115 protein-coding genes and 1 pseudogene (1 of these 116 only partly in view) are annotated in these 112092 nt (G+C 58.7%); 55 read left to right on the top strand and 61 right to left on the bottom strand.

The features are described 5' to 3' along the window. The 3 genes from BW974_RS18575 to BW974_RS18565 form a co-directional block, all read right to left on the bottom strand. A protein-coding gene (locus BW974_RS18575; RefSeq protein ID WP_084186383.1) for a CPBP family intramembrane glutamic endopeptidase crosses the window boundary here: on the bottom strand, nt 1-236 show its start. It extends 505 nt beyond the left edge of the window; the window shows 236 of its 741 coding nt (coding positions 1-236); its start codon is at nt 234-236; its stop codon lies off the left edge, out of view. Next, entirely contained in the window at nt 236-1204 is a 969-nt protein-coding gene (locus BW974_RS18570; protein WP_076431765.1) for an NAD-dependent epimerase/dehydratase family protein, read from the bottom strand. Before BW974_RS18570 ends, BW974_RS18575 begins: the two co-directional genes overlap by 1 nt. 96 nt (nt 1205-1300) lie before the next feature. After that, nucleotides 1301-1981 (bottom strand): MBL fold metallo-hydrolase, encoded by a 681-nt coding sequence (locus tag BW974_RS18565; RefSeq protein ID WP_076431763.1) that lies wholly within the window; start codon nt 1979-1981, stop codon nt 1301-1303. A gap of 102 nt (nt 1982-2083) precedes the next feature. On the opposite strand from BW974_RS18565, the gene BW974_RS18560 reads away from it, so the two are divergent. After that, nucleotides 2084-2527: a hypothetical protein gene (locus tag BW974_RS18560; protein WP_076431761.1), complete on the top strand. Its 444-nt coding sequence runs from the start codon at nt 2084-2086 to the stop codon at nt 2525-2527. Here the strand turns inward: BW974_RS18560 and BW974_RS18555 are convergent. Continuing rightward, entirely contained in the window at nt 2524-3624 is a 1101-nt protein-coding gene (locus BW974_RS18555) for a PQQ-dependent sugar dehydrogenase (RefSeq protein WP_175609742.1), read from the bottom strand. The genes BW974_RS18560 and BW974_RS18555 overlap by 4 nt on opposite strands. Nucleotides 3625-3749: 125 nt before the next feature. Between BW974_RS18555 and BW974_RS18550 the strand changes: the two genes are divergently transcribed. Together BW974_RS18550 and BW974_RS18545 are read left to right on the top strand one after the other, a co-directional pair. Next, nucleotides 3750-4226, top strand: a complete 477-nt coding sequence (locus BW974_RS18550) for an Lrp/AsnC family transcriptional regulator (protein WP_076431757.1) — start codon at nt 3750-3752, stop codon at nt 4224-4226. Between the two features lie 191 nt (nt 4227-4417). Continuing rightward, nucleotides 4418-4807 carry a DUF7344 domain-containing protein gene (locus BW974_RS18545; protein WP_217694363.1) on the top strand — a complete coding sequence of 130 codons (390 nt, stop codon included), beginning with the start codon at nt 4418-4420 and terminating at the stop codon, nt 4805-4807. Between the two features lie 157 nt (nt 4808-4964). Here the strand turns inward: BW974_RS18545 and BW974_RS18540 are convergent, their stop codons facing one another. After that, complete coding sequence (locus tag BW974_RS18540) at nt 4965-5426, bottom strand: DUF7988 family protein (RefSeq protein WP_076431755.1); 462 nt, start codon at nt 5424-5426, stop codon at nt 4965-4967. Nucleotides 5427-5523: 97 nt separating this feature from the next. Here BW974_RS18540 and BW974_RS18535 point away from each other — a divergent pair, with 97 nt between their 5' ends. The 4 genes from BW974_RS18535 (at nt 5524) to BW974_RS25840 (ending at nt 7602) form a co-directional block, all read left to right on the top strand. Then, the gene (locus BW974_RS18535; RefSeq protein ID WP_076432232.1) at nt 5524-6255 is read left to right on the top strand and encodes a sporulation protein; all 732 of its coding nucleotides are present in this window, start codon (nt 5524-5526) and stop codon (nt 6253-6255) included. Nucleotides 6256-6367: 112 nt separating this feature from the next. Next, complete coding sequence (locus BW974_RS18530; protein WP_076431753.1) at nt 6368-6703, top strand: thioredoxin family protein; 336 nt, start codon at nt 6368-6370, stop codon at nt 6701-6703. Between the two features lie 98 nt (nt 6704-6801). After that, nucleotides 6802-7053: a Sec-independent protein translocase subunit TatA/TatB gene (locus BW974_RS18525; RefSeq protein WP_049972167.1), complete on the top strand. Its 252-nt coding sequence runs from the start codon at nt 6802-6804 to the stop codon at nt 7051-7053. Between the two features lie 138 nt (nt 7054-7191). Beyond that, nucleotides 7192-7602: a hypothetical protein gene (locus BW974_RS25840; RefSeq protein WP_076431751.1), complete on the top strand. Its 411-nt coding sequence runs from the start codon at nt 7192-7194 to the stop codon at nt 7600-7602. 1 nt (nt 7603) lies between these two features. Here the strand turns inward: BW974_RS25840 and BW974_RS18515 are convergent, their stop codons facing one another. Further along, nucleotides 7604-9274: a gamma-glutamyltransferase family protein gene (locus BW974_RS18515; protein ID WP_076431749.1), complete on the bottom strand. Its 1671-nt coding sequence runs from the start codon at nt 9272-9274 to the stop codon at nt 7604-7606. Nucleotides 9275-9361: 87 nt separating this feature from the next. On the opposite strand from BW974_RS18515, the gene BW974_RS18510 reads away from it, so the two are divergent. The 3 genes from BW974_RS18510 to BW974_RS18500 all read left to right on the top strand — a co-directional run bounded on the left by BW974_RS18510 (nt 9362) and on the right by BW974_RS18500 (nt 10631). Beyond that, the gene (locus tag BW974_RS18510; RefSeq protein ID WP_076431747.1) at nt 9362-10012 is read left to right on the top strand and encodes a DUF1028 domain-containing protein; all 651 of its coding nucleotides are present in this window, start codon (nt 9362-9364) and stop codon (nt 10010-10012) included. Nucleotides 10013-10114: 102 nt separating this feature from the next. Further along, on the top strand, nt 10115-10297 hold the full coding sequence (locus tag BW974_RS27475; RefSeq protein ID WP_076431745.1) for a hypothetical protein: 183 nt from the start codon (nt 10115-10117) through the stop codon (nt 10295-10297). Between the two features lie 112 nt (nt 10298-10409). Beyond that, entirely contained in the window at nt 10410-10631 is a 222-nt protein-coding gene (locus BW974_RS18500; protein WP_076431743.1) for a hypothetical protein, read from the top strand. On the opposite strand, the gene BW974_RS18495 is transcribed toward BW974_RS18500, so the two are convergent. The 5 genes from BW974_RS18495 to BW974_RS18475 are packed head-to-tail and all read right to left on the bottom strand — an operon-like array spanning nt 10628 to nt 16624. Continuing rightward, a complete protein-coding gene (locus BW974_RS18495; RefSeq protein WP_076431741.1) occupies nt 10628-11947 on the bottom strand; it encodes an ABC transporter ATP-binding protein in 1320 nt (439 codons plus the stop codon). The two genes, BW974_RS18500 and BW974_RS18495, sit on opposite strands and share 4 nt — an antisense overlap. Next, nucleotides 11944-12999 carry an ABC transporter ATP-binding protein gene (locus BW974_RS18490; RefSeq protein ID WP_076431739.1) on the bottom strand — a complete coding sequence of 352 codons (1056 nt, stop codon included), beginning with the start codon at nt 12997-12999 and terminating at the stop codon, nt 11944-11946. Before BW974_RS18490 ends, BW974_RS18495 begins: the two co-directional genes overlap by 4 nt. Then, nucleotides 12996-13994: an ABC transporter permease gene (locus BW974_RS18485; protein WP_076431738.1), complete on the bottom strand. Its 999-nt coding sequence runs from the start codon at nt 13992-13994 to the stop codon at nt 12996-12998. Before BW974_RS18485 ends, BW974_RS18490 begins: the two co-directional genes overlap by 4 nt. Next, the gene (locus tag BW974_RS18480; RefSeq protein ID WP_076431736.1) at nt 13991-14944 is read right to left on the bottom strand and encodes an ABC transporter permease; all 954 of its coding nucleotides are present in this window, start codon (nt 14942-14944) and stop codon (nt 13991-13993) included. Before BW974_RS18480 ends, BW974_RS18485 begins: the two co-directional genes overlap by 4 nt. Continuing rightward, nucleotides 14945-16624: an ABC transporter substrate-binding protein gene (locus BW974_RS18475; RefSeq protein ID WP_076431734.1), complete on the bottom strand. Its 1680-nt coding sequence runs from the start codon at nt 16622-16624 to the stop codon at nt 14945-14947. A gap of 162 nt (nt 16625-16786) precedes the next feature. Here BW974_RS18475 and BW974_RS18470 point away from each other — a divergent pair, with 162 nt between their 5' ends. Then, on the top strand, nt 16787-17512 hold the full coding sequence (locus tag BW974_RS18470; protein WP_076431732.1) for a helix-turn-helix domain-containing protein: 726 nt from the start codon (nt 16787-16789) through the stop codon (nt 17510-17512). Here BW974_RS18470 and BW974_RS18465 read toward each other — a convergent pair. Then, nucleotides 17468-18655, bottom strand: coding sequence for an MFS transporter (locus BW974_RS18465; protein WP_084186397.1), 1188 nt, complete (start codon nt 18653-18655; stop codon nt 17468-17470). The two genes, BW974_RS18470 and BW974_RS18465, sit on opposite strands and share 45 nt — an antisense overlap. A 109-nt stretch (nt 18656-18764) precedes the next feature. Beyond that, nucleotides 18765-19163 (bottom strand): DUF7344 domain-containing protein, encoded by a 399-nt coding sequence (locus BW974_RS18460; RefSeq protein WP_449267259.1) that lies wholly within the window; start codon nt 19161-19163, stop codon nt 18765-18767. A gap of 89 nt (nt 19164-19252) precedes the next feature. Between BW974_RS18460 and BW974_RS18455 the strand changes: the two genes are divergently transcribed. From BW974_RS18455 to BW974_RS18445, 3 genes are all read left to right on the top strand, one after another. After that, on the top strand, nt 19253-19909 hold the full coding sequence (locus BW974_RS18455) for a helix-turn-helix domain-containing protein (protein WP_076431726.1): 657 nt from the start codon (nt 19253-19255) through the stop codon (nt 19907-19909). 119 nt (nt 19910-20028) lie between these two features. Next, a complete protein-coding gene (locus BW974_RS18450; protein ID WP_076431724.1) occupies nt 20029-21750 on the top strand; it encodes a thiamine pyrophosphate-binding protein in 1722 nt (573 codons plus the stop codon). Between the two features lie 95 nt (nt 21751-21845). Next, nucleotides 21846-22811, top strand: coding sequence for an NAD-dependent epimerase/dehydratase family protein (locus tag BW974_RS18445; RefSeq protein ID WP_076431722.1), 966 nt, complete (start codon nt 21846-21848; stop codon nt 22809-22811). A gap of 275 nt (nt 22812-23086) precedes the next feature. Here BW974_RS18445 and BW974_RS18440 read toward each other — a convergent pair whose 3' ends face one another. Next, the gene (locus BW974_RS18440; RefSeq protein ID WP_076431720.1) at nt 23087-23593 is read right to left on the bottom strand and encodes a YciE/YciF ferroxidase family protein; all 507 of its coding nucleotides are present in this window, start codon (nt 23591-23593) and stop codon (nt 23087-23089) included. A 90-nt stretch (nt 23594-23683) separates the two neighbouring features. After that, on the bottom strand, nt 23684-24283 hold the full coding sequence (locus BW974_RS18435; RefSeq protein WP_076431718.1) for an HD domain-containing protein: 600 nt from the start codon (nt 24281-24283) through the stop codon (nt 23684-23686). Between the two features lie 332 nt (nt 24284-24615). Between BW974_RS18435 and BW974_RS25835 the strand changes: the two genes are divergently transcribed. Next, nucleotides 24616-24780, top strand: coding sequence for a hypothetical protein (locus BW974_RS25835; protein WP_175609741.1), 165 nt, complete (start codon nt 24616-24618; stop codon nt 24778-24780). A gap of 98 nt (nt 24781-24878) precedes the next feature. Here the strand turns inward: BW974_RS25835 and BW974_RS18430 are convergent, their stop codons facing one another. Further along, the gene (locus BW974_RS18430; protein WP_076431716.1) at nt 24879-25589 is read right to left on the bottom strand and encodes an EthD domain-containing protein; all 711 of its coding nucleotides are present in this window, start codon (nt 25587-25589) and stop codon (nt 24879-24881) included. 285 nt (nt 25590-25874) lie between these two features. Between BW974_RS18430 and BW974_RS18425 the strand changes: the two genes are divergently transcribed. Genes BW974_RS18425 through BW974_RS18410 form a run of 4 tightly spaced genes read left to right on the top strand, consistent with a single transcriptional unit; the run spans nt 25875 to nt 30566 of the window. After that, entirely contained in the window at nt 25875-27125 is a 1251-nt protein-coding gene (locus BW974_RS18425) for an ABC transporter substrate-binding protein (RefSeq protein ID WP_084186380.1), read from the top strand. A gap of 1 nt (nt 27126) precedes the next feature. Then, nucleotides 27127-29097, top strand: a complete 1971-nt coding sequence (locus BW974_RS18420; RefSeq protein ID WP_076431714.1) for an ABC transporter permease — start codon at nt 27127-27129, stop codon at nt 29095-29097. Then, a complete protein-coding gene (locus BW974_RS18415) occupies nt 29097-29849 on the top strand; it encodes an ABC transporter ATP-binding protein (protein WP_076431712.1) in 753 nt (250 codons plus the stop codon). The genes BW974_RS18420 and BW974_RS18415 overlap by 1 nt, the downstream gene beginning before the upstream one ends. A gap of 3 nt (nt 29850-29852) precedes the next feature. Beyond that, nucleotides 29853-30566, top strand: coding sequence for an ABC transporter ATP-binding protein (locus tag BW974_RS18410; protein WP_076431711.1), 714 nt, complete (start codon nt 29853-29855; stop codon nt 30564-30566). Between the two features lie 24 nt (nt 30567-30590). Here BW974_RS18410 and BW974_RS18405 read toward each other — a convergent pair whose 3' ends face one another. Beyond that, a complete protein-coding gene (locus BW974_RS18405; RefSeq protein ID WP_076431709.1) occupies nt 30591-31091 on the bottom strand; it encodes a VOC family protein in 501 nt (166 codons plus the stop codon). A gap of 118 nt (nt 31092-31209) precedes the next feature. Here BW974_RS18405 and BW974_RS18400 point away from each other — a divergent pair, with 118 nt between their 5' ends. Next, nucleotides 31210-32484, top strand: a complete 1275-nt coding sequence (locus BW974_RS18400; protein ID WP_076431707.1) for a M24 family metallopeptidase — start codon at nt 31210-31212, stop codon at nt 32482-32484. A 251-nt stretch (nt 32485-32735) separates the two neighbouring features. On the opposite strand, the gene BW974_RS27045 is transcribed toward BW974_RS18400, so the two are convergent. Then, nucleotides 32736-32864 (bottom strand): hypothetical protein, encoded by a 129-nt coding sequence (locus BW974_RS27045; protein WP_281247716.1) that lies wholly within the window; start codon nt 32862-32864, stop codon nt 32736-32738. 123 nt (nt 32865-32987) lie between these two features. Here BW974_RS27045 and BW974_RS18395 point away from each other — a divergent pair, with 123 nt between their 5' ends. Together BW974_RS18395 and BW974_RS18390 are read left to right on the top strand one after the other, a co-directional pair. Further along, the gene (locus BW974_RS18395; protein WP_076431705.1) at nt 32988-33992 is read left to right on the top strand and encodes an LLM class flavin-dependent oxidoreductase; all 1005 of its coding nucleotides are present in this window, start codon (nt 32988-32990) and stop codon (nt 33990-33992) included. Between the two features lie 86 nt (nt 33993-34078). Further along, nucleotides 34079-36610, top strand: a complete 2532-nt coding sequence (locus BW974_RS18390; RefSeq protein WP_076431703.1) for a penicillin acylase family protein — start codon at nt 34079-34081, stop codon at nt 36608-36610. A 33-nt stretch (nt 36611-36643) separates the two neighbouring features. Here the strand turns inward: BW974_RS18390 and BW974_RS18385 are convergent, their stop codons facing one another. From BW974_RS18385 to BW974_RS18375, 4 genes are all read right to left on the bottom strand, one after another. Further along, entirely contained in the window at nt 36644-36985 is a 342-nt protein-coding gene (locus BW974_RS18385) for a DUF6176 family protein (RefSeq protein ID WP_076431701.1), read from the bottom strand. 80 nt (nt 36986-37065) lie between these two features. Beyond that, a complete protein-coding gene (gdhB, locus tag BW974_RS18380) occupies nt 37066-38364 on the bottom strand; it encodes a glutamate dehydrogenase GdhB (RefSeq protein ID WP_076432228.1) in 1299 nt (432 codons plus the stop codon). A gap of 5 nt (nt 38365-38369) precedes the next feature. Beyond that, a complete protein-coding gene (locus tag BW974_RS24915) occupies nt 38370-38513 on the bottom strand; it encodes a rubrerythrin-like domain-containing protein (protein WP_139328935.1) in 144 nt (47 codons plus the stop codon). 135 nt (nt 38514-38648) lie between these two features. Further along, nucleotides 38649-41519, bottom strand: a complete 2871-nt coding sequence (locus BW974_RS18375) for a bacterio-opsin activator domain-containing protein (RefSeq protein ID WP_076431700.1) — start codon at nt 41517-41519, stop codon at nt 38649-38651. A gap of 111 nt (nt 41520-41630) precedes the next feature. Here BW974_RS18375 and BW974_RS18370 point away from each other — a divergent pair, with 111 nt between their 5' ends. Then, complete coding sequence (locus tag BW974_RS18370) at nt 41631-41825, top strand: DUF5786 family protein (RefSeq protein WP_076431699.1); 195 nt, start codon at nt 41631-41633, stop codon at nt 41823-41825. Between the two features lie 45 nt (nt 41826-41870). Here BW974_RS18370 and BW974_RS18365 read toward each other — a convergent pair whose 3' ends face one another. Continuing rightward, a complete protein-coding gene (locus tag BW974_RS18365; RefSeq protein WP_076431698.1) occupies nt 41871-43148 on the bottom strand; it encodes an MFS transporter in 1278 nt (425 codons plus the stop codon). A gap of 265 nt (nt 43149-43413) precedes the next feature. Here BW974_RS18365 and dpsA point away from each other — a divergent pair, with 265 nt between their 5' ends. Then, a complete protein-coding gene (gene dpsA, locus BW974_RS18360) occupies nt 43414-43959 on the top strand; it encodes a DNA starvation/stationary phase protection protein DpsA (RefSeq protein ID WP_076431697.1) in 546 nt (181 codons plus the stop codon). Nucleotides 43960-43962: 3 nt separating this feature from the next. Here dpsA and BW974_RS18355 read toward each other — a convergent pair whose 3' ends face one another. The 4 genes from BW974_RS18355 to BW974_RS18345 all read right to left on the bottom strand — a co-directional run bounded on the left by BW974_RS18355 (nt 43963) and on the right by BW974_RS18345 (nt 46145). After that, nucleotides 43963-44256 (bottom strand): amphi-Trp domain-containing protein, encoded by a 294-nt coding sequence (locus BW974_RS18355; protein ID WP_076431696.1) that lies wholly within the window; start codon nt 44254-44256, stop codon nt 43963-43965. Between the two features lie 83 nt (nt 44257-44339). Beyond that, a complete protein-coding gene (locus BW974_RS25830; protein ID WP_175609740.1) occupies nt 44340-44507 on the bottom strand; it encodes a hypothetical protein in 168 nt (55 codons plus the stop codon). A gap of 90 nt (nt 44508-44597) precedes the next feature. Beyond that, nucleotides 44598-45476, bottom strand: a complete 879-nt coding sequence (locus BW974_RS18350) for a DUF7551 domain-containing protein (RefSeq protein WP_076431695.1) — start codon at nt 45474-45476, stop codon at nt 44598-44600. A gap of 255 nt (nt 45477-45731) precedes the next feature. After that, nucleotides 45732-46145: an EamA family transporter gene (locus tag BW974_RS18345; protein WP_076431694.1), complete on the bottom strand. Its 414-nt coding sequence runs from the start codon at nt 46143-46145 to the stop codon at nt 45732-45734. Nucleotides 46146-46343: 198 nt separating this feature from the next. On the opposite strand from BW974_RS18345, the gene BW974_RS18340 reads away from it, so the two are divergent. The 3 genes from BW974_RS18340 to BW974_RS18330 all read left to right on the top strand — a co-directional run bounded on the left by BW974_RS18340 (nt 46344) and on the right by BW974_RS18330 (nt 48456). Next, on the top strand, nt 46344-47693 hold the full coding sequence (locus tag BW974_RS18340) for a PGF-CTERM sorting domain-containing protein (RefSeq protein WP_076431693.1): 1350 nt from the start codon (nt 46344-46346) through the stop codon (nt 47691-47693). Nucleotides 47694-47833: 140 nt separating this feature from the next. Then, on the top strand, nt 47834-48160 hold the full coding sequence (locus BW974_RS18335) for a HalOD1 output domain-containing protein (RefSeq protein ID WP_076431692.1): 327 nt from the start codon (nt 47834-47836) through the stop codon (nt 48158-48160). Nucleotides 48161-48219: 59 nt separating this feature from the next. Next, a complete protein-coding gene (locus BW974_RS18330; protein WP_245800187.1) occupies nt 48220-48456 on the top strand; it encodes a hypothetical protein in 237 nt (78 codons plus the stop codon). A 10-nt stretch (nt 48457-48466) separates the two neighbouring features. Here the strand turns inward: BW974_RS18330 and BW974_RS18325 are convergent, their stop codons facing one another. Together BW974_RS18325 and BW974_RS18320 are read right to left on the bottom strand one after the other, a co-directional pair. Further along, on the bottom strand, nt 48467-48883 hold the full coding sequence (locus BW974_RS18325; protein ID WP_049972132.1) for an SPW repeat domain-containing protein: 417 nt from the start codon (nt 48881-48883) through the stop codon (nt 48467-48469). Between the two features lie 124 nt (nt 48884-49007). Beyond that, entirely contained in the window at nt 49008-51068 is a 2061-nt protein-coding gene (locus tag BW974_RS18320; RefSeq protein ID WP_076431691.1) for an alpha/beta hydrolase family protein, read from the bottom strand. 188 nt (nt 51069-51256) lie between these two features. Here BW974_RS18320 and BW974_RS18315 point away from each other — a divergent pair, with 188 nt between their 5' ends. From BW974_RS18315 to BW974_RS18280, 8 genes are all read left to right on the top strand, one after another. Next, a complete protein-coding gene (locus BW974_RS18315; RefSeq protein WP_076431690.1) occupies nt 51257-52225 on the top strand; it encodes an ornithine cyclodeaminase family protein in 969 nt (322 codons plus the stop codon). Between the two features lie 334 nt (nt 52226-52559). Beyond that, nucleotides 52560-53393, top strand: a complete 834-nt coding sequence (locus tag BW974_RS18310; protein WP_076431689.1) for a ParA family protein — start codon at nt 52560-52562, stop codon at nt 53391-53393. Beyond that, nucleotides 53390-53797 carry a DUF7970 domain-containing protein gene (locus BW974_RS18305; protein WP_076431688.1) on the top strand — a complete coding sequence of 136 codons (408 nt, stop codon included), beginning with the start codon at nt 53390-53392 and terminating at the stop codon, nt 53795-53797. The genes BW974_RS18310 and BW974_RS18305 overlap by 4 nt, the downstream gene beginning before the upstream one ends. Before the next feature lie 324 nt (nt 53798-54121). Beyond that, nucleotides 54122-54676: a class I SAM-dependent methyltransferase gene (locus BW974_RS18300; protein ID WP_076431687.1), complete on the top strand. Its 555-nt coding sequence runs from the start codon at nt 54122-54124 to the stop codon at nt 54674-54676. A gap of 384 nt (nt 54677-55060) precedes the next feature. Next, complete coding sequence (locus BW974_RS18295; RefSeq protein WP_245800186.1) at nt 55061-55666, top strand: nucleoside phosphorylase; 606 nt, start codon at nt 55061-55063, stop codon at nt 55664-55666. A gap of 24 nt (nt 55667-55690) precedes the next feature. Beyond that, nucleotides 55691-57760 carry a molybdopterin oxidoreductase family protein gene (locus BW974_RS18290; RefSeq protein ID WP_076431686.1) on the top strand — a complete coding sequence of 690 codons (2070 nt, stop codon included), beginning with the start codon at nt 55691-55693 and terminating at the stop codon, nt 57758-57760. Between the two features lie 58 nt (nt 57761-57818). Beyond that, nucleotides 57819-58181 (top strand): DUF6176 family protein, encoded by a 363-nt coding sequence (locus BW974_RS18285; RefSeq protein WP_076431685.1) that lies wholly within the window; start codon nt 57819-57821, stop codon nt 58179-58181. Between the two features lie 154 nt (nt 58182-58335). Beyond that, nucleotides 58336-59328 carry a S1C family serine protease gene (locus BW974_RS18280; RefSeq protein ID WP_084186379.1) on the top strand — a complete coding sequence of 331 codons (993 nt, stop codon included), beginning with the start codon at nt 58336-58338 and terminating at the stop codon, nt 59326-59328. 262 nt (nt 59329-59590) lie between these two features. Here BW974_RS18280 and BW974_RS18275 read toward each other — a convergent pair whose 3' ends face one another. From BW974_RS18275 to BW974_RS18260, 4 genes are all read right to left on the bottom strand, one after another. After that, nucleotides 59591-60832 (bottom strand): orc1/cdc6 family replication initiation protein, encoded by a 1242-nt coding sequence (locus BW974_RS18275; RefSeq protein WP_076431683.1) that lies wholly within the window; start codon nt 60830-60832, stop codon nt 59591-59593. 1813 nt (nt 60833-62645) lie between these two features. After that, nucleotides 62646-63455 carry a DUF8054 domain-containing protein gene (locus tag BW974_RS18270; protein WP_139328934.1) on the bottom strand — a complete coding sequence of 270 codons (810 nt, stop codon included), beginning with the start codon at nt 63453-63455 and terminating at the stop codon, nt 62646-62648. A 146-nt stretch (nt 63456-63601) separates the two neighbouring features. Further along, nucleotides 63602-65323: a hybrid sensor histidine kinase/response regulator gene (locus BW974_RS18265; RefSeq protein ID WP_076431681.1), complete on the bottom strand. Its 1722-nt coding sequence runs from the start codon at nt 65321-65323 to the stop codon at nt 63602-63604. Nucleotides 65324-65535: 212 nt separating this feature from the next. After that, nucleotides 65536-66261 (bottom strand): ThuA domain-containing protein, encoded by a 726-nt coding sequence (locus tag BW974_RS18260; RefSeq protein WP_076432223.1) that lies wholly within the window; start codon nt 66259-66261, stop codon nt 65536-65538. A gap of 115 nt (nt 66262-66376) precedes the next feature. Here BW974_RS18260 and BW974_RS18255 point away from each other — a divergent pair, with 115 nt between their 5' ends. Next, complete coding sequence (locus tag BW974_RS18255) at nt 66377-66778, top strand: VOC family protein (RefSeq protein WP_076431680.1); 402 nt, start codon at nt 66377-66379, stop codon at nt 66776-66778. A 21-nt stretch (nt 66779-66799) separates the two neighbouring features. Here BW974_RS18255 and BW974_RS18250 read toward each other — a convergent pair whose 3' ends face one another. Further along, on the bottom strand, nt 66800-67498 hold the full coding sequence (locus BW974_RS18250; RefSeq protein ID WP_076431679.1) for a ferredoxin--NADP reductase: 699 nt from the start codon (nt 67496-67498) through the stop codon (nt 66800-66802). 138 nt (nt 67499-67636) lie between these two features. Here BW974_RS18250 and BW974_RS18245 point away from each other — a divergent pair, with 138 nt between their 5' ends. Continuing rightward, complete coding sequence (locus BW974_RS18245; RefSeq protein ID WP_076431678.1) at nt 67637-68008, top strand: DUF4112 domain-containing protein; 372 nt, start codon at nt 67637-67639, stop codon at nt 68006-68008. 28 nt (nt 68009-68036) lie between these two features. On the opposite strand, the gene BW974_RS18240 is transcribed toward BW974_RS18245, so the two are convergent. Both BW974_RS18240 and BW974_RS18235 read right to left on the bottom strand, forming a co-directional pair. Beyond that, on the bottom strand, nt 68037-69095 hold the full coding sequence (locus tag BW974_RS18240) for a TrmB family transcriptional regulator (RefSeq protein ID WP_076431677.1): 1059 nt from the start codon (nt 69093-69095) through the stop codon (nt 68037-68039). Between the two features lie 34 nt (nt 69096-69129). Beyond that, nucleotides 69130-71217 carry an alpha-amylase family glycosyl hydrolase gene (locus BW974_RS18235; RefSeq protein ID WP_076431676.1) on the bottom strand — a complete coding sequence of 696 codons (2088 nt, stop codon included), beginning with the start codon at nt 71215-71217 and terminating at the stop codon, nt 69130-69132. A 103-nt stretch (nt 71218-71320) separates the two neighbouring features. Between BW974_RS18235 and BW974_RS18230 the strand changes: the two genes are divergently transcribed. After that, nucleotides 71321-73378 carry a DUF7997 domain-containing protein gene (locus tag BW974_RS18230; RefSeq protein ID WP_076431675.1) on the top strand — a complete coding sequence of 686 codons (2058 nt, stop codon included), beginning with the start codon at nt 71321-71323 and terminating at the stop codon, nt 73376-73378. A 31-nt stretch (nt 73379-73409) separates the two neighbouring features. Here the strand turns inward: BW974_RS18230 and BW974_RS18225 are convergent, their stop codons facing one another. After that, nucleotides 73410-74537, bottom strand: coding sequence for an ABC transporter ATP-binding protein (locus BW974_RS18225; protein ID WP_076431674.1), 1128 nt, complete (start codon nt 74535-74537; stop codon nt 73410-73412). A 192-nt stretch (nt 74538-74729) separates the two neighbouring features. Between BW974_RS18225 and BW974_RS18220 the strand changes: the two genes are divergently transcribed. The 3 genes from BW974_RS18220 to BW974_RS18210 are packed head-to-tail and all read left to right on the top strand — an operon-like array spanning nt 74730 to nt 78064. Then, a complete protein-coding gene (locus tag BW974_RS18220; RefSeq protein WP_076431673.1) occupies nt 74730-75983 on the top strand; it encodes an extracellular solute-binding protein in 1254 nt (417 codons plus the stop codon). A gap of 21 nt (nt 75984-76004) precedes the next feature. Then, nucleotides 76005-76997 carry a carbohydrate ABC transporter permease gene (locus BW974_RS18215; RefSeq protein WP_076431672.1) on the top strand — a complete coding sequence of 331 codons (993 nt, stop codon included), beginning with the start codon at nt 76005-76007 and terminating at the stop codon, nt 76995-76997. Beyond that, the gene (locus BW974_RS18210; RefSeq protein WP_076431671.1) at nt 76994-78064 is read left to right on the top strand and encodes a sugar ABC transporter permease; all 1071 of its coding nucleotides are present in this window, start codon (nt 76994-76996) and stop codon (nt 78062-78064) included. The genes BW974_RS18215 and BW974_RS18210 overlap by 4 nt, the downstream gene beginning before the upstream one ends. Nucleotides 78065-78077: 13 nt before the next feature. Here BW974_RS18210 and BW974_RS18205 read toward each other — a convergent pair whose 3' ends face one another. The 4 genes from BW974_RS18205 to BW974_RS27040 form a co-directional block, all read right to left on the bottom strand. Then, nucleotides 78078-78299: a hypothetical protein gene (locus BW974_RS18205; RefSeq protein WP_076431670.1), complete on the bottom strand. Its 222-nt coding sequence runs from the start codon at nt 78297-78299 to the stop codon at nt 78078-78080. Nucleotides 78300-78383: 84 nt separating this feature from the next. Then, a complete protein-coding gene (locus BW974_RS18200; RefSeq protein WP_076432221.1) occupies nt 78384-79376 on the bottom strand; it encodes an MBL fold metallo-hydrolase in 993 nt (330 codons plus the stop codon). 100 nt (nt 79377-79476) lie between these two features. Further along, nucleotides 79477-80085, bottom strand: a complete 609-nt coding sequence (locus BW974_RS18195) for a DUF7344 domain-containing protein (protein WP_076431669.1) — start codon at nt 80083-80085, stop codon at nt 79477-79479. Continuing rightward, a complete protein-coding gene (locus tag BW974_RS27040; RefSeq protein WP_281247715.1) occupies nt 80082-80210 on the bottom strand; it encodes a hypothetical protein in 129 nt (42 codons plus the stop codon). Before BW974_RS27040 ends, BW974_RS18195 begins: the two co-directional genes overlap by 4 nt. A 154-nt stretch (nt 80211-80364) precedes the next feature. On the opposite strand from BW974_RS27040, the gene BW974_RS18190 reads away from it, so the two are divergent. The 3 genes from BW974_RS18190 to BW974_RS18180 all read left to right on the top strand — a co-directional run bounded on the left by BW974_RS18190 (nt 80365) and on the right by BW974_RS18180 (nt 81283). Next, on the top strand, nt 80365-80754 hold the full coding sequence (locus tag BW974_RS18190; RefSeq protein WP_245800185.1) for a hypothetical protein: 390 nt from the start codon (nt 80365-80367) through the stop codon (nt 80752-80754). 72 nt (nt 80755-80826) lie between these two features. After that, on the top strand, nt 80827-81012 hold the full coding sequence (locus BW974_RS18185; RefSeq protein ID WP_076431668.1) for a DUF7576 family protein: 186 nt from the start codon (nt 80827-80829) through the stop codon (nt 81010-81012). 82 nt (nt 81013-81094) lie between these two features. Continuing rightward, nucleotides 81095-81283: a hypothetical protein gene (locus BW974_RS18180; RefSeq protein WP_076431667.1), complete on the top strand. Its 189-nt coding sequence runs from the start codon at nt 81095-81097 to the stop codon at nt 81281-81283. Here BW974_RS18180 and BW974_RS18175 read toward each other — a convergent pair. After that, nucleotides 81249-81926 carry a uracil-DNA glycosylase family protein gene (locus tag BW974_RS18175; protein ID WP_076431666.1) on the bottom strand — a complete coding sequence of 226 codons (678 nt, stop codon included), beginning with the start codon at nt 81924-81926 and terminating at the stop codon, nt 81249-81251. The genes BW974_RS18180 and BW974_RS18175 overlap by 35 nt on opposite strands. Before the next feature lie 91 nt (nt 81927-82017). Between BW974_RS18175 and BW974_RS18170 the strand changes: the two genes are divergently transcribed. Next, a complete protein-coding gene (locus tag BW974_RS18170) occupies nt 82018-82389 on the top strand; it encodes a hypothetical protein (RefSeq protein ID WP_076431665.1) in 372 nt (123 codons plus the stop codon). Between the two features lie 19 nt (nt 82390-82408). Here the strand turns inward: BW974_RS18170 and tuf are convergent, their stop codons facing one another. Then, entirely contained in the window at nt 82409-83674 is a 1266-nt protein-coding gene (gene tuf, locus BW974_RS18165; protein WP_076431664.1) for a translation elongation factor EF-1 subunit alpha, read from the bottom strand. Nucleotides 83675-83838: 164 nt separating this feature from the next. Between tuf and BW974_RS18160 the strand changes: the two genes are divergently transcribed. Both BW974_RS18160 and BW974_RS18155 read left to right on the top strand, forming a co-directional pair. Next, the gene (locus BW974_RS18160; protein ID WP_139328933.1) at nt 83839-84288 is read left to right on the top strand and encodes a hypothetical protein; all 450 of its coding nucleotides are present in this window, start codon (nt 83839-83841) and stop codon (nt 84286-84288) included. Between the two features lie 65 nt (nt 84289-84353). Next, nucleotides 84354-85433 (top strand): zinc-dependent alcohol dehydrogenase family protein, encoded by a 1080-nt coding sequence (locus BW974_RS18155; RefSeq protein ID WP_076431662.1) that lies wholly within the window; start codon nt 84354-84356, stop codon nt 85431-85433. Here the strand turns inward: BW974_RS18155 and BW974_RS18150 are convergent. Next, nucleotides 85430-85633: a hypothetical protein gene (locus BW974_RS18150; RefSeq protein ID WP_076431661.1), complete on the bottom strand. Its 204-nt coding sequence runs from the start codon at nt 85631-85633 to the stop codon at nt 85430-85432. The genes BW974_RS18155 and BW974_RS18150 overlap by 4 nt on opposite strands. Before the next feature lie 106 nt (nt 85634-85739). Between BW974_RS18150 and BW974_RS18145 the strand changes: the two genes are divergently transcribed. Continuing rightward, nucleotides 85740-85970: a hypothetical protein gene (locus BW974_RS18145; protein ID WP_076431660.1), complete on the top strand. Its 231-nt coding sequence runs from the start codon at nt 85740-85742 to the stop codon at nt 85968-85970. 25 nt (nt 85971-85995) lie between these two features. Here the strand turns inward: BW974_RS18145 and BW974_RS18140 are convergent, their stop codons facing one another. Then, a complete protein-coding gene (locus BW974_RS18140; protein ID WP_049972099.1) occupies nt 85996-86271 on the bottom strand; it encodes a helix-turn-helix domain-containing protein in 276 nt (91 codons plus the stop codon). A gap of 119 nt (nt 86272-86390) precedes the next feature. Here BW974_RS18140 and BW974_RS18135 point away from each other — a divergent pair, with 119 nt between their 5' ends. Next, nucleotides 86391-86588, top strand: coding sequence for an HVO_2901 family zinc finger protein (locus tag BW974_RS18135; protein WP_076431659.1), 198 nt, complete (start codon nt 86391-86393; stop codon nt 86586-86588). Between the two features lie 148 nt (nt 86589-86736). Beyond that, nucleotides 86737-87177 carry a DUF7979 domain-containing protein gene (locus tag BW974_RS18130; protein ID WP_076431658.1) on the top strand — a complete coding sequence of 147 codons (441 nt, stop codon included), beginning with the start codon at nt 86737-86739 and terminating at the stop codon, nt 87175-87177. Between the two features lie 57 nt (nt 87178-87234). On the opposite strand, the gene BW974_RS18125 is transcribed toward BW974_RS18130, so the two are convergent. The 6 genes from BW974_RS18125 to BW974_RS18095 form a co-directional block, all read right to left on the bottom strand. Next, nucleotides 87235-88317: a glutamate-cysteine ligase family protein gene (locus BW974_RS18125; protein ID WP_076431657.1), complete on the bottom strand. Its 1083-nt coding sequence runs from the start codon at nt 88315-88317 to the stop codon at nt 87235-87237. A 171-nt stretch (nt 88318-88488) separates the two neighbouring features. Next, nucleotides 88489-90321, bottom strand: coding sequence for an SLC13 family permease (locus BW974_RS18120; RefSeq protein ID WP_076431656.1), 1833 nt, complete (start codon nt 90319-90321; stop codon nt 88489-88491). 335 nt (nt 90322-90656) lie between these two features. After that, the gene (locus BW974_RS18110) at nt 90657-93083 is read right to left on the bottom strand and encodes an Eco57I restriction-modification methylase domain-containing protein (protein ID WP_076431654.1); all 2427 of its coding nucleotides are present in this window, start codon (nt 93081-93083) and stop codon (nt 90657-90659) included. A 118-nt stretch (nt 93084-93201) separates the two neighbouring features. After that, nucleotides 93202-93474, bottom strand: coding sequence for a DUF7521 family protein (locus tag BW974_RS18105; RefSeq protein ID WP_049972094.1), 273 nt, complete (start codon nt 93472-93474; stop codon nt 93202-93204). After that, entirely contained in the window at nt 93471-93842 is a 372-nt protein-coding gene (locus BW974_RS18100; protein ID WP_076431653.1) for a winged helix-turn-helix domain-containing protein, read from the bottom strand. The genes BW974_RS18105 and BW974_RS18100 overlap by 4 nt, the downstream gene beginning before the upstream one ends. A 120-nt stretch (nt 93843-93962) precedes the next feature. Then, nucleotides 93963-96650 (bottom strand): heavy metal translocating P-type ATPase, encoded by a 2688-nt coding sequence (locus BW974_RS18095; RefSeq protein WP_076431652.1) that lies wholly within the window; start codon nt 96648-96650, stop codon nt 93963-93965. 209 nt (nt 96651-96859) lie between these two features. Here BW974_RS18095 and BW974_RS18090 point away from each other — a divergent pair, with 209 nt between their 5' ends. After that, the gene (locus BW974_RS18090) at nt 96860-97711 is read left to right on the top strand and encodes a DUF7537 family lipoprotein (protein WP_076431651.1); all 852 of its coding nucleotides are present in this window, start codon (nt 96860-96862) and stop codon (nt 97709-97711) included. A 2-nt stretch (nt 97712-97713) separates the two neighbouring features. Here the strand turns inward: BW974_RS18090 and BW974_RS18085 are convergent, their stop codons facing one another. Next, entirely contained in the window at nt 97714-98106 is a 393-nt protein-coding gene (locus tag BW974_RS18085) for an SPW repeat domain-containing protein (RefSeq protein ID WP_076431650.1), read from the bottom strand. A 126-nt stretch (nt 98107-98232) separates the two neighbouring features. Here BW974_RS18085 and BW974_RS18080 point away from each other — a divergent pair. Then, nucleotides 98233-98717: pseudogene (locus BW974_RS18080) on the top strand (acyl-CoA thioesterase). Between the two features lie 15 nt (nt 98718-98732). Here the strand turns inward: BW974_RS18080 and BW974_RS18075 are convergent. The 6 genes from BW974_RS18075 to BW974_RS18050 form a co-directional block, all read right to left on the bottom strand. Beyond that, nucleotides 98733-99728 carry a ribonucleotide-diphosphate reductase subunit beta gene (locus BW974_RS18075; RefSeq protein WP_076431649.1) on the bottom strand — a complete coding sequence of 332 codons (996 nt, stop codon included), beginning with the start codon at nt 99726-99728 and terminating at the stop codon, nt 98733-98735. Between the two features lie 27 nt (nt 99729-99755). After that, nucleotides 99756-102263 carry a ribonucleoside-diphosphate reductase subunit alpha gene (locus BW974_RS18070; RefSeq protein ID WP_076431648.1) on the bottom strand — a complete coding sequence of 836 codons (2508 nt, stop codon included), beginning with the start codon at nt 102261-102263 and terminating at the stop codon, nt 99756-99758. After that, entirely contained in the window at nt 102260-102763 is a 504-nt protein-coding gene (nrdR, locus tag BW974_RS18065; protein ID WP_076431647.1) for a transcriptional regulator NrdR, read from the bottom strand. The genes BW974_RS18070 and nrdR overlap by 4 nt, the downstream gene beginning before the upstream one ends. A 329-nt stretch (nt 102764-103092) precedes the next feature. Next, entirely contained in the window at nt 103093-103707 is a 615-nt protein-coding gene (locus tag BW974_RS18060; protein ID WP_076431646.1) for a class I SAM-dependent methyltransferase, read from the bottom strand. 165 nt (nt 103708-103872) lie between these two features. After that, entirely contained in the window at nt 103873-105645 is a 1773-nt protein-coding gene (locus BW974_RS18055) for a Rieske (2Fe-2S) protein (RefSeq protein ID WP_076431645.1), read from the bottom strand. A 63-nt stretch (nt 105646-105708) separates the two neighbouring features. After that, a complete protein-coding gene (locus BW974_RS18050) occupies nt 105709-106305 on the bottom strand; it encodes an AsnC family transcriptional regulator (RefSeq protein WP_076431644.1) in 597 nt (198 codons plus the stop codon). A 202-nt stretch (nt 106306-106507) separates the two neighbouring features. Between BW974_RS18050 and BW974_RS18045 the strand changes: the two genes are divergently transcribed. After that, entirely contained in the window at nt 106508-106711 is a 204-nt protein-coding gene (locus BW974_RS18045) for a heavy-metal-associated domain-containing protein (RefSeq protein ID WP_076431643.1), read from the top strand. Between the two features lie 91 nt (nt 106712-106802). Beyond that, nucleotides 106803-107807, top strand: a complete 1005-nt coding sequence (hemE, locus tag BW974_RS18040) for a uroporphyrinogen decarboxylase (RefSeq protein WP_076431642.1) — start codon at nt 106803-106805, stop codon at nt 107805-107807. 99 nt (nt 107808-107906) lie between these two features. Here the strand turns inward: hemE and hemG are convergent, their stop codons facing one another. Further along, nucleotides 107907-109202 carry a protoporphyrinogen oxidase gene (gene hemG, locus BW974_RS18035; protein WP_076431641.1) on the bottom strand — a complete coding sequence of 432 codons (1296 nt, stop codon included), beginning with the start codon at nt 109200-109202 and terminating at the stop codon, nt 107907-107909. Continuing rightward, entirely contained in the window at nt 109199-110248 is a 1050-nt protein-coding gene (hemH, locus tag BW974_RS18030) for a ferrochelatase (RefSeq protein WP_076431640.1), read from the bottom strand. The genes hemG and hemH overlap by 4 nt, the downstream gene beginning before the upstream one ends. Nucleotides 110249-110379: 131 nt before the next feature. On the opposite strand from hemH, the gene BW974_RS18025 reads away from it, so the two are divergent. Continuing rightward, a complete protein-coding gene (locus tag BW974_RS18025; protein ID WP_076431639.1) occupies nt 110380-111129 on the top strand; it encodes a DICT sensory domain-containing protein in 750 nt (249 codons plus the stop codon). A gap of 51 nt (nt 111130-111180) precedes the next feature. Here the strand turns inward: BW974_RS18025 and BW974_RS18020 are convergent, their stop codons facing one another. Continuing rightward, nucleotides 111181-111501 (bottom strand): winged helix-turn-helix transcriptional regulator, encoded by a 321-nt coding sequence (locus BW974_RS18020; RefSeq protein ID WP_076431638.1) that lies wholly within the window; start codon nt 111499-111501, stop codon nt 111181-111183. Between the last annotated feature and the right edge of the window lie 591 nt (nt 111502-112092).

The following is a 112092-nucleotide window of genomic DNA, read 5'->3' as shown; positions in this document are numbered from 1 at the left end:
TTGAATCCTCTGCCGGTGTATCGCAGATACGCCAGCGCGAACAGGCCGAAGGCGACACCTTGCCCCATGACGATTGAGACGGCCACTGTGAGAGACGGCCGGTCGAGAACCGGAACGCCGACTGCGAGAAGCACGCCTGCGGCGAGCAGGACGAGGACGACAGCGAACGCATAGCCACCGAATCCGAGGCCGATGGCGGCGAACAGCGCCCGCGAACGCCGATTCCACAGTTCCATTATCCTGCCCCCTCGAACCATGCGATAGTTCGGTCGATGCCCGTTTCGTAGTCGATTTGTGGCTCGAATCCGACCCGTTCTCGAATCGCAGTCCCGTTCATCGTCGTATCATGTGTGAAGGCGTGAAGAATTTCGCTCAGTACCTCGATTCGCTCGCTGAACAGGGCACCACCTCGAAGCATCCACGTCGGGAGTCCCCTGACTCGTCCGTTCGTTCCGACCATATCGTAGACCTTTTGCGTGAAGGAGTTAACCGTCGTCGGTTCAGTTCCGACGGTGAATCGGCGGTCATTCTCGACCCGCTGCGTCGATTCCTCATCGAACGAAGCAGCCACGGAAATCAGCGCACGGGCCGCGTCCTCGATGAAGACGAACTCGTGTGGAACGTCCACAGGAGCGGGAAACAGCACGTTTTTGTCGGCGATGGGACGTTCGAACAACGGGCGCACGAGGTCGTTGGTCACGCCCGGGCCGTAGAAATCCGGCAGGTTGACCACCGTCGCCGGAAACGGCGCGCGAAACAGCGTCTCTTCGGCCTCCGCTTTGATTCTCGCCACGCGGGACGGCGGGTCGATTGGTGTGTCGGGCGAAATCGGTGGTTCGTCCGTCTGGGATTCGCGAACCGCAAACACCCACGTGTTTCCGGGATAGACGACGTGCGTGTCGGCATCACCGATGGCGGCGACCAGCAGGCGCGCCGATTCGAGCGTGTGATAGTAGTTCGTGAGCGGGAAGTTGATGCAGTGAAACACCACGTCTACGTTCCGAACCGCCCGACGCACGTTCAGCGGGATGAGAACGTTTCCGCGAACGATTTCGACGCGAGGCGTCGGAAATCGCTCGCGGAAGCGTCGTTTGCTCCGGACGAACACCCGTATTTGGTCGTCCGGGTCCGATTCGAGCAGTCGTTCGACGACGGCACTCCCCAGTGCGCCAGTCGCCCCTGTGACAAGATAGCGTACCCCCATTCGACTCTCCGAGGTACGATTCGGCTTCGAGGATACTGACCTTTGTGTAAGAAGAATGTTATTTTCGGCGAGAGGAATTCGATTTCGTGACGGTCGTCACAGCCGACGGACGAGGTTCGAAAGCGCGTCCGACCCGCCGCGCGGAATCGGCGTTCCGTGGCCCATACAGAGCACGTCGATGGTCGGGACCAACCCGGCGAATCGGCGGATACTCCGCCGGATTTCGTGAGTGTCGTAGGAGTCCCACCATTCCGGCGGCGTCAGCGCGCCGTCGCGTTCCCAGACGAGGTCGCCGACCAATCCGACTCCCAAATCGTCGTGGACGTAGACGGTATGACCCGGATTGTGGCCCGGCGTGTGATACGCCGTGAATCCGCCGATTTCTGCGCCGTCTTCCAACGGCAGGATTTCGAATCGTTCCGGAATCGGAACCAACACGCGAGCGAGGCGATGGAACGCGCCCTTATGGTGGAACAACGGCGGGTCGTAGGTTCCGGAAAGCAGGTCGGCATCGCGCTGGCCGACGAACACCGGCGCGTCGAGGTTGGACAGGTTTCGAAGGCCACCGACGTGGTCGATGTCGTAGTGCGTAACCAGCACGCGGTCGATGTCCGCGACTTCGTAGCCCGCGTCGCGGAGTTCGCGGCGCACGCCGAACCACGGCAGACCCGCATCGACGAGCGTCACTTCGCCGTCGTCCACGAGAAAGGCGTTCGCGCCGAAGACGGGAAAACCGAGTTCGAGCAGCCAGACACCTCTCGTGAGTTCCTGCGCCATACATCCGCTACGGCGGACGGGGACTTAACACCCGGAGGCGAAATTGGTAGGGAAATCAACCGCGTCGAAACGCCTTCCCGCGTCGAAGGCAAACGGTACGCCATGCACGTCAAAGCGGTCGGTGCGGGCGTGCTGGTCGAACTGTTCGCGGTTGCGGTCGGTGCGACCCTCCCGCTCCCACCGGACGTCCGAATAACCGCCGCGCTCGCGCTTCTTACCGTCGGACTCGTCGGCGGGTACGTCGCCGGACGAGTCGCCGATGGGAACTGGCGCGATGGTATTCGCCACGGCCTGTTCGCCGGAATCGTCGGCGGTTTCGCACTCGCGCTCGTTCTCGGCTACACCATGGCGACGCCGGGGAGTGAGGTTGGCGCGCTCTGGGGACTGAACTATCTCATAGCAACGAGCGGAATCCCGACCGATTTGGCCGCGGTGTACGACCAGCAACTGGGAATCCTATTTCCCGCGATAGCAGGGTTGCTGGTCGCAATCGAAGGCGCGGTCGCAGGTGGTGCGGCCGGAAGCGTCAGTGTGGAACCGCCCTAAGGCGTCCATCGGAGGATTCGGTCGTCTGCGTTTCCGGGTGACCCGCGGCCGTCTCGGTTGCTCGTGGCGAAGTAAAGACCGTCGGAACCGGCGATGACGCTTCGGATGCGACCGAACTCCCCTTCGAACAGTCGGTCGTCCGATTCGACCGTTCGACCGTCGGAACCGAACGTGACTCGGTGGAGGTGTTCGCCCGCCAGTGCGCCGAAGTAAAATGCCCCGTCGTAGAAAGCCGCGCTCGCGGGTGCGATGGCCGGGGTGTACGAGGCGAGCGGGTCGGTGAACGCCGGGTCGTCGCTTTCGCCAGTCACGGTCGGCCAGCCGTAGTTGTTCCCTTCTTCGATGCGATTGATTTCGTCGTCCGTGTCCGGGCCGTGTTCCGTGCTGTACAGAACTCCGGTTTCCGGGTGGAACGCGAGTCCTTCCGGATTGCGGTGGCCGTAGCTAAACACCGCTCGTTCGCAGTCGGGCACCGACCCGTCCGGTTCGAGTCGCAGAATCGACCCGTGGAGGGTTTCGAGGTTCTGAGCCATCTCAGGGTCGTCCGTATCACCGACCGTCGCGTAGAGGTAGCCGTCAGGCCCGAAGGTGAGACGCCCACCCGTGTGTCGCTGTGCGCCGGGAATGCCGTCGAAAATCACGGCTTCGCGTTCGAGTTCGCCGTCTACGAGACGGTAGCGGAGGATGCGCTGTGAAATGCCATCGTCTTCGTACGTTTGGAAGAGAAATACGGTCTGCGTGGTCGGGAACTCCGGATGGAGCGCGAGACCGAGCAGGCCACCTTCGCCGACGACATTCGTGTCGTCGATTTCGGCGAGCAGTTCGACGCCGTCGGAGCCGAGTCGGTTGACGCGACCGGTTCGCTCCGTGAAATAAAGCGTTCCGTCGGGAGCGAAGTCGGTTCCCCACGGAACTTCGAGGTCGGTAGCGACCGCCTCGACCGCGGAATTTTGCTGTGCGACTCGACCGTCGAGTTCACGGATTGGTGAGGAAGTCGTTTCGGGGTCTGCCCCGGAGGTCGTGTCGCCGGTTACGACGCCGACCGAGAGGAGGACACCTGTGCTGGCGAGAACCTTACGTCTGGTACTGTGTGGCACGAGGGGAACGATACGGTAAATTCATTTTAATTTTTTGGCTTTTTATTTTTATTTATTTGTAGAGAGTTCGAGACGACAATCAACCTGCGCAATCCTCTTCTGTGAAACCAGTCTACGCTGTGCCCATGGAACCGATTCAACTCGACGACGTTGATAGGGGGATACTCCACGTGCTTCAAAACGACGCGCGAAACAGCACTGCCGCAGGGATGGGTGAGCAGGTTGGTGTATCGGCGAGCACCGTCCGAAATCGTATCGAACGGTTGGAGAAGGCCGGAGTCATTCGAGGATACAATCCGGACATCGACTACGAACGAGCGAACTACCAGTTGCACGTTCTCATCGTCTGTCGTGCCCCGCCCGACGAGCGTTCGACGCTCGCGGATGAGGTGATGGAAATCACGGGCGTCGTCACCATTCGGGAACTGCTGACCGGAACCGAGAATATACACATCGAGGCGATTGCCGTCGATTCCGACACGGTGGATTCAATCACCGAGCAGATACACGAACTGGGGTTGGACATAGTGAGTACTAACATCATAAAAATCGAACGTGTTCAGCCGTTCGACCACTTCGGCAAGGAAGTTACCGAGAGGTGAATTTGTTGACACTAGTCACAGTATGAAAGTCTGACGTGGTACGGGTCGAACAGTCCGCGAAAACGGAACCGAGTCGGCGACGATGAATTGTGAAAAATTGGTACAGAACCGTCCAACAGCTGTTGTATGCACAGAACCTGTGGTGGGGATTCCGCAATCAGCTTTTGCCGACAGGGCACGTTAGTACACCTATGTCTGCGGATTCCGAAGACAGCGGAAAAACGAACGAACCACCTGACGAGCTTTCGATTACCACCACGCTAAACCTCCTCACTGAGCAACGCCGCCGTCTGATCATCGACACCTTGCAGCAAAACGAACCGCCGCTCGCAGTGGCGGATTTAGCCAAAGAGGTGACGATACGCGAAAACGACACTTCGATGCCGGAAGTCGATGACGACGAAGTGCTGCGAACCTACATGAGTCTCTATCACAACCACATTCCGCGGTTGGTAGACGCCGAGGTTGTAGAGTACGAGCAAGAGCGGGATGTGGTGGGGCTGTCGAAACATTCCGAGCAGGTGGCGGACGTTCTGTCCGCGATTTCGGACAGCGAACTGAGAAATGAAGAGTCGGCGTAACGGCAGTTCGAACTCGAAGTAACTCCTGCCGAAAGTCGTTGTTTCGAGAGCGAGAGCTGTCACGAGCAATACCCATAGATGTCACTCTCCCTTCCGTACTCTTGTCAATCCCATACCCACGAATCCCGTAGCCGCCAATCCTGCACACGCGACCCACCTATTTGAGTTCGACCGAAACCGCGGTTTCCGGGTCGTCCGCTCCGCGAACATACCGAACTTTATCATCGCGAACCACATCGAAAACCCGGAACGAAATCACTAATCGACCCGCCGAAACTGTTGCCCGGAGAACCGGCCCGCGGGTGGTTATGGCAACGTATGGCGGGGCGGGAACCGGTGTGGCCTGCATCGAAAATCCGCCAGCTGACACCGCTCCGGAGAGGATCGTTGGGAACTCCGCCAGCAGGCCGGATTCGCGGAGTTCGTGTGAGAACGGTTCGACAACCGCCTCTCGGTCGGTCGTCGAACGTTCTCCATCGGTTGTCGCGTTCGTTCCGTCAGCCGTCGCCTCGTTGTTCCACGATTCGGCGACGGAATCCGCACAGCGAAGGAGAGACGTGACAGTTTCCATGTGCTCCGAGAGGACGTATCTTCGGACGGCTAGTTCCGGGTCGGTCATCGCTCGAAAGCGCGTCACGGGAGTACAAAGCCGTGTCGGACGATAGCTATCCACATCGAGAAAGCTTATATCCGAAATGGACAGAACTACCGATGGAATGAAACGAATTCTCTCCCGCGTTGGAGTTGGCTCCGCTCGCGTCGATACCGTCCTCCCCAAAACGACGCTCACCGCCGGTGAGTCGGTCGAAGCCGAGGTTCACGTCGAAGGTGGTTCGACAGAACAGGAAGTCGATGCAATCTACTTCGCCCTGCTGACGCGGTACAAAACCGACGACAGCACCCGAACCGGCGTCATCGACAAGTTCCAAGTCGCCGACCCGTTCACCATCGGCCCGGACGAGGAGAAGACCTTCCCGATTACCATCGACGTTCCAGTCGATACGCCCGTCACGGTCGGTCGAACGAACGTCTGGCTCGAAACCGGACTGGACATCGACTGGGCGGTTGACCCTGACGACAAAGACCCGGTACAAATCGACCCCGGCCCACAGCTTTCGACGTTCCTCGATGCACTCGATTCCCTCGGCTTCACGCTTCGAACCGCCAAATGCGAGAAAGCGCCGGGAAGCATCTTCCCGGGCAAGTTCGTACAGGAATTGGAGTTCGTTCCCCACTCCGGCCCGTTCTCGGGCAAACTGGACGAACTCGAAGTCGTTCCGACTGAAACCCAAAACGGATTGGAAGTCAGGCTGGAAATCGACCGACGAGGCGGTCTGCTCGCCGAAATGGCGGACATAGACGAGCGATGGACACAGCTTTCGTTTACGAACGAGAGCGTGAGCCAAATCGAGTCGAAACTCCACACCGAAATCGAGCGACACGCCTGATTGACGCGGTCAGGTACGCTTCGTAAACATCCTCTACCCGGAGAGAGCGACTGTCAGTCGCTCTCTCCGGAAAAGCGAACGCGACAAATGCGGTCGCTTCGTACTTGCGAACGTGAGCGACAGCCCCGAAAAGCCGCTTCGAGTGGAAGACGGCGATGAACTCCACGAGGTTATCGACGACCACGACCTCGTGTTGGTCGATTGCTACACGAAAGGATGCACGCTCTGTCAAGCCATCGAACCGGTGGTCGGCAACGTGGCTCGCGCAACCGACGCGACAGTGGTGATGGTCAACCCCGGAAACGACCTTTCACTGGTGGAAACGTACGATATTCGGAGCGTTCCGACACTCCTTCTGTTCGAAGACGGCGACCTCGTCGGGAGAATGGCGGACGGCTTTCAGGGAACCGATGCGGTAGTGGGGTTCGTGGAAGAAGCTGCGAATTGACTGCTCGATTTCGTGCGTTACTTTCACACGATATGTATGTTATCATCTATCGTAGGGCAAAAAGCCTATAAATACCCACGTGTGATTGTTTATCACAGATGGTAGTTGAAACGATTCCGCTGTTCGGGCCAATTCCCGGTGGGATGGAACTCGCGGTGATTCTCCTCATCGCAGTCCTCCTCTTCGGTGCAAACAAGATTCCAAAACTCGCACGCTCGACGGGCGAAGCGATGGGCGAGTTCAAGAAAGGGCGTCAGGAAGTCGAAACCGAACTCCGCGAGATGCAGGAGTCCGACTCGACGACCGAGACGAGAAACGATTCGGCCGTCGAAGCGGACGCGGAAGTTTAAACGGATTCGGGGGGACCGGGAACACCCGGCCCGACGGTGTTTTTCGAGGAAGTTCGACGATGAGTGGCAACTACACGAAGACGGCAACCTCGCCGCCCGACCACAACGGAAAAGTCACTCACCCGCCAACGGAAGGGTATGGCCGACGACACGACAGAGGCAGACGGCGAGGAATCGAGCGAGAGTTCAACAGGGTCGGGGTCGGGACTCAAAACGCTCTTGCTCCTCGGATTTTCGTTCATCGCGGGCTACCTTTTCGCGAAGAAGGGAAGCAAGCCGAATCTACGCGAAGAACTCGGCGATCTCGGGCGGAGTGGCGGGCCGATGGAAATCGAAATCGAGGATACGGACAGCAGTGCCGAGGCCGAAGAAGACGAATGGGAAGTGGAAGAGGAAACGGAAGACAGTGAAGAAGTCGAAAGCGAGGAAGAAGGAGTAGACGAAAGCGAAGACGAGGACGAAGCAGAAACCGAGGAAGAAGAGACAGAAGACGAAACGGAAGAAGCGGAAGACGAAGAAACCGACGACAACGAAGACGACGAAGAGTAGCTCAGTAACCGGTTGCAGTCCCGTCTTTTCGCGGTTCAGTCGCCCCGGAAAGCACACCGTTTTCGTTTCGCACGATTTGCGCACCGCCGAAGAGCGACGGCGGAAGCACTCGCACGTCGTGTCCTTTTCGGACGAGTTTTGACGAGAGATTGCCGTCGGTTCGTCCCTCGACTGCGAGCGTTCCTTCTTCTCGGTAGCGCCAGCGCGGGTAATCCAGCGCCGCCTGTAGCGGCATGTCGTAATCCACGATGTTCGAAATGACCTGCGCGTGACCCTGCGGTTGCATGTAGCCACCCATGACACCGAAGGCGGCCCAATCGTCCTCGCCGAATTTGGCGAGCGCGGGAACGAGCGTGTGGAACGGACGCTTTCCGGGTTCGAGGCTGTTCGGATGGTCGGGGTCGAGTGAGAACGACGCCCCGCGATTTTGGAGGGCAATTCCGGTGTCGCCAGCGACGAGTCCCGAGCCAAACCCGGCAAATCGGGAGTTGATGTAGGAAACGACGTTGCCCTCGTCGTCCGCGACACAGAGTAGGACGGTGTCGGCGTCTTCTGCGTGAGCATCTGGAACCCCGAAGGAAACGTCGTGGTTCGCCGTTTTGCCGATGTGTTCTGCTCGCGTTTTCGCCCACGAATCGGAGGCGAGCGGTGGGATTTCCTCGTATTCCGGGTCGGTGATGTAGCGGTGACCGTCGTGGAAGGCGAGTTTCATCGCCTCTGCGAAGTAGTGAATGCGCTCCGGGGAGTCGAGTGGGTGTTCGCCTGCACCGATTTCCTCCGCGATGTTGAGGGCTTCGAGGGCGATGAGACCCTGATTGTTCGGCGGGAGTTCGAAAATTTCTGCCCCTCGGTACGTGGTCGAAACCGGGTCGATGAACTCGGGTTCGAACTCGGCGAGGTCGTCCACCGTCAGGAAACCGCCCTGCGATTGGACTTCTTCGGCGATTTTCTCGGCGATGTCGCCTTCGTACAGCACGTCAGCACCCTCTTCCGCGATTCGGCGAAGACTTTCACCGAGTCGCGGTAGTGTCATCGTTTCGCCGACTTCAGGCGCGTTGCCGTCCTTCAAAAATGCTTCCCGAGCGTGGTCGGAGGTAAAGAGACTCTCCGCACCAGTCCAGTGGGAGGCGATGACTTCCGAGACGGGGTAGCCGCCGATTGCGTAGTCGATAGCCGGTTGGAGTGCATCGTCGAGCGAGAGATTTCCGAGTTGCTCAACGGTCGCCTCCCACCCGCGCGCAGTTCCGGGAACGGTTACTGCGTGCGGGCCGAGGAAGGGCATTCCGAGGTCGTCGGTGTCGTCGGTTTCATCGACCGCATAACCACGATTTTCGGGATACCACGCAGACGGGTCGTCGTGGGTTTCGATGGACGAACGAACGTTTTCGATGGTTGCGGCGGTGGGCGCACCGCCGCAACTTCGCATCGCGCCGACTTCGCCGTCCGCGGTTCGGTACAGCGCGAACACGTCCCCGCCGAGTCCGGTACTCGTCGGTTCGACGACGTTGAGCGCCGCGGCGGTGGCGACTGCGGCGTCGAACGCGTTGCCTCCATCTTGAAGAATCGAAACGCCTGCCTGCGCCGCGAGCGGTTGGCTCGTGGCTACGATTCCGTTCGGCGCGTAGGCGGTAGAACGTCGGGATGAGAATCTGTCCAAATCTGGATTCGTCATACCATGCCATACTCGGAAGGAGGCCTAAAGTACCCACCAAATAGTTTCGGGGGCGGGCTTAGGAGAGGGTGGTGCGTCCGAAATCGTATGACGTTCTCGATTTGTGTCCGGGAAAAAGGAGATGAAGAAACCAGTTTCGGCGTCGCCGTTTCGACCGACGCACCCGCTGTCGGGGCGCTCGCGCCCTGCATCAGCCACGACGGAGTTATCAGCACGCAGAGTTTCGTCAACGTCCGACTCGGGCGGCGCGGCATCGCGCTCCTCCCGGACATTGCGGTAAACGACGCGCTGGAAGGCTTGCTCGCACAGGACGACCACGGCCACCTCCGACAGGTTCACGGACTTGACGCGCGGGGCAACGCCTTTGCCTACTCCGGGGATGGGTGTGACGGGTGGTTCGGACATCAGGTTCACGAGGAACACGACCTGACTGTCGCCGGAAACATGCTCGTCGGCGAGGAAACGCTGGACGCGCTAGTCGAAACCTTCCTGGCGAGCGAAGGGGACCTCGTCTCCCGACTCATCGACGCGCTGGCCGCCGGAAAGGAAGCAGGTGGCGACAAGCGCGGCCACACGTCCGCGGCGGTGATGGTGAAAGCCCCGCAGACGATGGCGCACCACGATTTGCGGGTCGATGCGCACGAGGAACCAATCTCGGAACTACGAAGCGTCTACGAGACGGCAAAATCAGCGAGTGATGGATTCAGCGAGTCCTCAAAGGAGCGGATTTTCGACTGAAAATCCGCGAACAAGCGGATGTTCGTTAGACATCAATTGACATACGTGTGAGTTATATTAATAAATAAAAAATAATATATTCATCTCGGATACATCGCTCTCATGGATTTACAACTCGACGGAAAACGAGCGTACGTGATGGCGGCGAGTAGCGGTCTGGGGCGCGCAGTCGCCGAAGAACTGGTTCGGGAGGGCGCGAGCGTCGTCATCTCGTCGCCCGCCGTGAACTACATCACAGGTGCCGTGCTTCCGGTTGACGGTGGATGGCATCGACACGCATTTTAGCTGATTGTACGCGGTAATATGCAGTATTTTCCGAGGCGTATTGTGTCGGTCGAACGTGCGACATTTCACCCAAGATTTATCCCGCAGATTCGCCTCTTGTCGAGTGATAGCGATGGGCCTGTTCAAGAACCTCGGTCGGAAAGTAGAGGAGTTCAAGAAAACCTCCGAGTCCATCGCGGCCGAGGAGGCGAAATACGAGTGTGAGAACTGCGAAAAGCGGTTCTACGTCGAGAAATCCGAATGTCCGGAGTGCGGAGGAAACGTCGTCTCGCGGGACGACGAATCGGACTCGGCCAGTTCCGACGAGGAGCAGACGGAACCGAGAGACGACTAAGTGTTATTTTCGGCCTGCACGCGATGGCAGGCCGCGACGTGGCCCTCGCCTGCTGACACTGGCTGCGGCGTTTCCCGCTCGCAGGGCGACGGGAACGCCGCAGTCACGACCTCTTCCGCCCGTTCGCGCTGTTCAGTTGCCAGCGCGTCTCCAGCCTCCCAAACTGCATCCGCCGCGTTCGGCGGCAGGTCTGCCGGATTGCAGGGAAGGAGTTGCTCAACGAGATACGACGCGACGGTTTCGTCGTCGGTATTCTTCCCCTCCGCCGACAGTCGGGTTTTGGCCGCGTCCGGGTCGAGTTCGCCTGACAGGACGCGGTTTCGGAACGTGAATGCAGCCCGGAAATTCTCCTCGCTTCCGGCCCAATCTTCCGGTGGAATCACCATCGGACAGCGCGTGTGGAACCGGCATCCGGTCGGCGGATTCAGCGGCGAAGGAACCGTCCCTTCGAGGATAATTCGGTCGTCGCGGTCGCCGGGATCGATTCGCGGCACCGCCGACAGCAGCGATTTCGTGTAGGGGTGCTGTGGATCGTCGTACAGTTCCTCGACGGGCGCGGTTTCCACGACCTTTCCGAGGTACATCACCGCCACGCGGTCCGCGACGTGGCGAACCACGGAGAGGTTGTGCGCGATGAACACGAGCGACAGGCCGAAATCGTCCTGCAGTTCGTCTAGCAGGTTGAGGATTTGTGCCTGCACCGACACGTCCAGCGCGGACACCGGTTCGTCCGCGATGATGAGATCCGGTTCCAGCGACAGCGCGCGAGCGATGCCCACGCGCTGTTGCTGGCCACCGGAAAACTGGTTCGGGTAGCGGTCGATGTGCGCCGGTTTGAGTCCGACTCGCTGGAGCAGTTCCTTCGCGCGTTCCAATCGTTCCTCGCCGTCCGCACCGATTCCGTGAACCTCCATCGGTGCGGTGAGGATTTCGCCGACTGTCTGGCGCGGGTTCAACGAGGCCAGCGGGTCTTGGAATATCATCTGGAGGTTTCTGCGGTAGGGGCGCATCTCGCCCGCTGACAGTTCAGATATCTCCTCGTCGCGGTAGGTCACCGAACCCGCAGTAGCGTCGTGGAGGTTGAGAACCGTGCGACCAAGGGTGCTTTTCCCACACCCGGATTCGCCGACGATTGCCAGCGTTTCCCCCTCGTGAACCGTGAGGTCAACGCCATCGACTGCCCGAACGCTTCCAGTGTCGCCGACCAATCTGTCAAGGACGCCGCTGGACTGGTCGAAATGCTTCTTCAGTCCGCGCACGGTCAAGAGCGGTTCGCCGTCGGTTCGTTTTTTGTGTCCGGTCGTCTGCATGCTCATAATTGTTCCTCCTGTGGCCCGCGGCGCAGACACGCCGCGACGTGGTCGTCGTTCGTCCCGTACTCAGCCGACTTCCCGACCGGTCGGAAATCGGGGTCGATTTCGTAACACTCCCTCGTCGCCTCGGGACAGCGTGGCGCGAAGTGGCACGCGAAGGGGATATCGATGAGGTCGGGGACGTTCCCCTCTATCGGTTGCAGTGCTTCCGTCGGCGCGTCAAGTCGGGGCGTGCTGGCAATCAATCCCTGCGTGTAGGGGTGCTGTGGATTGCGGAACAGTTCTCCCGTCTCCGCACGCTCTACGATTTTTCCGGCGTACATCACGTTCACGCGGTCACACACCTCCGCGACGACCGCGAGGTCGTGCGTGATGAGCAAAATCGCCGTGTCGAATGCATCCTTCAAATCCCTGAGTTCGTCGAGAATCTGGGCTTGAATCGTCACGTCCAGCGCCGTCGTCGGTTCGTCCGCGATGAGCAAATCGGGTTCCGCGGCGAGCGCCATGGCGATCATCGCACGCTGGCGCATTCCACCCGAAAACTCGTGTGGAAAGTCGGTCGCCCGACTTTCCGGTTCCGGAATCTCGACGCTTTCTAACATCTCGATAGCTTTTCGCCATGCTTCGCCGTTTTTCGCCGAGCCGATGAGTTTGCGCTTGAGTTCGGCGGGGAGGCTAATCGACTCGCCGACTGGTTGGTGGAGACGAACCATTTCTGCAATCTGCTCCCCGACGGTCAGGGTCGGGTTGAGGCTGTTCATCGGGTCTTGGAACACCATCGAAATCGTCCCGCCGCGGATTTCCCTGCGCTCCGATTCGGGTAGTTCGAGCAGTGAATTGCCGTGTAGTCGGATGTCACCGCCCGCGATTTCTCCCGGTTCCTCAATGATGCCCATGATTGTGTCGGCGAGAACGCTCTTGCCCGACCCGGATTCGCCGACGAGGCCAACGATTTCGCCAGGTTCGATTCGCAGGTCAACCTCGTTCACGGCGTCAACCGTGCCTCTCGGCGTCGGGAACCGCGTGTGCAGGTTTTCGACTTCGAGGAGGCTCATCTGCTCTCTACCTCCCCTTCGCTCACGTCGAACACGTCGCGCAAGCCGTCGCCGAGCATGTTGAACGCGAGCACCGTCAGCATGATTGCGAAACCGGGCATGACGCTAATCCACCACGCATCGCCGATGAACTGCCGTCCGTCCGAGAGGAGCAGGCCCCACGTCGGGGTCGTCGGCTTGACTCCGAGTCCGAGGAAGGACAGACCTGCCTCGGCGAGGATTGCCAGCGGAATCATCAGCGTCGCCTGCACGATGAGCGGGGCAACCGCGTTCGGCAGGATTTCGCGGGTCATGATTCTGCGGTTGCTCATGCCGATTGCGCGGGCCGCCATGACGTACTCCTCCTCGCGGAGCGACAGCACCTCACCCCTGACGAGGCGGGCGAAATCGTCGATGTACGCGATACCGATTGCGATGACGACGTTCGTGACGCCCAATCCGCCGGAGAGGGCGATGATACCGACCCCTAAGATGAGTTCGGGAAACGCCCACTGGAAGTCCACGTAGCGCATCAACACGCTATCTACCCACCCGCCGTAGAACCCGGCGAGGAGACCAATCGCCGTTCCGAGCGTGAACGCGACTGCGACGGTTGCGAGCGCGACGAGGAGCGAAACGCGTGCGCCGTAAATCATCCGTGAGAGAACGTCGTGGCCGAACGAATCGGTTCCGAGGGGGTGCCAAACGCGGTCAATGCTGGCGTCCGCGTCGTAGTTCCCTTCCGAATAGCTGTTCGGTCCCTGCATGAAGCCGAAAGTGGCTTCCGGGTCGTGGGGTGCGACGTAGGGCGCAAACACCGCCGTGAAGATGAACAGGACGACGACGATGGCTCCGAACAGCGCCATCTTGTCCCCCAGTATGCCTTCGACGACTCGCTTTCGGGTGGTTTTGTGCTCTTCGTAGTGCTCTTCCTCCTGATATTCGGGTGGAACGTCGGACGGCCCGGGTTCGGCGGGCGTGTTCGGGCCGACGCCCGGTTCGGTGTGTTCCGTCATTGTGAGTCTCCGTAGCCGATGCGCGGGTCGATAACCGTGTAGATGAGGTCCACAGCGAGATTCGTGAACACCATCACGGCGGCGACGATAAGGATGACCGCCTGCGTCACCGGGTAGTTTCTATCGAGCATCGAATCCACGAGCAAGCGCCCGAGGCCTTGGATGCCGAAGACCAGTTCGACCGTGACACTGCCGACCAGAACCAGCGCGAGTTGGATGCCAGCGACGGTAATCACAGGAATCATCGCATTCTGTAGCGCGTGTTTATACAGCATCACGCGGTTGCTGACGCCTTTCGCGCGCGCCGTTCGCATGTACGGCTTGGTCAGCACTTCCAACAGCGACGAGCGCATCATTCGCATCACGACGGCGGCATAGGGCAATCCAACCGCGATGCCGGGGAGCAGGATGCTCTCAAGCCACGGACGAATCCCCTCGCTCGGCGGCGTGTAGCCGAAGACAGGGAGAATGCTCAGCCAGACGCCGAACACCAGCGCCAGCAGGATGCCGACGAAGAACGCGGGCATCGAGACGCCGAGGAACGCCGCCACGGTTGCGACGTAATCGACACCCTCGCCTTTGCGGGTCGCGCTGATGATTCCGGTCGGAATTGCGACTCCGAGGCCGACGATGATGGCGAGGACGCCGATGGAAAGTGTCTTGGGCGCGGCCTGTCCCACGAGCGTGGAAACCGCTTGGCCGGTGCTGAGGCTCTGGCCGAAGTTCAGCGTGGCCATGTCCAACAGCCAGTCGAAATACTGCACGTAAAGCGGCCTATCGAGGCCGAGTTCGGCGCGGAGGGCGGCCACGGCCTGCGGCGTGGCTTCCTGTCCGAGCATGGTTCGAACCGGGCCGCCCGGAATCATGCGGAGGCCGAAAAACACCGTGGTCGCAACGAGCCACATGATAAAGCCAGCGTGAACCACCCGTTTTGCGACGTACTGGCGCATCTACTCCTCGACCCACGTCGTGTGGAAGTTACGTAAGAAGGGGATGTGGGTGAAACCCTTCACGGTAGAGCGTTTTGCGGCGATGTCGTTCTGGTGCATCAGGTAGGCGTGTGGAACCTGCTTGATGAGGTGGTCTTCTAATTCGTGAAGCGCCTGTTTGCGTTCTTCACGGTCGAGCGCCGTGCGCTGTTTCGCCAGCAGGTCGTGGGCTTTCTGGTTCTCGAAGTTCACCCAGTTCCAGACGCCGCCGTCGTCCGGATTGCGGTAGAAGTTCCAGAGCGACTGGTCGGGGTCTGGGTCTCCGACACTGCCGCTGATGGTGGTGTCGTAGTCGCCGGTTTCGTAGCGCTCCCAGTAGGTCGAGCTCGTCACCTGCTCGATGCTGACGTTGAATCCGGCCTTGTTCAACTGCTGGCGCATCGCCTTCGCGCCGCGAAGGCTACTCTGGTCAGTGAGGATGTGGAACGACGCCCCTTCCACACCCGCCTCTTGGAGGAGTTGCTTCCCGGCCTCCGGGTCGTACTGCTGGTCGGTCGGTTTGTCGTCGCGCCAGACCCAGTTAGTCGCCTTGTTGATAGGCCCGGTGTCGGGGAGCGCGTTGCCAAAGTAGGCCGCGTTCACGAAGGCTTCGTTGTCGATGGATTTTGCGATACCCATGCGGGCCTTGCGCGAACTGAACGGTTCGCGGCGCTGGTTCATCGCGAACCCGTACCAGTTGATTCCCGGCGCGGAGAGCTTTTCGACGTCGCTCGACTGTTCCACCTTCGAGACGTTCTGAAGCGGAACGAGGTTGGCGAAGTCGATGTCGCCGCTCCGGAGTGCGTTCACGAGGGTCGCGGGTTCCGGAATCGGTTTGATGTCGATGCCGTCCAAGTAGGGAAGCGCGTTCCCCTCGCTGTCCGTTTCGAAGTAGTCCTCGAAGGCGTCGAGGGTGACGCCGGAGCCGATTTGGTGTTTCGTCACCTTGAACGGTCCCGTGCCGACCGGTTTGACCTTGTACTGCTCCGCGCCCATCTTCTCGATGGCTTCTTTGCAGACGATTGTCGCCGCACGGCCGGGACCCCGCGTGAGATAGATGAGAGCAGGAGCCATCGGTTCCTTGAAGCTGAGTTCGACGGTGTAATCGTCCTGAACGACGACGCCGCCGTCGTCGATTGCCTTGAGCGACTCCAGTTTCGAGGCCGCGGGGGCCTCCTCGGAAATCGTCCGGTTGATGGTGTACTCCACGTCCTCGGCGGTGAAATCCGACCCGTCGTGGAACTTCACACCCTCGCGGAGGTTGAACGTGAATTTCGTCCCGTCGTCGCTGACCGTCCAGTCCTTTGCGAGGTCGCCACGAATCGTGAGATCCTCTTTCAGCGTAACGAGGCCGCTGAACACGTTCGCGGCCACTTGGAAGTATTGGCCGACGCTGATGTATGGCGGATCTAACACGTCGATGCTACCGGTGAACCAACCGGCGCTGAGTCGGCCACCGCGCTGGCCTTTCGAGGGTACGCCGGTCGTTCCGTCGCCGTTTCCGCTTCCATCACCACTGCCACCGCCATCCCCGCCGTCGCCGCCGCCGGTACAGCCAGCCAAACTGGTGATACCTGCCACGCCGAGGAGTTTCATCGTCGTCCGGCGGTCGACCACCGGACCGCTTAGGTCTTCGTCCGAAATGTTGCCACGTTTTCCCATGGTATACAGGTACACATCAACATACCCACTTCGTTGTACACCCGAATATATCCGCATTCCAAAATTCCTCTAAAATTCATAATATATCAATAGTAATTGATGAGGCTTTTTTAACTTCTCTAATGCGAAGGTTCACCTCGTTCGGTTTCGTAAACTACGCGCATGCGAGAAGTGACGCTCCGGATTCGCCATCACGGGGAACCCGAGAGCGACATCAGCGCCGACTATCCAACGATTACGATTCGCTCCGTCTCCTCGATGACCGGAAGTGCCGCCGAGCGAAAGCGTATCATCGAGCTAACCGGCCCGGAATCCGCCATCGCTGGATTCCTCGATGAGTTCGCTGCTGCACCAGCAGTGTTGAAAGTGAACCCGTTGACGCCACTCGACGTTCCCCGCGTCCTTGTGGCTGTCACCATCGACAGCTATCAGTGGGACAGCATCTCACAGCGATTGACCGATTTGGGCGTCCACTATCGAACCGGGGCAACCATCACGGCAGGGTGGGAGCAGTGGACTCTATTTTTGGATGAATCCGACGATTTGAACGAAATCGTCGCCTCCCTCGAACGGGCGGGCAACGAAACCGACCTCGTCAGGAATGTCGAAGTTGATCAAGTAGGAGAACAAGAACAGTTGGAGTTCTCCCGCGTGCTGTCCGAACTGACCCGAAGACAGCGCGAGGTGCTCGGAACCGCCATCGAACTCGGCTACTACCGACCGAAAAAGGAGACGAGTATCGAGGACATCGCCGACACAGTTGGGATAGCCTCGACAACCGCGTGGGAGCACCTCGCCCGTGCAGAAGGGAAAGTGATGGAAGAGGTCGGAAACCGTCTCTCCTCAACTGGTGCTCGGGCCTCGGAACGCCAGCAGAGTTCCGAGTAGGGACGCCACGACCGCGAATCCGGCGAGGACGGCGAACAGCACGGTGGAGGAGAAGTATTGGAGGACGACCCCTGCGATTGTCGCGCCGAGTGCACCGACGCCGAAGACGCCGAGATAGGTGTAACCGTAGGAGATTCCGCGGGCTTCCGGCGGCGTATATTCTGCGACAGTTGCCTGATACAGCGGTTGCACGACGAACAGGCAGAACCCGAGGACGAAACTGACCGCGAGCAATGGCACGAGTCCGGCGTTCGAGGCGGGTACGAAGACCAGCGCGATGACCGCCAACAGTCCGAATGACACCGCGATTGCGCGGGCGTTTTCGACCCTGTCGGTCAGTTTGCCGCCGACGTACTGTCCGGCCATGCCGACGGTCAGCAGTCCGGCGTAGAGGTATCGCGCCGGTTCCAGCGATTCCCCGGCGAAATCGACCGGTGCGAACATCGGCAGGTCACCGAGCAGGTCGGGGAGGAAGGTGAGCGCGCCGCGGTAGTACAGTCCGGACATCATGACGACGCCGAAGACGGCGATGAACCATCCGGCGAACAGGGTTCGGGACGTGCCGAGGAAGTCGGAAAGGGAGGAAACCCCGCCGTCGGCGCGGGTTTCCTGCCCCTCGACCGCCGCGGATTCGTCGATGTCGGTTCGGAACGCGAGGAACGCCGCAACAATCGCCGGAACAGCGAGGATTCCGACGACGGTTCGCCAATCGAACGCGAGTAAGAGGAGCGTCGTCGCCAAGGGGCCGAAGGCGATACCGAAGTTTCCGGCCATACCGTGATAGGCGAACGCGCTTCCGCGTTCGCTGACGCCTTTGCTCAACAGTGCGAGTCCGGCGGGATGGTAGACGCTGGCCGAGAGACCCCACAACACGAGTGCCAACGCGACCACCGGGAGCGTTGGCGAAACCGAGAGCAGGAGGAACGACCCGGCCATCCCGAACAGACAGAGGACGATGAGGCTACGCGAACCGTAGGAGTCGGAGAGGACACCGCCCGGTAGTGCCCCGAGTCCGAACAGCGCGTAGCCGACGCCCACGACGATTCCCAGCGTTCCCGTCGTGGTGCCGAACTCCGACAGCCAGACGGTGAGGAAGATGGGAAAGGAGAGTTCGTAGGTGTGAACCATCGCATGCGCGAGCATCGCGAGTCCGACGATGGTTCGGTCGTTACTGTTCACAGTGGGTGTTGGTTCGGTATCGGTTATAAAAGGTCGCCCGAATCGAGTCGGGGGCGTACCGACAGCCCCGATATTATTGTGAAATTCGGCGGTTTTCCATCATCCAGTCAGCGAGATTGTCTACGGGAAAGTCCTCGTATCGCGTCGTCTTACTTTCCATATCGTACTCGATGATACCGAAATCAGCCAGTTTCGGCAGATGGGAGTGATGAAGCGCGATTGCGATACGGTCGCGGCGTTTCGCTACTGTCTCGTCTACCGTCACGTCAACGTTCGACGCTCCCGATACGAACTGACCGACGAGTTCCTCGAACGAAAATATCTCGTCGTCCGATTCTACCATGTAGACACACAATCGACGCCGCCGCTCATTGCTGAGGATTTCAAACAACTTGTTGATCGTTTCCGTCTCTATGTTCACGTTCTTTCTCCATCTTCTACCACCCTCGCGAACAGAATAACGAATCTGCATCAATATTCGTAGTCTTTTTAACCCGTCACTGTCAATTGCTAGCAGAGGACATAGAATAGCAACCACGGAATGAAACTGGGGAGATTAGAATGATAATCGTCGAATTTCGGCTCGATTATCCGGTTTTGCGAGATGCGTTAAGCCGTGCCCCCAAAATGAAGCTTACGTGGGAGCAATCGGACCGAACCGAGGAGGGCCGGCACAAACTCCTTTTCTGGACGGAAGGCGGCGATTTCGAAGCGTTCGAGGACGCGCTCGAAGAAGACTCTACCGTCACGACTCCATCACGAACTATCGAACTCGGCGAACAGCGATTGTACCAGACCGAATTGAAAGGAGAAGCACGACGAACGAGCATCTATCCCCTGTTGGTCAACGAAGCGAGTATTTTACAACGGGTTACCGCGACGCATGACGGATGGGAGTTCCGCGCGGCGTTTCCCGACAGGGAAGCATTCGGCCGGTTTCGTGATTTCTGTCGAGAGCACGAGATAGAGTTCGTCGTCCACCGATTTTATGAGGAACGAGAACACCCCGACACGCCCCGATTCGGACTGACTGGCGTGCAGCGAGAGACCCTAGTTATGGCCGTCGAGTGCGGGTATCTGGAGATTCCGCGGGAGAGTTCGCTCGCGGATTTGAGCGACGAATTCGACATCTCCGAAACGGCGGCGTCGGAACGGTTCCGCCGTGGAGTGAAGACGCTCATCGAGTGTACAGTGTGTTCCGACAACGAGCAATCCTAATCACGAAACGAGGTACCCAGGAATCCACACCGGAAACGCGGTGCGGAGTGAGGATAGAACCGTATCCAACCGTCGTAACCGACAGAACAAAGAGACGGGAGTGGATGGCTTCGACTAGCATGACAGGTGTTGACGACACCGACGGGGAAACGACGAGCGAATCGCTGGTTTCCGTACTCGAATCGCTGGGCGTGGAGTACGTCTTCGGCTATCCCGGCGGACGAGTTATCGAACTGCTGGACGACCTGCCGGAGTCGAACGTGGACGTCGTCCGACCACGTGACGAACGCGAGGGGAGCGTCATGGCTGAGATGTACGGTCGCCTGCACGGGAAGCCCGCAGTGCTCGCCGGACAGGGGCCGTGGATTGGAAGCCTCGGCGTCATCGGACAGATGGAGGCCCGCCTCGCCTCCTCACCGATGGTCGTCCTGACGGAGGCGAGCGAGCGCGGCGATTATTCGACGCTCGCACCCTACCAGCAGTCTCGCGGCGACTACGGCGGCCTCTCGCTTCCAAAGATTCTAGACGGCGTGACGAAAGAACACTGGTTCCCAAGAACCCCGACCGAAACCCTTCGCAGCGTCCAACTGGCGTTTAAACACGCGACGGCGGGTCGGTCGGGACCGACCGCCGTCATTTTGGACGGGAACGCGATTACCGACGACGTGCCGAAAGATCCGGTTCCACCGGTATGGGACAGCGAGGAGCAAGTCAAAAATTGGGAGTCGAAACCGACCGACGGCGACGTAGCGAAAGCGACGGAGGCGCTCGAATCCGCCGAGCGTCCCGTCATCGTCGCCGGAAACGGCGTTCACTCCGCGAACGCCTACGACCAACTCGAATCCGTCGCAGAGGCCTACGACGCAGTAGTGGCAACGTCCTATCTGGGCAAGTCCACGATTCCGGAAACCCACGACCTCGCGGCGGGCGTCATCGGGTCGTTCGGCCACGAAGGCGCGAATCAGGTGGTCAGCGAGGCCGACACCCTCCTCGTCGTCGGGTGTCGGATGAACCCGATGGACACGAACTGGCAGGCGTCGTCGTTCATCCGCCCGGACGAACAGACCATCATCCACGCCGACATCGACACGCGAAACGCGGGGTGGGTGTACCCCGCCGACGTTGGCCTGATTGGGGACGCAAAGGAGAGCCTGCAAGCACTTTCCGACGCCGGAAGCGCAAACAACGACTGGGCACGGGAGCGCGCCTCCTCGGCGCGCGAATCCTTTTTCACCGAGAAATGCGAGAGCGATACCTCGCCCATCAAACCACAGCGCGCGGTGAAAGAAATCGAGGCGCTGGTTGACGAAGACACGATCGTCACGGCCGATTCGGGCAACAACCGATTCTGGCTGTTGAACTACTTGCAGACGCCCGGCATTCGCACCTACTTCGGCAGTGGCGGAGTGGGCGGAATGGGCTGGTCGGCCCCCGCCGCCGTGAGCGCCGCGCTCTCGACCGACAAGGACGTTATCAGCGTGGCTGGCGACGGCGGATTCACGATGACGATGACCAGCGTGGAGGTCGCTGTGGAATACGGCGTCGCTCCGACCTTCGTCGTGCTGAACGACACCAGCCTCGGCATGGTGCGTCAGATGCAAGAAGAAGACGGCGACATCGCGGGCGTCGAGTTCCACGACACCGACTTCGTGAAAGTGGCAGAAGGCTTCGGTGCCGATGGAACCCGCGCGACGACGCCGGACGAACTGGCCGACGCGCTGCGGGAAGGAAAGGAAAGCGACCTGCCCTTCGTCATCGACGCCAGAATCGACCGCGAGGAGGATATGGCCGAACAGTTGCAGTCGTCGTTCTACGCGGAAGTCGGCGGACTGCACGAATAGGGAATTGGAAGCGAGTTTTTCTAGGTCAGCCAATTCCGGACATAGCCTGATAGCGGGAAGAAAACCTTTTCCTGTCACCCCGTGACTGAAAAATCATGGCTCAAAGCGAGACGGTGCTCGTCACCGGTGGCACAGGCTTCATCGGGTCGTACACGGCGAAAGACCTCGTGGAACACGGCCACGACGTGGTCGCATACGACCTTTCGACCGACACGCGCATTCTGGAGAAACTCGGCGTCGAAGAGGACGTGGAAGTCCGTCGCGGCGACCTCTCCGACCCGACGGACGTGATTCGAGCGGTAAAAGAAACCGGCGCAACGCGAATCGTCCACCTCGCGGCGCTCCTCACAACTACGGCGCGTGAGAACCCGCGTCTCGCAATCGACGTGAACGTTCAGGGGACGAACAACGTGTTCGAGGCCGCGCGAACCCTTTCAGACCAAGTCGAGCGCGTAGCGTGGGCGTCCAGCGCGGCGGTGTTCGCCCCGCCAGCGAACTACGACGACGGATGGGTTACGGAAGACGACCTCGTCTATCCCGACACGCTCTACGGCGCGACGAAGGAGTTTAACGAACACCAAGCGCGGGTGTACTTCGAGGATTACGACCTTTCGCACGTCGCTCTCCGCCCGACGGTTGCGTACGGACCTTACCGCGAAACCGGTGGCTCGGCGTTCCTCGCGAACATCATCGAAAAGCCCGCACTCGGCGAATCGTTCAGCGTGGAGTACGGCGACCAAGTCATCGACTGGCAACACGTCGAGGACATCGCGCAGGCGTTCCGCCTCGCGGCATTCGCACCCGAGAAGGATATCGAACAGCGTGTCTACAACGTTCGCGGAACCGTGGCGACGATTCGAGAGGCCGCGGAGACGGTCGAAAAAATCATGCCCGACGCCGATTTGGAGGTGTCCGACGAGGGCGAACTGCCGTGGACACAGAAGCTCGACATGACCGCGATTCAGGAGGAACTTGGCTACGAACCACAGTACGATTTGGAAAGCGGGTTCCGAAAGTACATCAACGTGCTGCGGGAGGAGAACGGCTTAGAGCAAGTCTAAGTGGAACTGGTCTAAAACGCCGAACACACGCGAATTCATCGCTCTTTTCGAAGTTTTGGGGAGACGAAACCCGAGACAGATGCGTCTTCGTTTTAGAGAACCCACTACCAGAATACCCCATGACTATCTGGATATACATCTAGATAGCTTTTCAGAAACCTATCCAGAAAGCCGTCTCGATATCTGTTTGGGTAGTTATTGAAAAATCGGTGTTTGAACGGCTCAAAAGCGGCGAGGATCCGTATCGAACAGTGAAAATCGAAGAGACGGATCAGCTATCCGGTGAGTCTGCTGACGAGCGATTTGAGTTTCGAACCGCCAGCCAAGTCCTGTAGGTCGCTCAATGCATCCTTTTCGTCGCTCATGTTCGACTCAAGCGGGTCGGTGACGTCGCTGCCGAAGTCGAGTTGGTCGGCGAGCATGAGCAGTCCTTCGTAGCCGGTGATTTCCAATCGCTCGGACTTCATTCCGGCGTTTAGCGCGAACATGTCCCGAACGTCTTCGTTCGTGGCGATACTCTCGAACTTGTCGTGTTCGTTGATGAGCCCATCGACCACGTCATTGTCCTGCCGTTCGGGGATTTCATTGAGCGCGTTGAAGGCCTCTTCGACCCTCGAAACGTGATTTTCCGTCTCCTCCCGGTGTTCCGCGAACGCTCGGCTGATGTCCTCGTTGCTCGTCTCGGTCGCGAGGTCGTTTAGCGCACCGACGAGTTTGTTCTCGATGTCGTACATCTCCTGCAGTTCGTACACGAATAGGTCGTGCAGTGAATTGACTTGCATTTCCCTCACCCCGGCGGGGATGAGAGAGGGTGTTCAATAGCCGTTGTGGCTACAAAAAAGTGAGTTTCTTCAGTCCCGCAGGGAGCGAACTCAGTTTTGCGTCTGGCTGTACTCCTTGACCCACTCTTTCAGCGTGATGCCCATCGCGGACTGGGTAATCGCGTTCGAACTCGCCGAGTTCGCGCTTTTGACCAGTTCGGCTTCCAAGGTTCGTTTCGGCACTTCGCCGAGGAAATGCGGAATCGCGCGCTGAACCGCGAGCGGGCAGCCGACTTCGTGGGCCAGCGCGTACCCCGAAATCGAGTGTGGAATCTCTTCGGTCGCGTAGGTCGGGTCGGGCGAGAGCAGGGTTTCCTCGTCAACGAAATCGACGTACTCGTAGCATTTTCCGACATCGTGAAGCAGACACGCCGCGATGATGACGTCCTCGTCGGGGTCGGCACCGTGAAAATCGCGCTGTTCTTCGGCGGCACGCATGGCGATTCGGGTTACCCCGCGGACGTGTTCGACGTTCGTCACCTCGTGGATGTTCCACGCGTAGGGGATGTCGGCGATGTCCTTCCACCCGCCGCGTTCGAGGCCCAAGACCCACGCTTCGATGACTTGCTCTCGCAGTTCGTCATCCTCGATAGATTCGAGTTCCGGATACGCGTCTTCGACCTGTTCGCGGTAGTTGGGGTAGTCGGTCATACTGTGCTGTTTGTGGGCCGGTACCTAATGGTTCGTGCATTCGTGAAAAAACAGGAAATTGGAATCAGGAATGGCGCTACAGAACCATGTGTTGAGATTTGTACTAACAGAGCATGACTCCAATCATGAGAGCCGACAGAACGTGTTCCTGAGACTGCTGGTAGCAAATCACGACTCCACTGAAACCGCCCCGCAACCGCCCACGTCCCTCCCCAACCGATTCCCTTCATTCGCTGACGCTCATTCCGGTCATCCCTCGTGCGGGCGAACCAGTGGTTCGCCTTCGCGCGCCATGTTGAAAAATCAGTATTGCGTGAATCTTCACCAGTACCGTGGCGCGTGCGTTGGCAGGCCTTCGGGATCCCGAAGGCCTGCCGATTATCACGCGAGGGACGACTGAAACGAGCGACAGCGAGTTGAAAGAGTCGGTTGGGGAGGACGTGGCTGTCGCGGTGCGGGGGCGGTTGCGGTTATTTGTTGACGTGATTCGTTATTAATATGTTACATATTAGTCAACTATCTCGATGAAAATTCGACCAGAGTGGGCGACTACTAACGATACACAAAGAAAACGTCCGTCTGAAAAACCTAGTCGTTAGTCTTTCTGAACGGTTTCTTTGCCGATGAACCGCGGTCTGTCCTCCAGCGCGAGGAAGTTGTTCACGTCTTCGCGGGCCTCTTTCGCCTTGCCTTTGTCCGGGTCGTAGTCCCGCGAACCTTCACTCCCCAGTGCGTCGTGCAGGGCGTCCAAATCCTCGAAGTAGAGTTCTGCGATGCCGTCGAACTCCGATTCTTCGGGCGTGACTGGGAGAACAGTGTCGTATTTTACGACGCCTTCGATTTCGCGAGCGATGGCGGTGTGGTTGGTCTGCCAGTAGTCCACGAACTCCTCGTGGGACATGCCCTCCTGCCGGACGAGGAAGGCGGAGTGTTTGTACAAGCCGTCGGTGTCGCCATCGACTTCGTCTTTCTGCGTGACGACTTCGCCGATGAATCGCGGGCGCTCTTCTAGGGCGAGGAAGTTGTCCACGTCCTCGCGGGCCTCCTTCGCCTTGCCTTTGTCCGGGTCGTAATCCCGAGAACCCTCGCTACCGAGTGCATCGTGCAGCGCGTCCAAATCTTCGAAGTAGAGTTCCGCCAAACCGTCAAATTCGGCAGCGTCGGGCGTGACCGGAAGGACTGTGGAGTATTTCGTGACACCCTCGATTTCGCGGGCGATTTTCGTGTGATTGTTCTGCCAGTAATCCACGAATTCGTCGTGTGTCATCCCGTCCTTGCGAACCAGCAACGCGACGTGTTTGTACATACCACCCGAAGGCAGGATTCGACATGTGATAAAACACGCGAAGTATGTCGATTCGACTGAACGTAGACGGTGAAACGAACATCGGCGTGAAAACTGACACCGTCGTTTCCGATGTTTGACGGGAGAAACAACTCGCAGAACGATAGCAACACCAAACAGCGGCAGCGAACACAATATTCGAACTATTCGAATCCGAGCAAATGCAATCAGATAATTCTGTTCACATGAAAACAGTCAGTCAATTATATACAATCATTTATTATCCACCCCTTGTTCCTTGTTGCCATGGCGGATAGAAATCCGGGGCAGGAGAACAGATTCGAAACGACTCGCCGCGCCGTGTTGGGCGCGGTCGGGGCGGGGGGACTCGCGGGTGTCGCTGGCTGTCTCGGCGACATCGGTGGCGGTGGCGGTAGCGACGACACGGTGAAGTACGGGATGCTCAACCCGATGACGGGACCGTACGCCGGACTCGCCGAGGAGCAGAGAAAGGGCGCGAAACTCGCGGTGAAAACGATAAACGAGAGCGACGATTACGATTTCACCATCGACGCCGAGTACGGCGACACGCAGGCGGACGCCGAAACCGGCCAACAGGAAGCGAGACGGATGGTCGAACAGCACGGCGCGTCGTACATGATGGGCGCGATTTCGAGTTCCGTCGCGTTGGGACTCAACGAGTTTGCAAGCGAGGAAAGCGTCGTCTACTCCCCCGGCGCGGCGGCCATTCCGATAACCGGCGAAAACTGCAACAAGTACGTGTTCCGAAGCGAGACAAACACGGCACAAATCGCGGAAGCCTGTTCGGAGTGGACGCTGAACAACCTCGGAAGCAACGTCTGGTTCCACATCGCGGATTACGCCTATGGACAATCGGTGCTTCGGGAATGGCGTTCGCGCATGCAGGAATCTAACGCGGACTTTTCGGAAGCGGGCGTCACTCGGGCGCAACTCGGCGCGAAGAATTTCGACTCGTTCATCAGTCAGATGAAAAACTCCGACGCCGACGTGGTCGTCGTCGGTTCGACCGGCGGCGACCTCATCGAGTTCCTCAATCAGGCGAACGCACAGGGACTCACGGGCCAAAAGGAAATCATGACCACGACGGCGTCGTTCCAAGTCGTCCGCGGCGCGCTCGGCGAGAAGGCCGACGGAATCTACAGTGGAACGCGATACGTGCCGCAACTCGACTCTGGCACGAATCAAGAGTTCGTCGATGCCTACACGAGCGCGAACAACAGCGAACCCGACAGTTTCGCGCGGGTCGCCTACGACTCCATCACGATGGTCGCGAACGGCATCAAAGAGGCCGGAAGCACCGACCCGGACGATGTAATCGAGACGCTTCCCGGACTGAAGATGCAGTCGCTCCTCGGGGAGAACGAGTTCCGAAGCTGCGACCACCAAGCCAAAAACCCGGTGTGGGTCGGACAGAACGTCTACAACGGCGGCGAGATGGCCGACGTGGAACTCATCACCGAGGTCAGCGGTGACGACGCCATCCCGGCCTGCGACCAAACCGGTTGTCAGCTCTGATATGGCAGGAGCAGTTCTCGAACAACTACTAAACGGTCTCACAATCGGAGCGGTGTACGTCCTGCTAGCCGCAGGTCTTTCCATCATCTTCGGCGTGATGGATGTCATCAACTTCGCGCACGGCGAGTTCTTCGCGCTGGGCGCGTATCTCGCGTTCGCCATCGTCGCCGTCGGTTCCGGCGGCGCGATATTCTGGGTCGCGCTCCTCGTCGCGCCGCTCCTCGTCGCGGTCATCGCGGCGGTCATCGAACGCGGTACCATCCGACCACTGTACGGCAGAAATCCGCTGTACCATATCCTGCTCACGTTCGGATTGGTGCTCATCTTCAAGGACACCATCTCGTTCATCTGGGGCGACAACCCGAGACAGTTCGCACAGCCACCCCTGCTTCGCGGCCCGATGGACGTGCTCGGCTTTAGTTACTCGAAGTACAGCTTCTTCATCATCGCCGTCGGCGTCGTAATGGCCGTCGGAACGTGGCTCTTGTTGAATCGCACCCGATTCGGGCTCGTGGTTCGCGCGGGCGCACAAGACCGAGAGATGGTTCGCCACCTCGGCATCGATATCGACCGCTACTACACGCTGGTTTTCGCCTTCGGCGCGTTCCTCGCGGCGCTCGCCGGAATCGTCCTCGGCGCGAAACAGAGCGTCAACCCCGGAATGGGTAACTCCGTCATCATCCCCGCGTTCGTCATCGTCGTTCTCGGCGGTTTAGGCAGTTTCCGCGGCGCGGTCATCGGCGGCTTCGGCGTCGGCATTATCGAGACGTTCTTCCGAAGCCCACCGTTCGGACTCGACGCGGTGCTCCCGAACCTCGAAGGGCTGGTCGTCTTCTTGCTGATGATAGGCGTTCTGCTCGTTCGTCCACAGGGCTTGTTCGGAAGCCCTGAATGGGATGCAGAAGGCGGCGGCAAACTGCTGACCGGCGGTGGCGGCGGCGTGCTCGACGACCAAACCCGGTTCCGTCTCGGCGCGGCCATGGTCGGTCTGCTCGCGCTCGCACCCCTCGGAATCGGGGTGTTGTACACCTCGTACGAAGTCAATTCGCTCCTCCTGACAATCCTCGTTTGGGCGCTGTTCGCGCTGAGCCTCGACTTCGTGATGGGCTACGCCGGACTCGTTTCGCTCGGCCACGTCCTCTTTTTCGGATTGGGAGCCTACGGCACGGTTCTCACTGTCGAAAACGGGATGCCCTCGGTCTTCGTCGCGCTCGGCATCGGAATCCTCGTAGCGGCAGTCGCCGCGTGGGTCGTCGGCCACCTCTCGATTCGCGTTTCGGGAGTGTACTTTTCGATGATCACGCTCGGCTTCGCGGAGTTGTTCTTCCAACTCGTTCGAAAAGCGGACTTCACCGGGGGAACAGACGGCCTGTTCGGCTTCGACCCCGTCTATGGACTCATGGGCGGGCCGGAAGTCGGCGACGTCGCCTTACTCGGCGAAATAGAGTTGTTCTACTACTTCGTGCTCGCCGCCGTCATCGGGTCGTATCTGTTCGCCCGGCGGATGATGAACGCGCCGTTCGGAAGCGTGTTACAAGGCATTCGCGAGAGCGAGGAACGCGCCTCGTTCATCGGCTACGACGTGACCGCCTACAAACGGCGGGCGTTCGTCATCAGCGGCGGCCTCGCTGGACTCGCAGGCGGTCTGTCGGCGATTCACACCGGCGGTGCGTCGCCCTCGGTTCTCGCGTGGATAAAATCCGGCGAGGTCATCGTGATGACCATCCTCGGCGGAATGGGGACCCTCTACGGGCCGATGGTCGGTGCAGGCGTTTTCTTCGGTCTACGAGAGATTCTTCAGTCGTTCACGGAACAGTGGCAGGGCGTCCTCGGACTCATCTTCGTCCTGTTCGTCATCTACGTCCCGCAGGGCCTCGTTTCGGTTCCCGGGATGTTCTCCCGGTACACGAATCAGGAGGCTGGCGGCGGCCCGGAACCAGTCGCTGACGCCGACTCGGAGGTGAGCAACTGATGGCACTGCTCGAAACCGAGAACCTGACCCGCCAGTTCGGCGAACTCGTCGCAACAGACAACGTGAATCTCGCCGTCGAAGCGGGCGAGTTCCGGAGCGTCATCGGGCCGAACGGGGCCGGAAAGACGACCCTGTTCAACCTGATTACCGGCGCGCTCTTTCCGACCTCCGGAAGCGTCCGGTTCATGGACGAGGAAGTGTCGAATCTCCCGCCGCACGAGCGCGTTCGGCGCGGAATCGGACGGTCGTTTCAAATCACGACCGTCTTCGGCGGTCTTTCGGTTCGGGAAAACGTTCGGCTTTCGGCCCAGGCGATGGCCGGGGAGTCGATTACGGCGGGCAATCGAATGTTCCGCCCGGCGGACAGTTTCCCCGAAATTAACGAGCGCGTCGATGACGTGCTTTCCCAAATCGGACTCGGGGCACGGGCGGACGAGCAGGCGGCGGCGCTCGCCTACGGCGACCGCCGCAGACTGGAAATCGGGTTGGTGCTGGCGACCGACCCGCAGGTCGTCCTGCTGGACGAACCCACCGCCGGAATGAGCGTGGAGGAGACGCAGGGGACGATGGCACTCATCGACGAGGTGCTGGCCGACAGGACGCTCCTGCTCATCGAACACGACATCGACCTCGTGATGAACGTCTCCGACCGAATCACGGTGCTGAATCGCGGCAAGGAACTGGCCACGGGAACGCCACAGGAAGTCGCGGAAAACGACGAGGTGCAGAAAGCGTACCTCGGAGGTATGTAAGTCATGCTCTCAATCGAAAATCTACACGCGGGCTACGGCGAAACGGAAGTGCTGTCGGGAGTCTCGCTCGACGTTCCGGAGGGCGAAGTAGTCGCGCTCATCGGGCGAAACGGCGTCGGGAAGACGACGACGCTTCGAAGTATCACGGGTGCGCTCCCGCCGACGGCGGGGAAAATTCGGTTCGACGGCGAGGACATCGCCGGACTCTCGCCGGTCGAAACCGTCAAACGTGGCGTCGCGCTGGTGCCCGAAGAGCGCCGGGTGTTCCCCGGCCTGTCGGTTCGCGAAAATCTCGCGGTCGGAACCCTCGGCGGCGGCGACGCCACGCATCGAAAAACGGTCGAAGAGGTGCTTTCCGCCGGAGCGTTCGAGAACTTGCAGGAACGCCAGAACAGCCGCGGTACCGACCTCTCGGGCGGCGAACAGCAGATGCTCTCCATCGCGCGGGCGTTGGTCTGCGGTGCAGAGTTGCTCATGCTGGACGAACCGACAGAGGGGCTTGCGCCCCTCATCGTGGAACGGGTCGAAGCCCTCATCCGCGACTTGAACGAGGAGGGCATCACGGTGCTTCTCGTGGAGCAGAACGTCGCCGTCGCGCTTTCCTTGGCGGACAGGGTGTATCTATTAGACCACGGGAAAATCGTCTTCGAGGGAACGCCCGAGGAGTTGGAAGCGGACGAGGAACTGATGGACAAACACCTCGGAATCAGCGTGTAACGGTCGTTTTCGAGTTCTTCCTTCTTAGCCCTGAAACAACTCCCCGACTCGACTCTCGTTGATGAACAACTCCTGCGGCGGAAGCCGTTCTTCGTGATAATCGTCGTGATACTCCATCAACTGAAACAGCGCGCCAGTCGGATTTCGCGGTGAAACGAACGCCTCCGTCCACGTGTCGAACTCCGCCCGGTCGATGACGCGAATCTCGTTTTCCCGGAGCGATTCGATGACGGCGTCGATGTCCGCGACTTCGAGCGTGACGTGGTGAAGACCCGGCCCGTTCGCGTCGAGGAAGTCGGTGAGAAAGGTGTCGTCGGCAATCGGTTCGATGAGTTCCAATCTGGATGCGTCGCCCAGTCTGTAGTACGCCCAGTTGAAACGGTCTTCGACGGACTCGATGGAAATCCGCTCGCATCCGAGCGCGAACAAAATCGGCTCCGCCTCCTCGACGGATTCGACGGCGATGCCGATGTGGTCTACCCGAATCGGCGTCTCGTGTCGAATCGGCGCGTCGGATGTGTTCATACGTCGGGGAGACGTGAAGAACCATCTTGAATCTGTAGGCGGAATGCGTCGCGAACGGCGGTAATTCCTCACGGACGTTTCGGGAAATTTCATAACGGCGCTCCGAGTAGCCTCCCACATGGGATTCTACCAACGCGATTTCATGGAAGGAACGCGCGGGACGATGGGCGTCGATTGGGAGGAACGAATCGACATGCAACGGATGCGCGAGGAGCGAAAGGAGCGCGCTCTCGAACGAATGCAGGAGGCGGGACTGGGAAGCATGCTTCTCATCAACGACCCGAACGTTCGGTACGTGACCGGACTGGCCATGACGGGCGGGTCGGGTGCTGACCACTACACTCTGCTGACCGAAAACGGTGACATCGTCCACTGGGACACGGCAGACCACGCGAGCAACCAGCGATTCAACTGCCCGTGGCTCACCGACATTCGCTACGCCTGCCCCGGATTGGGGAACGTCCCGCGGGCCTCCGGGCGCGATTCGGCCCGCGATTGGCTGAAAGACAAGATGGCCGGACTCGTCTACGAGGCGATGGAGGAGTACGGCGTGGCGAAAGAACCGATGGGCATCGACATCGGCAACGGCGCGCTCATCTCGAAGTTCGAAGACCGCGGCGTGGACGTGCGTACGGAGGAGTGCGCGGAAGTGATGGAGAGCGCACGCAAGGTTAAAACGCGCGACGAAATCGAATGTCTGCGGATGGTCGCCGCGCTGTGTGAGGCCGGATTCCAGCGGATTACCGAGACGGCGAAACCCGGCAAGCGCGAGTCCGAAGTCTGGGGCGAAGCCACCCGCGAACTCTGGAGTCTCGGCGCGATGGTGCAGGGCGGCTATGTAACTTCGGGACCGAACACGTGGCCGAAGCATCAGGCGAACACGACCGACCGAATCATGCGTCCCGGCGACCTCGTCTACGCCGACTTCTACAACATCGGCTTCATGGGCTATCGCTCCTGTTACTACCGAACGTTTAGCTTGGGCGAACCGACGCAAGCCCAGCAGGACGCCTACGAAATCGCCCGCGACAACCTCTACGACGTGCTGGAGCGAATCGAACCCGGCGCGACCACAGACGAGATTTCGCAGGGCTTCCCCGACATGGAGGGCGAACACGCCGACTGGTACGACGCGACCGACCACTGGCAGATGACGACCAACCACTGGGCGCACGGACTCGGCCTGCAACTGTACGAAGTCCCCCTCATCTGGCGCGGCATCTCGCCCGACCACCCAATCGAAATCGAGGAAGGCATGACTATGGCCGTCGAGACGATGGAACCCGCAGACAGACAGGGTGTGCGTGTTGAAGAGATGGTCGTCGTGCGCGAAAACGGTGTGGAGATTCTCAGTCAGTGGCCTGTTGAGGAGATTACAGAGATTAGCCACTAAGCACCAGAAAGTCAGTTTTACGGGTGTTCAGTATCGTTTGTGGATTTTTCGTTGTTGTACAGAGATGGCGATTCCGTTCTCGTGAGCGAGAGGAGAGTGACCGAGAAACGCAGTCGTTGGGGAGGGTATGGGTTGTTGTGGTACGGTGGCGGTTATGTGCTGTCGGCACTACCTAGCGACAGTTCCACAGACAGGAAACTGGCTCTACGGACACTCGATTAGTAAACCACAGAAAAACCACCTACCTAGTACTATCCAACGTAATATACCAAGGCGAACAACAACAGAATCATCACGACGAGCACCACCACGGGCTTGAATACGTTGAGAATCGAGTCATCCGGCTTTTTCGGGCCGGTACTGGTGCTTGGACCATTCATTATGGTTCTAGCACCATCGAGATTCGGTATAAGTCTTGTATGGAAAGAATTTCATCCCGGAATAAAGTTGTGTCGAGATTCATCCTTATAAACCATTAAGACGACGGCCTGCGATTTGCGACCATGAAGCTCGGGACAGGGCTGTTCACCTGCCAGCGACGACCCGACGACGACCGCTCGATGACCGAGATTTACGACGAGATGCTCACGCTCGGCGAGACCATCGACTCCGCCGGACTCGACAGCATGTGGGTATCGGAACACCACTTCGCCGAGGACGGTTATCTCCCGGCCACGATGCCCTCGCTCGGGGCACTCGCCGCGCGAACCGAGAACGTCGAACTCGGAACCTGCATCGCCCTCGCGCCGCTTTATGACGGCGTCCGACTCGCGGAGGATGCCGCGACGGTCGATTTACTCGCAGACGGACGACTGACGCTCGGACTGGCAATCGGGTCGAACCCGCGCGAGTTCGAATCCTTCGGCGTTCCGCGAGAGGAACGAGTGGAACGCATGACCGACCTGACGAAGCTTCTGCGAGCGTCGTGGTCGGACGGGGAACTCGACTACGATGCCGAATTCCACGACGTCTCGCCCGACGTGAGCGTGACGCCGAAACCCGAATCCGACGTACCCATCATGTTCGGCGGGTCGGTCAGACCCGCCGTTCGGCGCGCCGCGCGGGTCGCGGACGCGTGGTGTGCGCCCTCCTCGATTTCAATCGAAGGAGTCAGGAAACGAAAAAAGGACATCGAGCGCGTTCGAGAAGAAGAAGGTATCGAGGGCGATTTCTCCGTGTACGTCCTCCAGCACGGCTTCATCGCCGACTCGAAAGAGGAGGCGTGGGAAGCGATGAAACCGGGGTACTTCTACATCCAGCGACGGTACGCGGAGATTTTCTCCGGCGAATCGGTGGACGAGTTGGACGACGAGCGAAAGCAAGAACTGAAAGAACAGGCCATCTTCGGCACGCCCGAACAGGTCGCGGAGGAACTGAACGAATACCGCGATGCACTGGGCGACGACATCCATTTCATCTTCCGCACCTACCATCCCGGCATCGGCACCGACGCGATGGTCGAGTGTATCGAGCGGCTGGGTGAGGAAGTCAAACCACTCGTCTCCTAATTATTTTTCAAATTTTATAAATATATTCCCGCTTTTCCGGATACTATAATTATAAACCGTAATGTTTAGATACAGTATACGAACCCATGACCACCAGACGGTCGCTTCTGAAACTCGGCGGCGGTATCGCGGCGGGAACAATCGTCAGTTCGAAATCGCTCGGATATCAACGGAATGAAACCAAAACAGACGAGGTGACGATAAAGCGCGACGAATACGGCGTCGCGCACGTGTACGCTCGTGAGGCGGACGATTCCGCACCGACGTTTTTCGGGTATGGCTACGCGACTGCCGAAGACCGACTGTATCAACTGGAACTTTCGCGGCGGTTCTACCACGGGACGGTCTCGGAAGTCCTCGGAAGCGACTGGGTCGAGTTCGACAAAGCATCGCGGCGGACGCATTTTACCCAAACACCCCTCGAGGAGCAGATAGCGACCCAACTGGATGGCGAACATCGTACCGTCATTTCGGCATTCGCCGAGGGCATCAACCGGTACATCGAAGCGGTAAAAGGTGGAGAGCGGGAGTGGCACAAGGGCTTCGTCGAGGCAGGATTCGAACCCGACGAGTGGACGATGGAAGACGTTGCGGGCGTCTTCGTCGGCACGATGGCGTACTTTTCGGGATTTCAGTTGGAAACGCTTGGTTCTGCGGTTCTCGAGCGACTTCGTGAAACCTACTCCGAGGAGAAGGCGATGGCCCTTTTTCGTGACCTTCAGTGGGGTGACGACCCCGGAGCGCCGACCTCGACCGAGCAGTCCGGAGAAGGGTACGTACCACCCTACGAAAACGCGGGAACGACGCCAAGCGGTCGAGATAAAACCGATTCGATGGACGGCAGCGTCGTCGGTGGACGAAGCAACCGCGTTACCGGCGGCGATTTCAGAATTCCGAACGATGCCAGCGCGGTACACGACGCCGAGATGGAACGAATCGGAACCATCGCACAGGGATTGGACGGACTCGGGCTACCAATCAAGTTGGGGAGCAACGCCCTCGCCGTTCACGGGGACGTGACGGAAAGCGGCGACCCACTGCTGATGGGTGGCCCGCAGATGGGCTTTTCCACGCCCTCCGTGATGTACGAAATCGGCCTTCACGGCCCCGGTTTCGATATTTCCGGCTCGACCGTGACAGGCTATCCGTTCGTGATGTTCGGCCACAATGAGGACGGAGCGTTTACCAGTACGGCAGGAATCGACAACTCGATTCAGACGTTCGTGGAGTCCATCGTTCCACGCGAGGAGTCTGCTGACCAATACGAGTTCCGTGGTGAATTGCGCGATGTAAAGGAACGAGATGAGACGATACCAATCGCCGATGCACCGGACGAAACCATCACACTCCGGTGGACGCATCACGGGACCGTCACGCAGTACAGTCCGGATACGGGCGAAGCACTCGCGCAAACGCGCGGTTTCGAAGGACGCGACATGAACTGTTGGCGAGCGTTCTACGACGCGCAGTTCGCAAGCGACGTTCACGAGTACGGGGAGGCCGCCCAACAGTGTGATTACGCTCTGAACTTCATGTGGGCCGGAGGGGACGATATCGGATACTTCCATCTCGGTCGGTACCCCGACGCGGAGAACGTCCCGTGGGACACCAGACTTCCGGCGGACGGCACGAAACACGAACTGACCGAGGACGACTATCTCCGAGCGGCGGACGACGAGGTTCCGTACGCCATCAACCCCCCTTCTGGATACTCGGCGCAGTGGAACAACAAACCCGCGCCGGACTGGGACAACGGCGACCTGAGTTATTCGTGGGGAACCGACCACCGCGTTCAGCGCATCATCAATCTCGTGGAACGCCGCATCGAGCGTGGGGGCGTCCGATACGAAGACGTGAAAGACATCGTCTACGACATCTCGTTCGTCGATTTGCGTGCGATTCGGTACAAAGACCACCTCCTCGATTCGCTCAAAGGGTCGGAGCTTTCGAAAATCGAACGAGATGCCCTGAACGCGCTCCGAAGATGGAACGACTATCGACAGGGTGACGGGGCGGAATTCGGCGGGTCGTATCCGGTCGGATTTACCGTGTTCGACGCGTTTTTTCCGCGTCTGCTGGAAAAGACCTTCAGTCCGGTGTTCGGCGACGCATACGACCAAGCGAACTACTTCCTCGACTATCGATACGGCCACGGAACCCTAATGCGGGCGCTCCACCCGGAAGAAACTACACTCGAAACCGCGGTGGATTACTTCGACGGTCAACCGGACTGCGTGTTTCGGGATGCATTCCGCGAAACGGTCACCGCGCTCGAAGACGAGTATGGGTGCGACGTTTCGAACTGGCAACAGTCTGCGGAGGTCGATGAACTCGACAACATGGCCCTGTTCGGTATGCCGATTGGGGTTGGCGATGCCGGCGATATGCCCTTTTTGAATCGCGGAACGGAAAATCACATCGTCCGGATGGGTGCGGAAATACGCGGGGAAAACATCCTTCCGCCGGGGAATTCCGGTTACGTCGCCCCCGACGGAACGCCGGACGAACATTACGACGACCAACTAGAGATGTTCGTCGCGTTCGAGTACAAAGACCTCCTGTTTACCGACGATGAGATAGACGAGGCGACGGAGTCGGAGAAAACGATACAATCATAAAGGCGACGACCATACCCCATCGTTTCCGTTGTTCTACATCCTCGCCGAATTCGAGAAATAGTCGAGCGGCGTGAGCAGTTCAGTACTCCCCGATACGAGCACATCGTCCATCACCTCGGCATGGTCGTCGTCGATGTCGAACTCCGACGCTTCGACCGCTTCTTTCGTCGCTTCGATATCGTCCGCTTCCATGAACGTAAAGAGGAAGTCCCCGTCCTCGCTCGAGCGAAGGAATCTGGCTTCGGTGAAAACGCGCTCGTTGTCGAGGGTTTCCATCACTTCGTCTTCCCGCGCTTCGAGTTCGGCGCACCACTCCCGCAGTTTCTCTGTTTTTCTGGGACGGAGTTGCTGTCTGACGAGAACGACTTCCGACATGGGTCGAACTGGTCGGGCGAAAATAGTGAATGTGTCGCCTCGCGGAAATCAGCCGTCGGAACGAAACAGTGGGGAAGAACTCAGGGCCACAGTCCACGCGCTTCGTGTGCGTCCGCGATACGCGACAATGCCACGATGTAGGCGGCGTCGCGCCACGTTGTGTCTCGGTCTTCGACTTCGGCGCGAACGTCGTTCCACGCGCCCAGCATCTCGGATTCGAGTTCGTCGTTGACGCGGGAGAGCGACCACTGGCGTCGGTTGATGTCCTGCAACCATTCGAAGTACGATACCGTCACGCCGCCCGCGTTGGCGAGAATGTCCGGGATGACCGGAATACCGTTTTCTTCGAGGATAGTATCGGCCATCGAAGTCGTCGGTCCGTTCGCCCCCTCAACCACGAGATTCGCTTGCACGTCGTCGGCGTTCATTTGCGTAAGAACGTTCCCCACCGCGGCAGGGATGAGAACGTCCACGTCGAGCGTCAACAACTCTTCGTTCCCGATGGTTTCGTCGCCGTATTGGGTGACTGCTTCAGGTTCTTCCTCGTGCGATGGCACCGTTTCGGTGTCGATACCGTCCGGGTTGTACGCCGCGCCGTTAACGTCGGAAACGGCGACCACCGTCGCGCCCCACTCATCCAGAAGTCGGGCGGCGTTCGCACCGACACTTCCGAATCCCTGCACGGCGACAGTGGTTCCGTCGAGTCCGTACTCGTAGTACTCACATGCTTCACGAACGATGAGCGCGACGGAACGACCCGGCGCTTCCTCGCGCCCGAACGAACCACCGATTACCGGCGGTTTTCCCGTGACGACGCCGGGTTGGGTTTCCCCTTCCTGCATCGAGTAGGCGTCCATGAACCACGCCATCGTTTGCGAATCTGTTCCCATGTCCGGTGCGGGAATATCGGTCGTCGGGCCGACAACCTCCCGAAGTTCCTGTGCGAATCGGCGCGTCAGACGCTCCGTTTCCGCCGAAGAGAGCTGTTTCGAGTTGACGACGACACCACCTTTCGCGCCGCCGAACGGAATGTCCATCACGGCGCATTTCCACGTCATCCACATCGAGAGGCCGATACACTCCTCCTCGGTTACACCGGGGTGGTACCGCATACCGCCCTTGTACGGGCCGCGAACGTCGTCGTGTTGGGCGCGGTAGCCGGTGAACACCTCGACGGAACCGTCATCACGTTTCAGCGGCACAGTGACCCGCTGAACGCGAGCTGGGTGGCGAAGTCGCTTGATGATGTTCGGGTCGATGTCGAGGTGCGTCGCCGCCCTGTTCAACTGTCGCCGAGCGGTGTCGAGCGCGGATTCAGACACGTCGTCGTTCGATTCGTCGCGCTCCGTCGTAGTTCCGGAGTTTGCAGTGTTTGCCATCGGGGTCATTCGAGCGGTGTTCGCCGATTTCGGAAACCGATGCCACAGTCATCACACGAACCGGGGTGGTATCCGGCGGTTACAATAGTTCCACAGCCAACACATTCGTACTGCGATTCGGTCGTCGAGTCGTGTTCTATATCTCGCATCGAGGTTGCTCCTGAGCGACGAACTGGGTACTCACAGCACCACTCTGTCGTCGCCACGTCGTGCAATTTTTGCGAGAGTGGCAAGTAATAGCTCGTTGAATAGTGAGGTTTGCAGGATCAAAATAGCCTAGATAGTCAACCGGTGTTCGAAACGGAAATCGTTCGGTCGAACACCGTCTCGAAGAGTTTCCGTTGTACCTTCCGAGAGTGCTCGTAAAACGCCGCCGGGGAGATGTCGAGCATGGACGCAACCGCTTTCCCGTCACTCCGTCTGGGAGAATCGAAATAGCCGCTGTAGTATGCGGTCTGGACGACTTCGAGTTGCCTATCCGTAACCGTCTGCAGAAACTCGTTTCGGAACTGACGATTGGTAGTCGGTGGGTGTTCGCGTTCACGCTGTGCAACCAACTCCGAGTCGGGATACTCGCGTGAAACGATGTCATCGACCGTATGCGTCGTCACCGGAGAGGGAACGAACACCGTCGCAGTCGCTTCCTCGCCGTTCGCTCCGAACCGTTCGAGCGTCGCACCGTGTTCGGCCACCTTCGTCGCGATGAACGGCGCGGAAATCGTCAACTGAACGAGAGCAGCATCGTGATTCGTGGAAACAGCAGATGCCGATTTGACGGCGACGGTTTCGTCCGCGACGGAAACGACATCCTCAGAAGAGCCATCATCGACAGCGACGAGTAGTCTGACACCGGTTTCCGTCTCACGGACACCACCCTTCAGTTCGAGGGAACAACCGGCTTTTCGCGCAAGCGTTCGAAGGACACAGTTCGAATCCCGAATCCTGTATTCGAGTTCGGTGACGGAATCGCTCAACAACGCGTGTTTTCGCTCGACAGAGCGAATCGCAGAGGCGATGGTTTCACCCAGTTCCGAAAGAACTGTCTGTCCTCGTTGGTCGAACGCATTCGGCTGTCCAGCGTACACGGCCAACACCCCGTACACGACACCGTCGTGAACCAGCGGGACGGCGATGACGCATTGAAATCCGCTCGAAAGTGCCTCCCGTCGCCACGGTTCGCCTTGGAGGTCGTCCGCGACGTTCGGAACCGCGGCGGTAGATTCCGTCGAAAACGCTCGTTCGGCGGGTTCGTCCGACGTGATTTCGACAGTGTCCAGATACCCACCGTCGTCTCCGAACCACGCTCGCGGACGGAGGGTTTCGGTACCCGGGTCCGGAGCGCCGACCCATGCGAACTCGAACCTGTCATCCGTCGTCAGTCGCTCGCAAACGGCGTGTTCGATTTCCTCGCGCGATGCCGCTTGGACGAGGGCTTGGTCGATGTCTCGAATTATTTCATTGGTTTGATTGAGTCGAGAGAGCTGTCGATTTCGCCGTTGCAGTTCCCGGTCGCGCTCTCTGAGTTCGTCCTCACGTTCGATACGGTCAAGTGCCGCCTCGACGGTTGCGGCGAGGAGGTCGATTATCTCGGCGGTCACCTCGTCGAGCGTGGCCCGTTCGTCGCCGACGATCAAAATCCCATGGTCGCGAAGCGGAACGAACAGTCCGTCCCGTCCGTTGACGACGGAAGCGAAGGGGTCGCCGGGAACGATTCCATCATCGAACGGCAACGAGGTTTGTTCGATGAACGACCGTCCCGCGCTGCTTTGCTCGTTGAGTCCGACGGTCGGCAGTTCGCCGTGAACTGCCGACATTGTGTCAGTCGCCGCCGCGGGCCACAGTTCGTTTTTCACGTCGTCGAAACGGTAGATGGCACACTCTTCGCGGTCGAAAATGTCGGTTGCGTCGTCGATGACGAGTTCTGCTATTTCCTGTTCGGTTTCGGCGTAGAGAAGGTCGCGAGTCGTCCGATGAAGTGCTGTCAGTGCCCGTTCTCGCTCCTTTCTCTTCGTGATGTCACGACAGCTGTAGAGGGTTGTCCCTCCTTGAATCGAGACGCGACGAACGTTGACGAGAAGCGTGTGTTCCCGTCCTGCTTTGTCGGTAGCGGTACATTCGACGTTCGTGAGAACGCCTTCGCCTTCGAGCACTTCTCGTTCGAAGAGGTCGTCACCGAGAAGCGCGTCGATGGTTCCAAATTCGCGTAACTCCTCGACTGAGTAGCCGAAAATGAAGTGGACGTTGGGACAGATATACGTGAACTCCCCGTCGTCGTTCGTGACGAGAACGGTGTCGGTCATGTTGTTGAGCGTGACTCGATGGAGTTCCTCCGATTCCCGGAGTTCACGTTCGAGATGAGCGCGCTGCGTTACGTCGGTTCCCTCGACGACGATGCTGACGACGGCACCGTCTCGGTTCGTCACGGGACGGAACGAAAGGTCGAGTTCGACACGACCATCCGAATTTCGTAACTCGGTTTCGAATCGAGTGACGTCACTCTGCTTAGCGGTTCGAAGGGCGTCGCGAATCTCCTCCGCGGTCGTGTCGGAATCCGCCCACCACGGGGAGTCGGCAAAGGACATTCCCGTGAACGAGTTCGGCGTGGTGTCGAGGAAATCGAGTGCGGTTCGATTCGTCCGGAGGAGTCGGCCGTTCGGTGCAACGACCCATGTAAACGTTTCCGGGTCGTTGAACAGTGCCTCGAACTGGTGTGCCTGCCGACGGCGCGTCGTATCGACTTGGTACTGGACCGCCGCTTGTCGAATCCGTCGAAACAGGTCGTCATCGAGGGTCGGTCGTCCGTCGCTGATGATGTAGTCGGTCACATCTGCCGCGACGGCACGACTCGCTATCGCTTCGTCACCGTCACTAGCGACGAGGATAACGGGGAGGTCGGGATACACAGCGCGGACGACTTCCAGAAATTCCACACCTGTCATATCCGGAAGGTCGAGCGAACAGACGATGCAGTCAACCTCACCCGGTTGTGAGGTCAGCCATTCGTATCCGTCGTGGCCGCGAACCGCCGTCGTGACGAGCGTTTCGTCGGGGTCCGAGAGTCCGGAGACGAGACGCTGTCGCCAGTGTGGGTCGCCGACGACGAGGACGGAAATCGACCCCGTTGGACTGTCGGTCGAACGTCGATTCCGGTTCATCTGCGAAGGTTGGAGCGAGTGGACGTAAATAACGTCGGTCTACGATACAACCGTATCACGAAGCGTCCGAATACCGCATGCCTTTAGTGAGTTCGGACGATAAGTTCAAATATGGGTTTTGGAAGCTACGACGAATCTGAGCAACAGAACCGAGAACAGGACTCCAACATGGACGAGTCGAGCGCCGTCAACGTCCACGAAAACGACCATAAGGGCGAAATCACGTTCGACAGCGATGCCTCCAGCGACGAACTCATCGCCAAACTCGGCGATATGAAAGACGACGAGACGGAAGACGAGTCGTAGCGTCACCCGCTCTGTTTTCGATTTTCTTTGTTTTCGGAGCAAAGCTCAGTCCGACGAGACGCCAGTCTCCGCTTCGACGGAACCGACCGGTGATTCGAGCGTGTGAAAAACGACGACGCAAGCGAGGAAGAAACAACCCAGCGCCGCGAGTGCAACGAGCGGCGTTCGAACGTCGGCGACGACGCCGACGAGCGGTTTGAGCGGAAGGCGAACCAGCGCGTACACCATCGAAACCGCACTGAGCACCGTTGCCCGACCGACGGATTCGGTGTGTTCGTTGATGTAGCCGCTCGCAATCGGTTTCATCACCGTGTTCGCGGATTTCATGACGAAAAACAGCGGAAACGCCGCGAGCGGAAAGAACAGCGGAGCGACGAAGAAAATCCCGACCAGAGCGGGGATGAGGAGCACTGCCCAGCGAGTTGAGAGGTAGTTCTCGATGGTTCCGGCGTGGTAACTTGCGATGGCGGCGACGACGCTGAACGCGGTGTAGAGTGGGCCGAGTCCCTCCTGCGGCAGTGAAAGCCGTTGCGTCGCAATCGGCTGAATAAACTCGTCCGCCGCGTTGATAATGGCGAAAAACAGCGCTGTGTACAGGACGAACGAGCGAAGCGGTGGTTCCGATAGCTTTCGCCGGATAACCGGAATCGCGTCCAAAATCGTGAACTCGTCGTCATCGTCATCATCGACAGTATCGTCATCGTCGGTGTCGTCGCTATCGGTGCTGTCGTCGTCATCGTCGTTTGCGTGGCGACCCGATGCGGGCAAAGAGAGCAAAACGGGAACTCCAGAGAGAAGCAGGAGGCCACCCGCCACGAACGGTAACCGAGGGTCGAGGCTGTAGAGAAATCCGGCAGTGAGCATCGTTCCGGCGCTCACCCACTGATTCACCGACCCGCCTCGTCCTCGGACGCGAGTGTATTCCGCTTCGCGAAGTCGGTCTTGCAGCGTATCGTAGAGCCACGCATCGCCGCTCCCCGACTGGAATGCGATTCCGAGCGCCCACAGAATCCAGAGTACTGCGAACGCGGCAAACGTCTGCGCAACGACGAAGCCGAACACCGAGAGCGCGAGCAGGATATTTCCGAGCAGGAGGCTCCGGCGGCGACCGATGTAATCGCTGAGGTATCCGGACGGAATTTCGCCGACGACGATGAACGCCGCCGAGACGCTTCCGAGAAGACCGATTTGCGTGTAGTTCAGGCCACGGTTCAGGAGGAAAATCGTAAACACGGGCCAAAAGAACCCGAAGCTCATCGTCGCTTGGAAGAGATAGTATTTCAGAATGACAGGCGGCGGACGCGTCCAAGTGTCGTGAAGCATGGATATATTAGCGTGAGTTTCGAATCGGGTGACGAACGTATTCCCGTAATAACAGTCCTTGGTGGTAGTAAAAAGTGTTAGCAGATATTAATTTTAGTTGAATAGTTGACACTGTTGAGAACGAAGCCTCTCCGGGAGAACAGCGATTTGAACTATTCAGAGCCAAACTGAAATTCGAAGAAATACTATTGATTTTTAGGTGGGCTGAAAAATTATTTCCGTTTTGGGAACTTATAAGGTGATGAAGCACCATTCTAGAGATGCAATGAGTACCCAGAAAACCGTTCGACAAGAAGCGGGCACCGTCGAGGAAAACCCTGTACGCCTCGACCAGGAGAAGGCGGAGCAGATAATCGATGCGCTCAACACCGACCTCGCGGATGCCTACGTGCTGTACCACCAACTTCACAAGCACCACTGGAACGTCGAGGGCGCCGAACACCTCGACATCCACCTGTTCCTGCAGGAAGCCTACGAGGACGTAGAGGAGGCCGCTGACGAACTCGCAGAACGAGCGCAAACGCTGGGCGGTGTTCCCCACGCGAGCATGACCGCACTCTCGGAGGCCGCGACGGTGGAACCGGAAGACGAAGACGTGTACGACATTCGAACGTCGTTCGAACACGACCTCGGAATGTACGGCGACATCATCGAGAGCTACCGCGAACACATCGAACTCGCTGAAGGCCTCGGCGATTACGCGACATCGGAGATGCTTCGCGAACACTTAGAAGACCTCGAAGAACACGCCCACGTTTTCGCCCACTACCTCGAAGACGACACGCTCGTCCTCGAATCTGCGCTTAAATAAGCGCTACCGAACGTCCGGTGCCTCGTCGCCGGGACGTCCGGGTATCTCTACTTCTATCTCGAGTTCCGGTTCGCCGACGCCGCTGAAGTCGATTTCCAGTCCGACGGGGTCGCCGAACGCGAAGGGAAGTTCCCACTCGTCGGTGAGAATGGTCAGTTCGTCGTCGTCGCGGAGTTGCTCGCCGAGTTTGACGAGGAACGTGCCTACTTCGCTCGCGCTCAAACGGTACTCCTGTTCGAAGTCGCGCCCGGTTCGAATCGTCGTGCGGTCGTCGTTGGTTTGGGTGTCGTTCGACATCGAAAACAGTGTACGCCACGCCGCAAGGAAAACTCGTCGGGCGGCGCTCGGCGGTGGAAAATTCCGGAAACTGCTGGGAAGAGCTATCGAATCAAATCGACGGTGAGGTCGCTCGAAATCCAGCCGTCGGTGTTGTCCGATTCGAGGAATACGACCTTTTCGGGACAACTGCGACAGGCGGCAATTTCCGGACGGGAGGGAGCATCGGAATTCTCCCTTCCGTCAGACTGAGACTCGGTTCGTGCAGGCATCAAAGTGATTTAGGCAGACCTAAAATAAAAAGGTACGGGTTTTCGCTTCTTTCTCTCCGTTTATGCGAACCGAATCGGCCACCATCACCATCAGTTCGACACCTCGGGGACACTGACGAGGCCAGCGGGAGTACCACCGGAGGCAATCGACACGCGAAAACGCCACGTCAATGGCGAGTCATCGGCCTCGAACCGTTCCGCATGCGAAATTTGGAGCGTCGAATCGGGACACCGACTGACAAGTTCGACGATAAGCGGAAGGGTGGATATCCGGCCATCGACCGTGTCGAGTGCGTATGCGGTCAACGTTACATTCCACATTCGTCCCTCCGAGCAGGAATCGGTCGAAGACGGCCGAAGCGTATAATTCGACACGAGCGATGCAGAGTGCAGTCGGGCAAGCGTTTCCGAAAGCGGTTCTTCGCAGGGAGAGTGCGGTGAGATTCGCTCCGCAGCCGTTCGAATGATGGCCGCTTGTTCTTCCGTCGTCAGGTGGTTTTCGAGTTCCGTGCTCATGCTTTCGAGCAGTCGAAGGCAAAGTTCGTCGGGACTTTCGATGGATTCCGCGGCATCGAGGTAGGTGTCCATCACCGCTCGCTCGACCGCGTCGTGGGGCGACTCGGCGACGGTTTCGAACACCGCACCTGCGACCGTGTGACAGAACTCGATTAACTGTCGTCGTCTGAGTGCGGTCGATTTCGATTCCGGTTCTTGCGGAGTATTTACGACCGGTTCCTCACAAACTATCAAATCGTAGTACGGGAGTTGCGGGTCATATCGTCGCAGTGCGCTTCGATACCGTTCAGTTGCACGCACTGCTCTGTCCGCGGTTTCGCGGCTTTCGAACCGCTTTCCGACGGTAGGAACCGGTCGGTCGCCCGTGCGCCCGCAAACGGGGTAGTATCGACCGCCGTCGCTTTCGAGGGCTTCGATATGTCGGCGGAGTTTGCCGAGGGTGCTTCCAACCATGGATTTTAGCCACCGTATTCACCGATTTCGACTCGGCGGGGTGTAGTGTACGGAGTTTCGTCTCTCGTCGTCTCCCGAACCATGTTTTTAGGCTCGCCTAAAACGTTAAATGCGTTTCGGATTTTAGGTTGGCCTAAAGTATAAGAGATGGTGAGCAAGAGCGACGAAAATAGTCCGTGAAAACGTCACCAACCACTACGAGCCAATGTCCGACACAGCAGAATAGTATCGCAGAATACAGTTTATAGCCCCGATTCACGTCGCCAGTAGCGCAACCGCGCCGATTGCGAGGCCGATGCCCGCCATATCCCGCATGCTCACCGATTCGCCGAGGAAGACGGCCCCGAGAACCGCGGCGACGATGAAATACAGTGCTGTGATGGTCGTCGCAATCGCCGTGCTTCCGTACTGAAGCGCGGCGTAGTAGCTTATCGACCCGATGCCTGAGAACAGGCCGCCAGCGATTGCGAACGTGACCCCCGAGTTAGTCAGCGTCACCGGGCCGGACTGGACGGCGATGTAGAGGATTGCGACGCCGACGCCGATAGCGTAGGAAATCGCCATCGCGACTTCCGGTTCGAGAGTCTGCGTGGCGTAGTCGGCGAACACGGCCCACACGCCCCACGCGAGCATTCCGAGCAGAGCGAAGAGAACTGCGGTACGAACCATACGCTCGGCCAGGAACCGCACGGAGGAATGGGTTCCCATTCCGGCGTTTCAGGCGGTTGTTGTCGATGGCCAGCAGGCACCTGTTGGCAGATAGACGACAGCTACTAGCGAGCAGAGAACCGCTGTGGAAGGACAGCACAGACCTGCTTTCGGCGTACGGCGGTCATAACAAATGCCGGAAGTCCCGACCACTTGCGCATGCCACGTACCGCGACACTTGTGTTCGTTCTCTCCGTCGTCGTCGCCGCGGGAGCGATTTCGCTCCCCGGCGGCGCGGCGGAACTGCAAGCGGAACCGGAACCGACCGAACGCTGGAATCAAACCTATGGTGGTTCCGGCGACGACATCTTCAACGACGTCGCTCGAACCGAGGACGGCGGGTACATCCTCGTCGGAGAAATCGAAAACTCCGGCAGTGGAATCGACGGCTGGGTCGTGAAAATCGACGGCGAGGGCGAACAGGAGTGGGAGCGGACGCTATCCGGGCCGGGCACCGACCGATTCTACTCCGTCGTGACGAACGACGACGGCAGTGCGATGGTCGCCGGACGAACCGACAGTGGCGGAGCTGCGACCGGATGGGTCGTCGAACTGGGCGCGAACGGCGAAACGCGGAACGAGCGAACGCCCGGAGCGGGCGCGTTTTACGGACTCGAACGGGACGGAAACGGATACGTGCTCGCAGGATGGACGAGCGATTCGGGAACGAAAGGATGGCTGTTGAAACTCGATGGTTCGGGCGAGCGGGCGTGGGAGGAAACCTACGCTGCGCCGGATTCGTATTCCTCCGGACAATTCAAAGGCGTCGTTCCGGCGTCGAACGGCTATTTCGTCGCGGGCGAAGTCGAAGGCGGTAGTCAAGATGCGTGGGCGATGCGCGTCGGAAACGACGGCGAACGACGCTGGCAGAAGACTGCAGGCGGGTCGGACAGAGAAGCGATTTGGGCCGCGACGGGCGATGACGACGGAATCGTCCTCTCCGGCGAATCCGAAAGCGGCGATTCGCGGGATGGGTGGGTGCTAAAATACGACGCGAACGGCGAACTGGCGTGGGAGAACCGATACGGCGGAAATGACGTGGATTGGCTCGATTCAGCGATGCAAACGGACGACGGTGGGTACCTGTTCACCGGCGGGACGCTGACCGGCGGAATCGGGAGTGCGGACGGATACGTGGTAAAGACCGATGGTGACGGAGCGGTTCAGTGGGAGAGCGCCTACGGGAGTGCGCAGTGGGACAAGCCGTTCCCCGCGGTGAACGCACACGGCGGTGGCTATCTCTTGGCGGGACAGACGGGTGGATTCGGGGCCGAGGGAATGGATGGCTGGGTGCTTCATCTCGGTTCCGGTGGACAGGTTTCCGAATCGGGCGGAACGACGGACGGTGGCGGCGGTTCGGAGTCGGGTGAAACCGCCGAAGCGAACGGTTCCGCATCGACCGCGCAGTCGGGAGACGAACGAACTGGGACGAGTCTCCCCGGATTCACCGGTATCCTTGCAATCGCCGCGGTTGCTCTGTCCGTCCTCCTCTGGCGACGACGGGAGTAGGCCGAATGTGGAGATGGGAATCGTACGGGGTTTTGGGACAGAAACCCCGGGAGAAGCATCGAATTGTTTCATCGTCAATCGAGATTCTTTTATTCTTGAAACCAGTCTGACTTGCTAACTAACCGAGTAGAGACGAGACAATGAAAGGAGAAAAACTGACAGAGAGAGCCGAAAAATTGGATACCGACGAACGTATCACCTACCGAATTACCAGTGATACCGATAGAGTGAGTACGAGAGTGGTTCGCGGCGTCGAAGAAATCGTCGGAACGGACGACGACCGACGAACGTGGCTTTACGACAGCGTCGACCCGGACGCACTCGACGCACTGTTCAGCCAGAAACACAGCGGTGGTTCTCGGGAGAATGGAAAAGTCGTTTTTACCGCAAGAGGGTGTGAGGTCGTCGTTCACGGGGACGGCGAGATTCATATCTACGTACCGGAAACTCACGATTCCGACCAATAGTGGGGACGTTTCGAAATGGTATTGACGGCGCGCCCGTGAATGGCGTCAAGGACCGATTGATGACCGACAAAGCAACCGTTTCCTTCCGCGAACTGTGCCGCGAACTGCCGGTTCAGACCGGCTTGTTCAGTTTCGGGCCAGTGGCAATCGGACTCGCTCAGTTGTGGAACGGCCTCGCCCATGGAACGACGGTTTCGTTCCATGCACTGTTCGCCGTCGTCATGGTCGCGTTCGCGGTGCTCGTCACGCGCTATCACCTCGCAACCTTCCGACTCGATAAACTGGAGCGCACCTAACTCGTTCCAGTTAGGCGGTTCCGGCAGGCGCGCCAGCCCTCGCTTCTCGGCCCGCGTAGGCGTTGTAGCCAGCGATTACGGCGACGATGGCTCCCGAGATGATATCGCTCCAGAACGCCGCTCCCACAGTCATCACGAACGGAACGAGAATCATCCACAGTCCCAACAGCGCGACGAACGACGAACTGCCGATACTGGCCGTGAGTCCCTTCGTCATGCGATAGTAGTTGTATCCGGCGACGAGGAAAATCGCGGCCCCGATGATGATGTTGTTCCAGTAGCTCGTTATCGACATCGCCGGATAGATGAACGACGAGATGAATATCCACGCCCCGACGAGCGAGACGAACCCGCTCAGCCACTTCAGATTCGACGTGTCAGTGTCCGTGGTGCGTGTCGTTCGCTCCCTTGTTTCGGTTTCACTCATGGTTTTCCCTCCGTGTCAAAGTAGATTGAGCGAGCGAATAAAGCGAGCGACCGTTCACAAACTAATGAGCCATTACAGGTGACGAACGGTAACTTTTTAGCCACAAAACTGGCTGTTTTGAACCTTACACTTGCCCCGGGTCGTGGGTTTCGAACCACTCGGTCAACTGTTCGAGGCGGTGAATCGCGCGGTCTGGGTCGCCGATGTTGTGGTGTTCGTCGGGATAGACGACGAGTTTCGCGGGAACGCCTTGCTTCTTTACGCTGATGTAGAGCTGTTCGGACTGCGACGGCGGGCAGCGCCAATCGTCGCCACCTGCCGTGACCAGCAAGGGTGTCTCGACGTTGCCGACGTCGGTGATGCTAGATGCAGAATCGTAGGTTTCCGGGTTCTCCCACGGCAGGCCGAAATCGTTCTCCCACCATTTGTGGGCGTCGTCGGTGCCGTAACACGAGCGTAAATCGTAGATGCCGTGTTCCGCCGCGGCGCCCGCGAATCGGTTCGTATTCGTGACGAGATAGCCCGTCGTGATACCGCCGTAGGAGAATCCAGTAGCAAAGGTGCGGTCGTCATCGACCCACCCTCGTTCGACGAGATGTTCGACGCCGGACGTCACGTCATCGACTTCGCACGACCCCCACGCGCCGCGGAGGATTTCGCTGAACTCCCGGCCGTAGGAACTGCTTCCGCGGTAGTTGGGACGAAAGACGACGTACCCTTTGTCGGCCCAGTACGCGTAATCGAAGACGAACTCGGGTGCGTCGTAGGAAATCGGGCCGCCGTGGATGGAGACGACGAGAGGGTGCGGGTCGGAGTCCTCCGGGTCGAAATCGGCGGGGAAGTAGACGATTCCCTCGATGTCGTCGCCGGATTCGTTTTCGTAGACTACGCGCCGACAACCGGGCATGGCGTGAGACTCCTCGAACGCCTCGTTGAGGGCGGTCAACCGTGCGGGTTCGCCGAATTCGAGGTCGCCCGCGTCCATCGCGTACAGGTCGCCGACCGTTTCGGGTTCGGTGGACAGCAGGGCAACCGTCTCGCCCGCGTAGTCGAAGGTTCGAATCGTCTGATAATCGCCCTGCGATTCGAGAGTAAACTCCGGGTCGCTTCCGTCGACGAAACAGCGGACGAGTCGGGTACTTCCCTCGTCGCCGATTGGAGCCAGCAGGGTGTCCGAATCCAGCCACCGGACGCGGTTCGCGTGCGCTACGGTTCGGTCGAGCGACTCGGTAATCGACCGATACTCACCGGTTTCGGTATCTGCGACGAACACCTGCGTCGGGATGTGCCAGTTGACTGCGTCGCTGGCGATGAAGGCGAGTTGAGAGCCGTCGGGACTCCACTGGGGTGCGCTCGCGTAGAGTTCCATGTCGGTGACCTTCCGGAGATTTTCTCCGTCGGGGTCGATGGTGTACACGTCTACCGCACTGGAGTCGTCCGGTCGCTCGGTTCGGTTCGAGAGGAAGGCGATTCGTTCCGGCCCCCACGCGGGTTGCAATCCCGACCCCGCTTCGTGTGCGCCACCGCCGTAGGCATCGTCGAGTCGGCGTTCCTCGCGAGTATCTACGTCCACGACGAACAGATAGGTCGTCACGTCGTCTAAGAAGCCTTTTCCGTCGAATCGGTGTTGGAGCCGGGAGATTTCGACCGGCCCGCCATCCCGGCGTTCCGCGAGATACTCCGCTTGTTCCTCGGTCGGGTCGCGCGCGGAGATGACGATTCGCTCGCTTTTCGGTCCCCAATCGAACTCGCCGACGCCCTCGTCGCGGGTCGTCACCTGTCGGGCGTCACCGCCACGCGCGAGGTCGAACACCCACACCTGCGATTTCGGTTCGTCGTCGTCAGTTGCGGCGTTCTCGTCCCCCGACTCGTCTCCTTCCTCCGCGTCCGAATCACCGATATCGTTCCGGACGGAAAGCGCGGCGTCCTCGTCTCGCGCCGCCAAAAATGCGAGCTTCGACCCGTCGGGCGACCATTTCGGTGACCCTGCGTCGGACGCACGGGAGAGTCGATACGGGGAATCGCTTCCGTCCGTCGAGACGACGAATAAGGAGGTTCGACGGTCGTCTTCGTCGCGGTCGAACTCGCTCGCCACGAAGGCGAGTCGGTCGCCGGAGGGCGACAGCGCGAGGTCGGTGGCGAGCGTCAAATCGTAGAAATCGCTCGTTTCAAACGTTTCAGTCATCGGTCGCACATCTCGGGCGAGACATATAGTTGTACGTTCGCCAGCAAGTTACACGCGAAACCGCCGGACTGCGACCTCACGACGTTTCGCTCGGAAGCCGTCTCTCCGTCTTCGAATCACGCGTTAGAATCTCCGGTAATATTCGTTCTACCGCCGTAAAATAAGATGGTTCGGAACGAACCCGGGGTATGGTTCGAATCCTGTCCGACAATGACGTGGCGGCAGTTCTCGACGTGGAATCGCTGCTTCCAATCGTTCGGGACGCGTTCATCAAACAGGGCCGGGGCGAGGTCGAGCGACCGGAGCGACCGCACTTTCCAGTCGGTACCGGGCTCGCAGACGGCCCGCTCGGAACTGGCCTCGTCATGCCCGCGTACATCCACGGTGCGACCCACTACGCCACGAAACTGGTCGGCGTGCACGAGAAAAACGCCGAGCGAGGACTGCCGACCGTCAACGCACAAATCGCGCTCACGGATGCCGAAACGGGCATCCCCTCGGCCTTCCTCGCCGGGACGAAAATCACGAACGCGAGAACGAGTTGCATCGGCGGCCTCGCCGCGAAGGAACTCGCGACCGACCCAGTCGAACTCGCGCTCATCGGTGCGGGAACACAAGCACGGTGGCAAGCGCGTTGTATCGCCGCCGCGACGGACCTCGAAACAATCCGGGTGTACTCCCCGAGCGATTCCAAATACGATTGCGCCGAGACGCTCGAATCGGAACTCGGCGTCCGAGTGGAAGTGGTCGAATCGGCCGACGACGCCGTCTCGGAATCGAACGTCGTCGTCACCGCGACGACCGCCACCGAACCGGTTTTTTCCGGAAACGTCCTCGAAGATGGGACGCTCGTCGTCGCCGTCGGTGCGTACACCGCCGAAACCCGCGAACTCGACCGAACGACGATAGACCGCGCCGACCGACTCTTCGCGGATGTGCCGGAAGAGGTGATAGAAATCGGCGACCTGCGAGCGACCGACTGTACGGAAGACGACCTCGTGTTATTTTCCGATGTGTTCGAAAACAAAGGACGAAAATCCGAATCGGAAATCATCGTTGTCGAAAGCGTCGGAACCGCCGTGTTGGACGCCGCCGCGAGCGAGCACGTGTACGAACGTGCGAATGAGAACGGTATCGGCGAGGAAGTCGAACTGTAAGGAGTTCCCGAGAGATTTCTGGCAGGATAGCTGGCAAGATGGCTGTATAGATGTATGAGCAGATGACGATTGCAGGAAGCCGAAATCAGCCAGGGGCGACGAGGATAGACGAAGAGATTTCTGAATAGCTCTCCAGGAAGACATACAGATTTTTAAAAATCCATTCTCGGAGGGAGTCCGTAGATAGGAGATAAATCGTCTTCCGTACAGTGGTTATCTGGATAGATATCTAGAAAGACATCCACAAAGATAGCTATCTGGACACCTATTTGTATAGTTTGACTCATTTGTCTGACGAGAATTTATGAGTGGTAAGCGTATAACGACCGACTGTATGAAACGAGCCATCACACTGTGGAGCGAGTCCGGCGGGGTCGGTAAGACGACCATGGCGACCAACGTGGCCGCCGCGTTGGGACGGCGAGGCGAACGGGTTCTCGTGGTTGATTTAGACCCCCAACTGGGAAGTTTGACCGACCACGTCGGCTACCAAGAACTGAAAACGGGCGACCGCGACCATCTCGGTCACGTTCTGCTGGACGATGAAAAGGACATTCGTTCGCTCATCGTCGAAACTGCAGATTTCGACCTCGTTCCGTCGCACGAGGGACTGGCAAATATCGAAAGCGAAATGGCCGCCAGAAACACCTCGCTTCGGGAATTCCAACTCCGTTCCGCGCTGAAAACCGTCGCGGGCGACTACGACTACTTTATCATCGACCCGCCCGCGACGTTGAACGTTCTCGTTGACAACGCGCTGGTCGCAGCGCGGAACGTTCTCATTCCAATCGAGCTTACGCGGAAAGGGAGCATCTCCATCGAAGGACTCGAAGACACCCTCGACAGCATGGAACGTGGGTTTCAGAAGTTCGACGATAGTTTTAAACTCGGCATTCTCGCCGTCGTTCCGAACGAAGTCGGCGATTCTAACATCTACCGCGACACGCGGGACGAGTTGGAAGCAGGTGGAAAGCCGGTGACTCCCTTCGGCGTGCGAAAACGGGACGTGTTGAAAGAAGCATGGAAAGGGCAGATGAATCTGTTCGAGTTCGCGGAAAGCGAGGAAACCCGTGACCTGCGAGAGTACGAAAAAGATCTACTTGCGAACTTCGAACAGTTGGCACGAATCGTCGAACAGGGAACCGTGGATGTGGAGGTAGAAGCATGACCAAAGACGACCGTTACGGCGCGACCGACGACGACTACGGCGACGATTATGGGGAGTATTCCGAGACGGAATCGAAGACGGTAGCCGAGTCGGGTACGGGAGATTCGAAATCGGAATCCTCGAATGCGGGTGGAAACGCCGAAACCAACGGCAATGCTGGAGCCGACACACTGCCGTTCATCTTCGCGCGGCGAACCGTGAAGGCCGACCGCGAGGCGATGCCTGTGTACGTTCAGGACACAACCGCAGGAGAAATTAGCGACCTCGAACGGGAGCTGAGTCAACGATTCGATGGTGACAAAGTGATGGCGCTGGACGTTCGAGAAGCCCTCATGCGTGCCGGACTGGAGAACATGGACGACGTTCAAAGAGTGATGGAAGAGTGGGGATACGGGCGTCGGTAAGTCGTTTCTTTCCGTTGGTTATCTAGATATATTTCTAAAGAGTTTTCCAGATAGATTGTTAGATATAAATACGGGTAGATATTCAGATATTCAGAGATGAATATGAGCATCAAACTGGGAGAATATTGCGAAGAAAGTCGATCTGTGACGGTTTTGTAAACGAGTGTTGTGGATAACGTGCAATAATATTGGTCTCGACATATTTCTAACCCGTTCAGATGAGCGACAAAGCAATTGTCAGCAGGACAATCGACGCTTACGAAACTCGTCGAACGAGTCGCCTGAAACACTCTTTATCCTCCGCTTCGTTGAGGCGGATACCAGATGGGATTTCATACGTTCGACCCCGAAAAAGCCGAAAAGCTCGAAGACGCAGAGCGATATCGGTTCGTCTCCCGCGAGGAGTTGGTGGGCAACCTCAAACTCGCCGGTGCGGAAACCGTCGCAGACCTCGGAAGCGGAACCGGATTCTACACCGACGATGTTGCCCCATTCGCCGGGGAATTGTTCGCCGTCGATGTGCAGGACGCGATGCACGAACATTACCGCGCGAAGGGAGTCCCCGAAAACGTCTCGCTCGTCACGGCGGACGTCGCCGACGTGCCGTTTTCGGACGGCGAACTCGACGCCGTATTTTCGACTATGACCTTCCACGAGTTCGCTGGCGACGAGCAACTCGCGGAGGTTGCGCGTAGTCTCAAGCCGGGCGGTCGATTCGTCATCGCGGACTGGACTGCCGAGGGACGGGGCGAAAGCGGCCCTCCAGTGGACGAGCGGTACGACCTCGAAACGGCGTGCGAACTGCTGGAAACCGTCGGGTTCGAAATCGAATACGAATCCGAGCGACCGGAAACGTTCCTGCTCGTGGCATCCGCTTGAATCGGTTACTCGTGAATCAGTAATAATCGATAAAATAGACGTATTGAGTCGAGCGACGGGAAAGCGACGAATTCTCCAAATTGACAATTTATGGAAATATATACTGTATTTCGCAATATCGTTTGAGCGAGGACAATTTACTACTAACACAATCGGAGAATAGATGACACATCAGCCATCTAACTATCATATGACTATTCCGAACTACGGTGAAAAGTACGATGCGGTCGCACTGTTTTCACCATCAGAGGCAATCGAGGAGCATGATGGCGATGTCGAGGCGGAAGTTCCAAAAGCCATCATCATCACCTTTCAGAAAGGTTTTTTGAGGATGTTATCGCGGAGCGAGCAGGTGACCCGATACATCTCGTCCGTAGTCAGAAGGTGTACCCGCTGGACGAAATGGTCGGTATCGTCGGTGATTTCGGCATCGGCGCACCTATGACGGCGACCATCACGGAGAATCTGATTGCGGCGGGTGTCGAAGTCCTCTGCATCGTCGGCGGAAGCGCGGGACTCCAGCGTTCTATCGGGCCGACAGACGTGATACTCGCAGACGAAGCGATTCGTGACGAGGGCGTGTCGTATCACTATCTCCCACCGGAGCAGGAGGCGAAACCGACCATCGAACTCGTCGAACGCCTCGAACGGGAGTACGTCGATTCCGGCTTCGAGACGCACCGCGGAACCACGTGGACGACCAGCGCATTCTACCGCGAAACCGTCGCCGAAATCGAACAGTACGTCGAGGACGGCGTGGTCAGCATCGAGATGGAGGCCGCCGCGCTGTTCGCGGTCGCCGAGTATCGCGGCGTGGACGCGGCGGCAGTGTTCGACATCGGCGACCTCATCACGGAAGAAGAATGGAATTCGGGCGTAGAGTACGAAACCATCCTCCCGAAAATGCTCGACCCGGCAGTTGCGGCGCTGCGCGACCATCTCGAAGATGGAAAGCAAAGCAAGCAAAGCGACGCCCCCAATACACCTTAGCAGACACCCGTCGCATCGCAGAACATGGGTGGAGAAAACGCGAAAAGCATCTGTCCGTTCTGCGGCGTCGGCTGTGGCGTCTTGCGAGCGGATTCCGGAAAGGGACGAGGATGGAAAGCACCCGTAAATCGTCGTGGTGAACTCTGTCCGAAAGGGGTGGCCGCCTACGACGTGTTAGAACACGACGACCGACTGACCGAACCGCAGGTTCGGGAAGACGGCGACCTCATTAGCGTTTCGTGGGACGAGGCGTTTGCCCGAATCGAAACCGAGTTCGGTCGCATCGTAGCCGACCACGGGCCGGACGCGCTGGGGTTTTTCGCCTCCTCGGGGTGTACGAACGAGGAAAACTACATCCTTCAAAAACTGGCTCGCGTTCTCGGGACGAACAACGTCGATAACTGCGCGCGACTCTGTCACTCCTCCACCGTCGCCGCGATGCAGTCGCGGTTCGGCGCGGGCGCGATGACGAACACGCTTTCTGACCTCACGGAAGCGGACTGCTTTCTCGTCTGTGGTTCGAACCCCGCGGAACAGCATCCGATAATTTTCAGTTCGTATCTCGCGCCAGCAGTGAACGAGGGAACCACGCTGATTCACATCGACCCGCGAGAAAACCGAACGACGGAGCTTGCAGACCATCATCTCCCTGTCAAGCCGGGATACGACATTCCGCTGTTGAACGCGATGTGTGCCGTGATTTTCGAGGATGGGCTGGAAAATACGAAATTTCTCCGGGAGCGCGTCTCCGACGTTTCTGCGTTTCGGGAGTTCATTTCGGGAATCGACCCGCACGAACAGGCGGAAGTCGCGGGAGTAGACCCGGATGAACTCCGGACAGTCGCACGAATCTACGCCAGTGCCGACCGCTCCGCGGCGTTTACCGGCATGGGAATGAGTCAGCACCGATACGGAACCGCGAACGTTCACGCCCTGCTCAACCTCGCGCTCGTGACCGGCAACGTGGGAAAGCGCGGAACCGGCGTCAATCCGCTTCGGGGGAAGAACAACGTGCAGGGGGCGAGCGACGTGGGTGCCTTACCGGACGTGCTACCCGGCTATCGGCCCGTGACGGACGGCGACGCTCGCGCGGAAATCGCGGACGCTTGGGGCGTCGAACCGCCAGCCAAACCGGGACTGACGGAAGTCGAGATGACCCACGAGTTCGGCGACGGGATTCGCGGCGCGTTCGTCTTCGGTGAAAATATCGGCGCGACAGAGCCGAACGCGAACCGCATCTCGCGGGAACTCGATTCGCTCGACTGTCTCGTCGTGCAGGAGATTTTTCCGAACGAAACGACCGCACACGCGGACGTAGTTTTACCAGCGAGTTCGTGGGCCGAAAAGGCCGGAACCGTCACGAACACCGACCGGCAGGTTCAGCGAATGCGCCCGACCAGCGACCCACCGGGAAACGCGCGCACCGACCTCGACATCCTCTGCGAGTTAAGCGGGCGACTGGCGAATCTGACCGACGAACCGTTCGACTACGACGAACCAGAGGCGGTTTTTGCGGAATTGACGCGGGTGACGCCGCAGTACGCGGGAATGAGCTATGCAGGAATCGGCGAGAAAAGTCAACGCTGGCCGTTTCCGAAGGGTGCAGACGAAGACAGTGGAGGAATTGGCGTCCTCCACCGCGAGCGATTTTCGAGCGGTGCGCGCCGCGCACCGCTCGTGCCGGTCGAACACGTCGAACTGGTGGACGAAGAGAATGGGGAAGATGGGAAAAACAGCGGACGCAAACCGCTCGTTTTGACGACTGGACGAGTTATCGAGCATTTCAACAGCGGCGTCGTGACCCGGCGGAGTGACGTACTGACACATCTCCGAAGCACCGACGCCCTGCAAATCCATCCGAACGACGCCGCAGAGAGAGGTATCGAAGACGGGAATCGCGTCGTCGTAGAGAACGAAAATGGGAGAGTTGAGGCTTCCGTGGCGGTTACACCGTCGATTCGTCCCGGCGTCGTCTTCCTCACGTTCCACTTCGCCGAGCGGCTGGTCAACCGACTGACCGGCGACGAACTCGACCCGGAATCGAAGATTCCGACGTACAAGCACGTGCCGGTTTACGTGAGGCGACTGGAGTGAAGTAATGAGGCAAAATCAAGACACAAAAAATACATATTTTGCAGTTATCTATCTGGGTATGACCGACGTATTCCTCCTGAAACAAAAAATCGAACCGGGAAAGACGGAGCGCTGTAAGGAATTAATCGCAGAGTTGATGAATCGCGTTGATTCGGACGTGAGCGAAATATTGGAAACAGAAGGGGTGTACACCGAATCAGTCTTCATCGAGCAAGGAAGCGACGACGAATATCTCGTGTGGTATTTCGAGGCCGAGGATGCGGCCCGCGTCGGCGAAATGTGGGAAGAACCGGCGGAAACGGGTATCGAGGGCGAAATCGAGGATGGAAAATCGGTGCTGGCGGAAGTGCTCGAAAATCCAGCGGAGTGGGGCGAAGATGATTTCGAACTCCTCCAGCACTTGGTAAATCCAAACCGATAGTGGCGGTTCGTGCTCTCGGCGAGGAGCGAATCAGTACGAGTCTTGTTACTCGAAAATAGTGACGAATGTAAACAGGTGACACACTTAACCGTGGTCACCCCTAACGCTAGGTGAACCCGGCGAATAGGACTTGTATCACCCGCCGGAACGGAGTATGAACGAACAGAACACATACGAACAGTTGTACGAGGAAACGATTCCGTCGGTCGTCTCGATTTACGTCACGCCGCAAAACGTGGCAGAAGGAATACGAACCGGTGCAGGGTCGGGATTCGTGTACGACCACGACGGGCACGTCGTCACCAACCAGCACGTCGTCGGGGAAGCAAGCGAGGTAGAACTCCGGTTCAGCGATGGCGATTGGCGTACCGGAAACGTCGTCGGACGGGATATCAACACCGACCTCGCAGTCGTGCAGGTGGCGGATTTGCCGGACTACGCACACCCGCTTTCGATTGCGACTGGCGAGCCAAAACCGGGCCAACGGGTCGCCGCACTCGGCAATCCGATGGGGTTGGATGGAACCATCACTGCGGGCATCGTCAGCGGGACGAACCGCTCACTTCCGACCGGGAACGGGTTTGCCATCCCCGACACGGTGCAGACCGACGCCGCCATCAATCCCGGCAACAGCGGCGGCCCGCTGGTGACGCTCGATGGCGAAGTGGTCGGAGTCAATCGAGCGAGACAGGGAGACGGCATCGGTTTCGCCATCTCCGCAGCCATCGTCGCGCGGGTCGTCCCCGACCTCGTCGAGGACGGTCACTACCGCCACCCGTACCTCAAAATATCGACCATCGACGTTTCACCGCTCGTCGCCGAAGCGAACGGACTCGCCGAACCCAACGGCGTCCTCGTCGTGGACGTGCGTCTCGGTCCCGCGAGCGGCGCGTTCATCGGCTGCGAAACGGTTCGCGAACTGCGCGGGCGTGAAATTCCCGTCGGTGGAGACGTTATCGTCGGCGTCGATGGACGGTCGATTCGCTCGCACGAAGAGCTGATGCGGTATCTCATCACCGAAACTCGGCCCGGAGAACGAGTCGAAGTGGCGTTGATTCGAGATGGAAAACAAATGAATGAATGGGTTACGCTCGGTGAACGCCCCAGACGCTCCAGTCGAGAACGTATCGGAATCTCTGTGAAATGAAATCACCGTGAGATGGAATCGCTGTGAAACAGAGTAGGATATGGGGAAAAGATAAGAAAAAATGAGGGAAGGATGAGGAAAGGATGAGGAAAGGATGAAAAGAAAGGAACAGCGGAAATAGTGGGGTTAATTCGAGTGGCAGTTGTCGCGGAAACAGCGGAAATAGTGGGGTAGAGCGGGTGCAGTTAAGATAGAGTGGGTGCAGTGTGGAGTATAGCCAGTGCAGTTCGAAGAACGCGTGCCCGCCGGTGAACGGAGACGTTCAGGTTTCTCGGTCGTCGAGAAGTGACTGATAGTACGGACGAATACTCTCGTGCACTCCGGCGAGTTCGATGGTTTCTTCCAATGCACTAACCACGAGTTGGAGGTCTTGTTTCAGCGCGTGCTCGCGGTATTTGCCACCGGACATTCCTTCGTTTTTTTCGGTCGAAGAGATGACGCCGAGCATTGCGAGGTCTGCAAGGTGGTCACGCATTCGTCTGCTCGTCAATGCCTCGGTTCCGATGTGACTACACAGTTGTTCGTATCGCGGACGAATATCCCGCGAGCGAGCAGGGGTGTTTCCCTCGGCTTCGATGGACGTGAGTGCGTACAGAATGAGTCGCGCGTGCTGGGTGAGGTCGGCGACACCCTCCATGATTCGGTCGCGTTCGAGTTTCCGCCGTGCCTCCTGAACGTGTTTATCCACGACCTGTTCCGCCGCGTCTTTTCGAGCGAGGTCGCCTGCTTCGAGAAGCAAGTCGAGTGCCTGCCGAGCGTCACCGGCGTCTTGTGCACCGTAGGCCGCACAAAGTGGAATAACGTCGTCCGCGAGGGCGTTGTCGTGGAACGCGACTTGGTCGCGCTGGTGAAGCACTTTCTGTAGTTCGCTTGCGTTGTACGGCGGAAACGAAACTTCCTTTTCACAGAGCGAAGAGCGAACTTTCGCCGAAAGAGAGTCGCGGAACGAGAGGTCGTTGCTGATGCCGATGAGGCCGATTTTGGCGTGTTCGAGGTAGCCGTTACTCCGGGCGCGTGGAATCTGATAGAGGATGGAGTTGTCGTTGATGTGGTCAACCTCGTCTAACACGATGATGATGGTTCCACCGAGTTTGTCGAGTTCATCCCAGAGAAAGCTGTACACTTGTGCCTGCGGATAGCCCGTGTTGCTGATTTGGTCGGCGGGGTCGCGGAGCGTATTCACGAGCCGAACCGCAACTTGATAGCTCGAATTGAGTCCGTCGCAGTTGATTTCGATGACAGAAAGCGAAATGTCGTCGTATCTGGCGGCGTCCTCCTGGAGTTGGTTCAGAAGGAATCGCGTCGCAGCGGTTTTCCCGACCCCGCTTTTTCCGTAGAGAAAGATATTCGACGGCGCTTCTCCGTTGATAATCGGTTGCAGGGCGGCGTGATACTCTTCGAGTTCGTCGTCCCGCCCGACAAGATTGTTGGGCGTGTACTCCTCCAGTAATGCGTCCCGGTTTTTGTAGAGAGAGTTATCCCGGTCGAAACTAAACGATGACATTGCAAGATTGTTTCACGGAAGAGCATATAAAAGTGGGGCGTCCGTTGTTTCTTCTGTTTATCCAGGTATAAATAATCACTGGTTTCGGAGGAGAGTGATGTTTCCGGTGTTTTCGTCCTCTTCGTTCGACTGCCACCGACTAGCACGACTGACCGACCAGTACGACTGCGACTGAGCGCTTGCGATTTTATAACCGATATAACCGATTCATGGCGCAACGATTCGAGGATTCATCAAATCGTTTACACTGATAAATGCACGTTGTCTTCCTTTCTTTCCTCTCGCTTCTGTACTTCTCTCCTCTTGCTTATGTTACCTTTCTCTCTCTTCGATCACTTTCGTTCTTTCCACGTTAGTTCCGCGTCCCTGCCCATCCACGCATCCAAGGGCGAAACGCGTAGAACAACGGAAACAGTGGGGGTGCCGGGTGGATGTCTTTGTCGGGAAGTGAGAGTAGGGACGCTTTCGCGGTAGAAGACGGAGAATTCGAGATATGGAGTTGTCGTGAAGGAACAGTTTTGTTTATAAAGACACACCCACCCCACTATTTCCTGTGTCTAGTTGGGTGGGAGTGGGTGGGGTGGTGAAAAGGGATTTACTAGAACGACAGGTTTATACAAATAGATATATAACCATATCCGTAGTGGGTAAATTCAGAACTAATTAAAATTGCTTCAATAAATATATACTCTAGAGATCAGACTATAGTTTTCGAGATTCACCTTTTTCTCGTCTCCAACAATATAAATGGGAGAATATGAATTTATCACCGTTATCACCGACTATTGGTTCATTGTCGTGCAAATAACCGTGGGTTGCATCTATCAAATCGGGTTTCGCAACAAATATCGACAATTTTCCTCCGTGTTCAACAGTTCCCCCATTCCCACCTCCGCTCTCACCCCCTACCCACCTTCTTCCCAAAACAGCGGAAATCATGGGGTGGGTGTTATTGTTGGTTGTTAACATACAACATTTACTACACAGCTTTGTGACCTGCCGCAATCCTGCATTCGACCTATATCCGATACTGTATAAGATTGACTCTTGTCTGGTTGCAGAAATCGATGCTCCCAAAGATACAGATGCTCTATAACTGTAGTTGTTTTAGAACCGTGAATTGTAGAAGACCGCGACTCTCGAAATCTGGTTCTCCGAGAACCTTCGAACCGCTGAAATCGCTCTTTTGCTCGACCGGTTCAATCGCTCCGTTGACTGTCTATACAGTACCCTCACCCGACTGAACAGCGGAAATCATGGTGTTGAGACGAAACGACGCTATCCGAAAAACAGCGGAAATCGTGGGGTGGGAGGGTTTGGCCTGACGAACTGTCCGACGGTGGGCGACATGGTCGCCCACCTACGTCGATGAAAGAACTACTATTACGCTACTCTTCTGGTAGCGGCTGTGCTCCCATCGATCTACTCATATCGCGGCTTCGTCTTGAACGTCCGGAACCGAGCGAAGGAGCGAAACGTTCCGATTCCGACGAACTTCTAGCCTGTAGCACCGGATACCATTGTGAACTCTCACGAATGTTAGAAATGCTCTTTCCGGGTGTCTCCAACACGGACTATCGCGAATAGCTCCGCTACAATCGAACCGAAAAACAGCGGAAACAGTGGTGTTTGTGTAATGGTGATTTATCTGATGACAATACGCTATCTACGGCTATTCGGTATATTTCTGTTGCAGATTCACACTACATAAACAGAGTAAATGTAACAGCATGTCGAAGACGGCGAAGGTAGGCAGTGAAAATAATGGTGTGCGTGGTAAAAACAGCGGAAATAACGGTGTATTCGTCTTAAATTAGTTCTGCTCGACTTCCAGAATGCGGGCGTCACAGCCCTCGCAAGTCGCCGCCACGACTTTCATCGAACGACAGCAGGACTCGACGGTTTCCTGTTCTGCAGTAATCATCTCGCCACATTCCGGGCACGTTTCGAGGAAGATTCGGAGGCCGCTCAGGATTCGGCTCTGGTTGTCAACGGAGAGTTCGTCCCAGTCGCCGTAGCGGTCGGACAGTTCACGCGCTGCGGCGAGGTCGGCGACTAGTGCGGCGTGGGACTCCCACTGTCCGAGGCGGCGGCCGTCGATTCGAGCGAGGAAGGCGCTCTCGTGCTCCTCGAACTCCAACTCCTCTTCGTTGGCATCGAGGATACGACTCAGGTCGCTTTTTTCCGCACCCTCTTCGAGGACGCGCTCCATGTTCTCCTGCCACGCCGTCTGGAATTCGTCATCGAGACAGAGGTCGTCGATTTCTTCACAGGGTTCGATGACGTTCGCTTCCGTGAGCACCTCTTCCGGTTCACGGTCGGTTTCTTTCGGCGTCTGCGTCGGCGTCCCCATCTCGCTTTTGTCGAACATTCGGAGCAACCAATCGGGGAAATACGTCTTCGTCAGCGTCGGCGTTCCGGGAACGAGATAGCCCCGGAGGTAGATGGCCGCCATACTGAACATAAAAAAGGCGATACCGATTGGCATCGCCGCAAACGTCAGCGCTGTGCTGACGACCACGGCGATTGTCACGTTCACAATCGTGCAGGGAGTGCAACGATTTTCTCCCACGTATTCCGGTTGTCTGAACCGGTCGATGAATCCCGGTAGTTGTGTACTCATTTCGTTCCTACTATTTTGCTTCATCATTATATACTTATTGTTGAACTAGTTCGATAGCAGATAAAAACGGTCAGACGACGGGAAACAGCACTGCAGGTAGAAACGTTCAGACAACGGGAAACAGCACTCAATTACAGCCGGAGATTCTACCTGCTCGGCGATTCGGCTCGTCGGAGCCGAATCGTTACGACACTTCCACGTGGTTCGTTGGTGCCGAACGTGAGTTCACCGTCGAACTTGCCGACGACCCAGTTCGTCAGCCACAGGCCGAGTCCGCTCCCGTGTTGGAGCGCGGTTTCCCGTCCTTCGATGAGAACCAACTGTTCTTCTTTCGGGATTCCCGGCCCGTTGTCCGAGATGATTATCTCCGTCCAGTTTTCTCTCTCCGAATCCACGGCTGTCACCGAAAGCGTTACGACTGGGTCGTCCCGGTCGTTGTGTTCGATTGCGTTCTCTACGACTTCGTTGACGACTGTATTTAGCGTTTTGTCTCCGTAGACCCACGCGGTGTTGGGTAGTTCGGTGGAAAGAACGACGTTTGGATACGACTCCTGAAGGTCGGAACAGGCGCGTTCGATGATGCTGGTGATTTCTACGGCCGTTCCCGTTTGACCGCTTCTGTCGAGTGTTTTCCCAACCTCGCGGGCCTTCTCGCTGATGTTGATTAACTCGGTCGCTTTTCGCTTTATGATTTCTGCGCTCTTCGCCGCCCCCGGAACGGCTTCCTTGATGTTGTCCGCGTGCCCGAGTACGACGTTCAGGTCGTTCCGGAGATTGTGCCGGAGAATACGGTTGAACACCTGCAATCGCTGTTCTCGTCGCACCAATTCCTGTCGCGTTCGAACCGAATTTATCGCGTAGGCCATACTGTTTCCGAACTTCGAAAGCACCTGTCGTTCCGTTTCGTCAAACGCATGTGGATGGTCGGCATAGACGTTCAGAACGCCGTAAAGGGAATTTTCGTACCGGAGCGGTATGGCTGCCTTGGAGTGATACCCGCGTTCGAGCGCCTTTTCGCGCCAGTGTTCTAGCGAGGAGTCGGATGTCTCTGGCTCTCCTGTGCGAACTATCTCTTGTCTCTCTTTTGTGCAATCTGTGTCGGTTCCACCGGGAATATCCACTTTTGAAAAGCCATCACCCGCAATATCCTGTGCAGTCTGTATTTCACCGGTTTCTAATGCGCGGGAAATCGGATCACCGGTTTCCAGTGCGCGGGAAACTGGCTTCGACTCGTTTTCTTCCGCGTCGGTGCGGAACACTGCGTCGAGATAGCCTGCTTCGGTTCCGGCGGAAAACCGTGGTGTGATACATCCGTCTTCTACTTTCCCTACCCACGCGAACAGATAGGACTCGGAGTCGGCGAGGCGTTCGCAGACGGATTGTTCGATATCCTCTCGCGTGGACGCTTCGAGGAGCGATTGGCTCACGTCCCAAATAAGGTCGTTGATGGTTATCTGTCGCCGAACTGCTTTCTCCGCGCGGCGGTGGGCGACCGCGTTTTCGATTCGATTGGCGAGCGCGACGAACTGCCGCCGTCCGTCGCCTTTTTGCAGGTAGTCGGTGACCCCGGCCGAGATGGCTCTACTGGCGGTGTTTTCGCTTCCACCGCCGGTCATGAGAATAAACGGTAGTTCCGAACGTATCTCCCTGACGGCATCCAGCAGTTCAAGCCCGTTCATCCCCGGCATCTCGTAGTCACTAACGACGCAATCGAACTGCTCCTCTTTCAGCCGACTGAGGGCGTCGCATGGGGCGTTTTCGGTGTGAACTTCTACGTCGTCGAGTTCCTGCTGGAGGATGTCCGACGCAACCGTTGCGAAGAACTCGTTGTCCTCGACGTGAAGCACCCGAATCGGGCGACGTTCCATTCTACACTACTGGTCTTGTATGTGACCAATAAATAACTTTGTCCTGCTCCTCTCTTTTTACTCGCTAATATCATCTGGCTGTTACCAACAATATCAATTGAAATACACTAAGATGTCTCTTTACAAACTTTCATCGTCTCTTTTCACAGTTCAACAAAATTTGTCATTTATCGTCTCTCTCGTTTTTCTTTCTCCTCTCTTCTCCTCCCTCGTCAGTCGCGACGTTCCGGCCCGACCGGAACTTCGCCAAACGACGGGGCGTCCGCGTTCTCTGGGGCAGCCCATTCGACGGCGTTTTCGAGAATCTGTCGTATCTCCGTCTGCCGATAGATGGGATACGTTTCGTGACCCGGTCGAAAGTAGAAAATTCGACCCGACCCGCGACGGTAACAACAACCGCTTCGGAACACTTCGCCGCCTTCGAACCAACTCGTGAAGACGAGTTCGTCCGGCGCGGGAACGTCGAACCGTTCGCCGTACATCTCCGCCTCCGGAACGACGACTTGCTCGCCGACTCCCCGTGCAATCGGATGGTTCGGTTCCACCGTCCAGAGTCGTTCCCGCTCGCCCTCGTTTCGCCATTTCAGGTCGCAGGTCGTTCCCATGAGTCGTTTGAAGATTTTCGAGAAATGGCCCGAATGGAGGACGATGAGGCCCATCCCGTCGAGAACGCGCGTTTGGACTCGGTTTACGACCTCGTCCGCCACCTCTTCGTGGGCGGCGTGCCCCCACCACGTCAGTACGTCCGTGTCATCGAGCACGGCCTCGGTGAGGCCGTGCTCCGGTTCGTCCAGCGTGGCGGTTTCCACGTCGAAGCCGCGCGATTCGAACAGTTCCGCGAGAACTGCGTGGATTCCCTCCGGATAACACTCTTCTGCCGCTCCGCCCTCTCGCTCGTGTCGAAATTCGTTCCACACCGTGACGCGTGGTTTGCTCATGGGATACACCTCTCCCGAGAGCCGATTCACTGTTTCGGAATCTCGGTATTTTGGAACGTGATTCGGCAGTAGTGCCACCACTGCCGTTTATTCTCCTTCCCTGCGAACTCCATTCATGGAACCACGAATTAGCATCGTCACGCTCGGCGTCTCCGACCTCGACGAATCCATCCAGTTCTATCGAGACGGCCTCTCGCTTCCGATGGACGACCGCGAACCGGACGCTTCAATCGCCTTCTTCGAGATGTCGGGTATGAAGCTCTCGCTCTACCCGCGCGAACTGCTCGCCGAGGATGCGACAGTTTCCCACGGTGTCGGCGAGTTCGACGGAATCACACTCGCGCACAACGTCGAATCCAAAGACGCGGTTGACGACGTGCTCGGCGAGGCGGTTTCCGCGGGTGGCGAACTCGTAAAACCGGCGCAAGAGGCGGATTGGGGCGGCTACTCCGGTTACTTTGCTGACCCGGACGGCCACCTCTGGGAAGTCGCGTGGAATCCGTACTGGGAGTTTTAAACTCCCGTCGATACAACGCTCCTACTCTTCCGACACCTCGTCATCTTCCCACCCTTCGCTGTAAACGCGTTCGTCGGAAACGCCGATGTCCGCGAGTTTCTCCTTCGTATCCACGACCATCCCCGGAACGCCGCAGACGTAAAAATCGGTTTCCTCGGGCGACGAAACGACTTCCTCGATGTGCTCTTGAACGTGCCCAGTTTTCCCGTCCCAGTCTTCTTCAGAAAGCGAGTAGACCACAGTCAGATTCTCGTGCGCCGATTCGAGTTGGTCGAGTGTTTCCCGAAACATAACGTTTTCTTGCGCTTTCTCGCCGTAGAGGAACGTCGCTTCTCCGTCACCTTCGCGGAGATACTGTTTCAACATCGCCATCATCGGCGTGATTCCGGTGCCGGTCGAGACGAACGCCACGTCGGAATCCGTATTCCGAAGGTAGAGGTTTCCGTCCAAATCCTCGATTTGAATGGTGTCTCCGGGTTCTCGCTCGTGCATGTACACCGACGCGGTTCCGTCGTCGTACTGCTTTATCGCCAGCGTGATGCTATCCGTTCCGGGTCGCGTCACCGCGGTGTAGGGCCGAACCACTTCGTCGTCGTCCTCTTCGAAATGGAGGTGGGTGTGCTGGCCGGGTCGGAAATCGAACTCGTCGTCGGCGACGAGTTCGAACTGCTTTACCTGCGGCGTCATTTGATGAATCGACGTGATTTCGACTTCGCGCATGACCAGTCTCTCGTCGGTGACTCGTGTAAATGAATTGGCCAACACGTCCGCACGAGTTGTCCGCCTCCACTCGCCGAGTTGAGTTTCGCCGAATACGCAAGCAGAGTGCATAACCGGTTCGGATGACTTATTTACTCTATGACTGAGTATGCAGACCTCTCCAACGTTCCTCGAAACAAACGCGGTTCAATCCGACGAGTGCGAAAGCTAAGCAATCTGTTGGACGAAGCGTTTCGCGTCCCCGGCACGAACTTCCGATTCGGACTCGACCCCGTGATGGGCATTTTGCCGGTCGGCGGCGACGTGGCGTCCGCCCTGATTTCCCTCTACATCGTCTTCGAGGGCTATCTGATGGGCGTCCCTCGGCACACACTCGCCCGGATGCTGATGAACATCCTCATCGACACCTTCGGCGGGTCTGTGCCACTCCTCGGGTCGTTGTTTGACGCCGGATGGAAGGCGAACGTGCGAAATCGAAAACTGCTCGAAAAACACGTCGGAAACGTCTAACCTTCCGGTTCGAACGCGCCGACTCGGACTACTCTTCGAGTTCGAGCGTTACGTCTTTCGCCTCGAAATCCTCGATGAACGACCCGGAACCGCCGATGCTCACCTCTCCTTCTTCGGTTTCGAGGACGAGCGCGGTTTCGACCGGAAAGGCGTTCGACGCCGGTTCGACGAGCCCCTGCCGAACATCGACGATTTTTCCCTCGACGGTCACCGGGCCGTTTTTCTCGCCGACTGGCCGTGCGCGAACACGCGCGAGAACCGGGTGATTTCCTCGGCGGTGAAGTGTCGCGTGCAAAACTGCATGGCGAAAGTCGTGGAACGTCCGCGGAAGCTTCGCCGGAGCGGTTGCGTACACCTCGTTCGCCATCGGCCAGTAGTTCCCGAGAAACGACCCGACGAGGACGGGAACGAGCTGTTCCTGTGCGAACGTAATCGCCTGTTTGTCGCTGTTCGAGCGAACTATCATCTCGGTCGGTGCGACGAGGCCGAACCGCTGGTCGACTGTCAGCGTCGTGGGCATCGGTTCGCGCCACGCACGCGCGGCGCTGGCGAGTCCTTCGAACTCCGATGCGTCGATGTCTTCGTGGTGGATGCCACTGACGACGAGCAAGACGAGGACGCCGCGTTCGACCGCCGCACCGAGTTCGTTCGCCACCTCTGGGAGGTGTTCGTAAGGAATCGAGAGCGTGATTTCCTCGTTCGCTTCCGCCAGTCTGTCTTCGATTCGCTTGATGACGGTAACCCGGGATTTGATGACCTCGAACTGGTCGGGGTCGCTGGTCGTCGCCGAAAACCGCGCGTCTAACGCCGGGCGCATCGTCTCCACTCGGTCGGACAGCGTCCCGATGACCTGTTCCGGCGGGTTCGCGCGAATCATCGTGGGCACCACGTGGTCGTTGACTTCCACGAAACCCCGCTCGGCCAACTTTTCGCTGGTGCTGTAGACGTAGCGTTTCGAGACGCCAGCATCGTCGGCGATGGTGCTGGCTTTCGCCTCGCCTTGTTCCAAAATCGCGAGATACGTATCGACTTCCTTCTCCGAAAGACCGAACTGCCGAAGCAGGTCGGAGAGCGTGCGGTCGTCCATTCGTTGTCCGGTCTTCTCCGTGAAAGTATAAACTTCACTCGGTGACGCGAGCGACGACGACGCTTTCGACCGTGAATTTCGTTCTGCTGTTGTCGTCTTCCGCGGCCACTTCGCCGTCTCTGTCTTCTGTGCCCGCAATCCCCTCGCCTGTCACGAGATTCACGTCCTCGATTGCTGTATCCACAGTCACCTCTCGCGCCGATTCGCCGAAGTTCAGGACGACGACTGCGCGCGAGTCCGTAGACTCGCGCGTGAACGCGACGACGTTCTCCGAGTCGCATTCAAATTCTACCTGCTCCACTGCTCCATCACGCAGAACCGGATACTCGTCGCGCAGTTCGCTCAGCGCGCGATGGAACGCAGTCAACTCGTCGTCGCCGTGTTCCCACTGCATCGTTCCACGGTACTCGGTCATGCCGCGTTCCTGCCCGTAGTAAATCATCGGTGCGCCCGGAAGCGTGAACGTCGCGGCAGTCGCGGCTTTCAGTGCGTCTCGACCGCACTCGTCCAGATAGCGTGATTCGTCGTGGTTTTCGACGTATCTGAGGTGTACTGCACTGTCGGGGAATCCAACGCGCCCGGCGTCTTCCAGCGCGTCGAAAATCGCGGTGGCAGGTCTCTCACCCTGTCCGATTTCACGCAGAGTGTGATACAGTGTCGTGTCGTAGTGCATCGTGAACTCGCCTTCGTGGTAGTCGGGGTCGCGCGGAATCGTCTCGTCCAGCAGGAGGAAATCGTCCGGAACCCGCTCCGCGACTTCCTTCCAGAACTCGTGTGGCACGCCCCACGCCACGTCGCATCGGAAACCATCGACCATTCCGGCCCACTCGTCAACCACGTCGAGGAGCAATCGGCGTACCGCGAGCGAATCGAAGTTGAAGTTCGGAATCTGCTCCCAGTTGAAGTAGCGTTGTGCGCGCTTCTCGCCGGTCTCTTCGTCTGTCTCCCAGACGTACCAATCCCTGTATTCCGGCACCCCTGCCGCGCTCATCTGGAACGCGGGATGGTCGCGCGAGGAGTGGTTGATGACGAGGTCGAAGATGACTCGAATGTCGGCCTCGTGGCACCGAGAAACGAAGGACGCGAACTCCTCGCGCGTGCCGAGGTCGTCCGCGGTTTCGAAGTAGTTCGTCGTGTGGTATCCGTGGTCGGTCGGACTGCCCAAAATCGGCGTCAACCAGACACAGTCCACGTTCAGCGATTCGAGGTAGGGAACTCGACGTTCCAGTTCCGTGAAGGTCGTATCCACCGTTTCGCCCGCGAACGACCTGACGAAAATCTCGTACACTGTCGGCGATTCGGCCCACTCCGGCGCGTCGTTGGGGCTTCGGATTTCGCGCTCCCGAACTTTTTCCTCTTTTCCCTCGGCGATTTCCACGCAGTCGGCGACGCTGTGGCGCTCGCCGACTGCGACGGCGTGAACTCGAATTTCGTCCCCGTTCTCCTCGCGGGAAAGCCGGAGGCTTCGCTGGTTTCGGACGACCGAGACGCTGTCTCGGTCGTCCGCTGTGCCCTCCACGTAAAACTCCGTTTTTAGTTCGTCGTCCGAAAATTCGCTATTCGGTGCCGAACTCGCTTCTGCCGAAATTACGATTTCGTCGCCGTCGAGTTCACTATCCAAACGAATCCGTGGCCGCCCCGGCCCCGGAACCGTCAGGGTGTCCTGCACCTGTTCGGTAAGGTCGTCGTTCATCAGGAATCCGTAGGGGTAGTCACCCGGCGGAAGTCGGGTTTCGAAGACGTAGCGCCCGTCCTCGAAGGTCGGGCGATTTCTTCCGACCAGATGCTCGTTGAACGGCCCGGCGATGCAGATGGAATCGAGTTCCGCCTGCGGAATCGGGAGGTCGCTGACGGGCAGTTCGAACCGCGCGGTTCGACGCTCGTCGGGAAACGCGCGCACGAGTCGGTGGCTGTCGTCTTCTGTCCCGGAGAGACAAAGCCGATAGACGCCGGGTTCGTCGGGTTCGAAGTGAACGACCGGTGAATCACCGACCGTCGCCGAACTCTCGTCCGGCCGACTTTCGACCGACCATTCGTACTCCGATTCCGGATTCGGGTCACGAGGCGCGAGTTCGACCGCCTCGCCGACGGAGGTAAACCGCGGTGGGGCTAATTCGTGCATACTCGACACACCTCACGCAGGGGGTAACAACGTTTGGAATTTTGTTAATCTGTGAACGATTATTTCACCAAGTATTTTAGTACAGCCACTCGTGGTGCAACTGATGACGCTCCGCGACACCCTCGCAGACTACAAGCGCCATCGTGGGAGTGAGACACGCTTCCCCGGTGAGCGCAGGACGCCCGCAGGCCGGTTTTCCGGCCTTGATGCCCGACTCGTTCACGTCGTCCCGGACGGTTCGCTCCGCGACTACTCTTACCCCCTATCCGGGCAGTACGGAATCGACCGCTCCCGATTCGGGGTTCGACGCGACGGCGAGACGACGTGGTTCGACAGCGACGACATCGACTCCACACAGCGATACGACGGCGAAACCGCACTCGTCGTCACCGAACACGAAGCGGACGACTGGTCGGTGACGCAGTACGATTTGACGATTTCGGACGCCCATGTCACGCACTTCGTTTCGGATGGTTTCCCCAACGAGTCCGCCGAACTGGTCGCCTATCTCGGCTTCGCGCCCGACGGCCGTGACGACCGAATCGGGCAACTGCGACACGGCGACGTAATCGAGATGTTCCACGCAGACGAACACGACTACCTCGCAATCAGCCCCGAACCGGAAGCAATCCACGGGCAGGTGCCGACCGATTTCGCCTCTCTCGTCTCCGACCGGGCAACGGAGGTTCCCCAAACCGACGAGGCCGGGCGATATGAGGAGAGCAGACTCAGCGGCGAACTCGTCGTTCCGGTTGTACTGACTAGCGAAGGCGACGAAGACGACGAAGGCGTGACCTTCGTCTCGCTTCTCGCCGACCACGGTGAAACGCTGCGTGAGGATGCTCTCGACCGAATCCGTGAACTCGCCGAAAAATACGATTCGTCCGAGGAAATTCAGACCGCCGCGGCGGAACAGATTCCGAAACGGCCCAACACGCCCGAAAACGAAGCAGTCGTTTCCGATTTGCGCGTCCTCTCGCTCCTTTCGGCGGACACCGGGGCGCGAATCGCCGGGCCGGATTTCGACCCGTTCTACGCCTACTCCGGCGGGTACGGCTACACGTGGTTTCGCGACGACGGGGAGATTTCGCGCTTCCTGCTCGCGTCCGACAGCCACTTCGGCCTCTCGCTTTCGGACTGGCACGCCCGAAGCGCGCAGTTCTACTGCGACACCCAGCACGAGGACGGAACGTGGCCCCACCGCGTCTGGCCCCGCGACGGAACCATCGCGCCCGGTTGGGCCAACGCCCGTATCGAGGCGGGAGACGGTGCAGATTATCAGGCCGACCAGACGGGTAGCGTCATCGCGTTCCTCGCGAGCTATCTCCGCGACGGCGACGTGGATTCGGCACTCGAATCCGAAATTCGGACGACCCTCGACTCCGCTCTCGACGGACTGGACGACACCCTCGAATCGGACGGCCTGCCAATTCACTGCCAGAACGCGTGGGAGAACATGACTGGACGATTTGCCCACACCGCCGCGACATACCTCGAAGCCTACGCCACACTCGCCAGCGCGCCACTCGACACGGAACTCAGCGAGCGCGTGAAATCGCAGGCGGAGGCGGTTCTGTCCGGACTCGACAATCTCTGGACGGGCGAGTTCTACGCCCTTCGACTGGACGACGGCGAGATTGACGCTCGCCTCGATTCCAGCGCCCTTGCCCTCGCTGGCGCACATCGCGCTTACTCCCAAGTTGCCGACCTCGATGCAGAACAGGTTGACCGTCTCGTTTCCCACACAGAGGCCGTTTTGGACGGCCTCTGGCGCGACCCGGCGGAAAGCGATATTCGCGGCCTCGCGCGATTCGACGAGGACGACTGGCGAAAGCGCGAGCAGGACGAATCGAAAATCTGGACGGTTTCGACCGCGTGGGGTGCCAACGCTGCGGCGGAACTCGCCCACCTGCTGTCGGCGCGCGACGACGCGCGCGCCGACGAGTTCGCGCGTCGGTCGCGCGAACTCCTCTCGCTCCTCCTGCCCGACGGCCCGCTCTGTGCTGATTCCGGCTACCTGCCCGAGCAGTTCTTCGACGTGGGTGCGGCGGACAGCGCGACACCGCTCGGATGGCCGCATGCGATTCGACTGGCGACGGTGGCGTCACTGGACGAACACGGTGTGCTGGAAGCAGAAGAAGTGAAAACGGCGCTGGACTGAAAGCGGCGTTCGACTCCGATAGATTCGACCCTCAGACCGACGCTTTCGCGCTTTCTTTCTCGTCAGCAACGACTTTCCCGTTCTCGCTGTCGAAGACGTGCACGTCGTCTTCCGCAAACGTCACCTGAATCCTGTCGCCCGGTGCGGGTTCCACGTCGGAACCGACGCGAGCGATGAAATCCTCCGCGAGGTCGAGGTAGAGGTAGTTGTCGCTCCCGATGGGTTCCACAACTTCGACAGTGGTTTCGAGGACGTTTCGTTCCTCGCCTGTTGCGGGGAACACGTCCTCGGGTCGGATGCCGACCGTGAACTGTTCGTTCGCACTTTCGATTCGCCCGGAGAAAGAAGACGAGAGGTGACAGGAAAAGTCGCCCTCGCCGTCCCTGAGCACGACTTCGCCCGAATCGTTCGTCGCGCGAACGTCGATGAAGTTCATGCTCGGCGACCCGACGAATCCGCCGACGAAACTGTTCGTCGGATTCTCGTAGACGGTGGTCGGCGCGCCCATCTGTTGCAGTTCGCCGTCGCGGAGGATGACGATTCGGTCGCCCATCGTCATCGCCTCCTCTTGGTCGTGCGTGACGTACACCGCGGTGATACCGAGCTCCTGCTGGATGCGCTGGATTTCGGTGCGCATCGTGGTGCGGAGTTTCGCGTCGAGGTTGCTTAGCGGTTCGTCGAACAGGAAGATGTCGGGTTCGCGCACGATTGCGCGGCCGAGGGCAACGCGCTGTTTCTGCCCGCCGGAGAGTTCGTCGGGTTTGTCGTCCAACAAATCCTCGATGCCCATCATCTCGGCGGCCTCGTAGACGCGCTCGTAGCGCTCGTCTTTCGAGAGGTCGGTGCTCATCCGCAGGCCGAACGACATGTTCTCCTCGACGGTTTTGTGTGGATAGAGCGCGTAGTTCTGGAACACCATCGCCACGTCGCGGTTTTTCGCGTGCACGTCGGTCACGTCGTCGTCGCCGATGTAGATGTTGCCGGAGGTGGCGCGTTCCAGTCCGGCAATCATCCTGAGGGTCGTCGTCTTTCCACACCCCGACGGGCCGACGAGGGTGACGAACTCGCCGTCCTCGATATCGAGGTTCAGGTCGTCCACCGCGACGATTTGGCCGCGGTCGAACTCCTTTCTGAGGTTCTTCAGTCGAAGGCTTGCCATTACTTCGTGTGGTGTCGTGCCACGGTAAAGTCCTTTCCCATCGTACTAAATCCGTGATGTGATTTTTCATACTGCTTTTGAGACGCCGAAAACCGGCGGATGTGAGGGCAATGTGAGTCCGTGCCATTCAAAAGGACACGAAAATACCTAAGGATTAAATACGTGAAGTCATATTTCATAACGGATAAACCGATGTCATACCCACGGCGACGATTCATCCAAACTGGCGGTGCATTGGCTGGTGCAACCTTGGCTGGCTGTATCAGCGTAAACGACGGCAACTCGGACGACGACACGTCAGGAGACGGTTCCGGGGATGGCGATTCCTCCGGCGGAACTGCGCAACTCTGGCATTCGCGCCCGAAAGGCCCGAAGAAGAATTTGGAGGAGAACGTTGGAACGTTCGGCAGCGAGACGGAGTTCGCGATACAACTCTCCGAGATTTCGGAACTCGAAAAGAAGTTGGAAAACGCGATTCCGGCGGGCAAAGGCCCCCACATGTTCCAGTGGGCGCACGACTGGATTGGCGAATATCAGCCATCCGGCTTCCTCTCCGACCAGAAAAGCGACCTGTCCGTCGACCTCGAATCGACGTACACGGATGCCGCCGCGAAGGCGGTGCAGTTCAACGGCGAAGTTCTCGGCCTGCCGTGGGCCGCGGAGACGGTCAGCCTGCTCTACAACAAGGAACTGGTGGACGAACCGCCGGAGACGGTGGCCGACATGCAGTCCATCATGGACGAACATCACGACCCAGGCAACGGAAAATACGGACTTTCGTTCCCCATCGACCCGTACTTCATCAGCGGCTACGTGCAGGCGTTCGGCGGATTCTACTACGACGAACAGAACGACGAACTCGGTCTAACGAACGAAAAGACCCTGCAGGGATTCCGATTCGTCCGCGACGAACTGATGAAATACATCCCGAAAGACCACGCCTACGACCCGCAGGCCGCGGTGTTCAACGAAGGTAACGCCCCGTTCGCAATCAACGGCCCATGGTTCCTCGGCACCGTTCGTGATTCCGACCTCGATGTCGGTGTCGCACCGCTTCCGAAACCTGAGGGCGGAGAGCCGAAGCCGTACACGACCGTCAAAATGTGGTACTTCTCGAAGAAGATGAACGACGGCGGAAAGAGCGCCGAGGCCGCGCGGAAATTCGCCGAGTGGCACACCACGAACACGGACGTTCTCTCCGCGCTCGCCGACCAACATGGATTCATTCCGGTTCACCAAGACCTCGCCGGGAGCGACGAACTGTCCGCCGCAACCAAGGCCTACTCACAGACTGTCCAGATGGGCGAACCTATTCCGACGCACAAGCACATGGCCAGCGTTTGGGACCCACTCAAAAACGCCTTCACGAAGGTTGCTAAGGGTAATCAGGACGCCAAACCGGCGTTCCAGCAGGCCGAGAAGACCATCAAACAGAACTGGGACTAACACCACACACCCACCATTTCAATGAGTATTCGCTCGACGTTCTCACGCGGCGCGCAAGCGCTCGAAAATCCGGTGTTCGACCGGGACGACCTGCCCCTGCTCCTCGTACTGCCAGGGCTGTTTCTGTTCTCGGCGTTCATGTTCTACCCCATTGCGTACTCGGTGTACCTCTCGTTCACCGACGCGACGAACGTGACGCTGTTCAACCAGTCCTTTTCGTTCATCGGATTCGACAACTACATGCAGGTGTTGTTCGGCACGCCGCACTTCACCCTCGACCTGTTCGGCTATCGAACGCAACTCCCCATCAATGCGAGTTTCTGGAACTCGATGGGCGTTTCGTGGCTGTTCGTGTTCACGAGCGTGACGCTCAAAATCGCGCTCAGCATCGCCATCGCGCTCGTTCTGACCAACGAACACGTCGTCGGTCGGCGCTACATGCGCTCGTTCATCATCATCCCGATGGGGCTTCCGGCCATCTTCACCATCACCGTCTGGCGGGGCATCTTCAGCAACGCCCAGTACGGGTTGGCGAACCAACTGCTCGAAATAATCAACCTCCAGCCGATACTGTGGCTGGACGAACGCTGGACAGCGTTCCTCGCCTACAACATCACGGAAGCGTGGCTGGCCTACCCGTTCATGGTCATCATCATCGTGAGCGCGCTTCAGGACGTTCCCGAGGAACTCCACGACGCGGCGATGGTTGACGGCGCGGGATTCTTCTCCCGATTCCTGCACGTTACGCTCCCGTCCATCAAACGGCCAGTTCTGTTCGCATCCATCCTGACGGCGGCGGCGTCGTTCCAGCAGTTCCTCATCCCGTTCGTGATGAACAAGGGCGGCCCGCTCCGGCAGAACGAACTGCTCATCGTGTACGGCTACCGTGAAGCGTTTCGCTTCGACCAGTACGGCATGGGTGCCGCCATCATGACGCTGACGCTCATCGTCATCAGCGGCTTCATGTTCCTGAACGTCAAGCGCGGCCGCCTCGCGGAGGGGGTGAACGAATGAGCGCCGACGGCATTTCAGGAAAATTAGCCGAAGACGTGAAACACGTTCTCGGCGCGCCGGTTCGCGCCGGTGAGACGGTTCGGTACACCATCGTCGGCTTGCAAAACGGCGACGTTCCGCCGCGACGGGTGGCAGCGAAAGTCCTCGCCACCTCGTCCGCACTGCTGATGATAGGCGCGCTCCTGTTCCCGATTTACTGGATTTTCCTCGCCTCGCTGTCGGGCGGCGGCGGGTCGTTGTATTCGTCCAGCGGGATTCGGCTCTGGCCGAAAAATCCGTCCCCGGACGCCTACCTCTGGGTTCTCGGCGGGATGGAGATTCCGAGCACCGAAATCGCCATCGGCCTGCTCGGCTACGAAATTGCGCTGAACACGCCGGGCATCTCGACCACTGTGGACTGCGCCCAGTACGGCGGTTGTTCGGACTTCCCGGTGTTCCTCTGGAACAGCCTCACGGTTGCGATTCCGACGGTCATCCTGACAATGTGCATCGTCGTCCCGGCGGCCTACGCGCTGTCGCGTCGGAAGTTCATCTTCCGCTCGAAAATTTTGTACGGCTACGTCCTGTTCACGCAGGTCGGCGGCGGCTTGGGCGTCGCCGCGCTCATCGCGCTGTACGCCACGTTCGTTCAGGTCGGACTGGACAACAGCAAACTCGCGCTGTCGGCGTACTACGCCGCGACTGCCGTGCCGTTCAACACGTGGCTATTGAAAACGTACATGGACAGCATTCCGACCTCCTACGAGGAGGCGGCGATGATGGACGGCGCGTCCTCGTGGCGAATCGTCTGGGAAATCATCCTCCCGCTGTCGAAGGCCGGACTGGCAACCGTGCTGGTCTTCAGTTTCCTCGCTGGATGGACGGAGTTCATTGTCGCGCAACTCCTGCTCGACGCGGACAAGTACACGCTTCCGGTGGGACTGTACAGCCTCGTCGGCAAGTATTCGACGCCGTGGGCGCGCTTTTCGGCCTTCGCGTTGACCTTCGCCACGCCCATCATGCTGGTGTATCTGTTCGCACAGCGCTACATCGAAAGCGGTCTGTCCTTCGGCGGGATGGAAGGATAAGGAAACAGTTTCTCTATTTTCTCGTCGCATCTCCCACAACCGTGTGAAGGCCGTAGGCAAACTGCTTGAATCCGTAGAAGGCGAACGTGGCCCAGATGAGCAGTGCCGGTATGGCGGTAAGCCACGGATTGAGCATGATGGCGACTACCGACGCCGAAAGGGTTCCAGCGGAGAGGACAGCGATACCGACGATGCCGTTGATGGCGGCATCGGTGGCGGCGGACTGGCGGGTCATGCTCGGCTATCGAGTCGAATAGCATAAAATGTCTTTCATCATTTACTTCGGTCGCGGAAACACTCTAAGCGAAGCTATCGCTGACTACTGACGAACCGCCACAGCATCCCCAAATAGTGCGTCCAAATCCGGATGCTCGACCAGTTCGTACTCGTTTTCAACTCGGCGGACTGCGCCCGATTCCGCGAGATGTTCGAGGTGGGCGTAGGCTTCGCCCGGCCCGTGGAGAACGTGGATGCCGTCAAGTTCCCCGAACAGGTGTCCGGCAACCGACCACGGGTCTGCAGACCCGTGGTCGGCCAGCACGTCGAGAATGTTCTCTGCACGTTCGCGGTGGTGGTTTCGGATTTCCCGCGCTCGCTCCGCAGGGGTTTCCATCACGTCGCCGTGGCCCGGCCACGCGCGGTCGTAATCGGAGTCGATGAAATGGGAAAGCGTGTCCAGATACGCCGCCAACGGATTGTCGAGTCGAACGTCGGCACCGCCGACGTTCGGCGTGATGTCGGGGAGGAGGGCGTCCCCGGAGAACAGTTCTCGACCTGCGTTACCGTCGAAGGCAAACCCGACGAGTCCCTCGGTGTGCCCCGGCAGATGAACGGTTTCGAGTCCAGTGGCACAGTCGAGTTCGTCGCCCGCCGAAATTCGCTCGATGGTGGGTGCCGGGCCGTCGAGTCGGCCGACCTTCTCCGCCGTCGCCAACACCGCCTTCTGAATCGGTTTCGGAAGGCCCCACTCGCGGAGGAGGGTTCGCTGGCGCGCTTCGAACACGTCCCACGCCTCGTCCTCCTGAGCCACCAGTGCCGCATCGGCTTCGTGAACGAACACCGTCGCGCCGCTTTCTTCCTGTACCGTTCCGGCGAGTCCGGCGTGGTCGGGATGCCAGTGGGTGAGGACGACCTGTTCTACGTCCGCGAGGGACTGGCCGTGCTCGGCCAGTCCCGACCGGAGCGCGTCGAGGGTTTCGGGCGTTCTCACACTCGTGTCGATGAGCGTCGTCTGCTCGTCCGCTGCGGTGCCGAGCACGTAAACGCTGTTTTCCCCCTCGAACTCCGTGTTTCCGAGTCGAATCCGATTCACAGTTAGAGTCATCTGTCGGATATGATGTCACTTTTGTTCTCGACTCGAACGGTGTCACTACTCGGACATCACAAAGCAGATCGCAAAACACTGTGTCGCGTTACGAATCGTCCGTTAGAATCTGTGCGAGCGAGAGCGCCCCGAACGCCGAAACGAGGAGCGCACCCCAAACCAGGTCGGGGACGAGCGAGAACGGTCGGACGCCGACCCACGCGGAAGAAACGAGGGCGATTCCGACCGCCGTGAGACGTCGGTAATATCGAAGCCACGGCAGTTCGGTGTCGTCCGAACCGTCTCCCATGTCGGCGTCGGGTTTGTTCTCGCCCGCGGTTTCGCCGGGGGCGTTGAGGTACGGGTCGAACTGGTCGGCCAGCGGGCCGCGTTCGACGATTCCCCGACTTTTATTGTAGTCGATGATGCCTTCGTTGTCGAGTTTCGGGAGGTGGGACTGGTAGAGGGCGATGTACACGCGCTGGCGCTCGTTGGAGGAGAGTTCTCGTACTGTCGTGTCGTTTTCCCACGCGGCGACCTGTTCTGCGAGGTCACGCATTTCGATGCGACCATCGGTGTCCTTGAGATATCGAAGCGCGTCCCGCCGACGTTGTGTCTGGAGAATGTGGAAGATTTTGTCGCGCGACAGCGGTTCGGGTCGGTCTTCGACCGCACTCTCGAACTCGTCTACCGGTTGTGAGTCGCTGCTCACGCTCATCGTTTGTCCCGGTAGTTGTCGCTTACCCCTCGATTCGCGTCGTTCAAGCCCGGATTATCGTCGTTGGTTCGTACCGGCGTTCTCATTCGTTCCGGTAATCGGTCGTTTCGTTGCTCGCGTGCCATGTGATTCAATATCTCTGGTAGATTTTAAAAAGGTGTTGGGTCTGGGTCAATGGGCATGGTTTAATTTATAAATAAATCTGCGATGGTACTACCGGATACGATAACATTCTCTCGTTTCCGGGACAGTCATCGGGCTTTTAATATTTGGAAATCGATGCTTTCCACGACGATGGAGCACTTTAACAGGGATTCGTACCGGCACGGCGTCCGCCAACTCGCTGGCGATGTCCACGAACGAATGGGTGCCGGGATGAGCATGCGCTCCGCCCTGTATCGCTCGCTCGGGGGATGCGTCTTCGACCTCTGGAACCGCGAGGTGTCGCTTCGCATCTGTGAACTGTCCGAGCGGGAACCGGAAATCGACGTGGTGAACGACGTCGTCGCCGAGGACGACAGTGTCACGCACGCCGATTACGAGGTGTACATCCGCGCTATGGCGCTCTCCGTCCTCGCGCAGGACGTGCGCCACGTGGTCGAGAATACGGTCAACGCCGACGCAACCCCTGCTGAACTGCGAGGTAGTCGGCGCGAGTTACTCGAATAGATTCGTATCCCGAATCTCGGTCGGTAGAAATCCGGGCAGTAGATTTACTCACGAGGCTGTTGTGCCCCCGCTATGACCGACGCTGACAACGAGGAGTTTCAAACCTGCGCCAACTGCGGAACGTTGGTGAACATCGCGGAACACCATCCCACGGTCGTCGTGAGATACGGCGCGACCGCAAACGACATCGAACGGGTGACACTTCATTTCTGTAGCGAGGACTGTTTGGACGAATGGACGGGGCCGTTTCTGGACTGAGGAGTCGTTTTACCCCGAGTAACCATCGAATCCGGCGGAAACGTTCTCGGGGCTTTACGCCCTCCGAGCGCACCCATCTCGTATGGACGTTCAAGTTCCAGAATCGCGCGTCAAACAGGTCGGAATCGGGGTGGGCGCCGTCGTCGGCGTCGTCGTGCTTTTGCTCGTCGTCCTTCCGGTCGCACTGCTCGCCGTCGAGATACTCGCCGGAATCGTGGTCACAATCGTCTCGACAGTTACCGAACCTCGTATGGGTCGTCGTCCGGCATGAACCGACCCAAATCCACCGTCTGCTGGTAGTCTCCTGCAAGAATCGCGTCTAATCGTACTCTGAGTTTTTCGGCATCTCCGTCTTCCCACTCGCGTGGGTCACGCACTGGCACGACGAGGAATCCGCGTCCTTTGATTTCCTCTGCGTGGAGCGCCGCCATGTCCGGCGTACCGCCGTCGAATCCGTATTTTCCGGCCTGCGCGGTGAACTCCCAAAAGACGTGTTCGGTCGCTTTTTCCCCCACTGGAAGCAGGATGTGGGCCGCAATTGCCCGCAGTTCGGCGTCGAAAAACCGCTCCATGTCGCCGTACTCCGCCGGGGTCGGTTCGCGGTCACCCGGCAGACAGCACATGTGGAGATAACTCATGAACAGGTTCCGAATCGCCGGTTCGTCGCTGTAGGCGTCGCCGAGCAAGCCGACATCGTTTAGCACTGGCTGAAGCGTTTCACCGGCCTCGCTTCCCGTGAAGGGTATGCTCGTTTCGTGGCCGCCGTGGACGCCGGGGTGGTCGCCGACGAGGTGAAAATCCGCGTTCGCATCGCCGTAACCGAACACCGTACAGGTTCCGCCGGGGACGCATTCGTGTTGGCAGGGCGGGCGCATTCCGAACGGGTTGCTGATTCTGTCCGTGACGTTCTGCACGGGATTTCGTAGGTTAGTAGCGGTTAAAGGCAGTACGGTTTGGTGCGAATTTGGCCGGTCGGTTTAGCGACATCGGGGATGAACCCCGTGGATGTCGCACTCGAACAACGAATCACTCGAACTGACTCGACCCGAGGCACGGGTCGTCATTTCGGCGCTTTCGGAACAGCAAGCGCGAGGCGGAACGTCCGACGAGCAGGCGTCGAACGTCCGCGAACACCTAAAGGAGGAATTCGACTTCGAGGAGGACGAATCGACCGACGTGCTGTTCGAACAGTACGGTGAAGGGTTCTTCGAAGACACAAGTTCCGAAATCGTGGCGTTTTCGGAGCGAGAGGCGGAAATGGTCGCTACTGCGCTTTCACGGTTCGAGAACGACGCCCACGACGAAAATCGAGAAACGATTCGAGATGTTCGCAGTCGGTTCGAAAACGAGTTCGGCGTGACTGTCGGAGCGAGCTGACTGTCCCGCGCCGAATCGCCTACTTCTCGTTCACTTCCAGCACTCGCCCCGCGGCAATCGTCTGGCCCATGTCCCGCACCGCGAAACTGCCCAGTTCGGGAATCTCCGACGACGGTTCGATTGAGAGCGGTTTCTGCGGTCTGACGGTTACGACGGCGGCGTCTCCGCTTTGGATGAAGTCGGGGTGTTCTTCCTCGACCTCGCCGCTGGCGGGGTTGATTTTCTGATCGAGTGCTTCGATTGTGCAGGCGACTTGCGCCGTGTGCGCGTGGAAGACCGGCGTGTACCCCGAGGTGATAACCGAGGGGTGTTGCATCACGACGATTTGGGCTTTGAACGTGTCGGCGACCTTCGGCGGGTCGTCCGCCGGGCCAGCGACATCGCCCCTGCGAATGTCGTTTTTGCCGACGCCACGGACGTTGAATCCGACGTTGTCGCCGGGTTGGGCCTCCGGCACTTCTTCGTGGTGCATCTCGATGGTTTTCACTTCGCCGCTCACGTCGCTCGGTTGGAACGACACCGATTCGCCGACGTTCAGGATTCCCGTTTCGACGCGGCCGACTGGCACCGTTCCGATGCCGGAAATCGTGTACACGTCCTGAATCGGCAGGCGGAGCGGTGCATCCGTCGGCGGCTCCGGCTCCGGCAGGTTGTTCAGCGCTTCGAGGACGACTCGGCCGTCGTACCACGGCGTGTTGTCGCTTTCCTCGACGACGTTGTCGCCTTCTAACGCTGAAATCGGGATGAACTCGGCGTCGTCGGTGTTGAATCGGACTTGATTCAGCAGGTCTTTCACTTCCGCGACGACCTCGCGGTAGCGGTCTTCGTCGTAATCGACCGCGTCCATCTTGTTCACGGCGACGATGAGTTCGCCGATGCCGAGCGTCCGCGCGAGGAACACGTGTTCCTGCGTCTGTGGTTGAACGCCGTCGTCAGCGCCGACGACGAGGACCGCGTTGTCGGCTTGGCTCGCGCCGGTAATCATGTTCTTCACGAAGTCGCGGTGACCCGGCGTGTCCACGATGGTGAAGTAGTATTCGTCGGTGTCGAACTCCTGATGGGCGATGTCGATGGTAACCCCTCGTTCGCGCTCCTCCGCGAGGTTGTCCATCACGTAGGCGAACTCGAATCCGCCTTTGCCCTTCTCTTCTGCTTCTTTCTTGTGCTGTTCGATGACGTGCTCTGGAACGCTTCCCGTTTCGAAGAGGAGGCGTCCGACCAACGTCGATTTTCCGTGGTCTACGTGACCGATAATCGCTAGGTTCTGGTGTGGCTTGTCTGGCATCTTCCTGTTTCCCCGTACTCTGTCTCTTTCACTCTCCGCGACAAAAACAGTTGTGTCGAAATCATCGGTTTCTCGCCTGCTAACGGTCGAAATAACTCGCTCGCCGATGCTACCATTTTTGGAGAAAGTATTTGTCATCGAGGCGTGATGATAACGATATTCCTATGTCCTCGTTCTCCCGTCGTACAGTTTTCCGGTTCGGTGGCACGACACTTGCCTCCGGGATGGCTGGCTGTTCCCGTCTCGCTTCGTGGTCGGAACCCGACCCTCCACGAATCGTGGATTTCAGAACTATGAATTTCGACGACGAACCGCACACCGTCCACGTACTTCTCTACAAAGATGGCGAAACCGCCTACCGGAAGTCACTTCGATTGGAGGCTGGTCGTTCTGACGACCCTTCTGAGAGTAAATTCGGCGACTATCCGGCAGAGTCGGGTGCCGACGTTCTCTATGCGTGGCGTGACGACCAATCGGAGGAACAGCGGCGAGAACTCGATTTCAGTGAGTACGAAACGGAATGCATCGGCTTCAAAGTCCTCGTCGGAAATATTGACGAGCCCACTCCGAGAGTTTCCATCTGGCAGACGACGAACTGCAACGCAGGAACGTAAATTCGGTAAAATGCGTCTTGCCGCTCCCCACCGATTTAATCCCCTGCCACGCGAATCCACCACACATGCGCGCCGCAGTGCTGAAAGCCTATGGCGAACCGCTTTCCATCGAGGATGTCCCCGAACCGACTCCGGAACCGCACGGCGTCGTCGTCGAAACCGAAGCCTGCGGCATCTGCCGGAGCGACTGGCACGCGTGGCAGGGGCACGGCGAATGGGCCGACGACCAAGTTCCAATCGGACAGATTCTCGGTCACGAACCCGCTGGAACGGTCATCGCCACCGGAGAACAGGTGCGCGGAATCGAACAGGGCGACAGAATCGCAGTACCGTTCAACCTCGGACGCGGCCACTGTGAGTTTTGCCAGAACGGCCACGGAAACGTCTGTGAAAACGGGATTTCGCTCGGCTTCGAGGCGAACGCACCGGGCGCGTTCGCCGAACAGGTGCACGTCCCCTACGCCGACTACAACGCGGTTCACCTCCCGAAAAACGTCTCCTCTGTCGAAATGGCCGGACTCGGCTGTCGGTTCGTAACGGCTTATCACGCACTCGCGCACCGCGCCGACCTCACGCCGGGCGACTGGGTCGCAGTACACGGCTGTGGCGGCGTCGGCCTCTCGGCGGTTCACGTCGCGGACGCCCTCGGCGCAAACGTCGTTGCGGTCGATATGGACGACGGCAAACTCGACACTGCGAGGGAACTGGGCGCGGACGAGACGATTCAGGTCGAACCGGCGCGCGCCGATGCGGCGGACGTTCCGACGGCGATTCGAAATCTGGTCGGCGGGGACGGAGCGCACGTCTCGGTCGATGCATTGGGAATCGCCGAAACTTGTCGCAACTCCATCGACTGTCTCAGAAAGCGCGGCCAGCACGTCCAACTCGGGTTGACCACCGACGAGGAACGAGGTGAGGTGTCCCTGCCGACCGACGCAATGACGATGCGTGAAATCACCTTCCTTGGGTCGCGCGGGATGCCACAAACCCGATACGGTGAACTCCTGCGGATGCTCGACCGGGACGTGCTTTCGCCCGGAAAACTGGTCACGAAGACGGTTTCGTTGGAAGACGTGCCGGACAGACTCGACGCCATGAACGACTTCGGAACGTCGGGAATCGAAGTCGTGGAGTTTTCGCGTTAGTCGTCGTTTCGATACTCGTCTAAGCAGAGCGCGAAGAAAATGAATCCCATCGAACAACAGATGATACCCGCGACGATGAGAACCCGCTGGCCGTATGGGCCGGAAACTGTTCGAAGGTTCGAGAGAACGACCCCGCCGATGGCGATGAACAGCACGCCGAACGCGACGAAGAGGAGCGTTTTGACCCGTCGGGTGTTCATGCGTTCGTCTCGTCGCACCGCTACCTAATCGGTGTTTCTTTCACTCATACGAGACAGTATTTTGAAAACAAAACATATTTTACAATTATGCTTCGTACCATCCAGTATGCTTTCCCAAACAAGTCTCACCTTCGCCCGCGCAGTGCTCGTCGGACTGCTACTGCTGGCGACGCCGGGTGTCGCGTTCTTCCTCGTCGCGAACGCGCTCGCCTCTAACGCGGGACTGGTTGGGTGGCTTCTCACGGTCGTCATCCCGCTCGCGCTGTTCGGAGTTAGTCTGTATCTGCTAACCGGCGACAGACCGAAATGGCTCTCCTCGGTCGGCAGACGGGCGTAGAAGACGCCGCTGGTATTTGCTCTCCCTACACTGGCGCTTTTTCCAGACAGCTCACCTGCTCCCAGTCGCGGCTGTCGTCCAATCGGTAGAGTCGCTGACGGGCGTCCGGAATGTACACTTCTTCCGTGACGGCACCGACTTCCGTTAGATTCTCCAGCGCGCTTCTGACCGTCCGCGCCGACAGCCGTGACCGCTCGACGATTTCTTTCTGTGTGTGGGCACCGCTGTACTCCAACACTTTGAATACGAGCTTCGCGCTCGGCGGCAGGTCACACAGGCTCGTCAGGGTCTGCTTCTCCATGCACAAACCGACGGACGCCATCCACTAAACCGCTCGCTAACGCACAGGTAACCCGGTGTCACCCATGTCACCCGCCGAAAAGCGTAGGTTCTATCATTGAGGACTGTGAATAGGTAAGTATGCAGCCTGAACTTGCAAGTCGGGAGCGCGCAACTGACATCGACCGACTGTTCTGCCGCGAGTGTGGGGAGCGATTCGAGGCGGATACGGCGACCGACGACGGTTGGCGGTATCGGTGCCCGAACGAGGATTGTGATGGCTCGGGTATCCGCGAAGACCTCTATCCGGTCGAGGACGTACTTCCGTCGCACCGATAATCGACCAACCTTCGATTTTCACGCTCCCGCGTTCTTGCTATTCGCCTTTATTATCCATTTTTGTCATCTGTTTTTGCGACCCGTTTCTTTCTCCGACGGACGGATGGAAACCCTTTAAGTCGCCACACTGCACGAAAACGAACATCAGATGCGGTCCGACGGACTCGTCATTCAACTGCTTGCCACGCTCCTGCTCGTTGCCGGACTCGTCCTCACCGGCTACGCACTCCTCCAGCCGCCGCAAAGCGCCACGACGTACACGCTCACCGTCGAACAGGTGAACGAAAACGAACCGGGCGTGCGCTCTTCGTCGGTGCAGTACGGCGACCTTTCCGACGAGGCGCGACTCGCGTTCGGACGCGCGAAATTTCAAGAGTCGTACGAGATGGAAGAAGAACCGCCCGACCAACTGCGAAACTCGTTCGTCATCGACGGCGACCTCGTGTACCGAATCGACATCAGCGAACGAGAACACATCACCGAGCGGATGGCGACCCTGTTCGGAGGCACGACGACTGCCCTTATCGGCGCGTTCGTCTTCGTCTCGTGGCTCGACGTGGTCAGCGGATTCCGGTCGGGTTCGAACTAGCCGCTCGAAGCCAACTCTGGTGGCTTCGAGCGGCCCTTTTCTGTCTCTCCCAGCGGTTTACGCATTTCCGAGCAACGCTTCGACATCCTTCTCGAACTCGTCTGCGTACTCGCGTCGGAGTCGAAGCGCCTCCTCGCGGGGAAGCGTCCAGCCGTTTTCGATACGCTGTGAAATCGGATGATAGCGCGACACGTCGAACCCCATCGTGGTCAGATAATCCTGCACGCGGAGCGACGCGATGCCCTCCTTGATGGCCTCTTCACTGAGTTCGCGCAGTTCTGCATACGGTGGTATCCCGATTTCTTCCGTCCGCACGCCGGTTTCTCCGATGGTCACCTCCTTGTACTCGGTCTGCTGAAGGAGATTCGTAATTTCACTCACGAGCCGAACGATTTGGCTTGGAAATGCGGTGTCCGGCGCGCGCCATTCGACAGTGGGCGATTTGTGGCGAAGTCGAACCGGGGTCAACACCGTGTCGTCGCGGTGGAAGTAGTTCCCGAACGTTTCCGGGTCGATGCCGCGCTCCCGTGCGAGAACTTGCAGTGTGTGGTACTGTTCGTCGATGCGGGCTTCCCATTGGTCTTCGGTTTCGACGTAGTCCCACAGGTCGCGGTAGCGGGCGAACGTCGTGTGCGATTCGTAGCGATACACTGCCGCGCGGGACGAACACGCCACCCTGTTTCCGCTGATGTACGGCGAGGAACAGACCAGCGCGAGCGCCGGGTCGAGCGCGGTGAGCAGGTTCAGTTGCCGAACCACGTTCCCACGGTCGAAATGAACATGCGTCCCCGCACAGTTCATCGCGTACTCCATGTCGTCGCCGTACATGCTCTCCAGCAGTCGCCCCCGCTTCGACGTGATTTCGAGCGACTCCCGCGTGAGCGGCGTTCCGAGTGGAACGAGCGACAGGCCTCTGTTTTCTGCCACATCGCAGACGGTTCGAAGTGTTCGTCCGAACTCGCGTCGGAGTTCTTCTGCTCCCGAAACGGGCGGCGTCTGCACCTCTATCAGCGGCGCGACGAACTCCGGGACGACGTACTCGCTCACGTCGAACAGCTCGTCCAGCAGTCCCCCTGTTTCGGTCGCTAGCTCACCCGACTCGTCGATAATCCAGTATTCCGCTTCGACTCCTATTTTCATGTCCCAACCCCCGGTCGGCGACGGCTGTCTAATCTCTCTGCCCCGAAATCGAACGTCACCGAACGATGACCATAGTACGCCACCCGACGGCTAATAACTTACGCGAATTATTTCATCATGAATTCGGTTGCACGCTCTTCGATAAAATAATTTCTTTCCACCAGATTCGATTCAGAGCGGCCAAAACGCGGCGATTCCGAGTACCGTCACGACCGACAGGAGCAGTTGGAGCGGCGCGCCGATTCGGAAGTAGTCCGTGAATTTGTACCCGCCCGGCCCGTAGACGAACAGATTCGTCTGATAGCCCACCGGCCCGAGGAACGACGTGGAAGCCGCGAACGTCACCGCGAGGACGAACGCGAAGGGGTTCGCGTCGATGCGAAGCGCGGCCTCGACGGCGACGGGAATCATCACGACGACGCTGGCGTTGTTGCTGATGACCTCGGTGATGAGGCCGGTGGCGATGTAGAACACCCAGAGGACGGCGATGACGGGGAGGAAATCCGCGCTGGTCGCGACGAATCCGCCGAGGAGTTCGGCCCCCCCCGACGATTCGAGGGCGATACCGAGCGGGATGACGCCCGCGAGGAGGAAGATGACGTTCCACTCGACCGAGTCGTACAACTCGTGGGCTTTCAGCACGCCAGTTGCGACCATCGCAACGACGCCCGCCAGGGCGCTGACGAGAATCGGGTAGATGCCGAGCGCGGCGACGAGGACGACGCCCGCGATGATGGCGAGGGCCGCCGGAATCTTCTCGGTTCGGTAGTCGGGGTCGGACACCTGATGGGCAACGATGAAATCCCGATTCGCGGCGAGGCGGTCGATGCTGTCCGCGGAGGCCTGCATGAGGAGGGTATCGCCGACGCGAATCCGAACCCGGTCGAGGCGCTCGCGGATGAGTTCACCGCGGCTTCGAAACGCGAGGACGGTCGCGTTGTAGCGTTCGCGGAACGTCGAACTCGAAAGCGTTTCGCCGACGAGTTCGGAACCGGACGGAATCACGACTTCGACTAACGTCTGTTCCTCGCCGGGGTCGAACGTTTCGTCCGTCGGCGTGCCGACCAGCGTCAAATAATCGAGCGTCACCAGCGACTGGAGGGTAGAGCGGTCGGTTCGGAGTTTCAGCACGTCACCCCCGCGAATCGTTTTCTGGCCGATGGGTTCGATGAACGTCTCGTCGTCGCGGACGATTTGGACGATATCGGCGTCGAAAATTTCCGCGTCGATGGCTTCGTTGACGGTCTTCCCGACGAGTGGCGACCCTTCGTTGACGACCACTTCGGTCAGGTACTCGCCCATCTCGTACTCCTCGATGTAATCTTCCTCCGGCGGGACGCGCTCCGGCAGGAGTCGATGGCCGACAAAGAGGAGGTAGAGACTCCCCGTAACGAGGACGATGACGCCGAGCTGAGTGAACTCGAACATCGAAAACGAATGGAGTCGCGGGTCTGGTGTCGTCGTAGCCAACCGCCCCGCGACGTTGCTGGCGAGGATGTTCGTAGAAGTGCCGATGAGGGTGAGCATCCCGCCGAGCATGGAGGCGTAGGAAAGCGGAATCAGCAGTTTCGAGGGCGACGTTTTCCCTTCGTGGGCGAGGTCGGTGATGACGGGAACCAAGATTGCAACAACTGGTGTGTTGTTCACGAATCCCGAGGCTGGCCCCGCTACGCCAATCGTGGCGAACAACTGCTTTTTGAGGTCGGTGCCTGCGAAGTTCGCCAACTTGCTTCCGAGCAGTTGGACGACCCCGGTTTGGCTCACCCCGGAACTCAGAATGAGCATAGCGAGCACGGTAATCGTCGCCTCGTTAGCAAAGCCGGAAATCCCCGTTTCCGGGTCGATTCCCGTCCACGGTTCGAGGACGATTAGTGTGACCATTATCAGAATTGCAGTCACATCGACAGGAAGGAGTTCGGTCGCGAACAGAACGAGCGCGAGGAAGACGACGGCGAACACTACCAGCATGTCAGTCGTCACTCCGGCAACCCCTACCTGCAACATGGTTTACTGTACGAATGGTTCCCTGATAACGGTTTTCTGTTGAGTGTACGATTCTCGAAAATAGATCTCCGAACGGTTCGCGGTGTCGGTTTTCAAATCTTCGTTTCCGTCGTACAGTGTGTGCTATCTACGAACGGAAAGTCCGGTTTTGCGATTGAGCGTGCGATTCCACGCCCCCTCTGCGATGAAATTGTTAGTGGCGAGACGACGATTGCAGTCGTGACTTCTGCGGCCGTCGTTCCGCCAAAGTCACTGTCTCGCAGGCGTGACATAGAGTCGGAAATTGCAAATCGAACTCTGTCGGAAGACCAGTTTCGCTTGAACCTGTTTTGCTTCTATCTCACCGACTGCTCTACCGTCTCTACTTCCTCGACTGAAAGCCCGTAGGCCCGATACACCAGTCGGTCGATGGCGGCGTCCGTTCTGGCAATTTTCCGTTCCAGTTCCTCGACTCGTCGATTCGTCTCTACGAACTCGCGGGCATCCTCGGGTTCCGGAACGCGGAGCGATTCCAGTCTGTCGAGTGGTGAGATGGTTTTCATCGCCCGAGTGGTGAACCTCTCGCTCGCAGTGGCACGCGGGACGTACCATTCGAGCAACTCGCGCCATTCCGCATTCCCTTCGACCACCAACACCGGAATCGGGTCGGTTTCCGTGAACCCCCACGAATCGGTTTCTTCCTCCTCGTCGGGTGAATTTCCCCTCCCGTCCTCGGGTCGGTATCGCGCCGTCGCGGAAATAACGAGTTCACGGTTTTTTCCCTCGGTGCCATTTTCGGCCACCGACACAGTTCCGAGTCGGAGGCCGTCCCGCGTTTCGCTCGTCTCGAATAGCACCGAATCGGTTCGGAGTCTCCGCGCTAGTTCGCCCAACTGCTGGCCGTTTGCTTCTGGAAGTCGGATTTCGATGCCTTTGCGTTCGCGCCGAAGGTCGCACATTCGGGTTGCGAGCGCGACCACTGTCTTTCGCTCGCTCTCGCCGACTTCCGCGGGAATCGGTAGTCGTCGCGCGAACATCGGTTTGAACCGGAGGTAGCCACCGCTGACGTGGGTGCCGCCGTACACCTGCTGGAACCAGCAGGTCGCCACCGTCGAGTTGATGACCGCGAGGAGGTAGCGAAGCGGCAGGTCGGATTCCGACCGAACGCTGTACAGCGTGTTCAGGGCGTACAACCCCTCGTCGTCGTAGGCCGCGACTGGGCGCTCGCTGATGTCCCGAAGGAGCAGTTTGTCGTCCTCGAACACTTTCCGGTCGCGCAGACTTCCGTACTCGTCGTCGCCGATGAGCGACCGGTCGAAACGAATCCAGTCCCCGTCCCACTCTACCCCGTAGCGAGAGACGTTCCCGCCGCTCACGAGTCGTTCGCAATCCGGGCCGGGGTCGTCCACGACGAGTTTGTCACGCACGTTTCCGGTGTGGATGCCCTCGGTTTGGCTGACGTGCGACCCCAGTTCGTCGTTCTCGTGCCTGAGTCGCTCCGCAATCGAAACGAATGCCGGGTCGATGCCGACGGGAATCACTCGGTCACCGAGTTCGTCCACGAACGACCGCGAGAGGCGGGTTTCGACCGCTGTTTCGATTCCTTCCGTCTCGATTCCTCCCGTCCCGACTGCTTCGCCCTGTCGAACCCGAATCGTCTCCGTCGGCCCGCTACCCGATTCGACCGTGACCACGAGAGGGTAGACGCTGGCGTCGGCGAAGACGGAGACATCCGATACGTCCAGCAGTTCCACCAGTCGATGCCGGTCGAGTAGGTGGTCGCGGAGGGTTCGTCCGTACCGCGCCGTCGTCCATTTGTTCGGGACGACGCAGGACACCCGCCCCCCGAGTTTGGCCATTCGTTCCACGAAGGGAACGTAGAGGTCGAACGCGCCGGTTACGGTGTCGAAGCGCGATTTCAGGGCTTTCTTTCGTCCCTCCGAAATGTGCCGACTGCGGACGTAGGGCGGATTTCCGACCACTGCGTCGAATCGCCGATTTCCTCCCGACCGTTGCCTCTTTTCAGTGACGAACTGCCCCAGTTTGGGCCAGTTCGTCGTTTCCGCCAGCGAGTCGCCCACTCGAAGATTTTCCACGGGCCAGAATCCGGTTTCGAGCCACACCGACGACCGGGCGAGTTCCACCGCCAGCGGGTCGATGTCCACGCCGAAAACGCAGTTCTCGGCGACTTTCTTTCGCACTTCCTCCGACTGGTCGCCGCGGAGTTCGGCCAGTTGGTCGATGGCACAGGTCAGAAAGTGGCCGCTTCCCATCGCCGGGTCGAGGACCGTGGCCTCGGGGTTCCCGTCGATTGCCTGCGAGACGGCGTACTCGACCACGTTTTCGGGCGTGTAGTACGCGCCGACGGACGCCCGTTGGGTCGCGTCCTCCGTGAGTTGTACCTCGCCGTCGGAAACGTCCGGTTCGCAGTCGAGCAGTCGCTCGTACACCCCGCCGAGTTGGCGCGTGGTGAGTCGCTCGTACTCGATTTTTCCAACTGTAGATTCGAGTCGCGTCGTCGCCTCCGGCGACAGCGACTCGAACCGGTGCCGCCGTTCTTCGAGTTCGTTTCCTTGTGCAAACGGTGGCTCATCGCGTCCTCGCTCCGCCGCAAATTTCGAAACGAGTGCACGAAACACACCGACGAGCGCGGCGTCGAACGCCGCGCTCGGGGCAGTTTCGGTTTCGCGGAGCAAGTCTCCCGTCGCCAGTTCGAGCGCGTTTCGAACGCGCTCGTCGAATCGCTCCGCAGGTGGCCCGTCCGTGCCGCGGAGTTCGTCCATTGCTTCTATCTCACTCTGCGGTCGGATAAGTTTTCACCTAGCTTACAGAGTGGATACTCTGTAGTGCAAAGCGACAGAAGACGGGAACGCTCACCTACTCAATCATTCATTCACTCATTCACTCGGCGTACAGCGAGTAGGCAATCGCGGCGAAGCCAATCGCGGTCAGCGCGCTTTCGATGACGAGGACGAGATCGCGGTCGATTTGGAACGCTTGGTCGGCAATTCCAGCGAGGAACGCGCCGAGGGTGACGATGCCGAACCCGATTGCCAGCAATCGAAGTGCTTTCGACCCGGTTCGACGGTACGCTTTGAACGCGAAGTACGTTATCACCCCTCCGAGGGCGAGCGTGAGCGTTTTGAGTACGATGACGATTGGTGAGACGTTCATGTTTCTTTTCGTACCTCCGACCACAGCCGTTCGAGTCGCTCGTCGGTCGTTCGCGGCGGGCGCTCTATCGTCACGTCGAACTCGCAGTCGTCGGTCAGCGAGATGTTCACCGATTCCACGGCGAGTCGGTATCTGGACGTGTGATGGCCGTCTTCGCGGATTTCGGTTAACTCCCTAACGAGTGATGCCGCAGTGAGCAAATCGAGCTTTCGGTAGAGCGTCGAGAGCGGGATGTCGGTTTCCTCGGCGAGTTCGCGTGCGGTCTGCGGGTCGTTTAACTCCATGATTATTCGTCGGCAAGCGGGGTCGTCGAGGGCGGCGAGTACGTCCTGCAACTCGGGCGCGTCGTCTGCCAAATCCCGCACCATTCGATTGCGTTTTCCGCGTCTCAATACATAATTGGTTCGACTACTGGCACCGTTTTCATTCCGCGAGAATCACCGAAAATCCGGAGACGGTACGGGGACTAACCCCGCCATTTCCGCTGTTCAGCGGCGGAAGCCGAGGAGTTCGTAATCGTGGTCAGGTTCGTATCGTCTGAACAACAGGCTGTTGCCCAGCACGCTCACGCTGGAGAAGGCCATCGCGGCCGCCGCGAGCGCGGGTTGCAGGAGTCCGAGCGAGGCTAGCGGAATCATCGCCGTGTTGTATCCCAGCGCCCAGAACAGGTTCTGTTTGATTTTCGAGAGCGTCCCCGCAGAAACCCGGATCGCTTTCACCACGTCTCGCGGGTCGTCTCGCATGAGCGTCACATCGGCGGCCTCGATGGCCACGTCGGTTCCGCTCCCGATGGCGGTTCCGACGTATGCCGAGGCGAGCGCTGGCGCGTCGTTTACGCCGTCGCCGACCATCATCGCCCGTTTGCCGCCAGACTGCACGTCCTCGATAACGTCCGCCTTCTCGTCCGGGAGGACTTCGGCGCGGACGTTTTCGCGGTCGATACCGACCTGCTCGGCGACCGCTTTGGCGGTTCGATCGTTGTCGCCCGTCAGCATGAGTACGTCCAGCCCGCGCTCTTTGAGGTCGTTCACGGCCTCTTTCGCGCTCTCTTTCACCTCGTCGGCGTCCGCGACGACGCCGACGAGGTAGCCGTCCACGGCGACGAGCATGGCCGTCTTCCCCTCGCGTTCGAGGCGTTCCATCACGCCGCTCGCGGGACTCGGGTCGATTCCCTCGTCGCGCACGAGTTTCCGGTTGCCGACGACGACTTCGCCGTGGCTCGTCTCTGCACGAACCCCATGGCCTGGAACGTTTTCGAACGAACTCGGCTCTTCCACGTCGATTCTACGTTCTCTCGCACCCTCGACGATTGCTTGGGCGAGTGGGTGCTCGCTTCCGTGTTCCGCGCTGGCCGCCGCGGCGAGGACGAACTCCTCCGTGAGTTTGTCCTCCGGTTCAAGTTCGTCTGTCAGCGTTTCGGTTCCGCCGTCAGTCGTCGTTTTCCCGCCTGCTGCCTCTCTATCTGCCGTCCCTCCGTCGGTCGTCTCCCCGCTGGTCGTCGGTTCGAGGGCCACCACGTCGGTCAGATGCATCTCGCCCTCGGTCAGGGTGCCGGTTTTGTCGAAGACGACCGTGTCGGTGTCCCGAACGCGCTCAAGCACGTCGCCGCCTTTGAACAGGACGCCAGTTCGCGCGCCGATTGCGGTGCCGACCATCGTCGCCGTCGGGGTCGCAAGTCCCAGCGCACAGGGGCAGGCGATAAGCACCGCACTGGCGAAGACGACGACGGCGAACTCGAATCCCGAGACGTTTCCACCCGCGACTTCCGGGCCGCCGGCGACCGGATTCCACAGCGGAAGTGCGTTCACGAATCCGGCGAGAACGTCAGGGAAGAGATACCAGACGACGGCCCAGAACAGTGCGTTGGCGATGACCGCTGGGACGAAGTACGCGCTGATTCTGTCCGCGAGGTTCTGGATTTCGGGTTGACGGGCTTGGGCCTCCTTCACCATCTGTACGATTTGCTGGAGAGCGGTTTCTCCGCCGACCTTCGTCGCGCGAACCGTGAGAACCCCGTTTTCGTTGATGGTCGCGCCGATGACTTCGTCGCCTTCCTCCTTTTCGACCGGGACGGATTCGCCGGTCACCATCGACTCGTCAACCGCGCTCTCGCCGTCCACGACGACGCCGTCGGTCGGGATTTTCTCGCCGGGGCGAACGCGGAGTCGGTCGCCGACTTCGACTTCGTCCAGTGGAACTTCGCGCTCCTCCCCATCCTCGACGACCACTGCCGTGTCGGCTTCCAGTTCGAGCAGTTCGCGGAGGGCGTCGCTGGCCCGGCCTTTCGAACGCGCTTCCAGCCAGTTGCCCATCGTGATGAACACGAGGATGAGCACCGCGCTGTCGAAGTAGGTTCCGCCGGGGATGAGCGCGAGCATGACGGTCACGCTGTAGAGGTAGGCCGTGGTCGAACCCAGCGCGATGAGCACGTCCATGTTCGCCGTCCGATTTTTCACGAGCGCCTTGTAGGAGTTTTCGTAGAACTCCTTGCCGAGCAAAATCTGGACGGGGGTCGCCAGTAGGAACTGGATAATCTGAATATCGACGCCGAACAGCGTTTCGCCGAGCAGTTCCGGAAAGAACAGATGCTCGAACATGAACGCAACGAGCGGAACCGCGAGCACGGCCCCGAACAGCGTCAGTCGAAGCTGTTTTCGAATCTCGGCGTCGCGCGCCGCTTGGCGCGCGTCGCTCGCGCTCTCGGTTTTGCCGCTATTTTTGCTTCCACTCTCGCCATCGGCACCTTCGGCCTGCCCGTTTTCCCGAACCGGGGCGTATCCCGCATCCTCGATGGCTGCATAGAAATCTGAAACGGTCGCCTCGGCGGGATTGTACTCGACGCTGGCCTCGTCGGTGGCGAAGTTGGCGTCTGCGTTGATGACGCCGGGAACCGATTTCAGCGCGTTCTCCACCGAGCCCGAGCAGTTCGCACAGGACATGTTGGTGATGCCTATTGTCGTCGTCACGCGAACCGGGTCATAGCCAGCGTCCTCGACGGCCGCGTAGATTTCGGCCAACGAGACGGCCTCCGAATCGTACTCGACGGTGCCTTCGTCGGTGGCGAAGTTGACGTTCGCCTCCCGTACGCCGTCGAGCGATTCGAGCGCCTCGGTGACCGTCCCCGAGCAGTTCGCACAACTCATCCCCTGGATATCGAGTTGCGTTTTTTGCGCCATGATTGTCTCCTTGCGTTCACATACGGGATGCTTCTTCATTCACATTGCCCTTTAGAAACGAGCGATTTGAATCCGTGAAACCTTGGATACTGAGTCGAACCGCGAATACAGTCTCAACTCAGAATATATTTTTTCGAAATCCGTTTCCTGTCGCGGTTTGTTCAATCTATCCGTAGTTTTTTAAGTCAATACGAAGTCAAATTCGACTGATGAGTCGCGCCCTCCTCGCACTCGTCCTCGCGCTGTTGCTCTCCACCGCAGGATGCAGTTCGTTTCTCGGCATCGACGGTCGCAATCCGGATTCGACCCCCGATACGACGACAAAGTCCCTTTCGGGTGAACTTGCGCCGGGCCTCTCGGCGGACGGTCTGACGAACCCATCTAACCTCGTTGATGCACACTCTCGCGTTTTACAGGACGATTCCTACACGATGCGGGTTCGGAGCGTCGGGAAACTCGATGGAAACGTTTCGTCTCGGTACAACGCGACCGAACACCGCGGGGAGAACGGTAGCCACTACGATCTCTCGGTTTGGCATACGATGAACTCCTCGTCGCGTGCTAACTCCACGGCCACCTATCGAGGCGGTGCGTGGTCGAACGGCGAACTGCGACTCTCGATGCAGGAGAGAAACAACAGTGCGTCGTACAAACGTACCTCAGTCGGCCATCTGAACCCATCGCAGAATCGTCCTCCGCTGTACTCCCAAACTCGTAATCAACTCCAGTCGCTTTTGCTGGCGGTCAACGTCACGAACGTCGAACGAATCGACACTAATTCGGGGACATTACGGTACCGCGTCACGGCGTCGGAACTCACGAATCCCGACGCGCTTACGCCATACTATCTCGACTCGGTGAAAAACGCCTCGCTCGTCTTCGTCGTGGATACGTGGGGATTGATTCACCAGTATGAGTTCGAAGCGACCGGAATGGCCGACGACCGACCTGCACGAATCACGGAGTCGATGCGGCTTTCGGACATCGGACGAACGACCGTTTCGCGGCCGTCGTGGTACGAACGGGCGATGGAAACGGGGAACAGTTCTCGGGAGTCATGATTTTATCGCCGACTCGTCTGTGCCTGCTCCGGCAGTGAAGCGTTTCGCGCGTTTCGCATGACGCGTCCACCGAGTGCGGCCAGCAGGACGCCGACGACTGCGTCGCCCCAGAGGGGAAGCGGCCCGGCGGTCGGAGCGACGAAGGGCCGCGTCACCTGCCAGAGGCCGAGTAGGCCGAGGAGTCCGCCCGCGGCGACGCTCACCCGGCGGTTTCGCCACGAGCAGACGAGTCCATAGGCGGAAAGGAACAGGACGGTGACGCCGACGACCATGTCGTTCCAAAAGTTCGACGCGAACATCGCCTCGTAGACGACGAACGGAGCGCACAGCAACCACAACCCCAACGGGATACCCACCAAAACCGTTCTGTTCCCTCCCATCGTGTTTTCCTTCATATCGTATCCCACCTCTGTCTCTCAGACGACCGTTTTGCCGATAAGTCGAACGGCTGTATCAGCAACTCTACTTTCACTATTACAAATTCACTTGCTTTATCTGTGTCGGTCGTGTAGACGGTTCTGATGCGCGAAACTGCGCCACTTTCGGAGTCGCACACCGTGATGAGTGAAATCCTGATGCCGAACGACGCGAACAACCTCGGGCGGGCACTCGGTGGGTCGGTTCTCCACTGGATGGACATTTGTGCCGCCATCTCGTCCCGCCGATTTTCCCAGCGGCAGGTCGTTACGGCGTCGATGGACCACGTCGATTTCCTCGGCCCTATCGACCTCGGTGACATCGTGACCATCGAAGGATACGTCTTCGAAACCGGACGGACGAGCATGGAAGTCGTCGTGAACGTCGGGGCGGAGCGTCCGTGCGAGAACGAAAACAGGACACTGCAACCTCGTTTTTCACGATGGTCGCGCTGGACGAAGACGAGAAACCGGCGTCGGTGGCGGACGTTCGCTGTCCGGATGGCGAACAGGAAACGCTCCGCGACGACGCCCTCCGGCGTCGTCGCAAACGCAGGGAAGCGTTGGGTTCGCCGAAAAACTCGGCGTAGCGTCTCGATTTTGGCTTACGACCAGTCTAGCGACCCGCCGCTTTGGTACTCCGTGACCTGCGTTTCGAAGAAGTTCTTCTCCTTGTTGAGGTCGGTCTGTTCCGACATCCACGGGAACGGATTTTCGGTTCCGTACTGCTCGGGGAGGTCTAACTGTCCCAACCTGCGGTCGGCGATGTGTTCGACGTAGTCGGCGAACTGCTCCGCGCTCATACCGAGGATTTCGTCCGGGCAGGCCTCGTAGGCGTAAATCTTCTCTAACTCGACGGCCTCGGTGATGAGGTCGATAACTTCGCCGCCGAAATCGTCCGTCCAGATGCCGGGGTTCTCCGCCCGAATCTCGTTGATGAGGTCGATGCCGAACCCGAGGTGGAGCGACTCGTCGCGCATGATGTACTCGAACTGCTGGCCGATGCCGACCATCTTGTTCTGACGTTTCAGACCGAGCATCATGGCGAATCCGGCGTAGAAGAAGATTCCCTCCATGATGACGTAGAAGCCGACGAGGTCGCGGACGAACTCGCGCACGTCTTCGTCTGTTTCGATGGTGAAATCGGGTCGGTTGATTGCACGCGTGAGGTCAACGACGAACTCGTCTTTCTCCTCGATGGAGGGCACTCGCTCGTACATTCCATAGAGGTAGTCGGGGTCGAAGCCGAGCGAATCACAGCAGTAGATGAACGTGTCCGTGTGAATCGCCTCTTCGTAAGCCTGCCGCAGGAGATACTGGCGACATTCCGGGGCGGTCACGTACTCGTACAGCGCGAGGACGATGTTGTTAGCGGTGAGCGATTCAGCTGTCGAGAAGAAGCCGAGATTCCACTCGATGAGTTGGCGCTCGGCGTCCGTGAGGGCGTCACCGTTCCACTGGGACACGTCGTCCTGCATTGGGATTTCCTGTGGCACCCAGTTGTTGTTGACGCCCGCTTCGTAGTATTCGCGCGCCCAGTCGTAGTCGATTGGCAGTATCTTGTTCGGGTCGTGTTCCGCGTCGTTGTTGATAATCGGCATGGATTGTGGAAAATCGTCTGTCTCGGTTTACTGGCAGGCGTCGCAGGTGGGGTCTTCGACGGTGCAGAGTTCGTTTTCAGCACTTTGTTGGTCGCCGGTTCGCCGTCCGCCATCTGTTTCGGCTGACTCGGACTGCGAATCGTCCCGGCGCTGACTCTTCCCGTACTCGGCCATGTCCAGCGTCGATTTCTCTATCTGTGACGCGCCGAGGGTTCGAAGGTAGTAGGTCGTTTTCAGGCCCAACTCCCACGCGGTTTTGTAGATGTCGTCGAGAAGCGTGCCGTCCGTGGACGGGAAAAAGACGTTGTGCGAAACCGACTGGTCTATCCACGTCTGGCGGTGTGCAGTCAGTCGGAGTTGATGACGCGGGTCGATTTCGAACGCGCCGCGGTACAACTCCTGTCGGTCGTCGGGAATCGCGTCGATTTCTTGAATGGAACCGTCGTGGTATTTGATTCTGTCCACCATCTCTTCGTCCCACAACCCCTCGTCTTGCAGGTCAGCAACCAGTTGGTCGTTGATGACGGTAAAATCGCCGGACATGTTCGATTTCACGTAGAGGTTGGAGTATAGCGGTTCGATGGACGGCGTCGTCCCGTTGATGGTTGAAACCGTCGCTGTCGGCGCGATTGCCATCGTATTCGAGTTCCGCATCCCGTGTTCTTCGACGTGTTCGCGGACGACGTACCAGTCGAGCGATTCCTCGCGGTCGGTCGGAATCGTTCGTCCGCGCTCGGATTCGAGCAGGTCAACCGTATCCTGCGGGAGCAGTCCGCGGTCCCACTTCGACCCCTCGTAGGAGGGGTACGACTCGCGCTCTTCGGCGAGTTTCGAGGAGTTCAAAATCGCGTGATAGGAGACGAACTCCTGCCAGCGGTTCGATTTCTCGACCGCTTTTTCCGAGTTCATCGGTATCTCCAGTTCCATCAGGGCGTCGTGGAATCCCATCGTTCCGAGTCCGACCGGGCGGTGTTGCATGTTCGAATATTCGGCTTGGTCGGTCGGATAGAAACAGAGGTCAACCACGTTGTCCAGCATCCGCATCGCGGTTTCGATGGTTTCCGCGAGATGGTCGCGGTCGAGCCTCGCGGGCGAGTCCGCCCGCTCGGTTTCCGCGGAACTCCGTTCCGCGCTCTCACCTTCCGAGACGTGCGTTGCGAAGTTCACGCTTCCCAGATTACAGACGGCGTGTTCGTCCTCGCTCGTGTTTAGCGTGATTTCAGTACAGAGATTCGAGGAGTGAACCGTCCCGACGTGGTCTTGCGGCGAGCGGACGTTACACGGGTCTTTGAACGTTATCCAGGGATGGCCCGTCTCGAACAAGCGGGTGAGCATCTTGCGCCAGAGTTCTTGGGCGTCAACCCGTTCGTATTGGCGGAACTCGCCGTTTTCGGCCTGCTGTTCGTATTCGAGATACTGCTCCTCGAACGCTTCACCCGACAGGTCGTGGAGGTCGGGCACTTCGTCGGGGCTGAACAGCGTCCACTCCGCTTCGTTTTCGACTCGCTTCATGAACAAATCCGGAATCCACGCCGCCGTGTTCATGTCCGGCGTGCGCCGCCGTTCGTCGCCCGTGTTACGTTTCAGGTCGATGAACGCGGGGAAATCCATGTGCCAGCAGGCGAGGTAGCCACAGGACGCGCCCCGACGTTTGCCGGAGCGGTTGATGGCCGCCGTCACGTCGTTGCTGATGCGGAGGAACGGCACGACGCCGGTGGATTCGACGCCGGTGGATTCGATGAGTGCACCGCCAGCGCGGAGGTTCGTCCAGTCGTTGCCGAGGCCGCCGCTCCACTTCGAAAGCTGTGCGTGGTGTTTGTAGGAGTCGAAGATGTGTTCCAAATCGTCCTGCACGGTCGTCAGGTAACACGACGAAAGCTGTGGGTGGGTCGAGCCGCTGTGGAACAGCGTCGGCGTCGAGGGTGTGAACTCCAGTTTCGAGAGCACGTCGTAGAACTCCTTCGCCCGTTTCTGTGGGTCGTCCTCCTCGATTGCGAGACCCATCGCAACGCGCATCCAGAACGCCTGTGGCAGTTCGAGATGCTCGCCGTTCTCCTCGGTCTTGAGAAAGTATCGCTGATAGAGCGTCTCGATTGCCATGTACTCGAACTTCTCGTCGCGGTTCGGTTCGAGATACTCGGCAAGCCCTTCGAGGTCGAATCGCTCGACGAGTCGGCTATCGAGCAGGTTGATTTCGACGGCGCGTTCGAGGTTGGCGACGAAGGTCGCACGGTACTCGCGGTCGAGTTCGTAGCCCGTCAGGTCGTCGTCCATGATTTCGCGGTAGTATCGCTGGCGGAAGACGCCCGCCGCGATGCGTTTGAACGCGGGTTCGCGTTCGACTCGTGCGGTGAGCGCCTGAAGAATTGCTCGATAGACCTCGTCGGTCGATGCGCCGTCGTAGAGACTGCGCTCGATTTCGGTGCAGAGGTCGTCGCGCTCGTCGTCGGGGAGAATAGTTTCGTCGTCCGTGCGTGCTCGGTCGAGAATCGACCGAACGTCTTCGGTGGTCGTTGCGGTAGCGTGTTGGCTCATGATGTATCGGATTTGTCGGTCGAATCGATTGAACTGGATGCATCGAGTTTGGAATCGAGAACCGCGTCGAGTTCGCGGAGGAACTCCTCCGGTTCGGAGAAGGCCTTGTACACCGAGACGAATCGGATGTACGCCACTTGGTCTAGCTCGCGCAATCGCTCGGAGACTAGGTCGCCGACCAAACTGGACGAAACGATACGAGTCTCACGAGATTGCAGGTCGGACTCGACTTCTTCGACGAGATTCGTCACATCCTCTTCGGGTACGTGGCGTTTCTCGACAGCGCGTTCGATACCCGCGCGGAGTTTCTCGAAATCGAACGACTCGATGCTTCCGTCGCGTTTCTTGACTTGGAGGGAGTCCCACTCCGGGCGCTCGTAGGAAGTGAATCGGAACGAACAGCGTTGACACTCGCGCCGTCGTCGCACCGACGTTCCGTCGGCGCTCGTTTCCGTGTCGATAACTCGCGTGCGCTCGTTCCCGCAGTCCGGGCAGTTCATAGTTGTCACTACGTGGGCCTCCAGCTTGAACCCCTCTATGTGGGGTGTCGATGTTTTAGCCGCAATATATGGTGTCTGGCCGTGTGTGTATAAAGGTTACCCAATTAAATTGGAGTAATACAATTACAATTGTATTCGCTGGTGTAACCGACGAGGACGCATGTAAAATGAGTTGCGGAGATGGATTTTTGGCTCAGTTGGAAATCTCGGCAGATGATACGAACTGCATGCTGGATATCGAGGATACTGTTAGAGACGGACGGAATTTGGTCTAAAGTGGAGTGGCTCAATACGTCGATAGATTAGAATTGTGTGTCGGTCACCACCGCTCAGACTCGTTCGACAACCGAGAGTAAACCCGGAAATGAGGTCTCGCGCGTTTCGAACGTTACTTCCTGCGTTTCCAAGAAGTTCCACTCCTCTGCGAAGGCGGAAGATACGTCGGTAGGAGTGAGGGGATTCGGCCCTCCATCCTCCGGTGCACCTTTAGCAAATCCGACGAGGAACACACGACCTCCCGCCGGAACGATACCAGCAAGTTCACGGGCGTAGTCCTCGCGCTGTTCGTTCTGGAACGCGTGAAACAGACCGCTGTCCAGCACGGTATCGAACGTTCCGATGTCCTCGGGAACGTCAAGTGCATCTGCGACCCGAAACGTCGCGTCGAGACCCCGTTCTTCGGCCTTCTCCCGTGCTTGTTCGATTCCCTTCTCGGAGAAGTCTATGCCCACGGCTGTATGCCCCTCCGCTGCTACCCAGAGTGCATGCGTTCCGGTTCCACAACCAACGTCGAGGACGCGACCTGATAGCCCATCACTCTTGACAGCGTTCACGAGGGCTGGCTGTGGCTTACCGGTATCCCATGGAGGAGCGGTTTCGCTTTCGTATACCTCGTTCCACCACCTCGCCGGGTCATCCGTCTCGGATTCTGACTGGTTCGACATGGGTTGATACTCGATTCAGTCAAGAATAATAACCCCGTCGAAATGAAACGGACGCTGGATGACTGTGCTGGTACCTGTTTGTAGATTCTCCACATATTCCCGTGGAATCGAAATGACGACTTCCGACACGAACCGCCGAACGAAAATTCGGTAAAATCGATTCCCTCAGTTCGACTCGTGAATCTTCTCCCCGCGATTCAGCCTATCCGCAATGACGTAGGTCTGTTCGGCCTCCCGACGCGTCGGGAAGTGCGCACCCATGTAGCGAGCCAGCGAAATCAGCGCCAGTTCCTTCTCCTCCTCGTCGTCGCGCAGGTCGAACTGCGCGAACGAGGCTTCCAAATTTTGGAGCGTGTGGAATCCGGCATCTTCGCGGAGGAGGGCCTGTCCGAGGGTTTCTTTCAACTTTCCGGGGTCGCCGCCCGCCGAGAAATGCTCCGCGACGATGGCCCCGGCGGCGTTGACGTTGCCCTCCTCGTCGAACGTTTCCAGCAGTTCCTCGCGGAGGTCTTCGGGGTTGGCATCCGAGGAGTCGATGGTCGGCACGGGCGTCGGCGGCGTGTTCAGGAATCGGTCGAGGTAGACGCTCATCGCACCCGCGAGGACGCCGCGGTAGAGTGCCGTCGAACTCGCGCGTTTCGCGGCCTGTTGAACCGCGTTGTTGTAGGTGAGCGTGTGGTGGACGGTGTTCCAGTCGCTGAACTCGTTTGCCGTACCGAACTGGGCGACTCGCATCAGGGAGGCAAACGAAACCCTGTCCGCTAGTTCTTCGCAGGTCGCGCCCGACCGAATCGCGTCTTTCAGCGCGTTGAGAATTTCGTGTGGGTCGTCGGAAAGGAGGATTTCTGTGAAGTCGTCGGGTTCGTTCCACGTTTTTTCATTGCCCGCTTCGACCAACTCGGGAAGTTGGTCGAAACTGTCGAACAGCAGTTCCGCCAAATCAATCGGCTGTGTCCACGAAGAGAGTTCTTCGCTCCGCTGAGCGTCGGTCAGTCGCGGGATGACGCTCGGCAGGACGGTTTCCGCGTGTTCCCAGCCGATGTGGTCTAGCAGTTCGAGCGATTTGTTGATGAAATCGAAGCTGTGTCCAGCGTCGAGATAGAGGTGGTCGGTCGCCGCGGTGTACAGTATTTCCGCGACCTGTTCCGGTTCGAGGGTAGCAATTGCGGTTTGCAGACAGCGTTCCGCGCCGTCTCGGTCGCGCACCTCCACACAGTCGCGGAACCATTTCCTGAGTCGGTCTGCCGGGACTTCTTCCGTCTCAAACGACGGTTGGTCGAACCGCGGCGATTCGCCTTGACAATCCGACGCCACGTGTCGCAAGCCGGTGTAGAGCGCCCGCGGTCGGTCGTCAGCTCCGAGGTCGGGGAGGACGTTTGCCATGCAAGAGTGAATCGTCAGGCCCGAACTCCATCCCTGTTCGCGATAGCGAGTGCCGAACGCCGCGCCGATTCGAAGCGGTTCCGAATCCGGAACGTCAGCGTTCGAGAGGCCGATGACGGATTTCGCCACGACGAGTCGGAGATTCTCTTCGAGGCCGGTTTCGAGTCGTTCCGTCCAGTGTTCTTCCGGCGGTGCGTCGCGTTTCGGCGTGGTGTTCACGTAGATGTCGCCGTCGCGTTCCTCGATTGGAAACGCCTGCACGTCGTCGGCCCACGGGTCGAACGTGTCGCCGCAGGACAGTTCGAATCTGGCGTGATGCCAGTGGCAGGTTAGAATGCCGTCCTCCACGCTTCCTTCGGTCAATGGAAAGCCCATATGTGGACAGCGGTTGTCTACCGCGCGAAATTCGCCTTCGTGGTAGAACAGGGCCAACGATCTTCCGTTTCGGTTCACTAGCAGTCGGCCTTCCTCCCTGAGTTCGTCGGCGTCCGCGACGCGGACGAACGATTGGTCTGTTCCCGGTTTCGTCGAATCGCCCGTTTCGTCTGTTGCCATGCATGATGACTAGTCACACGGCATCAAAACGGTTCGCTGAAATGAATTACTGTATCTATTCAATCAGTTCGTCGCACCCTCTTGCAGGCGTTCGTATCGGTCGGCGAACTGCGCCTTGCAGGACGAACAACAGAAGTGGTAGAGTTCCCCCTCGATTCGAGTCGATTCGCCTTCTTCCGTGACGGTGTTGCCGCACTCCACGCAGTCCGGCGCGAACTCGATGGTTCCGGGTTGTGGGTTCCATTCGTCGTCAACCAAGAGTTGCACGTCGTACTCTCGAACCGCCTCTTCACCGATGGCATTCGATAGCAGTGTCTCGATCGCTTGCTCTTGCAGATTTGCCTTGCAGACGATGTGCGCGTCGGCGGTGACGAAGACGTGTTCGACGCCGTCGAACGACGCGAGCGATTCCCGAATATCGCCGACGTGGCCAGGTTTGGCGTTGACGGTGACGAGGAGAGAGAGTCCGTCGGAAAGGATGTCGTGATTCAAATCCGCGGTGAATCGGCGGATGACCCCGATTTCTTGTAGTCGCTCGACACGGTCGGAAACGGTCGGCGGTGACAGACCGACGGTTTCGGCGATTTCGTTGTACGGACGGCGAGCGTCCTCTACCAACAACCGGATTATCTCCCGGTCGGTGTCGTCGAGTTGTCGCATTACACTCCTTTTGGAGTGGTAGAATAAAAACAGTTTTCGCTATCACACGTCATTACCGGATTGACCTGTGTATTCCGACCCATCGGTTCAATTTTCACTTATTTAATAAATGAATTATCCTTTGTAGTAACCTGTGTTAAATTCTACGGCTACTCTCACGTCTTCCGAAACTGAAAAAACCCATTGGAAACGAGTAGCGTGCATGACAACCACGATTCAGGTGGATGGAATGAACTGCGGCCACTGCGAACAGAGCGTCGTCGATGCGCTGGAAGACCTGTCCGGCGTTTCCGATGCGAGCGCCGACCACGAGGCGGGAACGGCAACTGTCGAAAGCGACGCGGACACGAACACCGACGAACTCGTCGCAGTTGTCGAGGACGCTGGCTACGACGCCTCGGCGTAGTCGTTCGAAATTCGTTTTTCGATTTCGTATTTTTGCGACGAACGTCTCCCGGAGTCGAAATGCTTAGACGGTCACCGACCAATCTGGTCCCATGAGCGACCTGTTGGTTCGTGCGGCACGCGGCGAACGCACCGAGCGCCCACCGGTTTGGCTGATGCGGCAGGCTGGCCGGTACATTCCCGAGTACCGCGACATCCGCGAACAGTACAGTTTCAAGGAGGCTATCAAAAATCCGGAAGTCGCGGAACGAATTACGCTGCTTCCGTGGGAACTGTTCGAACCTGACGGTCTGGTGATGTTTTCGGACATCCTGACGGTTCTCGAACCGCTCGGCTTCGACTACCACATCGAAAGCGGCGTCGGCCCCGTCGTCTCGAATCCGGTTACGAGTCCGGACGACGTGCCGACGGAGTCCGCCGATGTGGCCACCGAAATCGACTACGTCGGGAAGCTGCTCACTCGATTGCAGGACAGCGTCGGCGACCAGACGAGCATCATCGGCTTCGCTGGCGGGCCGTACACCCTCGCGTCCTACGTCGTCGGCGACGAACCGACTTCCCGCAAACCAATTCGTCGCTTCCGTGCGAACCACCCCGACGCCTTCCGCGACCTGCTGGAGGCGTTTACGGACGTGGTCTGTGAGTACGTCGAATATCAGGTCGAACACGGCGCGGATGTCGTCCAAGTGTTCGACACGTGGGCGGGCGTGCTGACGCCGGACGACTACCGCGAGTTCGTCCTGCCGCTCCACCAGCGCATTTTCGACAGTATTGACGTGCCCTCTATCGTCTTCGCGCGCCATCCCGGCGGCAAACTCGATTTGCTTCAAGAGTCGGGCGCAGACGTGGTCGGACTGGACTGGACAATCGACATAACCGAGGCTCGGGAGGAACTGGGTGACACGCCCGTCCAAGGAAATCTCGACCCGTCCTACTTGCTTGGCGACCCTGAGTTCGTCCGAGAGAAAACGCACGAGGTCATCGATAAGGCGGGCGACTCGGGACACATTCTGAACCTCGGCCACGGAATCGACCGAACCACGCCCGTGGAGAACGCGAAAGCGTTCGTGGAGGCGGCGAAGGAAGTGGAGCGCTAAGAAGACGATGGGCTACTAGTTCATCCGAATCACCGACCCGAACTGGCTTCGTTTTCGGTTATAAATCTACGCCGAGAACGGGTGGCGTCTCTTGGTTCCCTATTTTCGACCTGCTGGCCGAGTTGCGGGCGACTCGGCCAGCGCCGTCGCCACCTTCTTTGCTTCCCGAATTCGACTCGGAACGCCCATTCTGGCTATGTAGTTCGTGGCGAGGTGGATTCCATCGGGTGCTTCGAACTCGTCTAGTGCGTCCCACGAGGTGTCGTAGGCCGGGAATCCTCGGTCGAGTCGGGCAACACTCAACACGTCTGCGTTCGCGTCCATCACGTCGTTGAACTCTGTTCGGGCGATTTCACCCAGCACCTCGTCGCTTTCTTCGAGCAGTTCCGGGTTCTTCATTCCGCCGAGGAAAACCGTATATACGCCATCTCTCCCGAACATACTCGCGTTCCACGAGACGCCGAGGGTGTCGAGTCCTTCGTCGTGGCGCACCTGATAGCCGAATCCGTCGTGGTCGCAGTCGGCGCGGAGGTGAACCAGCGCGAGGGGGTTGTAGTTCAGGCGTGCGAGCGCGTCCGCGGAATCGGCGAGTCCATCGAGAAGGTCGGCGCTCACTTCTGCGGCCGTGGTGAGGACGAGTTCATCGACTTCGAGTGATTCGGATTCTGCTTCGAGGACGTAGCCATCGTCCGACCGTCGTGATTTTCGGATTTCCGTGACCGCGGTTTCGAGGTGGACGTTTTCCGCGTGCGCGTCGTAGAGCGCCTTCGGAAGTCGTTGGACGCCGTCCTCGAACGAAATCGCGGGGGCGGACGTTCCGCCCGCCATCGCGCGCTTGAGAACCGGGGTGAGCAGGTCGCCGTACTTTTGCTCCATCAGGAGAACGCCGGAAAGCGCGTGCTTGACGGGCATCTGTTCGGGTTCCGAGCCGTAAATCCCGCCGAACAGCGGTCCGATGAGGTTTCTGTAGGCTTCCTCGCCGAACTTCCGGGTGAACAACTCTGCCGCGGTTTCGTCGGGGTCTGCCGGGTCGGTTTCCCGTTCTTTCAGCACGTCGAGTTTGCCGCGCCACGAGAGCAAGTCGGTCGTGCCGAACTCCTCTATCGAGAAGGGTGCGCGCCGGAGTTTGCCGTTGGCATAGACGAACAGTTTCGTCTCTCCGGCCTCGATGACCTCGTCGTCCATTCTGAGGTCGGTAATGAGTTCATCAACTGGCCCTGTTCTCCGAAGTCGTTGTGGTCCCCACTCCAGCAGATAGCCATCGACTCGTCCGCTCCGGATGACCCCACCCGGTTCCGAATCCGCTTCGAGGACGACGTAGTCTGTCCCCGATTTTTCGAGGTGGTGCGCGAGTGCGAGTCCTGTAATTCCCGCGCCGACGATACCGACCGTCATTGCTCGAACGGGGCGTTGAGACACATCGTGCCCGGCGTGTCCTTACACTGGCACTGGCGGAACTGGTAGTAGGACGGGTCGAAATCCGCGACGAAGGGCTCCACGAGGTCGGCGAGGACGCCGGAAAATCGCTCGTCGTCGTGGGGAACCGGAACTCGGTAGAAGTTCAGTCCGACCTCCTCTGCCTCCTCGCGGAGTTCGTCGTCCAGTTCCGAGAGCGTCTCGCTCTGTTCGTGCATGAAGCTAATTGGCTCGATGACGACGCGTTCTGCGTCCACTTCGGTGACCACGTCTTCGACTTCGGGTTCCGTCCACGGAATCTTCCGGTTGCCGTGATTTTGGAAGCCGAGAGAGTAGGATTCGACGCCGAGTTCGCTAGCCATCACGTCGCAGAACTCATCGACGTAGGTGTCGTAACGACTGCCTTCGTCCAGATAGTGGGTCGGGGTTCCGTGCGCCGAAAAGACCAGTTCGGTATCCTTGTCGGTGAGGTCGAGTCCCTCTTCGTCGGCGTACTGCTGGATGTTGCTCGCTCGAATCCGGTTGTAGGTCGGGTGTTTGTGCCAGCCGGTGACCTCGTGAACCGGTACGTCCCAGTCCAACTCGGCGACGGCGTCGGTCATCTCTTCGAGCGAAGCGACTGTCGTGGAGGCTCCACAGAGGGGATAGATGGGAAGCCCGACGAGTTCGTCCACGCCGTCTTCGTGGGCTTGTTCTACCGCGTCGGCGATGAAGGGTTCGGTGAACTGCATGCCGACGTAGGCTTTCGCGTCGAGGTTTCGTTCGTCGAGTTCGGTCTGTAGCGCGTCTGCCTGCGCTTTCGCTTGCGGGTCGAGCGGAGAGCCGCCGATTTCTTCGTATTCCTCGATGAGGCTCGACACGCGGCGTTCGGCGAGTTGGCGTGAGCGCTCGCGCGCTTCTTCCTCGGTGGTGTCTCCCTCTAAATCGGCGTTGTTCATGAAGATACGCTCCAAATAGTCGAGGACGTTCTCTCGCGTCGGTTCCGCCGGTTCCCCGAAGTTGAGTACGACGACGCCGGTTGTCATAATCGGTTCTCAGGACGGATACGCCGAATAGTTGTCGCTTGCGGAATGGGATTCGTTCCCACAGACTCTATCAGCCTTGCTGTAAGTGAATGTTTATCATTAATCCGTTACTACCAGTGAAAAGATACCAGATGACACTGATGGATATCCTCGGTCGCGTCGAATCCCGTGAGAAGACGCTCACGGTGTTCAATTCTGACGTTCCGGAACACGTCTTCCAAGACATCGAGACTCACTTCGCAGTACAGAACGTCGCGGTTCGACAAGCGCAAACGGAGAGTGGACTGCCACGTGATTTCGCCGTCCTCTACAAGGGTGCAGAATTTCTCGCCGCGTCTCCTCTTTCCGACCTCCGAGAGGCCCTCGCATTCGAAGGGAAACTGTTTGACACGACCGATTTCGACTCGCTTCCGAACCCCGAAGTACTCACGCACGTGGACGACACTGTATTTACCTCCTATAGCAAGCGCCGAATGATTCTCGCGTCGCGCGAAATCGAAGAACGCGCGTGGCGTGTTGGCGGCGGGGAACTTCATGTCGGTTTCCAGCGACTCTCGCTTCTGCGTGACCAGTGGGACCTGTACGAGAAAATTGTGGAATCGGGGTGCGAAGCGCACGTTTACGGTTCCCTCGACTGTGACCTTCCGGAATCATCGCTTGCGATTCACGCAACCGAAGAAAACGAAATCAAACGAACGTGGTTCGTCGTTTTCGACGCTCCCGACGGAGCAACCGACTGTGCTCTGTTGGCGGAAGAGAGCGAACCGAATCGGTTCTACGGTTTTTGGACGTATGACTCCGGCATCGTCGGCGAAATCCGCTCCCACCTCCGGGAAACCTATCCTCTCGGCGAGGAGACTACGCTATCATCACTGTCGTAATTCGACTGCGACTGCAACCACTGACGTTTTCGTTTCGCGAAGATTACAAAATTACAGCCACTCGTCGGCCCACGTTCCGATTTCCTCGAAAACCGGGGCGAGCGAATGTCCCTTGTCGCTCAAACTGTAGTAGGTCGCAATCGGTGCATCGGCCTCGGTTCGACGGCTGACGAAGCCCATTTCGCCGAGGTCGTCCAGCACGCGTGACAGTGTCCGAGAACTCGCCCCCGTAGAGCGTTTGAGTTCGTTGAACCGTTTTTCACCGTCTTGGAGGTCGTGGAGGACGACGAGTCGCCACTGCGACCCGATTTGCTCGAACGATTCGACGACGCAACAGACGCTTTTCTCGTGGTCTGCTGATGTTGATGACATTCAGATACTCCGGTTACGGCTATGTCCGCGAATCTATATATTGGTTCGGGTTCGAATCAGGTGACGAAATGATACTACAGTTTCTGGATTCGTGGTTTCGTACTTGCAATCGAAACGCGCCCGAGGCGTTGCTCGCCATTCCTGTTCTTCTCTTGGACGAGCTTTGGCTGATTTTCCTGACGCGACAGGAGTGGATTCCTGAAAACGCTGTTCCGTTTGAGTTGGTACGGGGTGTCCTCGAACCCGAATGTTCGTTTTTGCTGTATTCGGTTAAAATCGGTTGCTGATCCTTTTTGAACGGAAATCTGTCGGCCAACATATCCTCAATGCAGCATATTATAGTGTACTTTCGCACGCGTATGCGCCCGTTACAACCACAGTTCCGTAGCCGTTATTGCAACATTACCACGCATGACGTGTCGAGACTTCCCAAACAACATCTCATTCGACGGCCTTAAATGTATGCCTGCCATTCGTACAAATGCGAAGGTCGCACGGTGGTCTGCCACCGCGTGACTGCTCGACTCCCACGCCATCGCGGCTGAAAATCGGAATCGGGCAAAAGAAAACCCAATCCAATGCTCTTAAGTG

Source organism: Haladaptatus litoreus, assembly GCF_900156425.1.
GTDB lineage: Archaea > Halobacteriota > Halobacteria > Halobacteriales > Haladaptataceae > Haladaptatus > Haladaptatus litoreus.
The sequence above is the reverse complement of the archived record's forward strand: the minus strand, read 5'-3'. Positions and strand labels throughout refer to the sequence as shown.

Bases quoted from the DNA above. Each gene is read 5' to 3' on its own strand.
- BW974_RS18545 (WP_217694363.1), top strand. From the start codon at position 4,418: ATGTCTGCGGATTCCGAAGACAGCGGAAAAACGAACGAACCACCTGAC.
- BW974_RS18230 (WP_076431675.1), top strand. From the start codon at position 71,321: ATGACGCTCCGCGACACCCTCGCAGACTACAAGCGCCATCGTGGGAGT.
- BW974_RS18110 (WP_076431654.1), bottom strand. From the start codon at position 93,083: ATGGACGAACTCCGCGGCACGGACGGGCCACCTGCGGAGCGATTCGAC.
- nrdR (WP_076431647.1), bottom strand. From the start codon at position 102,763: ATGAACTGCCCGGACTGCGGGAACGAGCGCACGCGAGTTATCGACACG.
- BW974_RS18290 (WP_076431686.1), top strand. From the start codon at position 55,691: ATGGGTGGAGAAAACGCGAAAAGCATCTGTCCGTTCTGCGGCGTCGGC.
- BW974_RS18265 (WP_076431681.1), bottom strand. From the start codon at position 65,323: ATGGAACGTCGCCCGATTCGGGTGCTTCACGTCGAGGACAACGAGTTC.
- BW974_RS18125 (WP_076431657.1), bottom strand. From the start codon at position 88,317: ATGAAAATAGGAGTCGAAGCGGAATACTGGATTATCGACGAGTCGGGT.
- BW974_RS18385 (WP_076431701.1), bottom strand. From the start codon at position 36,985: ATGTCGGAAGTCGTTCTCGTCAGACAGCAACTCCGTCCCAGAAAAACA.
- BW974_RS18255 (WP_076431680.1), top strand. From the start codon at position 66,377: ATGGAACCACGAATTAGCATCGTCACGCTCGGCGTCTCCGACCTCGAC.
- BW974_RS18570 (WP_076431765.1), bottom strand. From the start codon at position 1,204: ATGGGGGTACGCTATCTTGTCACAGGGGCGACTGGCGCACTGGGGAGT.
- BW974_RS18020 (WP_076431638.1), bottom strand. From the start codon at position 111,501: ATGTCATCAACATCAGCAGACCACGAGAAAAGCGTCTGTTGCGTCGTC.
- BW974_RS18510 (WP_076431747.1), top strand. From the start codon at position 9,362: ATGACGTTCTCGATTTGTGTCCGGGAAAAAGGAGATGAAGAAACCAGT.
- BW974_RS18495 (WP_076431741.1), bottom strand. From the start codon at position 11,947: ATGAGCATGCAGACGACCGGACACAAAAAACGAACCGACGGCGAACCG.
- BW974_RS18305 (WP_076431688.1), top strand. From the start codon at position 53,390: ATGACCAAAGACGACCGTTACGGCGCGACCGACGACGACTACGGCGAC.
- BW974_RS18445 (WP_076431722.1), top strand. From the start codon at position 21,846: ATGGCTCAAAGCGAGACGGTGCTCGTCACCGGTGGCACAGGCTTCATC.
- BW974_RS18450 (WP_076431724.1), top strand. From the start codon at position 20,029: ATGACAGGTGTTGACGACACCGACGGGGAAACGACGAGCGAATCGCTG.
- dpsA (WP_076431697.1), top strand. From the start codon at position 43,414: ATGAGTACCCAGAAAACCGTTCGACAAGAAGCGGGCACCGTCGAGGAA.
- BW974_RS18475 (WP_076431734.1), bottom strand. From the start codon at position 16,624: ATGGGAAAACGTGGCAACATTTCGGACGAAGACCTAAGCGGTCCGGTG.
- BW974_RS18300 (WP_076431687.1), top strand. From the start codon at position 54,122: ATGGGATTTCATACGTTCGACCCCGAAAAAGCCGAAAAGCTCGAAGAC.
- gdhB (WP_076432228.1), bottom strand. From the start codon at position 38,364: ATGGCAAACACTGCAAACTCCGGAACTACGACGGAGCGCGACGAATCG.
- BW974_RS18180 (WP_076431667.1), top strand. From the start codon at position 81,095: ATGGACGTTCAAGTTCCAGAATCGCGCGTCAAACAGGTCGGAATCGGG.
- BW974_RS18060 (WP_076431646.1), bottom strand. From the start codon at position 103,707: ATGTCGAACCAGTCAGAATCCGAGACGGATGACCCGGCGAGGTGGTGG.
- BW974_RS18225 (WP_076431674.1), bottom strand. From the start codon at position 74,537: ATGGCAAGCCTTCGACTGAAGAACCTCAGAAAGGAGTTCGACCGCGGC.
- BW974_RS18270 (WP_139328934.1), bottom strand. From the start codon at position 63,455: ATGAGTACACAACTACCGGGATTCATCGACCGGTTCAGACAACCGGAA.
- hemG (WP_076431641.1), bottom strand. From the start codon at position 109,202: ATGACGGTCGGTATCGTCGGCGCGGGAATTACAGGACTCGCACTCGCG.
- BW974_RS18500 (WP_076431743.1), top strand. From the start codon at position 10,410: ATGGGCCTGTTCAAGAACCTCGGTCGGAAAGTAGAGGAGTTCAAGAAA.
- BW974_RS18085 (WP_076431650.1), bottom strand. From the start codon at position 98,106: ATGAAGGAAAACACGATGGGAGGGAACAGAACGGTTTTGGTGGGTATC.
- BW974_RS18320 (WP_076431691.1), bottom strand. From the start codon at position 51,068: ATGACTGAAACGTTTGAAACGAGCGATTTCTACGATTTGACGCTCGCC.
- BW974_RS18330 (WP_245800187.1), top strand. From the start codon at position 48,220: ATGACCGACAAAGCAACCGTTTCCTTCCGCGAACTGTGCCGCGAACTG.
- BW974_RS18195 (WP_076431669.1), bottom strand. From the start codon at position 80,085: ATGAGCGTGAGCAGCGACTCACAACCGGTAGACGAGTTCGAGAGTGCG.
- hemH (WP_076431640.1), bottom strand. From the start codon at position 110,248: ATGACAACCGGCGTCGTCGTACTCAACTTCGGGGAACCGGCGGAACCG.
- BW974_RS18340 (WP_076431693.1), top strand. From the start codon at position 46,344: ATGCCACGTACCGCGACACTTGTGTTCGTTCTCTCCGTCGTCGTCGCC.
- BW974_RS18170 (WP_076431665.1), top strand. From the start codon at position 82,018: ATGTCGCACTCGAACAACGAATCACTCGAACTGACTCGACCCGAGGCA.
- BW974_RS18130 (WP_076431658.1), top strand. From the start codon at position 86,737: ATGCGGTCCGACGGACTCGTCATTCAACTGCTTGCCACGCTCCTGCTC.
- BW974_RS18460 (WP_449267259.1), bottom strand. From the start codon at position 19,163: ATGCAGATTCGTTATTCTGTTCGCGAGGGTGGTAGAAGATGGAGAAAG.
- BW974_RS18025 (WP_076431639.1), top strand. From the start codon at position 110,380: ATGACACTGATGGATATCCTCGGTCGCGTCGAATCCCGTGAGAAGACG.
- BW974_RS18430 (WP_076431716.1), bottom strand. From the start codon at position 25,589: ATGTACAAACACGTCGCGTTGCTGGTTCGCAAGGACGGGATGACACAC.
- BW974_RS18275 (WP_076431683.1), bottom strand. From the start codon at position 60,832: ATGTCATCGTTTAGTTTCGACCGGGATAACTCTCTCTACAAAAACCGG.
- BW974_RS18280 (WP_084186379.1), top strand. From the start codon at position 58,336: ATGAACGAACAGAACACATACGAACAGTTGTACGAGGAAACGATTCCG.
- BW974_RS18465 (WP_084186397.1), bottom strand. From the start codon at position 18,655: ATGCTCGCGCATGCGATGGTTCACACCTACGAACTCTCCTTTCCCATC.
- BW974_RS24915 (WP_139328935.1), bottom strand. From the start codon at position 38,513: ATGCGAGATATAGAACACGACTCGACGACCGAATCGCAGTACGAATGT.
- BW974_RS18250 (WP_076431679.1), bottom strand. From the start codon at position 67,498: ATGCGCGAAGTCGAAATCACGTCGATTCATCAAATGACGCCGCAGGTA.
- BW974_RS18050 (WP_076431644.1), bottom strand. From the start codon at position 106,305: ATGCGACAACTCGACGACACCGACCGGGAGATAATCCGGTTGTTGGTA.
- BW974_RS18540 (WP_076431755.1), bottom strand. From the start codon at position 5,426: ATGACCGACCCGGAACTAGCCGTCCGAAGATACGTCCTCTCGGAGCAC.
- BW974_RS18480 (WP_076431736.1), bottom strand. From the start codon at position 14,944: ATGCGCCAGTACGTCGCAAAACGGGTGGTTCACGCTGGCTTTATCATG.
- BW974_RS25840 (WP_076431751.1), top strand. From the start codon at position 7,192: ATGGCCGACGACACGACAGAGGCAGACGGCGAGGAATCGAGCGAGAGT.
- BW974_RS18235 (WP_076431676.1), bottom strand. From the start codon at position 71,217: ATGCACGAATTAGCCCCACCGCGGTTTACCTCCGTCGGCGAGGCGGTC.
- BW974_RS18100 (WP_076431653.1), bottom strand. From the start codon at position 93,842: ATGGTGCGGGATTTGGCAGACGACGCGCCCGAGTTGCAGGACGTACTC.
- BW974_RS18420 (WP_076431714.1), top strand. From the start codon at position 27,127: ATGGCAGGAGCAGTTCTCGAACAACTACTAAACGGTCTCACAATCGGA.
- BW974_RS18075 (WP_076431649.1), bottom strand. From the start codon at position 99,728: ATGCCGATTATCAACAACGACGCGGAACACGACCCGAACAAGATACTG.
- BW974_RS18365 (WP_076431698.1), bottom strand. From the start codon at position 43,148: ATGCTTCACGACACTTGGACGCGTCCGCCGCCTGTCATTCTGAAATAC.
- BW974_RS18525 (WP_049972167.1), top strand. From the start codon at position 6,802: ATGGTAGTTGAAACGATTCCGCTGTTCGGGCCAATTCCCGGTGGGATG.
- BW974_RS18190 (WP_245800185.1), top strand. From the start codon at position 80,365: ATGCTTTCCACGACGATGGAGCACTTTAACAGGGATTCGTACCGGCAC.
- BW974_RS18400 (WP_076431707.1), top strand. From the start codon at position 31,210: ATGGGATTCTACCAACGCGATTTCATGGAAGGAACGCGCGGGACGATG.
- BW974_RS18055 (WP_076431645.1), bottom strand. From the start codon at position 105,645: ATGGCAACAGACGAAACGGGCGATTCGACGAAACCGGGAACAGACCAA.
- BW974_RS18185 (WP_076431668.1), top strand. From the start codon at position 80,827: ATGACCGACGCTGACAACGAGGAGTTTCAAACCTGCGCCAACTGCGGA.
- BW974_RS18560 (WP_076431761.1), top strand. From the start codon at position 2,084: ATGCACGTCAAAGCGGTCGGTGCGGGCGTGCTGGTCGAACTGTTCGCG.
- BW974_RS18155 (WP_076431662.1), top strand. From the start codon at position 84,354: ATGCGCGCCGCAGTGCTGAAAGCCTATGGCGAACCGCTTTCCATCGAG.
- BW974_RS18405 (WP_076431709.1), bottom strand. From the start codon at position 31,091: ATGAACACATCCGACGCGCCGATTCGACACGAGACGCCGATTCGGGTA.
- BW974_RS18470 (WP_076431732.1), top strand. From the start codon at position 16,787: ATGCGAGAAGTGACGCTCCGGATTCGCCATCACGGGGAACCCGAGAGC.
- BW974_RS18390 (WP_076431703.1), top strand. From the start codon at position 34,079: ATGACCACCAGACGGTCGCTTCTGAAACTCGGCGGCGGTATCGCGGCG.
- BW974_RS18325 (WP_049972132.1), bottom strand. From the start codon at position 48,883: ATGAGTGAAACCGAAACAAGGGAGCGAACGACACGCACCACGGACACT.
- BW974_RS18425 (WP_084186380.1), top strand. From the start codon at position 25,875: ATGGCGGATAGAAATCCGGGGCAGGAGAACAGATTCGAAACGACTCGC.
- hemE (WP_076431642.1), top strand. From the start codon at position 106,803: ATGAGCGACCTGTTGGTTCGTGCGGCACGCGGCGAACGCACCGAGCGC.
- BW974_RS18355 (WP_076431696.1), bottom strand. From the start codon at position 44,256: ATGTCGAACGACACCCAAACCAACGACGACCGCACGACGATTCGAACC.
- BW974_RS18485 (WP_076431738.1), bottom strand. From the start codon at position 13,994: ATGACGGAACACACCGAACCGGGCGTCGGCCCGAACACGCCCGCCGAA.
- BW974_RS18315 (WP_076431690.1), top strand. From the start codon at position 51,257: ATGGTTCGAATCCTGTCCGACAATGACGTGGCGGCAGTTCTCGACGTG.
- BW974_RS18370 (WP_076431699.1), top strand. From the start codon at position 41,631: ATGGGTTTTGGAAGCTACGACGAATCTGAGCAACAGAACCGAGAACAG.
- BW974_RS18285 (WP_076431685.1), top strand. From the start codon at position 57,819: ATGACCGACGTATTCCTCCTGAAACAAAAAATCGAACCGGGAAAGACG.
- BW974_RS18435 (WP_076431718.1), bottom strand. From the start codon at position 24,283: ATGACCGACTACCCCAACTACCGCGAACAGGTCGAAGACGCGTATCCG.
- BW974_RS18160 (WP_139328933.1), top strand. From the start codon at position 83,839: ATGTCCTCGTTCTCCCGTCGTACAGTTTTCCGGTTCGGTGGCACGACA.
- BW974_RS18245 (WP_076431678.1), top strand. From the start codon at position 67,637: ATGACTGAGTATGCAGACCTCTCCAACGTTCCTCGAAACAAACGCGGT.
- BW974_RS18350 (WP_076431695.1), bottom strand. From the start codon at position 45,476: ATGGTTGGAAGCACCCTCGGCAAACTCCGCCGACATATCGAAGCCCTC.
- BW974_RS18490 (WP_076431739.1), bottom strand. From the start codon at position 12,999: ATGAGCCTCCTCGAAGTCGAAAACCTGCACACGCGGTTCCCGACGCCG.
- BW974_RS18515 (WP_076431749.1), bottom strand. From the start codon at position 9,274: ATGACGAATCCAGATTTGGACAGATTCTCATCCCGACGTTCTACCGCC.
- BW974_RS18095 (WP_076431652.1), bottom strand. From the start codon at position 96,650: ATGGCGCAAAAAACGCAACTCGATATCCAGGGGATGAGTTGTGCGAAC.
- BW974_RS18215 (WP_076431672.1), top strand. From the start codon at position 76,005: ATGAGTATTCGCTCGACGTTCTCACGCGGCGCGCAAGCGCTCGAAAAT.
- tuf (WP_076431664.1), bottom strand. From the start codon at position 83,674: ATGCCAGACAAGCCACACCAGAACCTAGCGATTATCGGTCACGTAGAC.
- BW974_RS18260 (WP_076432223.1), bottom strand. From the start codon at position 66,261: ATGAGCAAACCACGCGTCACGGTGTGGAACGAATTTCGACACGAGCGA.
- BW974_RS18455 (WP_076431726.1), top strand. From the start codon at position 19,253: ATGATAATCGTCGAATTTCGGCTCGATTATCCGGTTTTGCGAGATGCG.
- BW974_RS18105 (WP_049972094.1), bottom strand. From the start codon at position 93,474: ATGAACGTCTCACCAATCGTCATCGTACTCAAAACGCTCACGCTCGCC.
- BW974_RS18335 (WP_076431692.1), top strand. From the start codon at position 47,834: ATGAAAGGAGAAAAACTGACAGAGAGAGCCGAAAAATTGGATACCGAC.
- BW974_RS18150 (WP_076431661.1), bottom strand. From the start codon at position 85,633: ATGAACACCCGACGGGTCAAAACGCTCCTCTTCGTCGCGTTCGGCGTG.
- BW974_RS18535 (WP_076432232.1), top strand. From the start codon at position 5,524: ATGAAACGAATTCTCTCCCGCGTTGGAGTTGGCTCCGCTCGCGTCGAT.
- BW974_RS18375 (WP_076431700.1), bottom strand. From the start codon at position 41,519: ATGAACCGGAATCGACGTTCGACCGACAGTCCAACGGGGTCGATTTCC.
- BW974_RS18070 (WP_076431648.1), bottom strand. From the start codon at position 102,263: ATGAGCCAACACGCTACCGCAACGACCACCGAAGACGTTCGGTCGATT.
- BW974_RS18345 (WP_076431694.1), bottom strand. From the start codon at position 46,145: ATGGTTCGTACCGCAGTTCTCTTCGCTCTGCTCGGAATGCTCGCGTGG.
- BW974_RS18045 (WP_076431643.1), top strand. From the start codon at position 106,508: ATGACAACCACGATTCAGGTGGATGGAATGAACTGCGGCCACTGCGAA.
- BW974_RS18220 (WP_076431673.1), top strand. From the start codon at position 74,730: ATGTCATACCCACGGCGACGATTCATCCAAACTGGCGGTGCATTGGCT.
- BW974_RS18140 (WP_049972099.1), bottom strand. From the start codon at position 86,271: ATGGAGAAGCAGACCCTGACGAGCCTGTGTGACCTGCCGCCGAGCGCG.
- BW974_RS18410 (WP_076431711.1), top strand. From the start codon at position 29,853: ATGCTCTCAATCGAAAATCTACACGCGGGCTACGGCGAAACGGAAGTG.
- BW974_RS18550 (WP_076431757.1), top strand. From the start codon at position 3,750: ATGGAACCGATTCAACTCGACGACGTTGATAGGGGGATACTCCACGTG.
- BW974_RS18120 (WP_076431656.1), bottom strand. From the start codon at position 90,321: ATGTTGCAGGTAGGGGTTGCCGGAGTGACGACTGACATGCTGGTAGTG.
- BW974_RS18395 (WP_076431705.1), top strand. From the start codon at position 32,988: ATGAAGCTCGGGACAGGGCTGTTCACCTGCCAGCGACGACCCGACGAC.
- BW974_RS18205 (WP_076431670.1), bottom strand. From the start codon at position 78,299: ATGACCCGCCAGTCCGCCGCCACCGATGCCGCCATCAACGGCATCGTC.
- BW974_RS18415 (WP_076431712.1), top strand. From the start codon at position 29,097: ATGGCACTGCTCGAAACCGAGAACCTGACCCGCCAGTTCGGCGAACTC.
- BW974_RS18565 (WP_076431763.1), bottom strand. From the start codon at position 1,981: ATGGCGCAGGAACTCACGAGAGGTGTCTGGCTGCTCGAACTCGGTTTT.
- BW974_RS18240 (WP_076431677.1), bottom strand. From the start codon at position 69,095: ATGGACGACCGCACGCTCTCCGACCTGCTTCGGCAGTTCGGTCTTTCG.
- BW974_RS18310 (WP_076431689.1), top strand. From the start codon at position 52,560: ATGAAACGAGCCATCACACTGTGGAGCGAGTCCGGCGGGGTCGGTAAG.
- BW974_RS18440 (WP_076431720.1), bottom strand. From the start codon at position 23,593: ATGCAAGTCAATTCACTGCACGACCTATTCGTGTACGAACTGCAGGAG.
- BW974_RS18090 (WP_076431651.1), top strand. From the start codon at position 96,860: ATGAGTCGCGCCCTCCTCGCACTCGTCCTCGCGCTGTTGCTCTCCACC.
- BW974_RS18135 (WP_076431659.1), top strand. From the start codon at position 86,391: ATGCAGCCTGAACTTGCAAGTCGGGAGCGCGCAACTGACATCGACCGA.
- BW974_RS18145 (WP_076431660.1), top strand. From the start codon at position 85,740: ATGCTTTCCCAAACAAGTCTCACCTTCGCCCGCGCAGTGCTCGTCGGA.
- BW974_RS27045 (WP_281247716.1), bottom strand. From the start codon at position 32,864: ATGAATGGTCCAAGCACCAGTACCGGCCCGAAAAAGCCGGATGACTCG.
- BW974_RS18210 (WP_076431671.1), top strand. From the start codon at position 76,994: ATGAGCGCCGACGGCATTTCAGGAAAATTAGCCGAAGACGTGAAACAC.
- BW974_RS27040 (WP_281247715.1), bottom strand. From the start codon at position 80,210: ATGGCACGCGAGCAACGAAACGACCGATTACCGGAACGAATGAGAACG.
- BW974_RS25830 (WP_175609740.1), bottom strand. From the start codon at position 44,507: ATGCCTGCACGAACCGAGTCTCAGTCTGACGGAAGGGAGAATTCCGAT.
- BW974_RS27475 (WP_076431745.1), top strand. From the start codon at position 10,115: ATGGATTTACAACTCGACGGAAAACGAGCGTACGTGATGGCGGCGAGT.